Source organism: Paraconexibacter antarcticus (genome assembly GCF_024220175.1).
GTDB classification, from domain to species: Bacteria; Actinomycetota; Thermoleophilia; order Solirubrobacterales; family Solirubrobacteraceae; genus Paraconexibacter; species Paraconexibacter antarcticus.
The window spans coordinates 330,822-444,209 of the sequence record NZ_CP098502.1 but is presented as its reverse complement, the minus strand read 5'-3'; the positions used below and the strand labels follow the sequence as shown (position 1 = coordinate 444,209).

The following is a 113,388-nucleotide window of genomic DNA, read 5'->3' as shown; positions in this document are numbered from 1 at the left end:
ACGGTGATGGTCTTCCAGGAGGACGAGGAGCTCCGCCAGGCCGTCCTCAACTCCGATCTGACCGTGCCCGACGGCACCCCGATCGTCTGGGCGATGAACGCCTTCGGCCACCCGTTGAGCCAGCGCGTGTACGGCCCGGAGCTCATGGCGCGCCACTGTGAGCGGTCGGTGAAGACCGGCGCGCGCATCTTCCTCTACGGCGGCGCCAACCAGGGCGCGCTCGTGCAGCTCGCGCTCAACCTCCGCCGCCGCTACCCCGGCGTACGGATCGTCGGCGGGTATGCGCCGCCGTACCGTCCGCTCTCCGCCGAGGAGGAGGACGCGATCGCCAAGGAGATCAACGCGAGCGGAGCCGACATCGTGTGGGTCGGTATCGGCGTGCCGAAGCAGGAGAAGTGGATGGCGGCCATGCGCGACCGCCTCGACGCCCCGGTCCTGATCGGCGTCGGCGCGGCCTTCGACTTTCACGCCGGCCGTGTCGCCCAGGCTCCCGACTGGATCCAGGCGCTGGGCATGGAGTGGGCCTTCCGCCTTTCCCGCGAGCCTCGCCGCCTGTGGAAGCGCTACGCGATGTACAACCCGAAGTTCGTGTTCGGGTTCCTCATGCAGTGGCTGCGGCAGCGCTGACCGGCCCGTCCGACCTGCAGTTCGCGCACCCACTTCCGGTCGGACGGTCGTCCGGACCTCCGTGGATCCTGGCCGATGCGGTACCGCGGGCCGTCATGCGGGTCCGCTGAACCCGCCGTTTCCTCATGGCGATTTCCCCCGAAGACGTGACGATCCGCGACGACCTGCGGCCGCTGTATTGACGTCGGAGGATGGTCATCGCGATCGTCGTGCTGTGTACGGCAGCGACGTGCGCCTACTCCGACAATCAGCCGAAGGATTACGAGGCGTCGACGCGGATCCTGCTCGGCAGCGGCGGGAACCCGCTCGATCAGAACGGTGGCTATGGCGATAAGCGGGCAAGCCCTAGGCGACTACTGCTCAGCAAAGGGCCCGGCTACTGCGCTAGCGGCAGCTGTGTCGTAGGCAACACTTCGGGCAACGGCGTCGTGCTCACGGCAGGCAAGAATGACGGTTACGCGTACTGCGCAAGCAACGGCAGCTGCATTGCCGACGGCTATTCGACGTCTACCGCGACCTGCACCGCCGCTTCGTGTTGCTCGGGCCAGTGCAGCGGACCGACCGGATACTGCCTCTGCCCCCCCTAGCGCAACCTGCGGAACGCGCACCGAAGGGTGCGCCCGGTCCGAGAGTTCATTGCGAACGGCGTTGCGCGATCGCAAATGTCGCGCGCGGGCGCAGGGCAGGGCGGCCGACCACGGGCGCTGCGTCGCTGTGCGCTTCGACACGGCGATAACCCGTCACCCTCGGCGCGGCACCCCGTTCTCGGTTGAGTGCTCGAACTTGAACTATTCAGTTGAAATTCGACGTATGACCGGAGAGACTCACCGGGAAGTAGGGATGATCTGAACTGACGGACGTAGCCTTGCGTGGACGAGTGTGCCACCATCGCCCCGCGCCAGACTGTCGTGTTTTGACGCCCCGATTCCAAGATCTTCAACGTGGCCACTCCTTCTTCGCTCCGCGACCCTGATGCCCCCGCCGAGGTTCGCGGCATCCGTCGGCGCGACCGTGCTCGTGCGCGATCCGGCATGGATGCCGGCCTGCTCGACGCCGTCGGCATCGCCGCGCGCCCGGCGCCGAAGGTGGTGCTGCAGCGAGAGCAGCGCTACCGCTTCGCGCTCCTCGGTGCAGATGTCCTCGCGGGCCTGACGGCGCTCGAGGTCGCGCTGAGCCTGGTCGGGACCGCCAGCCCGCAGCGTGCGGCGCTGCTCGCCCTTCCGCTCATCGTGCTGCTCGCGAAGCTTCACGGCCTGTACGACCGCGACGACCTGCTCGTCCGCAAGACGACGATCGAGGAGGTGCCGCGGCTGTTCCAGCACGCGACCCTTGCGACGCTCGTCCTCGTCCTCGTCGACGAACCGCTGAAGATCGGCGCCACGACCGACACGCAAGCCGGCCTGCTGCTCGTCCTGCTGCTGATCCTCACCGTCCTCTTCCGCATGGGGGCGCGCCGCATCGCGGGGGCGATCTCCCAGCCCGAGCGCTGCCTCGTCCTCGGTGACACGGCCTCTGCCGAGGAGCTGTTCGCCCGGACAGAGGGGCGGTCGAACATTGCGATCGTCGGCGCCGCCGGCCTCCGCGACCTACGGACCTACGCCGACCTGTGCCAGGTCATCGACGAGTTCGAGGCCGAGCGCCTCATCATCGTCCAGGGCTCCGAGGTCCCGCAGCAGCAGACGCTCGAACTCGTCCGCGCGGCGAAGGTCGCCGGCGTGCGGGTCAGCCTGCTGCCTGGCGTGCTCGGCGTCGTCGGCAGTCAGGTCGAGTTCGACGACGTCTTCGGCGTCACGCTGTTGGGTGTCCGGCGTTTCGGGCTGACGCGCTCGAGCCGAGCGCTCAAGCGCATCTTCGACATCGCGTGCGCACTGCCGCTTCTCATCCTCGCCTCGCCCGTGGTCCTCGCGGCGGCGATCGCCATTCGCCGCGACGGTGGGTCGGTCTTCTTCCGGCAGGAGCGCGTCGGCCGTGACGGGCGCCGGTTCCACATCATCAAGCTGCGCACGATGGTCGTCGACGCCGAGCACCTGCGGAGCGCGCTGTCCGCGCAGAACGTCGCGGGCGAAGGCCTGTTCAAGATCATCGACGACCCGCGCATCACCAAGGTCGGTGCGATCCTCCGCCGGACGCACCTGGACGAGCTGCCGCAACTGTGGAACGTCGTCCGTGGCGAGATGAGCCTGGTGGGTCCGCGGCCGCTGGTGGCCCACGAGGACGCGCACATCACGGGGCTGGACCGCCGGCGCCTCGAGCTGACCCCCGGCATGACTGGTCCGTGGCAGATCCTGGGCAGCCATCGCCGCATCCCGATGGCCGAGATGGTCAAGATCGACTACCTGTACGCGGCGAGCTGGTCGCTGTGGAATGACGTGAAGATCCTCCTGCGGACGCTGTCCGCGGTGGCGCGCCGCGCGGGCGTCTAGAACGTCCGCCGCACGGCCATCCAGCGCCGTCGACTACGCTGGTCCCGGCATGAGCGGTAGCTATGACGTGGCCATCATCGGGACCGGGCGCGTCGGCCTGCCGCTCGCCCTCGCGTTCGCCGACCGCGGGCTCCGGGTCCTCGGCATCGACCACGACCCCTCGATCCTTGCCGCGGTCCGCGAAGGCCGGATGCCCTTCGAGGAGCCCGGCGCCACAGAGGTCCTCGCGCGCGTGAGCCGTGCCGGGCGCATCACGTGGAGCGACCGGGTGGCGGAGGCGGCGGCGGCCACGCACGTCGTCACGACCCTCGGGACGCCGTCCTTCTCCCACATCGAGATCGACCTCTCGCAGATCCGCTCGGTGCTCGACGAGCTGCTCCCGCACCTGCGGCCGGGGCAGTCGCTGACGCTGCGGTCGACGATCGCCCCCCGCACCACCGAGTTCGTCGCGGGTTATCTGCAGAAGCACCGCGGTCTCGTCGCCGGCGAGGACATCTTCGTCGCACACGCCCCCGAGCGCATCGCCGCCGGCAAGTTCTTCGACGAGATCGTGTCCCTGCCGTGCATCGTCGGCGGGGTCGGCGAGCGCTCGGGCGAGGTCGTCGGCGAGCTGTTCAGCGTCTTCGGCGCCCCGATCGTGCAGACCACGGCCGTCCAGGCGGAACTGGCGAAGATCTGGACGAACATCCTGCGCTACGCGACCTTCGCGCTGCCGAACCTGCTGATGATGGACTGCGAGCAGTACGACGCGAACGTCTTCGAGGTCATCGACCTCATCAACCGCGACTACCCGCGCGGGGGGATGGCGCAGCCGGGCTTCACCGCCGGGACGTGCCTGCGCAAGGACTTTGCGTTCAGCGAGGAGCGGTCGAACGCCCCCGGCATGCTGCTCGCGGTTTCGCGTGTCAACGAGTCCGTCCCGCTGTTCCTCGTCGAGGGGATGAAGCGCCGCCTCGGGTCGCTCTCGGGGAAGAAGGTCGCGGTGCTCGGGCTCGCGTTCAAGTCCGCGACCGATGACGAGCGCGACTCGCTCGCCCACAAGCTCATCCGGCTGCTCGAGCGCGAGCTCGCCGACATCGCCGTCCACGACCCGTGGGTCGTGGGCCCGACGATGCCGCTCGAGGACGCCGTTGCGGGCGCCGACGCGGTCGTCGTCGCGACGAACCATCCGGAGTTCTGCGCGGTGGCGACGTTGAGCGCCATCGCCGCGGGGGCCTCCGCCGACGCGCTCGTCGTCGACCCGTGGGACTGCTGGAACGCGGGGCAGGTCTTCGGGTACGCCGCCGAGCTCGTCGCGTTGGCCAGCCCGGTCTGAGGGCTCCGCGGGCGGGGCGCCCGATACCGTCCCGCGCATGAATCGCGTTCTCGTCACCGGCGGTGCCGGCACCATCGGCGCGGCGGTCGTCCGCCGCCTGCTGCGCGATCCCGACTTCGAGGTCCGCGTGTCCGACCAGCGTGAGGCGCCCACCTGGATGCGCGAGGGCTGCGAGGTCCACACCGGTGACCTGCGGGACGTCGCGCAGGCCCGCGTCGCCACCGAGGGCTGCTCGCACGTCATCCACCTCGCGGCGATCGTGGGCGGGATCGCGAACTTCCACAAGCTCCCGCACACCCTCACCGAGGTCAACAACGCGCTCTACAACGGCGTGGTGCGCGCGGCGCTGGACCACTCGGTCGAGCGCTTCGTCTACGTCTCCTCGTCGATGGTCTTCGAGCGCGCGACGGAGTATCCGACGACCGAGGCCCACATCCTCGACACGCCGATCCCGCAGTCCGCATACGGCTTCTCGAAGCTGACCGGCGAGGTCTACGTCAAGGCCGCCCACGACGAGCACGGCCTGCCCTACACGATCTGTCGCCCGTTCAACGCCTACGGCCCGGGCGAGATGCCCGAGGACGAGGTCGGGATCGCGCACATGGTCCCCGACGTCATCAAGAAGTGCCTCGCGCTGGCGCCCGGCGCACCGCTGCCGATCTTCGGCGACGGCACGCAGACCCGGACGATCACCCACATCGACGACATCGCCGACGGCATCGTCGCGGCGATGGCGTCACCGGCTGGCCTGAACGAGGACTTCAACATCTCGGCCGGCGAGGAGATGACCGTCGCGGAGATCGCGCGCGTCATCTGGGTCGCCTGCGGCCTGGACCCGGAGGCCTTCGCTCTGGAGCACCGGCCGACGTTCGAGGTTGACGTGGTGCGGCGGTGGCCCAGTGTGGAGAAGGCCCGCACGATGCTCGGCTGGGAGGCGCGGATCAGCGTCGAGAAGGGCGTGGGGCAGACAGTGGAGTGGCTGCGCGGGGTGCTGTGAGCGGTGACGGGGACGGGGCGGCGGCGCCTCATGACGTCTGGCCTCGACCACCTCGCACGCCCGCATAGGCCGCGGCGAGCGCGGGCGCGACAACCTCGGGACCGGCCAGGCTCCTCGCGAGCTGCGGCCCGGCTGCCGCGGCGCGCGCGTCACCTCGGGCGCCGGTGACGGCGAGCGCCAGCGCACCGGCGTCTCCCGGCGGCACCAGGCGTACCGGCTCGGGGAGCGCCGCCAGCGCCCCGACGCCCGACGCGACGATCGGCAGCCCGAAGGCGAGCGCCTCGATCGCCGCAAGGCCGAACGTCTCGTGGGCCCGAGACGGGATGAGCTCGACGCTCGCCGCCGCGCGAAGCCGCGACAGGAGCTCGTCCGGCACACGTCCCGCGAATCGCACCTGACCGTCCCACGGCGCGGGACCACCGTTCCCTTCGAGCACGGTCAGGCCCGCGGCGGCCGCCACACGACGGAGGTCCGCCGCCTCCGGACCGTCGCCGGCGATGACCAGGCCCACGCGGGCCTCGCGGCAGGCGGCGATGGCCACGTCGACCCCCTTCTCCGGAGCGAGCCGGGCGACGACCAGCGCCGGACCGTCAGCCGCGTAGGCCGTGGTCGTGGCGGCGGTCCGCACCACGTGCGGCACGACCAGCGCGTCCCCCACCGGCACACCGAGCGCGAGGAGCCGCTCCTTCGCCGCCGCGCTCGGCACGACGACGACATCGGCGAGGTCGAGGGTCCGGCGCTGCCACACCGACAGCGCGGCCGCGTACGCCACGCCCTCGACCGCGGACCCGCGACAGCCGAGCCGCAGGCCAGGCGTGGTGTTGCGCCCGTGACAGCGCGTGCAGTCCTCCCCGGCCGGGTCGACGCACGTGGCGACCGCACAGACCAGACGGTAGTTGTGGAGGTGGAGCACGGTCTTCGCGCCGGCGGCGCGGGCCGCGGCGAGCGCCCGCCACCCGAAGCTCGGCAGGAGGTTGTGGGCGTGGACGATGTCGGCCCTCGTGCGCCGGATGGCCGCGGTCACCTCGTCAGGGTCAAGGCCGCCGCGAAGCAGCCCCGTTGCCGCGGCGCGACGGCCGAGCAGCGAGGAGTCCCTCACCAGCAACTCGACCTCTTCCCCGAGGTGCTCGCGCGCGAGCCACGTCAGGTCCTCGACGGCCCGCTCCTCGCCGCCGAGGGTGCGATAGCGGTTGTGGAGGGCGAGGATCAAAGCTCGCCCGCCCGTGGGCCCGCGAGTCCCGGATGGTGATCGGTGGGCGCAAGGCGCTGCGCGACCAACGCCACTCCTGCGGCGACCGCCGGGACGAGGACGAGCTCAAGCCGGAACCCCTGTGGGTTGTTGGCGAGCAGCAGCAGGAGCGCCGACCCGGCCAGCGTGCCGTGCTGCACCGCCCAGAACGCGTCGTTCCGCGGCCGGCGGAGCGCCACGGCGATCAGCAGCGCGGCCAGCATCGCCAGGCCGAGGTAGAGGACCGGCGCGAGAGGCCCCGCGGTGTCGGCCGGGTACCGGAGATCCTGCTCGAGCGTGTAGCCCAGCTGATGCCAGTAGGCGTGCGCGAGGACGCCGATGCTGCTGTCGGACGGGACCGAGGAGACCTGCGCGAGCGAGTCGCGGAGCGGCGCGCCGAGGAGCAGCGGCACCGGGGCGGCGGCGAGCACGGCGACGACCGTGGCCCAGAGGTGTCGTCGACGCTGGCGCCGGTCCCGCCACTGGACGGCGAGGGCCGCACCTGCGCAGGTGGCGAGGCATCACGCGTCAGCGACGAGAGGGCGACGGCCGCAGCCCACAGGGGAAGCCAGCGATATCCCCGATCCGATACGAGCACCAGTGTCAGGAGCCCTGCGACCTCCAGGAGGACGCCCCAGGAGTCCACGTACGAGCCCACGGACCAGCGGTACATGGGCGGCAGCAGCAGGCAGGCCAACCCGCCGGCGAAGCTGACCCCGAGCGAGAACCGGCAGCGCAAGAGCAGAAGCACGCCGGCGCCCAGAAGCGCGTAGCCGAGCATCGAAGCGGTCTGCATGCCGCGCCCGTACGACGTGCCCGCCGCCTCGTCGATCCCGGCAGCAATCGCCGGAACGAACCAACGGCGTGCGTAGTACCGCTCGTTGTCCTTGACCCACCGCGGGTTCAGGATGCGAACCTGGCCGACCGGGTCGTCGAAGATCCGTGCCGCCTCGCGGCCCCGGGCTCCCTGGAAGACCTCGCGCACCGCGCGGTCATGCGCGACGCCCTGGATCTCGGCTGTATGCACTTCGTAGAAGAGCCCATCGGTGTTCGCGCCGGCGGGCGCGAGTACTCCCGGGAGTGCGAACAGGACGCCGATCGCGAGGATGAGCATCATCGCCCGCCGTTCGCCCGCTCCCGTGCAGAAGGCCCAGACGACATGGATCCGATGGGCGAGCGCGGCTGCTGGCGTCGGCCTCACGGTCACATGGTCGCTCATGCGGCGGCTCGGCGGTTCGACGGGCCGCGCCTCTGGCTGACCCGGGCACCCGGTCAAGGTCCCCGCTACCGTCCCTCCCCCGCCATATGAGCCTCACCGCCACCATCGTCGTCCCGACCCAGGCGCGCCCCGAGTATCTCGACGTGGCGCTGGCGTCGATCGTGCCGCAGGCGCGGGCGGCACACGTGCCGGTGCTCGTGGTGGACGACGGGCCGTCGGCGCAGACGCGGGCGGTGGCGCTGGCACATCACGCGCGGTACGTCGCGCACGACGCGCCCAGGGGCCTCAACGCCGCCCGCAACACCGCGCTCGACCACACCGGCAGCGACCTGCTCGTCTTCGTCGACGACGACGTGCGCGTCCACCCCGGGTGGCTGCGGGCGCTCGTCCACGCGGCGTCGCAGCTGCCCGACGAGGTCGCCGTCCTCACCGGGCCGATCGTCCCGGTCTTCGAGGACCACGCGCTCAGGATGTGCGGCCGCGAGGGGGCGCCGCTCACCTTCCTCGACCTCGGCCCGGACGACGTCGACGCGCCCTACGCGTGGGGCGCGAACATGACCATCCGCCGCAGCGCGGTCCAGCGCGCCGGGCGGTTCGACGCCACGCGGCCGCTCTACGGGGACGAGGCGGAGTGGCAGGACCGCGTCCGGGCGAGCGGGGGACGCATCCGTTACATCGCGGCGGCCGGCCTCGACCACCGGCGGGCCGGGGACGACGCGCGCCTGCGTTCGCTCGCGCGCGCCGCGTACAACCGCGGCCGGGCGTCCAGGCGGCACGACGTCTTCAAGGGGACGCCGCCGGCGCTCCGCCAGGAGCTGCGCACGCTCGCAGGCTGCCTCGTGCACACCGTCCGCTTCCGCTGCGCGAACGGCATCGTCATGGCCGCGCACTCGCTCGGCCGCACGCTCGAGGCGAAGGACCCCGCGCCGCCGCCCGCGACCCCCGGCGTCGACGACTTCACCTCGGGGCGGAGCGGGACCGTCGGCGGCGTCGGAGGCGACGCACTCCGCCGGCTCGACACGCTCGCCGACGTCCGCACCGCCGTCGGCCGCGCGCAGGTCCGCCGCCGCGCGGCGCGTCCTTCGCGGACGTCGCCGCCCAAGATCCTCGTCCTCGGCGTCGATCGCCCGCCGAGCCTCATGCCCGCCGCGCTCGACGAGCTCCGCCGCACCCGCACGACCGACCCGGTCTTCGCGACCGCGCCGATGCATCCGGCGCTCGGCAAGTTCGCGAACCTCAACACGCAGCTTGCCGCCCACGACCTCAGCGCCTTCGACTGGCTCCTCGTCCTCGACGACGACGTCGTCCTCCCGCGCCACTTCCTCGACGTTCTCGTCGACCAGGCCACCCGGAACAGCCTGAAGCTCGCCCAGCCCGCCCACCGCCTGCACTCGCACGCGGCCTGGCCGCTCACCCGGCGACAGGGTGGCACCACCCGCCGCACGTCGTTCGTCGAGATCGGCCCCGTCACCCTCTTCCACCGCGACACCTTCGCGGCGCTCCTGCCCTTCCCGGCCGAGCTGCAGATGGGCTGGGGCCTGGACAACCACTGGGCCGCGATCGCCCGCGAGAAGGGCTGGGCCGTCGGGGTCGTCGACGCCGTCCCGATCGCCCACACCGTCGCCCCCGCGGGCGCCGCGTACGACCGGGAGGCCGCGCTCGCCGAGGCGCAGGCCTTCCTCGCCACCCGTCCCTACCTCACCCGCGACGAGGTGCGGACGCTTGGCTGACGAACACCGCCCTGTGCGCGTCTGCGTCGTCTCCGAGTTCTACCCGCACGCGTCCGACCCCGTCCTCGGCGTCTGGGCGCACCGTCAGGCCGTCGCCGCCCAGGAGGCGGGCGCGGAGGTCCACGTTCTCGTCCTCTACCGGCCGATCCCGCCGCTCTCGACCGCGAGAAGGGACATCGCGCGCGAGACGCTCCGCCTGCTCCGCCAGCCCCGCCACGCGACGATCGACGGCATCCCCGTCACCTACGTGCGCTTCGTCTCCCCGCCGCGCCCGCGCAGCTACGGCTCGTGGGGCACCTGGGCCGCCCGCCCGCTCGCCCGCGCGCTGAAGCAGCACCGCAGGCGGCACCCCTTCGACGTCATCCACGCCCACAACGCCGTCCCCGCCGGCGAGGCCGTGCGCCGCGCCGGGCTCACCGACGTGCCGCTCGTCGTCTCCGTCCACGGCGGCGACGTCTTCCACACCGCGATCCACTACGAGGCCGGCGCCGCCGCGGTCCGCAGCACCTTCGCGCAAGCCGACCTCGTGATCGCCAACTCCGCCGGCATCGCCCGCGACGCGCGCAAGCTCGGCGCGGTCGCCCCGCGCGTCATCCGGCTCGGGACCGACATCCCCAAGACCGCCGGGACCCGCCCGGCGGACCCGACGCTCGTCACCGTGGCCCACCTCGTCGGCCGCAAGCGCCACGCGGACGTCCTGCGCGCGATGTGGGTCCTCCGCCGCCGGATGCCCCGCCTGCGCTACGTCATCGTCGGGGACGGGCCGGAGCGCGAGCGCCTCCGCACACTCGCGCGCGAGCTCGGGCTGGAGGACCGCGTCGAGCTCACCGGCCAGCTCCCGCACGCCGAGGCCGTCGCCCGCGCCCGCGCCTCGCACCTCTTCGTCATGCCGTCGCTCGACGAGGCCTTCGGCGTCGCGTACGTCGAGGCGATGGCCGCCGGCGTACCCGCCATCGGCTGCCTCGGCGAGCCCGGGCCGCAGGAGATCGCCGCGGCGGGCGACGGCATCATGCTCGTCCCGCCGGGGGACCCCGAGGCGCTCGCCGACACGATCGAGACCGAGCTCTCCGACCCGCGCGAGCACGCCGTCCGCGCCGCGCGCGCCCGCGCCACCGTCACCGCGCACTTCACCTGGGACCGCTGCGGCGCGCAGACCGTCCACGCCTACCGCGAGGCGATCGAGCGCCACGCCGACCGCCGTCCATGACGGACGCGCGCCCCATCCTCTTCGTCACGAACCTCGTCGCCCCCGACCGGGTCGGCGCCTTCGCGGAGCTGCACGCGCGCGTCCCGATCGAGCTCGCGCTCTTCGGCGGCCGCTCGCACCACGCGACGGCGGCCGTCGACGACCCCCCGGTGCCCCATCGGCACGTCACCCAGAACGAGATCTTCGCCCTCGCCGGCAGCGGCGACTTCCGCGCCGTCGTCGCCGGGACCGCGGGACGCACCGCGCTCCCCGCCGCCTTCCTCGGGGCGGCCCGGGCGCGCACCCCCTTCGTCCTCTGGTCCGCGCTGTGGGCCCACGCCCGGAGCCCCGCGCACATCGCCGCGCGCCCGCTCATGAGCGCGATCTACCGGCGCGCCGCGCACGTCGTCACCTACGGCGAGCACGTGAGCGCCTTCGCCCGGGCCCAGGGCGCCCGGCGGACGACGATCGCGCCGCAGGCGGTCGACAACGCCTTCTGGTCCGCGCCGCCCGGACCCGGGACAGCGCCGCCGCGCCAATTGTCAGGCGGCACACCGTCATTCGCGGTGATGTTCGCCGGGCGTCCCGCGAGGGCAAAAGGCCTGTGGGAGCTTCTCGATGCCTGGCGTGCCTCCGGGCTCGATACCGCGCCCGCCGCGCTCTTACTCGCCGGCGTCCCCCCGGAACAGATCCCCGGGGGCGTCGGCGGCGCGGTACACGCCCTGGGTCACCTCGACGCGCTGTCACTCCGCAACTTCCTGCATCACTCCAGCGTCTTGGTCGTACCTTCGGTCCCCACCCGCACCTTCCGGGAGCCGTGGGGCCTGATCGCGAACGAAGCCATGAACCAGCGCCTGCCCATCATCGCCACGGACGCCGTGGGTGCCGCCGCCGGCGGCCTCGTGCGCCACGAGCGCAACGGCCTCGTGGTCCCGCATTCGGACCCCGCCGCCCTCGCGGCGGCGCTCGTCCGCCTGCACGAGGACCCGGCGCTGTGCTCGGCCCTCGGCGCGCACGCTGCCCGCGACGTCGCGCCGTACACCCACGCCGCGTGGGCGGACGCCTTCGCGGGCGTGCTGACGAGCCCCAGCGGCACCCGGACCCCACCGACGGAGGTGTTAGCGTGAAGACGTTGCGCACGACGAGGACCTCGTCCCCCCGAGCCCGCCAGACCCGCAGCCGCGTGCGCTCCTGCCTCGCCGTCGCCGTCCTCACGGCGAGCGTCGCGGCCCCGACGGCGGCGTTCGCGAGCGGCTCGGCCGTCATCTCCGACTGCGCCACCGACGGCAAGCTCGACAAGAAATACAGCGCCGCCGACTACGCGAACGCGCTGAAGCACATCCCGACGGACGTCGACGAGTACACCAACTGCCGAGACGTCATCCGGCGCGGGCAGCTCGGCCTCGGTGGCTCGAGCGGTTCCGGCGGGACCGGCGGCGGCACGGGCGCTGCCGCGGGTGGGCCCGCCGCCGGCACGACCGGCACCCCCGGCGGCGGCGCGGCCACCGGCAACGGGCTCAACGCCTACGACCAGGCGCTCGCGACCGCGAGTCCGCAGGAGCGCGCGTCCGTCGGACAGGTGGCGCAGAAGCCGCCGGCGGCGTTCGAGGTCGGGGGCCGCCAGGTGCGCGCCGACTCGCTGAGCCACGGCGACCTGTCGTCGCTGAACTCCCTGCCGACGCCGCTCGTCGTCGTGCTCGTCCTCCTCGGTCTCGGCGCGATCGCCGCTGCCGTCTCCCCGGTCAGGACCTTTGTCCGCACCCGCGTACAACGCACCGCCTAGGTCCGCGCGGCGGCCCCCGCGGGTCGCCGCCTGGCCGGTCGCGACGATCGGCCGCCCGACGCCGGACCTGCTCTTCGCCGGCGCGCTCGCGCTCCTGCTGAGCGCGGTGACGTTCGAGGGCGGCGGCGGCCTGAGCCTCGGCCCGACGACCAGGGTCGAGATGGGCCTGCAGATCCTCGGTGGCCTCGTCGGCGCCGCGGCACTGCTGCTGACGGGCGCGCGGCGCCTGCACGGCGGGCTGTCGCTCGCGCTCTTCGGCGTGCTGACCGCCGTGACGATCGCCTCGATCGGCTGGGCCGTGCAGCCCCACGACGCGTGGCTCGAGAGCGCGCGCACGCTCGCCTACCTCGCGACGTTCGCGTCCGGCATCGCGCTCGTCCGCCTCGCGCCGCAACGCTGGGCGGCGGTCCTGTGGGCCGTGCTCGCCGCGACCGCGATCGTCTCCGGTTACGCGCTGCTGACGAAGATCTTCCCGGCGTGGCTCGCCCCCGACGAGACGTACGCCCGCCTGCGCGAGCCCTTCGGGTACTGGAACGCGATCGGGCTCATGGCCGCGCTCGGCGTCCCCGGCTGCCTGTGGCTCGGCGCCCGCCGGACCGGCCACGCGGCGGTCAACGCGCTGGCGACGCCGCTCCTCGGCCTGCTGCTCGTCGTCGTCCTGCTCGCCTACTCGCGCGGCTCGATCCTGGCGGCGCTCGTCGGGGCGGGCTTCTGGTTCCTCGTCGTGCCGCTGCGGCTGCGCGGCGTCGCCGTCCTCACGCCGGCGCTGCTCGGGGCCGCCGTCGTCAGCGGCTGGGCCTTCCAGAAGGACGCGCTGAGCAAGGACCGCGTCCCGCTCGACCTGCGCACGACGGCGGGTCACGAGTTCGGCGTCGCGCTCGTGATGCTCGTCCTCGTGCTCGGGGCGGCGGCGCTGGCGATCGGGTTCTTCCGCTCGCGGCAGGCGCCGACCCTGCTCGCGCGCCGCCGCTTCGCGATCGTCTGCTTCGTCGTCCTCGCGCTCGTCCCCGTCGCCTTCGCCGCGAAGCTCGCCGGCTCCCAGCGCGGCCTCGGCGGCTCGATCTCGCACACGTGGACGCAGCTGACGGACCCGAACGCCGTCACCCCCGCGAACGACCCCGGGCGCCTGACCGCCGTCGGCTCGGTGCGTGCGACGTACTTCGACCAGGCGATCAAGATCTACAAGGCGCGGCCCCTGTACGGCGCGGGCGCGGGCGGCTTCGCGACGGCGCGCCAGCGGTTCCGCAAGGACGGCTACGAGGTCCGCCACGCCCACGGCTACCTCTTCCAGACGGCCGCCGACCTCGGCCTGCTCGGGCTGCTCGCCAGCTTCGCGCTCATGATCGCGTGGTTCGTCACCGCCGCCCGCACGACGGGCCTGACCCCGGCCCGCTGGCGCCAGGAACCGTTCGGCCCCGAGCGGGTCGGGCTGCTCACGCTCACCTCGATCGTCCTCGTCTTCGGGGTGCACTCGGCGGTGGACTGGACGTGGTTCGTCCCCGGCGACGCCGTCGTCGCCCTGCTCTGCGCGGGGTGGGTCGCCGGGCGGGGGGACCACCGCCTCGCGCTCGTCGGCGACGGCGTCGCCGGCGCCGGCGCCGCGCAGGCGCCGTGGCGCGAGCGCCTGCAGGCCGGCCTGCGCAGCCGGGTCGCCGCCGGGGCGGCGGCCGCGACCGTCGTCCTCGCCCTCGCCTTCGCGTGGTCGACGTGGCAGCCGCTGCGCTCGGTGGCGGCCGGCAACGAGTCGCTCGCGCTCCTCGGCCAGAACAAGCTCGACGAGGCGCGGGCGGCCGCCGTGAAGGCACACGACCGCGACCCGCTGTCGATCGACCCGCTCCTCGACCTGTCCGCCGTCGAGAGCGCCGCGAAGAACCCGACGGCGGCCCGCGCGGCGCTCGAGCGCGCCGTGAACCTGCAGCCGCAGAACGCCACGAGCTGGCTCACGCTCGCCGAGTTCGACCTCGCGCACGGCGGCGCGCATCAGGCGCTGAAGGAGCTCGGGCCCGCGCTCTACCTCGACCCGCGGTCCACGGAGGGTGTGACACTGTTCCTCGAGGCGAGCCGCCAGGCCCCCGCCCCCGCGGCGACGGGTGCGTCCACCGCCAAGAAGTCGTCCGCCGCCGCAACTCCGTGACCCTTCGCGGGTCCCGGACTCACCACCCCTCTCGTATGCCTGCACGCTCTCAGCTCCTGAAGAACGCCGCGACCTGTCTCGTCGCGCTGACCGCCGCCCTGGGCGTCGCCGCGCCCGCGGCCCACGCCGACTCGAACCTCGAGTCGATGTTCCAGGACGACAACCAGCTCATCTTCAACACCCCCGACGGCACGCGGTCGGCGATGGACACGCTCCAGCTGCTCGGCGTGGACCGCATCCGCGTCAGCGTCTTCTGGAAGCAGATCGCGCCCGATCCGGACGCGCCGACGATGCCGGCGTTCGACGCGAGCAACCCCGCCGCCTATTCGCAGGCCGCGTGGGACAAGTACGACCAGATCGTGAAGCTCGCGCAGGAGCGGCACATCGCGGTGAACTTCAACGTCACCTCGCCCGCGCCGAACTGGGCGACCGGCACCCCCGACCGCCCGGAGCTCGACAAGACGTTCGACCCGAACCGCAAGGAGTTCGGGGACTTCGTGCACGCGCTCGGCGTCCGCTACGACGGCAACTACCTCGTCGGCGGCGTCGCGCTGCCGAAGGTCCGCTACTGGTCGATCTGGAACGAGCCGAACCAGGGCGGGTGGCTCACCCCGCAGTGGAGCCGCGACCCGCGCGGCAAGAACGCCTGGGTCGAGACGTCCCCGATCATCTACCGCGGCCTCGTCGACAACGCGTGGACCGCGCTGCAGAGCACCGGGCACGCCGGCGACACGATCCTCATCGGCGATACCGCCCCCAAGGGCCTGAACGTCAAGGGCGAGTCGCGGCCGATCGCGGCGCTGCGCTTCCTGCGCCAGCTCTACTGCCTCGACGACCACCTGCAGGCCTACAAGGGCACCTCCGCCCAGATCCGCAGCTGCCCGGTCGGGCCCAACGCGCTGGCGGACTTCCCGGCCCAGCACCCGGCGCTCTTCCAGGCCACGGGCTACGCGACCCACCCGTACGAGCTCTTCTTCAGCCCGCACACCCGCCCCACCGGCACCGACGCGGTGACGATCGCGAACCTCGACGACATGGAGCGCATCCTCCGCCGCATCTACCAGCGCTACCGCCAGCCGCTGCCGAAGAAGGGCAAGGACGTCCCGCTCTACCTCACCGAGTTCGGCTACCAGACCGACCCGCCCGACCCCACGGGCGTCACGCCCGGCCAGCAGGCCGCGTACGACAACGAGGCCGAGTACCGGGCGTACAGGTCGCGCTACGTGAAGACGCTCTCCCAGTTCCTGCTCGTCGACGACAAGCCCGTGCCGGGGAAGGACCCCTTCGGCTCGACCTTCCAGACCGGGCTCATGACCGCCGCCGGCGTGAAGAAGCCCTCGTACGCCGCGTACGCGATGGCGATCTACCTGCCCAAGCGCGTCGTGGGGAAGTCCCGTCGCCTGCAGATCTGGGGCACGCCGCGGGTCGCGCCGGCGGGCAAGGCCGTACGCGTGACGGTGGAGTACCGGACGAAGAAGGGGAAGAAGTACCGCCGCCTCGGCTCGCTGAAGACCAAGGGCAGGCGCCACTACATCCTCCACACCATCGGCGTGCCGGGCAGCGGTGCGGTGCGGCTGGCGTGGAAGGACGCGACCGGGCACGTGTGGCGGTCGCGGTCGGTGGCGTTCTCCGTCAGGCGGTAGGCCCGGACGTCGGCGGTACCGCGACCTGCGAGGGCTCGTCGCGGTGCACCAGCTCCGGCGGCAGCGGCCCAGGCCCACCCGCATCGACCGCCCGCCGGAGCAGTTGCTCGTACTGATCCGTCACGGCCGCCCACGAGTAGCGCTTCGCCCGCTCGCGGGCCTTCAGCCGCAGCTCGGCGACGAGCTCGGGCTCGGCCAGCAGCCGCTCGAGCTGCGCCGTCAGCGACGGCACGCCCTCCTTCCCGCTGAACGTCAGGCCCGCGTCCCCCACCGTCTCGACGTTCGGCGCGTGGTCGTTCACGAGGACGGCGTTCCCCGAGGCGAGCGCCTCGAGGATCACGGGGTGCGTGCCGCCCACCTCGGTCGGGGCGCAGAAGACGTAGGCGTGCTTCTGCAGCTCCCAGTAGCCCTGCCCGAAGATGTAGCCCGGGAAGAGGACACGCGGGTCGCCCTTGCGGCGGACCTGGCGGATGTACTCGTCGGCGTAGGGCGCGCCGCCGACGATGACGAGCTTCATGCCCTTGGCCTTCGCCTCGGGGATGCGCGCGAAGGCGTCCACGAGCAGGTGCGGGTTGTTCTCGGGCTCGAGGCGCCCGACGAAGAGGATGTACTTGTCGGGCTCGAGGCCGAGGCGGTCGAGGGTCTCGGTGCCCTCGTAGCCCGGGTCCTCGACGCCGTAGGGGACGACCCCGATCCGCCGGCCGTAGCGCTCGGCGAAGATCTCGGCGACGGCGTGGCTGTCGGTGATCGCGGTGTCCGCCCAGCGCGGCGACTGACGCTCGGCGAAGCGCAGGTACCCCTTCGCGATCGCGGGCCACTTCGAGCGGTCGCTGTCGAGGCCGTCGACGTTGATGACCGTCGGGATGCCGGCGGCGCGTGTGATGAGACACATCGGCGAGTTGCCGGCGATGAAGAAGAGCGCGACGTCGGGCTTGAGCGTGCGCGCCGCGTGCACCGCCGAGAGGAACGTGTGCGTGAAGGTGTCCAGGTACTTGTTGCGGACCGTCGGGATGTGGACGAGGCGCGCGCCCTTCCACTCCTTCAGCCGCCGGTCGACGACGTGCGGGCGGCAGTAGACGATGACCTCGTGCCCCTTGGCGGTGAGCCGGCTCGCGAGCTGCTCGGCCGCCGTCTCGAACCCGCTGTACGAGGCGGGGATGCCGCGCGTCCCGAGAATGGCCACGCGCAGGGGGCGGACCGGGGGGCCGGGTGGCGACGACGCAGGGGTGCAGGCGCCGTCGGCAGGGGTGGGACCGTCAGCCATCGAGCGCGAGGTTATAGGCCTGCACGTGGGCACGCGCGGCCCGTGCCCAGCTGAACTCCGCGGCGTGACGGCGCCCGCGCTCCGACATGTCGCGGCGGAGGGCCGCATCCCCCGCGACGCGGTCCAGCACGTGGGCGAGGTCGTTCGCGTCGTGGGGGTTCGCGTAGAGCGCCGCGTCGCCGCACGTCTCGACGAGCCCGGGTGACCGCGCGGCGATGACCGGGACCCCCGCGGCCATCGCCTCCAGCGCCGTCAGGCCGAAGCCCTCGAAGAGGCTCGGCAGGACGAGCGCGACCGCGTCGGCCAGCAGCGTGGCGAGCGCCTCGGGTTCGGGCCGGTCGACGAGCCGCACCGCGCGTCCGTGCCCGTCGCGGTCGGCGCTGCCGCTCGCGATGAGCGGGTCGACCGTCCCGGCCAGGACGAGCGGCGGCACGGCCGTCTGCGACATCGCGCGGAGCGCACGATGCGCCTCGAGCAGCAGGGGCAGATTCTTACGCGGCTCGTCATCCCCGATGTAGAGGAAGTGGGCCGCCCCCGGCCGCGGGCGGCTCGTGTCGACCTCCTGCCCCGGCCCGTGGCGGGCGACGACGATCCGCTCCTCGGGCACGCCCCACCGCGCGCGGACGTCGAGCGCCGTCGTCCGCGAGACGCAGATGACCGCCTCCGCATGGCGGGCGGCGGCGCGGTGCGTCACCGACGCGAAGCGGCGGAAGACCGGATCGAAGCACTCCGGCACCCGCTCGAACGCGAGGTCGTGCACGGTCACGACCTGCGGCACCGGCGCGACCGGGCAGCGTGCCGGGAGCGGATGGTGGATGAGGTCGGCTCGCGCGGCGCGCGCCCGCCGCGGCAGCTCGACGCTCGTCCACCACGTGTCGACGCCGAGGTTCAGCCCGCTGCGCCAGCCCCCGCCGGCCGGCGCGCGGCGGGCCTCGTTCTGCGCCTCGACGACCTCGACGCCGAGCCTCGGGAGCTCGTCGAGCAGCCGGGCGAGGTAGACGCCGGTGCCGGTCGGGCCGCGGAGGGCGAAGGTCGTGTCGACGAGGACGCGCATCGTTCAGGATCCCGGAGGCTATTGGCACTAGGCTGACCCGCGGTGCCCTCCTTCGTCGTCGCCATCCTCGCCGCCGCGGGGACCACCGACCGGGACCGGGTCACCGATCTGCTGCAGGCGCTCGCCGCGCACGAGCCCGCCGCCCGCGACGTGCTCGTCGTCGACGACGAGGGCGGCCGCGACCCGGCGCCGCGAACCTGGCCCGCCCCGGCCGGCCTCACCGTCCACGTCGTCCCGAACCCACGTCGCGGCCGGGGCATCCCGACGCTCGGCGCGACGACGGCCGGGACACTCGCCGCCCTGGCCTGGTGCGCGGCCCACCGCCCCGGTGCCTGGGTCCTGCGCCTCGACGCGGACGCGCTCGTCATCGGCCCGTTCGCGACCCGGATCGAGGACGCGCTGCAGCCGGCCGACGGCCTCCTCGGCTCCTGCCACCGCACGTGCAACGGCGACGTGCGGGACGTCCGCGCCATCGGCGCCGAGGTCGCCCGCCACCGCCGGCCCGTCTGGGCCTGGCGCCGCCCGCCGCGCCGCCCCTGGTGGGTCCGGCCCGCCGACCCGCGCATCCGCGGCGTGCTCGACGCCGCGGCCGCCCGTGGCTACGTCCCCGGCGAGCACTGCATCGCCGCGGGCTGCGTCGTCTCCGCGCCGCTCATCGCCACGCTCGAGGCCCGCGGCTGGCTCGCCGACCCGTCGCGGTGGCTGCAGGCCCGCCTCGGCGACGACATGGTGCTCGGCGCGATGACGCGCGCCTGCGGCTTCGGCCTGCGCGACCTGCCGGCGGTCTTCGGGCTGTCCCATCGCGGGCTCCCGGACCGGCCGCCCGCGCTGAAGGCGCGCGGGTTCGCCATCATCCACAGCGTGAAGAACGACCCGGTCGCGCCGGAGGAGGAGATCCGCGCGTTCTTCGCCGCCGCGCGCGGGGACGTGGCGGCGAGGCACGACGTGGAGCCGGTGCGCTGAATGCGGCTGCTCGGCGTGCATCCGGTCGATCACCCCGGCGGTGCCGAGGTGGGCTTCCTGCGGCTGTCGCAGCGCCTGCGCGACCGCGGCTGGGACGTGACGATGAGCACGCCGGGCGACGACGGTCCGCTCACCGAGGAGGGCTTCCGGCACGTGAAGCTCGACGTCGGCGGGCTCGGCGCCGGCGAGGGCGCGCGGGCGGTCGCCGCGTGGCCGCGAGCGCTGCGCCTCGCCCGCGAGCACGACGTCGTCTACCTCAACTCGACGGTCTGCGGACGGCTCCTTCCGGCGCTCCGCCATCACCACACGGTCCTCCACGTGCACGACATCGTCGACCGGGTCCCGCGGCACTGGCACCACGCGAAGGTCGTCCTCGCCGACTCGCAGGCGGTCGCCGACCGGCTCGACGGCCTGCACGCCCACGTCGTCCACTGCCCGGTCGAGCTCGACCCGCCGCCGGCGATCGCGCCGTGGCCCGAGCTCATGCACGGGACGAACGGCAGCGCGGTCCCCGCCGGGCCGATCGTCGGCTTCGTCGGGCGCATCGAGCCGCGCAAGGGCGTGATGGACCTCATCCGCGCGGCGCCCGCGCTGCGCGAGGCGCTGCCCGGCGTGCGCATCATCGTCATGGGCGACGACCCGTACGACAGCGATCCGGGCTACCTCGAGGAGGTCCGCGCCGCGACGAGCGTCGAGCACCTGCCCTGGGTCGCGAACGCGCCGGGCGTCATGCGGCACCTCGACGTGCTCGTCGCCCCGTCGCACCAGGAGCCGTTCGGCACGGTGCTCAGTGAGGCGATGGCGGTCGGCACCCCCGTCGTGGCGACGCGGGTCGGGGGCCTCGCCGAGGTCGTCGAGGACGGCGTGACCGGCGTGCTCGTCGACCCGGGCTCACCGGACCAGCTCGCGGCCGGCGTCCTGCGCGTGCTGGGCGACCGGGCGGCGATGAGCGCGGCCGCCCGGGTGGCCGCGCGACGCTTCGGGGCCGACGCGTACGCCGACCGGGTCGAGGCGCTGATCCGTCCGTGAGGGAGTCCGAGGTCACGGCGCCGGTCACCGAGGAGCACCAGCTCCGCGACGACCGCGCGCGGCGCCGGCGCGAGCGCCGCGCCAGCCGTGCCGCGCACCCTGACGGGCTGCGGATCGGCTTCGACAGCCGGGCGGCGAGCGACCCCCGCGGGATCGGGCGCTACGTCCGCAGCCTGCTCCCGGCGCTCCGCGAGACCGCGGCGCCCGGGGACGAGATCGTCGAGGGGCACCGCCCGCGGGGCGTCGACGTCTACCACTCGCCGTGGATCGACGGGGCCGCCGTCCGCTCGTCGGTGCCGCAGGTCGTGACGCTGCACGACCTCGTGCCGCTCAAGCGCCGCGCCGAGTACCTGCGCACCGGGGTGCGGTTCCGCCTGCGGTACGCGGCGGTCGCCCGCGCGCAGCGGGTCATCGTGCCCACGCAGGCGGTCGCCGTCGATGCCGTCGAGCAGCTCGGCATCCCGGAGGAGCGCATCGTCGTCATCTCCGAGGCGCCGGTCGCGGCGATGTACCCGCGGCCCCTCGGCGAGGTCGCGACCGTGCGTGCGCGCTACAAGCTGCCCGGGAGCTACCTCGTCTGGGTCGGCGGCATGGAGCATCCCGACCCGCGCAAGCGCGTCGCTGCGCTGGCCGACACGCCGCGCGATGTCCCCCTGGTGCTCGTCGGGCCGGCGAAGGAGTGGGCGAAGGAGCTCGGCACGCGCGAGGGCATCACGGTCACCGGCCACGTGACCGACGACGAGCTCGCCGCGATCTACACGGGGGCACGGGCCCTGGTGTTCCCGTCCGACGACGAGGGCTTCGGCCTGCCGACGGTCGAGGCGCTGGCGTGTGGGACGCCGGTGGTGGCGTGCGACGTGCCCGCGCTGCGGGAGGTGCTGGGGGACCGGGCGACGTTCGTGGCGCAGGACGACCTGGCGGGGCTCGTCGCCGCCGGTTCGGTCGCGACGCGTCCGGCGCCGGCACCCCCGGCGTTCACGTGGCTCGATGCCGCGCGTGAGACGTGGGCGGTCTACCGGGCGGCCGCGGGGAAAGCCTGACCGTCGTCTGAACGACGTGCGGCCGGATGTCAGGTCTCGCACGCCGACGCCGTAGGCTCGCCATATGCGCGCAACACCCCGAACGCGCCACCCCGTCAGCGGCACGACACTCCGCCTCCTCACGCCGTTCTTCCGCCACTCGCTCACTCGCGACGCGTGGGTCCTCCGCGGGATCGGGAACCACGCCGGGCCGGTGCTCGTGCGCCGTCGCCCACCGGTCGCGCACCGGACCGTCGCGAAGCCCTCCGGCCAGGTCGACCCCCGGTAGCGGCGCCTACGGCCGGTGCTTGGCCGCCCGTCCCCGCGCGATCGCCACCGCCCCCTCCGCGGTGACGACGAACAGCGCGGCGACGTCGTCGATGAGCTGCTCGCGCGTGAGCGCGAGGCGTCCGTCGAGCCAGGCGAGCAGCAGCTCGGTCATGCCGCCCACGAGAAGCGCGGCGGCGACGTCGGCGATCGGGTCGGTCTCGGTTCCCTCGCCGTAGTACCCGCGGCCGAAGGTCGCGAGGATGCCCCACATCTCGTGCATCGCGTCGAGGCGGCGCCGGGCGAGCGCCTCGTTGCCGAGCGCCTCGGCGAAGAGGACCCGGGCGATCCGCGGGTCGTCGGTGACGTGGGTGATGAACGTGCCGATGGCCGCCCGTGCGGCCGCCGCGGCGTCGCCGGCGGGCGCGTCCGCCGCGGCGGCCAGGAGCGCGCGCGACGTATCGAGCGCGACCTCGTCGAAGAGCGCGATCACGAGCGCGTCGAGGTCGGCGAACGACTCGTAGAAGTAGCGCGGGTTGAGCTTTGCGTGGGCGCAGACCGACCGGACGGTCGTCCCCGCCCAGCCCTCGGTGCCGAGCAGCTCGAGCGCCGTGCCGAGCAGCCGGGCGCGGCGCTCGGCCTTGCGCTCGGCGGCACTGGAGCCGGCGTAGCGGCCGGTGGGCGCGGTGGTCACCGGCCCATTCTCGCAGGTCTGGCAACGGGCGTTGCCGAGTGCTACCGTGCCATGAGGTAACAGCCGTTGCCTGTTCTCCCCCGTTCCGAGGAGCACCGATGGACCGCACACCGCACGAGCAGGCCGGCCGTTTTCGCGACGTCGACGCCGCGCGCGAGACCTACGGGCGGGACCTCGTCGACCGGGTCGTCGCCGGGTGCTTCGAGGCGGACCCGGCGGCGGACGCGCTGGTGACCGCGTTCCGCCGGCTCCCCGGCGGTTCGGGCTGGCGCCTGCTGGACCAGGCGCTCACGCACGGGACCGCGGCGCTCCCGGACGACGCCCCGGCCGAGCTCGCCGCCGTCCTCGATCCGGCCTGCACGCTTCCCAGCTGGGTCGACCCCGAGCGCCTGCACCGCGGCGCGGTCGCGTACTGGCGGCCGGGCGCCGGAGCGCTGTCGCTCTCGCTGACCTGCGGGGCGCTCGCGTACGGCTACCAGAGCGCGAGCCTCTCGCGGCCCCTCGCGGCCACCGGGCGCCTGGAGAAGATGGTCCCGCGGCGCATCGCCGAGACGGCCCGCTGGGTGCTCGCCGTCACCACGCCGGGCGGCATGCTGCCCGGCGCCGAGGGGCACGCGAGCTCGCTCCGCGTCCGGCTCGTCCACGCGCTCGTGCGGCGCCACCTCCTCGAGGCGGGCGGTTGGGACGTCGCCGACTGGGGCGTCCCGATCAGCGCGAGCGACGCCGCCTCGACGGCGATGGGCGGCTTCCTCACGATCCACCTGGACGCGATGCACGACCTCGGCGTCCACTACTCGCGTGAGGAGCTCGAGGACATGACCCACCTCTGGGCGTGGATCGCGACCGTCATGGGCGTGCCGGCCGCGCTCGCCCCGTCCGGCTACGCGGAGGCGCGTCGCCAGGTCCGGGCCGCCCTCGCGATCGACAGCGGACCGAACGAGGACGGGCCCCGTCTCATGCGCGCGCTCCTCGACCGGCCCGCGCCGATCATCCAGATCCTCCCGTCGCCCGTCCGCGGCCCGGCGACCGCCGCCAACACGCACCTCATGGTCGGCTTCACGCGACGCTGGATGGGCGACGAGATGGCCGACACCCTCGGCGTCGGGCACTCGCCGCTCACCCACGCGGCCGTCCTCGTGCGACCGGTGTCGGTGGCCCGTGGGCTCGTCATGCGGACGGGACTGCTCGGCGGCGGCGAACGGGTCGGGACGGTGGAGCGGGCGCTCGTGCGGAGGGTGCTGGCGCAGGGGCGGGCACCGGAGGTGCCGCTGGGGCCCGAGGAGGCCGACGCCGAGCCCGCGCTCGCCGCGTGACTACGCCGCTGCCCGCACGCCGAATCCGATCCGCCGTTCTCCGACCCGCCGCGCCTGCACCGCCCCCCGCCGCCGCCGCGCCCCGCCTCGCAACTCCCAGGCCTCCCGGTAGCCCCCGAGCAGGCACCGCTCGCGCAGCAACACGTGCCCGAGCGCCAGCACCTCGTAGCCCAGCACCCACGGCAGGTCCCGCAGCAGGCTGCCGGCGGTGTCGTTCTTGAGCATCATCAGGTAGCGGTTGCGGAACTGGAGCCGGCGGTGGGCCTCGCTCACGGACTTGCGGGTCGTCGGCGAGTAGAAGCGCTGATGCCAGCCCACCGCGGCGGGCTCGTAGAACGCCCTCCAGCCCAGCACCTGCGCACGCCACGCAAGGTCGACGTCCGACGCCCAGAGCGCCATGTCCTCGTCGAAGACCTCGCCGTCGACGGCGCAGCGATCGAGGACCTCACGGCGGTAGAGGACGCAGGCGCCGTCGCCGCCGAAGACCTCGCGTCCGATCGCGTAGCGGGAGGCGGGCTCGCCGTGGCCGACGAGGCCGTTCTTGCGCCGGCGGTCGACGAACATCCCGACCGTGTCGATGACGTCGAGGCGGTCGGCGACCTCGGGGCCCGTGGCGCGGATGAGCTTGGGGGCGACGGAGCCGATCCCGGGCTGCGCGAGCCGCGGCAGCGCGGCGGCGAGAAACCCGTCGTCGATGACGCAGTCGGCGTTGAGCAGGAGGACGACACTCGGCCGGTCCTCTCCCGCGCCGTCCACCCCGACCGCGCGCAGCCCCACGTTCATCGCCGCGGCGTACGACAGCCGCTCGCCCGTCGCGACGGCCTCGACCCCGAGCGACGCGCAGAGCGCCACCGTCCCATCGCTGCACGCGTTGTCGATGACGACGACCCGCGCGTCCGGCTGGGCCAGCGCGGCGGGCAGGCAGGACTGCAGCAGCGGGGCCTCGTCGACGCTCAGCACGAGGATGACGGTCGACGCGCTCACGGCAGCAGCTCCCGGTAGACGTCGGCGGTCGCGGCCGCGCTCGCGTCCCACGAGAAGGTCGCGGCCCGCGCGCGTCCCAGGACCGCGAGCTCCGCCGACCGCGCCGGCGCGACCGCGCGCAGGACCGCCGCCGCGATCGCTTCGGCGTCGAGCGGGTCGAACGCCTCGCACGCGTCGCCGGCGACCTCGGGCAGCGCGGTCGCATCCGCGATCGCGACCGGCACCCCACGCGCCATCGCCTCGGCGACGACAAGGCCGAACCCCTCGTACAGCGACGCGTGCACGACGCAGGCGGCCCCGCGCATCGTGGCGTCGAGCGACGCGTCGTCCAGGTAGCCCGTCACGACGAGGCCGGGCGGCAGCGGCGACCCGGCGGCCAGGCCGAGCGCCCCGACGTCCCCCTGGCCCGCGATGACGAGCCGGCCGGCGAACTCCCCGGACGCCCGCAGCGCCGACCACGCCGCCACGACCCGCGCAAGGTTCTTCTTCGCCCGCAGGTCGCCGACGCAGAGCAGGTACGGCGTCCCGTCCCCGGCGGCAACGGCCGGCAGCGGCGCGTCCCCGAACGGCAGCGACGGCGCGTTCGGGATCACCCGGACCTTCGCGGACGGCACCCCGTACCGCACCGCCAGGTCGTCCGCCGTCGCCTGCGACACGGCGATCACCCGGTCGGCGCTGCGCACCGCCCGCGGCGTGATCCACCGGTACTTCGTCCCGGTACGCCGCGAGAAGTCGTCCGGGAACGCCTCGAAGGCCAGGTCGTGGACGGTCACCACACCGGCCCCGCGCCGGACCAGCGGCAGGAAGCAGTTCGGTGCGTGGACGACCCGTGCGCCGGACCGCAGCGCGACGAGCGGCAACGCGACCTGCTCCGCCAGCACCTGCGGTCCGGGCAGCACACCGCGATACACCGTAACGAGGTCTTTCGGGAGCCGCTCCGCGAGCTCGTGCGCGTACCGGCCCCACCCCCGGAGGGGGGCGGCATACCCGTCCCGGGCATCCAGTACAACTGGCGGCGGATTCGACATTGCGCGCACAGGTTACGTGCGCCATAGTCCGCGGTTCCGGTCGGGGTACCGAGGGCCAAGGGGCAGGGAGTAGGAAGATGTCAGTCATCGACGACGCAGCCGGATTCACGACGACCCGTGCCACCGCCCATGAGGGCGGCACGTCAAAGATCTTCGACATCCCGATCGACCTCGGCCGGCCGGCCGACCTGCTCGAGCGGATCACGAGCTGGGCCGGCGAGCGACGCGGTGCGCGGCGGGTCATGTACGTCAACGCACACGTGCTGAACCAGTCGCAGGAGAACCCGGAGCTGCACGACGCGCTCGTGAACGCCGACCTCGTGTACTGCGACGGATACGGCGTCCGCCTCGCCGCGAAGGCGATGGAGGCGGAGGTCCCCCACCGCATGACCGGCGCCGACTGGGTCTGGGGCCTGTCCTCGCTCTGCGAGACCGCCGAGCTCTCGATCTACCTGCTCGGGTCGGACCCCGGCGTCGCCGCCGAGGCCGCCGAGCGCCTGCACCGCTGGTACCCGCGGCTGCGCATCGCGGGCACGCACCACGGCTACTTCGAGCTCGGCTCCGAGCACGACCAGCGCGTCGTCGAGGACATCAACGCGCGCCGCCCCGACATCGTCCTCGTGGGCATGGGCTCGCCGAAGCAGGAGCAGTGGGTGCAGCGTCACGCCGACGAGCTCGACACCGATGTCCTGTGGACCGTGGGCGCCCTTTTCGACTACGTCTCCGGACGCGTGCCGCGCGCACCGGCCTGGTTGGCGGACAATGGCCTCGAATGGATCTTCCGACTCGCGATCGAACCGAACCGAATGTGGCGGCGGTACCTCCTCGGGAACCCCGTCTTCGTCAGTCGGGTGATGGCCCAGGCCCGCGGCCACCGGCACGCGGCGCACGGCTGACCGCCTGGGCGTCACGGCGGCGTGAGCCGCTCCTCGCCGTCCTCGCGGCGTTCCTCGCGATCAAGCTCGCGAAGAACGCGGGCGTCGTCGGCACCCAGGCCCTGCCCGAGCTGACGCGCGCCGCCGCGGCGACGCTCGGCCTCTTCCTCGTCACCGGCTTCGGGGTGACGCGGCTGCTGCTGCCCTCGCGGCTGCGGCGGTACGAGCTGCTGTGGGTCGCGCCCGTAGGCGCCTGCACGACCGCGCTGTCGATGACGGTCCTCGGCTTCGCGGCCGTCCCCTACAGGGCGAACCTCGCCCTCGTGATCGCCCTCGGCGCGGTGCTGAGCGCCTACGCCCTCCGCCGTGCCCGGCCGGTCATCGGTGAGCCGGACGCCGAGTCCGCCGCGCCCGGCGACACCGATCCCCGCCCCCGCGCCGCGGTGCGTCGCGCGGCCTGGCCGGCGTACATCGCCGTCCTGCTCATCGCCGTCGCGCTCATCCCGCTCTTCCGCGCGGGCTTTGCGACCGTCGAGGGCCAGGGGCAGGACGCCCACCTGGCCGTCGGCACCGCGATCTTCCTCAAGAGCCACTACCCGACGAGCTCGGCGATCCAGGAGCCGGTCGACCGCGTGCCGCTGGTCTGGCGATCCAAGCAGCCGATCTACTACACGCTCGCGGCCGCCTCGTCCCTCTCCGGGCTCAAGGTGTGGGAGACGATCTCGACGGTCGCCGCGATCCTGCTCGCGATGGCCGCGGTGGGCTTCTTCCTCTTCGCGCGGGAGCTGCTCAGAGCCCCGCTGTGGGCGGCGGTTGCGGCGATGGCGTACGTCGGCCTCGACCGCATGGTCCTCCATACGGTCATGCACCCGTACTTCAACCAGACGTGGGGCTTCTTCGGCCTGTCGTTCGCGTGCGTGCTCTCGTGGTGGGCGGTGAAGGAGCGGACGAAGGGCGGCCTCGTCCTGCTGGCGATGTTCCTGGCGATCCTGACGTTCGCCTACCCGCTCGCCGCGCCGATCCCGCTGCTGCCGCTCGCCGTCGTGCTGTGGCCCGAGGTGAAGGCCCGCCGGCCGAAGGACCTCTGGAAGGGCCCGCGGTCGCTGCTGTGGATGGTGCCGGCGGCGTTCGTCGTCCTGATGGCCTTCTCGGTCCCGCCGCTGAAGGGCGTCAGCGAGAAGATGTCGACCGCGGCGTCGGTCGTGCTCAACCCGAACCACACCCTCGCGAACTGGGGCGGTGACCTGAAGGGCTACTTCGCCGAGCCGCAGTTCCTCGGGCTGAACAACTTCGCGGGCCTCGCGGTCTTCGCGCTGCCGATGGCGTACGCGGCGTGGCTGACGCTGCGCTCGCTCGACCGGCCGCTGCGCCGCGGCCTCGTCGCGCTGCTCATCTTCACCGCCGCCTTCACGCTGTGGTTCCGGGCGCGGCAGTACGGCTACTACTTCCACTTCAAGCTGCTCGCGTTCGTCGGGCCGCTCATCCTCGCGCTCGTCGCCGCGGGCGCGGCGAAGGTCAGGCCGCTGCGCGCCGGCATCATCGGGGCGGTGCTGCTCGGGACGATGGCGATGAGCGCCGCCGCGCACGAGATCGGCTCGACCTTCGACGAGCTGCCGAAGACCGTCCTGCAGCTCCAGGCCATCGACCGCGCACTGCCGCCCGGCCACTCGATCCGCCTCGACGTCGACCCGCAGGAGCAGAACTGGACGGCGTTCATGCTCCACGGGCAGCCGCTCTGCTCACAGCACCCGCTGCTGGGGACGAACTACCCGCACGTGCAGACCTCGCGCAAGGCCGAGTACATCCTCACGCCGAAGGACGCACCGCGGCCGGCGGACGCCATCGGGGCGCCCGTGCAGCGGATCGACGCCTACACGCTCTACCGCGAGAACCCGCGCACGCCGGGCGTCGACCACTGCTCGCAGGCGATGGTCGAGACGGTGACCAAACAGGTGTTCGGCGGGGCGTAGGCGCCCCTACGCCGGCCGCGTGAACGTCAGGCGCGCGACCTGATCGCCCTTGGCCGCGCCTCGCAGCGGGCGGTGCTTGACGACCTCGCCACCGGGAGCCTCGACGAAGCCGGCGGTCGTCGCCCAGCCCCGGAGCAGCGCGAGGTTCGGGATCCACCAGGTGAACTGCGAGCCCTCGGCCGGCGGGCGGAACTCGGCGACGGGGAGCTTGCGATGGGTCCGGCTGAGCTGGACCGAGTAGGCCTCGATCATGAGCAGCGTCCCGCCGGGCGCGAGCGTGTGGAACATCCGCTCGAGCGCCCCCGTGGGGTCGCGGAGGTGCTGGAGGATCGTCCCGCAGAGGACGAGGTCGACCGGGCCGTCGGTCCACTCGGGCCGCAGGTCGTAGATGTTGCCCTCGACCCGCTTGACGGATGAACCGAGCGCCTCGTGGGCGAGCTTGAAGCCGGACCCCCACTCGAGGCCGCTCGCCTGGCTCGCCTTGAGGTTCGCCTCGCGGGTGTTCGGCGGCCAGTCGGCCTGGGTGCCGTCCGGGAGGTCGAGCGCGAAGACCTCGTCGGCGCCGCAGGCCTCCATCGAGAAGGCCCAGAAGCCGTCGAACGTGCCGACGTCGAGGCAGCGCTTGCCCTGCAGCGAGACCGGAAGCGCCTCGGGCGCGAACCGCCGCAGGTCGCAGTAGCCGGGCGTGACGATCCCCCCGGGGAGGTCCAGCGCGTGGTACCAGCCCGGGTGATCGGCCACCCGCTGCTCGAGATCGTCCATGGGCGGAAGGTATCTGGAAGGGTCGCCGGGCGGCCTCGCGGCCTGCCCTACCGCCGCAGCGCGGCGGTGTGCTCGAGCAGCGCCCGCAGCGCCGCGGCGGTGCTGTCGTGCCCGTAGTGGCCGAGGCGCTCGCGGCCCCGCTCGCGCAGCGACGCCCGCAGCTCGGCGTCCTCCACCGCCAGCGTGACGAGCTCCGCCACGACGGCGAGGTCGCGGTCGTCGGTGAGCAGCGCGGCGGTCGCGGCCACCTCGGGGATGCCGCCGGACGGCCGGCTCACGACCGGCGTGCCGACGTGGAAGGCCTCCAGCAGCGGGATGCAGAAGCCCTCGTGCTCGGAGAGGCAGACGAAGACGTCGGCGTCCGCGTAGGCCTGCCCGAGCTCGCGCGGCGTCAGGCCGTGGCGGAACTCGACCGCACCGGGGACGAGGTCGTCCGCCAGCGCCTTCAGCGCGTCGAGGTAGACGTCGGTCATCGGCTCGCCGACGAGGACGAGGCGTGCGTCGGGGAGGCGGTGCGCGCGCAGCAGCGCGAGCAGCCGGATGAGCTCGTCCTGACGCTTGTGCGGCGCGATGCGCCCGACGAAGAGCAGTGTCGGCTGCGCTCCGCCGGCGCGGCGGGTGGCGTCCCCGGCGGCGAGCGCGCCGAGCGACGCGGCAGGCCCGAGCGGGGCCGGGTCGAAGAGGATCGGGACGACCCGGTCGGAGCCCAGCTCCTGGGCGTTGTACAGCGAGACGCCCGCGACGACGTCCGCCTTCTCCGCGTACTCGGGCAGCTGCCGGCGGCCGAGCGCGCACTGCACCGCGATGCCGGCCTCGTAATCCCAGAACCAGCGCGCCGGCGTGACGTTGTGACTCAGCAGGACCTTGCGCTGCGGCGCCTCGATGATCGTCCGCAGCCGCGGCGCGTAGGCCGAGTAGTGGATGAGCAGCAGGTCGTCGGGGCCGGCGTCGAGCGTCTTCAGCGGATGGATCTCGCCGGCGACGCGCGGGTCGATGTGCCAGGCGACGTCGGTGCCCTGCCACCCCCACTCGCCGAACAGGCGGCGGAAGACGCGCGCCTGCGAGGTCACGGCGTCGACGGGGCCCGCGCCCGAGAGGATCTGGTGGACGATCACGCGCGTGCCGGGCCGTCGGTCGCGCCCGCAGCGCCCGGGGCGCCCGGGGCGCGATCCTCCGTCCGCACGGCGGTCTCGCCGCCGACCCTCCGCCGCAGCGACGCGTTCTCCCACTCGAGGTCGCGCACCTGGTCCTCGAGCTCGGTGAGCCGGACGAGGAGGTGGAGGTTGTAGCGCGCCTGGAGCATCGTCAGCTGGTTGAAGTGCTGCTGCAGCCCGCGGAGGAGGAGCTTCTTCAGCCACGTGATCGGTGCGCCGAAGCGGCGGGTCGAGCGCATGTAGCTCTCGTCGGGCTCGATGACCGCCCACTCCATGAGCTGCTCGACCGAGACGCGGTCGGTCGGCGCGATCGCGAAGCCGCTGAGGTCGAGGTCGTACTCGCCGCGGGCCTTCGCGGCGGTGGCGGCCTCGCGCGCGGCGGGCACGGCGTCCTCGGGGCGCATCACGGCCCGCCCGCCTCGGCGATCGACGCCGGCGTCGGCGTGTTCATCTGCCGGTGGTAGTACTCCATGCCCTCGGCGGACGGCCCGTCGAAGACGACGTGGCCGCCGTCGAGGACGACGACCCGCTCGCAGGTCCGCTCGATGAGGGCCGCATCGTGGGAGACGAGGACGAGCGTCGCGCCCTTCTCGACCTGGCCGGCGATGCGCGCCTCGCACTTGCGCTGGAAGGCCTCGTCGCCGACGGCCAGCACCTCGTCGATGAGCAGCACGTCGGCGTCCAGGTGCGCGGCGATCGCGAACCCGAGCCGGACGTACATGCCGCTGGAGTACGTCTTGACGGGCACGTCGATGAAGTCACCGAGCTCGGAGAAGGCGATGATGTCGTCGAGCTTCTCCTCGATCTGGGCCTTGCTCAAGCCGTGGAGCGCGCCGCCGAGGAGGATGTTCTCGCGGCCGGAGAAGTCGCGGCCGAAGCCCGCGCCGAGCTCGAGCAGCGAGACGATGCGCCCGCCGATGTCGACGCTCCCGGAGTCGAGCGGGACGATCCCCGCGAGGACCTTCAGCGTCGAGGACTTGCCGGCCCCGTTGCGTCCGACGATCCCGACCGTCTGCCCCGGCGGGATGTGGAGCGTGACGTCGGCGAGCGCCTGGATCGGCGCGGGCCCGTCCGAGCGCCGCCGCAGCAGCAGCTCCTTCAGCGTCCCCCCGCGGTCGGCGCGGATCGAGAACGCGCGCGACGCGTGGTCGAGGACGATCTCGCCGGGCTGCAGGGTCTTTGCCGCGCTCATACGATGACCGCCAGCTCCGACTGCAGCCGGCCGAACAGCGTCCGTCCGATCGCGAGCGCGGCGGCCGCGATGAGGACGACGTACGCGAGCCCCGCGACGCTCGGGGCGTGGCCGTCGTAGACGACCCGGCGGATCGCCTCGATGAACGGGGCGACCGGGTTGACCCACTCCATGACGAACTTCGCGGTCGCCTTGTCGGTGATGTCGCCGGGCGCGAAGAAGATCGGCGAGACGAAGAACCACGGCAGCAGCGCGGCGCTGAGGATCGGCGCGACGTCGCGGAAGTGCGCGTGCAGGACGGCGACGGCGAGGCTCAGCCCGAGGACGAAGACGTAGAGCGCGGCGAGCACGACCGGCAGCAGCACGAGCCACACGGAGAACGAGCCGCGGAAGACGAGCGTCACGACCGCGACGAGCCCGAGGACGACGAGGAACGTGACCATCTGGACGGTGACGACCGCGGCGGGGATCGTCTCGCGCGGGAACGGCGCCTTGCGGATGAGCGCGCCCTGGTCCAGCAGCGACGGCGCGGCGCTCATCAGCGCCTGGCTGAAGAAGATCCACACGACGAGCCCGACCATGAGGAACAGCGGGTAGTCGGCGTGCTTGGTCTGCGTGAAGACGACGCCGAACATGAAGTAGTAGGCGCCCGTCAGCACGAGCGGGTTCACGATGTACCACGCCACGCCGAGCGCGGACCCCTGGTACTTCTGCCGCAGCTCCCTCCGGACCATCTGCTCGAAGAGGTAGCGGTAGCGCTTCAGCTCGGCCATCCGCCGCGGATTGTCGCGTACCGGCGGCGTTCCGCGCGGCCGGGGTCGGCGGGCGGTCGCTCAGCCCCGCGTGATCGACGCGGGCCGGACGACCTCGAAGGCGCTGCCGGGGACGGTCTTGAGCTGGTTCAGGTCGCCGTCGTGCCAGCGCGCGTCGGGCGTCCCGGAGAGGTACCAGGGGCTCCCGTTGTCGGCGACGATCATCCCGTAGCGGGCGAGCGCGTCGAGGATGACGCGGGCCTGCCCGTGGTAGCGGGCGCGGTCGAACGACGCCTTCAGCCGCAGGCGCAGCCCCATCGGCGGAAGGCTGCGGTCGGCGCTGCTCGAGGCGAAGTGCCGCGCCGGCGGGACGTACGCCCGCTGCGTGCGCGGGACCGTGAAGCGCAGCGCGTGGTCGATCGCGCCCCGGTCGGCCTCGTCGGCGCGCGCGAGCCCGGGGAGGATCGGCAGCCCCGCCGCGTCCGCCGACGTCCACCCCTTGGGCCGCAGCGTCGACCGCCGCAGGTCGAAGACGGCGCCGCTGTCGGCCGCCCAGCCCGCGCCCTCGCGGTGGGCGTTGTAGAGCTCGTACAGCTTGCACTCCCCCTCGCGGACGACGATGACGTGGCGGTCGCCGGTGGAGGCGTTCCCGCCCTCGACGAGCGCGGCGCGCGGGATCGGGTAGGCGACGTGGTCGGACTCGCTGCCGTACGCGGTGAAGTGCACCGGGCGCGCGGCCTGACCCGCGGGGACGACGGAGAACGGGATGCCGTAGTCGCCCTGCCGCCCGGAGCCGAAGTCGGCGTGGAGCCTGAGGTTCGCGCCGATGGCGGCGACGTACGCTGCGGAGTTCGGGTCGACCTTGGCGTGCGAGATGTCCGTGTTCCACGGGTCCGTCGCCGGGCGGACGGGGCAGGTGCCGACCCTGGGCCGCGCCCGGCGGGCCGCCGCGGTGGCCTTGATGCCGGCGGGCGTGGTCGCCGCGACGGCCGGGGCCGGCGTGGTCGGGGCGGGCGGGGTCGGGGCCGGCGTGGTCGGGGCCGGCGTGGTCGGGGCGCCGGGGGCGCTGCGAGCGTCCGCGGGGGCGGTCGCCTGCGGGTGCGCGTCGGAGGCCTGGCTGCGCGCGAGCACGAACGCCCCGCCGAAGGCGAGAAGCACGACGAGGAGGGCCCACAGCCGGCGCATCGCCCCCGCTTATCGACCTCCCGCACCGCGAACACAAGGCCGGGCGGCCGGGTGCGAACCGTCCGTGGCCGAGGCCCGCCCGCAAACCCGCCGCAGACAGGTGGGCCGTCCATTTCCCCCGATCAGGCCCGGGGGAAATGGGCGGCGTCCGGCCCGCGACCCAGGCCGTCGCCCGGGCCGTCCGTTTCTCCCCACTCCACTCGGGGGAAATGGGCGGCGTCTGGCCCGCGGCCCAGGCCGTCGAAACAGGTGGGCCGTCCATATCCCCCGATCAGGCCCAGGGGAAATGGACGGCGTCCGGCCCGCGGCCCAGGCCGTACCCCGCGGCCCAGGCCGTCCCCCGCCCCCCGCGGCCCACGCCGCCCCCCGCCGCCCGCGGCCCACGCCGCCCCCCGCCGCCCGGGCCGTCCGTTTCTCCCCACTCCACTCAGGGGAAATGGACGGCGTCTGGTGGGCGGGGCGGCCGACGGCCGGCGGGTCTCCGCGGGAACGGCTACCCCAGCACGAACGTCCGCGTCGTCAGCGCGTACCGCTGCGCGGTCACCATCAGCCGATAGGTGCCGGCCGGGACGCTCGTGGGCGGCGACCACGTGAGGTCGTAGGCGCCCTTGTCGGTCACGTGCCAGAGCATGTGGAGGCCGAGGTCCGAGTCGACCGTCCGCCAGCGCCCGCGGACCTGCCGCTGGGCGAGGACGAAGGCCTTGTCGACGGGGCGGTCGCGGCCGAGCGGCGCGCCGGACCAGGTGATGCGCACGTCCCCGCCGCGCGCGACGCTCGCCGGCGGCTGGCCGGTGAGCGACCCGGACGCGGCGCCCGCCGGGTAGGCCGGCCCGTCGGGCTTCACTCCGTAGGAGGGGTCCAGGGCGTAGGCCGGCGTGGCCGGCGCCCCGCTCGCGAGCTGCGTCGCGAGCTCGGTGTACCGCTCCTGCAGGAACGTCGCCTCGCTGCGGCCGAAGAGCGTCGAGGCTCCCTCGTAGGACTGCTCCCCGTACTCCTCGGGCGTGGTGATGTACTGGATGTAGTCGTCCGCCAGGCCGGCGATGACCGCATGGGTGACGCCGCTGCCCGCGAGCGGCGCGAGCACCGCGGCGCGGAGCCGGGTCCCGACCTGCTTCGTCGGCTCGCCGGGCACCGCGACGAGCACGCCGTCCCCGATGCGGACGAGCGAGAGCGGGACGGCGGGCGGCGGGTCGCCGACCGGGATCGCGTACTTGTCCCCCTGGACCGGGTCGACGATGGGGTTCTTGTTGCCCTCGAGCGACACGTGGGTCAGGTCGTAGAGCGGGCCGCGGCCCTCCTCCGAGCCGGTGAGGAAGCCGAGCCCCTCAGCGCCCTTCGACGCGACGTTCCCCGTCGCCGTCGCGCGCCCGCAGAAGCACGAGCGCGTCCAGCGCACGTCCAGGGCGGGCGTCCGGCTCAGCGTGCGGCCCGCGGCCTTCCAGGCGTCGAACATCTTCCCCGCCTCGACCGACCCGACCATCCGCGCCGCGGCGATGCCCACGTGCCTGATGCCCGCGGTCTGGTCGCCCTCGTCGCCGTTGGGGTAGACGTTGACGACCGTCTGGGTACGCGGCACGGCCGGCGACGCCTTGCGGACCTTGTCGACGAACACGCGCCAGGCGGCCGCGTGGTGATCGCCGGAGTAGACCTGGCTCTCGGAGTGCACGACGGTCCCGTGGTCGGCGAAGTTCGAGTACGCGCCGATCGGGACGTGGACCGTCCTCCTGCCTCGCCGCACGAGCTTGTCGACGCGGAGGACGTCGACCTCGGGGTCGATCGTGTCGTCGACGCCGAGCGGGTCCATCGACGCGCTGCCGCTCCCGGTGGCGACGTGGATGCCGTGGTCGGCGAGGTGCGCCTCGATCGAGCGGTTCTGCGTGAGGCCGGTGAGCGTCGTCCTCGCCCACCCGGCGGCGGCCGCGGCGCGGTCCCCGTCGGCGCGGCGGATCGACGCCGCGATCTGCTTCACGAGGAACGTGTAGAGCGTCGGGTCGGCCGGCAGCGGGCTGAAGAACTCCGCGAAGGACGCGGGGTCGCTCACCGTCGCCGGGGACGGCGCGGCGGTGTTGTACGTCGGGTTGTTCGCGAAGCCGCCGGGGCCGGAGTGCGTGTGGGAGGCCGCGAGCAGGACCGTCGTCTTGTCGTAGCCGAGGTCGGACACCGCGCGGGCGACGTCCTCCTGCAGGCCGGCGGGGATCGCGAAGACCTCCGCGGCGACGAGCGCGACCTTCCGCGTCCCCCGCTGGAGCACGAGGGTGTTCGCGTAGAGGCGCGTGGACTGCCCGAGCGCGAGGCGGTCCGCCCGGGTCCAGCCGCCGAGGTAGTAGCCGGTCTGCGGCGGCGTGATGTCCGCCTGGCCGGCCCCGGCGCGCAGGAGCCCCGGGGTCGCGGCCGCGGACGGGGCCGCGGCGACGAGCGTCGCGAGCCCGGCGAGGGCGGTGGCGACGACGGTCCGTGTCGATCTCATGCGCGCAACCATACGTCTAGACTCCCGCCCCTTGCGACGGACGGACGGGACCTGATGCTGCGCACGACGATGGGCCGCAACCGGCAGCTGCTCGTGCCCACGCTGCGCGGGGTCGCCAAGGGGCTGAGGGAGCGGCGCGACGAGTTCCGCCACCACGTCGTCCGCGACGCGTGGACGATCGCCAAGCGCTTCGCCGCCGACGGCGTCGTGAACATCGAGAAGCGCGAGCTGCCGATCGTCATGGACGCGACGGTCGACGGGTACCTCGACGACCACCAGCGGATGCTCATCGCGGCGCTCGCGAAGGGCCTCTCGTACGAGACGTTCTTCGAGATCGGGACCAACCGCGGCCGCACGACGTGGACGGTCGTGCGCAACTGCCCCTCGATGCAGGCCTACACGCTCGACGTCCCGCTGGAGAAGCCGTCGGACGCGGTCGCGCTGACGATGGGCTCCGACGACCACGCCTTCTTCCGCCCCGGCGAGCAGACCGGCGAGGCCTTCCACGGGACCGAGGAGGCGGCGCGCATCACCCAGCTCTGGGGCGACTCGGCGACCTTCGACTTCAGCCCGTACGCGGGCCGCATCGACCTCGTCTACATCGACGGCGCGCACACGTACGAGTACGTCCGCTCCGACACCGCCCGCGCCCTCGAGATGCTCACGTCGCGCGGGATGATCGTCTGGGACGACTACGGCTCGAACCCCGGCGTCTACCAGGTGGTCAACGAGCTCGCCCCGACGCTCGACCGCCCCGTCCACCACGTGTTCGGCACGCGGATGGCCTTCTACTCGCGGGCCGACGTCGTCGTCCGCAAGCCGTTCGACGACCACGCGTCGCTGCCGACGGTGTGAGTGACAGCTCAGCGCCGCTCCGCGCGGGTGAGCTGTCACTCACGGGCAGCTGCGCGGACTACGGCGCCTTCAGCGCGTCCTGGAACGCCGTGAACGCCGGCTTCGGCCGCAGCTGATCGTCGAGCAGCGTCGCGCTCCCGAACCCGGGTGAGCTGTCCGGGATCCACGAGTGGCGATCGGTGAAGCCCCACACGGTGATGGCCTTGCAGCGGGGGACCGAGCGGCAGACGCGGACGATGTCCGCGTAGACCTTCGCCTGCGCGGTGAGCTGCGCGGGCGTGCCGGGGTCCTTCACGCTCACGTCGGCCTCCGTGATCGCGATGTCGACGCCGAGGTCGGCGAAGCGCTTGAGGTTCGCCGCCATCGACGGCGGGACGCCCTTGAGGTTGAAGTGGGCCTGGAAGCCGACCTCGTCGACGAGGCCGCGGCGCTTGAGCTCCTGGACGACCTTGAGGTAGGTGTCGGACTTCGCGTTCACGCCGTCGGCGCCGATCTCGTTGATCGCCAGGCGGGCGCCGGGGTCGGCCTTGCGCGCGGCCGCGAACGCCTCGGCGATGTACGAAGGCCCGAGGGTGTCGAGCCACAGGCCCTTGCGCAGGCCGCTCTGGTCGGCCATCGCCTCGTTTACGACGTCCCACGTGCGGATGCGGCCCTTGTAGCGGCCCATCTCCTTCGCGATGTGGGCGGTCATGAGCCTGCGCAGCGTCGGCGCGTCGAAGCCGCCGGAGCTGAGCCAGCCCGGCAGCTGCGAGTACCAGACGAGCGTGTGGCCGCGGACCTTCAGCCCGTGTTGCTGCGCGAAGTCGACGGCGCGGTCGGCGCCGCCCCACTGCAGCTTGCCGCGCTTGGGCTCGACCGCGTCCCACTTCATCGCGTTCTCGGGGGTCAGCGCGGCGAACTGGGAGCCGAGGTCGTGGCGGTAGCCGGGCTCGTTCCTCAGCCCGGTGTCGTCGGCGGCGGAGCCGAGCAGGATCCCGCGGGCGGCGGCGAGCCGGCGGAGCGACTCCCCCGGCAGCGGCTTCGCGTCCGGGCCCTTGAGCGAGTCGTGGTGGGCGGCGATCGCGCCGAGCGTCACGAGGACGAGGAGGACCACCGGCAGGGCGACGTACCAGCGGCGCAGCCGGCGGAGCATGCGGGCGGGGCGCTAGTACGAGCCCCGGCGGGTGAACACCGCGGGGATCGTCTTCACGAGGATCGTCAGGTCGAGGAAGACCGACCAGCGCTCGAGGTAGAGGAAGTCCAGGCGCACGAGATCGTCGAAGTCGAGGTCGCTGCGGCCGGAGACCTGCCACAGGCCGGTGATCCCCGGCAGCACGAGATAGCGCTTCTTGTGCCACTCCTCGAGGTGCTCGAAGTCGCGCTGCGGCAGCGGGCGCGGCCCGACGAGCGACATCTCGCCCCTGAGGACGTTGAGCAGCTGCGGCAGCTCGTCGAGCGAGAAGCGCCGCAGGACCCGGCCGACCGGCGTCATCCGCGGGTCGTCCTTGATCTTGAAGAGCGCGCCCGTCGCCTCGTTGAGCGACTCGAGGTCCATCTGCTGCTGGTCGGCGTCGCGGTACATCGTGCGGAACTTCAGGCATGCGAACGGGACGCCGCCGATGCCGGGGCGGATCGAGCGGTAGACGATCGGCCCGCGCGAGGTCAGGCGGATGAGCAGCGCGCTGACCGCGAGCACGGGGCTGAGGACGAGCAGCAGCAGCGACGCGACCGTGACGTCGAAGATCCGCTTGACGGCGAAGTCGATGCCGTCGAAGACCGGCGGCTTGAGCTCGAACAGCGGGACCGTCTGCCCGGGGACGAACTCCGCCCGGTGGATGAGGATCTCCATCGTCGACGGCGCGACGCGGACGCGGACGCCGCGCTGGTGGCACTGGGCGACGAGGTCGACCGCCTCGCGCTGGGGGAAGTCCGGGTCCGCGATGATCACCTCGTCGAGGCGGTGCGCGGCGATGATGTCGTCGAGGTCCTCGAGCCGGCCGAGCGAGCGCAGGCCGTTGTCCGGCCGGGGGACGAGCGAGATGAAGCCGACGACGGAGATCGCCGGGTGCGGCCCGTCCTGCAGCGCGTGGCCGACCGCCTCGATGTGCTTGCCGGTGCCGACGATGACCGCGCGGCGCTGGTAGCCGGCGGCGCGCAGCGCGGCGCCCGTCACCCGCTCGTAGACGTAGCGCGCGCCGGATACGTACGCGACGGCGAAGAAGAGCGTCCCGTAGAAGATGTAGTAGCTCGAGAAGTGCTCGCCCTGGACGAGCGCGAAGATGACCGTCACGACCATCGTCTGGAAGAGCGAGCCGACGATGCGCGTGAGGCCGGGGCGGGCGGCGCGCTCGGCGTAGAGGCCGCTGCGGGCGAAGAGGAGCGCGGCGACGAGATAGGCGAAGGCGACCGAATGGCGCGCCTCGCCGAGCGACCGCGGGAAGTTCCAGTGGTCGCGCAGGTACGCCTTGAGGACGAGGGCGGTGAGGATCGCCCCGAAGATCGCGACGAAGTCGACCGTGAGCAGCGAGCCGATGCGCGCGAACCGCCGCGCGGTGTCGAGCCGCAGGAGGAAGCCGAGGGCCGGCGGACGGCGTGCGCGCATGTCGCGCTGACTGAGCACGCGATCCATCGCCGAGTCCAGGGGCGGAACGCTCATCCCGTCCTCGGACTGCGTCGGCTGGCCCTCCCGTGTCTGGCCCCGCGTCGGCATTCCTTGCACCTAACGAACCAGCCTGCCAGATGTCTGTGGTTTTGTCATCGAAATGCGCACGCGGACGGCGAAGCGGCCGGAGACGGCCGCCGACCCGCGGGTTTACCCGCCCGTCCTCCGCTGAACCCTAGCGGGCGCGGCCGATGAGACCGTCGCGGCCGGCGCCGTCGAGGGTCTTCTGGAGGCCCTCGCGGAGGCTCACCTGGGGCGTCCAGTCGAGCCACTCCTTCGCCCGGGAGATGTCCGGGCGGCGCTGCTGCGGGTCGTCGGTCGGCAGCAGCTCGAAGATGATCTCGCTCTTGGAGCCGGTGACGTCGATGACCGCGTTGGCGAGCTCGAGGAGCGTGAACTCGTCCGGGTTGCCGATGTTGCAGGGCTCGTGACGGCCCGACTCGGCCAGGGCGATCATGCCCCGGATGAGGTCGTCGACGTAGCAGAAGGAGCGCGTCTGGCTGCCGTCGCCGAAGACGGTGATCGGCTGGTCCTGCAGCGCCTGGCGCATGAACGTCGGGATCGCGCGGCCGTCGAACGGGCGCATCCGCGGGCCGTACGTGTTGAAGATCCGGATCATCGACGTGTCCACGCCCTGCTGGTTGTGGTACGCCATCGTCAGGGCCTCGGCGTAGCGCTTGGCCTCGTCGTAGACGCCGCGCGGGCCGATCGGGTTCACGTGGCCCCAGTAGTCCTCAGACTGCGGGTGGACCTTCGGGTCGCCGTAGACCTCGGAGGTCGAGGCGGTGAGGAAGCGGGCGCGGTGCTTCTTCGCGAGGCCGAGCGCGTGGTGCGTGCCGTAGGAGCCGACCTTGAGCGTGTGGAGCGGAAGCCGCAGGTAGTCGATCGGCGAGGCCGGCGACGCGAGGTGGTAGACGAAGTCGACCTGCTCCTCGACGAAGAACGGCTCGACGATGTCGAGCTGGAGGAAGGCGAACTCGGGCACGCGGATGTGCTCGATGTTCTTCAGCGAGCCCGTCTCGAGGTTGTCCACGCAGATGACGCGGTGGCCACGGCGGAGCAGCTCGTCGCAGAGGTGCGACCCGAGGAACCCCGCGCCGCCGGTGACCAGACAGGTAGGCATGGGGCGGCAGGTTACGGGCTTTGCGTGCGACGGCGGATCGCGGCCCGCAGCGCTGCCAGCGCCGGTTTGGGGACGACCGTCGTCCCCCGCATGCGGTTCAGCCCGGCGAAGAACTCCCAGCCCTGGGCGGGGCCGGCCTGCGGCGAGAGCCACGTGTACCAGTAGGCGGCGGTGAGCCGGAGGTCGCGCCGGTGCCGGGCGATCGCGGTGAAGACCTGCGTCAGGCGGGTCGCCTGGCCGCGCTCGGTCGTGTCCCACGTGATGCCCTTGCGGCCGCCGCCGCCCGAGGACCACGAGAGCTCGGTGAGGGCGATCGGGGTCCGGGCGGCGCCGTAGCGGCGGGTGGCCGCGCGCACGCGCTTGAGCGTCTCGATGACCCGCGCGGCGGTCCCCGTGTACGGATGTACGGCGATGACGTCGAAGGAGCCCTTGGCGCCCGCGGCGTAGAGCTGCGCGATCGCCTCCCACGACGGCGAGCCGTAGCCGTTCGTGATGCCGGCGGTGTAGACCTTCGCGCCCGGGTCGGCCTGGTGGACGGCGGCCCCGCCGGCCTTCAGGAGGGCGGTGTAGCTCCTGGCGAACGGCTGGATCGACCAGAAGCGCGGGAGGTTCGGCTCGTTCCACAGCTGCCAGCGGCGGATCGCGTGCTTCGGGACCCGGGGGTGGCTCGTCCAGAACGAGCCGCGCGGGCCGTAGCGGGCGATGAGGGTCCGGAGGAAGCCCGCGTAGTCCTCGGGGTGGACCGGCGGCTGCGCGTAGGGGTCGCCGCCGGCGCTCGTGTCCGCCGCCCAGGCGGGGCTGTGGAGGACGACCGGCAGGACGGTGAGGCCCTTGGCCGCGGTCGCGCCGACGAGGGCGTCGAGCCTCGTCAGGTCGGGGGCCGTGCCGCCGACCGGCTGGGCGGCCGCCCAGTCGAAGACGGCGCGGACGTTCGGGATGCCCGTGGCGTGGATGCGGCCGAGCTGGGCGCTCAGGTCGACGTGCGGGTCGTCGAGGAGGGGGCCGTCGGCGTTCATGCCGACGAAGCCCTTGGGCAGGGCCGGCGTTCTGGCGGCGCTGCTCGCGGCGGGGACCACGGCACCTCCGAGGGCGAGCACCGCGGCGGTCAGCAGCTTCACGAGTCCGGTCCGTCGCATCGGAGGACCGTAACCCGGCCACGTGCTGGTCAGAGCGGTGCCCGTAGGCTCGTGCACGCATGCCGGCCCGCCGCCCTGTCCTCGCGCTCACGGCCCTCGCCCTCGTCCTGCGCGTCGCGACGATCGACGTGCAGAGCTACTGGTCGGACGAGGCCGCGACCGTCCTCGTCCTGCGCCACTCGTTCTCCGGGATGCTCCACGCGGTCTGGAACGGGGAGTCGACCCCGCCGCTCTTCTACGTCGTGGACTGGCTGTGGTCGCGGCTCGCGGGGACCGGGGGCATCGCACTGCGGCTGCCGAGCGCGATCTTCGGGACGGCGGCGGTGCCGGTCGTGGCGGCACTGGCGGCGCGGGTCGCGGGGCCTCCGCGGGCCGGCCGCGCCGCCGTCTTCGGGGCCGCACTGGCCGCCGTCAGCCCCCTGACGGTCTGGTACGGGCAGGAGGCGCGGGCGTACGCGCTGCTCATGCTGCTGGCGGCTGGGTCGACGCTAGCGCTCCTGCGGATGCTGGACGCGCCGTCGCGGGGGCGGCTCGCGGCCTGGGCGGCGCTCGCGGTCGCCGCGTGCTGGGCGCACCACTTCGCGCTGTTCCTCGTCGTCGGGCAGGGCCTGTGGGCGCTGTGGGTCCTGCGCGGGCGCGCGCTGCCGGCGGTCGGGGTCGTCGCGGCGGGGGCGGCGGCGCTCGCGCCGCTGCTGCTGCACCAGCGCGACGCCGGGCGCGCGACGTTCATCGCGGACGTCCCCCTGTCCACCCGCCTCTTCCAGATCCCCAAGCAGGTCCTCGTCGGCTACGACGCGCCGGCCGAGCTGCCGCTGACGCTCCTCGGGGTGTCGGCGGTGCTCGTGGCGCTGGCGGGGTTGGTGGAGCTGGTGACGGTCGCACGGCGGAGGGTGGAGGCGCCCGCGGGATCGCGACCCGGGGAGGCCGTCCATTTCCCCCGACCAGGATCGGGAGAAATGGACGGCCTTCAGTGGTCCGGACGGGATGACGGGTCGGTGTCGCCGCCCGAGCCCGCCGTCGTCGTCCTGAGCGTCACCGCCGTCGGCTTCGCGCTCCCGTGCCTCGCCGCGCTCGTCGGGCAGGACTTCCTGCTCACCCGCAACCTGCTCGGGCTTCTGCCGCTCGCGCTCGCGCTCGTCGCGGCGGGCGCGGCAGCGGGCGCGGCGGGGCGTGACCGCCCAGGCCGACTGAGCCCGCCGGGGCGGTCCCACCTCACCGCCGGCCTGGCGGCGATCGGCGTCCTGACCGCCACCGGCGTCACCTGCGCGGTCGCCGTCGCCGTCCACCCCGGCTACCAGCGGGACGACTTCCGCGCCGCCGTCCACGCCGCGCTCGCCGGGCCGCCGCTGCCGCGCCTCGTCGTCACCGACGCGGCGGGCCGCCTCCCGGCCTCCCTCTACCTCGGACGCGGCACGACCGTCGTCGTCCCCGGCCAGACGACGTCGGTCCGCGAGATCGACGTCGTCCGCGTCGCGGGGGCCGAGCCGGGCCGCGCGCGGTCGACCCCGGCCCTCCCCGACGGCGTCGTCCCCGCGGGCTTCGTCCTCGTCGCCGACCACCACGGGGAGACGTGGCGCACCCGGCGCTTCGTCGCCCCGATCGACGTCGCGGTCGACCCCGGCGCGCTCGGGATCCTCGACCCGGGCCACGCGCCGATCGTCCTCGCCCGCCCGCGCTGAGCGCCCGCCCGGGCTTGTACGCTGCCTGACCAGGCCTGCCGCCCCCCGGCGGCCGTCGGTCCACCCGGCCGTCGCTGCACCGCCCGAACGCCGCGCATCTCCGAAAGGTCCCTTCATGCCCGCCGCCGCATTCACCTCCCGCCTCAACGAGCAGATCGCGAACGAGTTCGCGGCGAGCCAGCAGTACATCGCGGTCGCGGTGCACTACGACAACGAGACGCTGCCGCGCCTCGCGTCCTTCTTCTACGCGCAGGCGCTCGAGGAGCGCAACCACGCGCTCATGATGGTCCGGTACCTCATGGACGCCGACGAGGAGGCCGTCATCCCCGCCGTCGCCGCGCCGAAGACGTCGTTCAAGGACATCGTGGAGCCGGTGGCCCTCGCGCTCGAGCAGGAGAAGCGCGTCACGCAGCAGATCGGCGAGCTCGCCGGGATCGCCCGCGACGAGCGCGACTACGCCTCCGAGCAGTTCATGCAGTGGTTCCTCAAGGAGCAGGTCGAGGAGGTCAGCTCGATGAAGGACCTCCTGACCGTTGTCAAGCGGTCGGCCGAGAACCCGATGCTCGCCGAGGAGCACCTCGCCCGCGAGGCCGGTGGCGGCGGGGGCGAGGACCCGACCGCGCCCCCGGTCGCCGGCGGCGCCGTCTAGCCGCACCGCGACCGGCGCAACCCCGGACGACCGACCGCGCGCCGATGCCCGCCCCGTGGCCGACGCCGCTCGCCGGGACCCTCGAGGGTCGTCACACCCGCCTGGAGCCGCTCGCGGAGACGCACCGCGCGGCGCTGTTCGCCGCGTCCCGCCACCCGGAGATCTGGCGCTGGATGCGGGACTACCCGTCCTCGCAGGCCGCGTTCGACGGCTGGTACGACGAGGCGCTGCGCGCGTCTGCCGCGGGTGAGGAGTGCGCGTTCGCGACCGTGGACCGGGCGACCGGTGTGGCGGTCGGCTCGACGCGCTTCCTCGCGCTGCGGCCCGACGACCTCGGCGTCGAGATCGGCTGGACCTGGCTCACGCCCGGCTGCTGGCGCAGCGGCATCAACGTCGAGGCGAAGCTCCTCATGCTCACCCACGCGTTCGAGACCCTCGGCTGCATCCGCGTCGAGCTGAAGACGCACGCGGAGAACCAGCGCTCGCGCCGCGCGATGGAGGCGATGGGGGCGTGGTTCGAGGGCGTCCACCGCAACCACCGGATCGTCCCCGGCGTCGGCATCCGCGACACCGCCTGGTTCTCGATCATCGACGGCGAGTGGCCGGACGTGCGGCGGCGCTTCGAGGCCCGCCTCGCCGCCCACAACTGACGCCGAGACCCGACAAGAGCCCAACGGGGGGTCGAAGAACGGGATTCGGCGCGTCAGCCGGTGACCGGCGGTTCCCCCGCGACCCACTCGCCCTCCTCGGCCTTCCAGATCGGGGCGCGGGCCTTGAGCTCGTCGATGAGCTCGCGGGCGGCGGCGAAGGCCTCGGGGCGGTGGCCGGAGCTCGTCGCGACGACGACGGACGGCTCGCCGAGCGGGACGCGCCCGACCCGGTGCTCGACCGCGGCGCCGGTCAGCCCGTGCGTCTCGATCGCGGCGTCGACGAGCTCCTGGAGCATCGGCGTCGCCATCTCGACGTAGCACTCGTAGTCGAGCCAGGCGATCTCGCGGGTGACCCCGGAGAAGGTGACGACGGCGCCCGCCAGCGGGGACTCGACCATCCGCGCGAGCACGTCGAGCGACAGCGGCTCGTCGGTGATGCGGACGTGACGGACCATCCCGGCGCCCGGCGAGCCCCCGCTCACGGGCGGGATGAGCGCGAGCTCGTCCCCCGCGGAGAGGACGGCGGTCCCGTCCGCGTACTCGCGGTTGACGGCCATGACGCACGGCACGCCGGCGGTGATGTCCGCGAGCGCGGCGAGCGCGTCGTCGACCCGCGCACCGTCGGGCAGCTCGAGCGGCACGGCGTCCCTCCCTGCACGCTGGCGAAGCACGGCGAACAGGCGGACGGTGACCTCCATGCCGGGCAATCTACGCGCCTGCGAAGGCCGGCGACCCGACGACCGGCGGGTCGGGGGCACCGCGTATGGCGCGGCGTCGTACGATTCCGGCCATGTCCACCACGCCTGAGTCCGGGGAACGCCTCACCGTCGCGCCGATCGTCGGCAAGGAGGACCCGCGCCGGTTCACCGACTCGGGCATCGAGATCAAGCCGCTGTACACCGAGGAGGACCTCCCGGAGGACCTGCGCCTCGGCGAGCCTGGCGAGTTCCCGTACACCCGCGGGCCGCACCGCGACATGTACCGCAAGCAGACGTGGACCATGCGCCAGTACGCGGGCTACGCGAGCGCGAAGGAGTCCAACGAGCGCTACCGCTACCTCCTCTCGAAGGGCTCGACCGGCCTGTCGATGGCCTTCGACCTGCCGACGCAGCTCGGGCTCGACTCCGACAACGCGCTCTGCGAGGGCGAGGTCGGCCGCACCGGCGTCGCCATCGACACGATCGACGACATGCGCACGGCGTTCGACCAGATCCCGCTGGACCAGGTCTCCACGTCGATGACGATCAACGCGCCCGCGGCCGTCCTCCTCTGCCTCTACGAGCTCGTCGGCGAGGAGCAGGGGGTCCCGTCCGACCAGCTCCGCGGCACGACGCAGAACGACGTGCTCAAGGAGTACATCGCGCGCGGCAACTACATCTACCCGCCCGAGCCGACGATGCGGCTGACGACGGACCTGTTCGCCTACTGCAAGGAGAACATCCCGCGCTGGAACACCGTCTCGATCTCCGGGTACCACTTCCGCGAGAAGGGCGCCAGCGCCGTGCAGGAGGTCGCCTTCACGCTCTCCTCCGGCATCGCCTACGTGCAGGCGGCGGTGGACGCCGGCCTCGCGGTCGACGACTTCGCCCCGCGCCTGGCCTTCTTCTTCAACGGCCACAACAACGTCTTCCAGGAGGTCGCGAAGTTCCGTGCGGCCCGCCGCATGTGGGCGACGATCATGTCCGAGCGCTTCGGCGCGAAGAACCCGAAGTCGCTCATGCTGCGCTTCCACACGCAGACCGGCGGCGTGACGCTCACCGCGCAGCAGCCGATGAACAACATCGTCCGCGTGGCGCTCCAGGGCTTCGCGGCGGTCTGCGGCGGCACGCAGTCGCTGCACACGAACGGCTACGACGAGGCGCTCGCCCTCCCGAGCGAGGAGGCCGCGAAGATCGCCCTGCGCACGCAGCAGATCATCGCCTCCGAGTCCGGCGCGACGATGACGGTCGACCCCTTCGCGGGCTCCTACTTCGTCGAGTCGCTGACGGACGAGATCGAGTCGCGCGCCTACGAGCTCATCGCGAAGGTCGACGAGCTCGGCGGGTCGGTCAACGCGATCGAGTTCATCACCGGCGAGATCGACGAGTCGGCCTGGGGCTACCAGGAGCGCTACCGGATCGAGCAGGACATGGTCGTCGGCGTCAACTCGTTCGTCGAGGACCCGATCGAGGTCCCCGGCCTGCTCCGCGTCGACCCCGCCTCCGAGGGTCTGCAGCTCGAGCGCCTGAAGAAGTTCAAGGCCGACCGCGACCACGCGCTCGTGGAGCAGCGCCTCGAGGAGCTGCGCGGCGCGGCCCGCGGCACCGACAACCTCCTGCCCTTCATCAAGCAGGCGCTGAAGGACAAGGCGTCGATGGGCGAGGTCTGCCAGGCGATGAAGGACGTCTTCGGCAAGTACGCGCCGACGTTCTGAGCGCCGGCTCCCCCGAGCCGCGCCTGACGGCCGGCGGCGGGCGGGATCGGCCGGATCGCGGGGTAGGGTGCCGCCCATGTACCTCGCGATCTACTTCTACGACGTCGTCGTCGCCGTCCACGTGGCGGCGATCGTCGTCGCGTTCGGGGTGACGTTCGCCTACCCGCTCATCGACGCGCAGGTGCGGCGGCTCTCCCCGCGCTCGCTGCCCGCCTGGCACGAGATCGTCGCGACGGTCAACGCGAAGCTCACGACGCCGGCGATGGCCGTCGCCCTCTTCGCCGGCATCTACGCCGCCCAGGACCGTCACCTCATGGGGAAGTCGTGGGTCGCCGTGCCGTTCGCGATCATCTTCATCCTCTTCGGGCTTGTCGGGGCCTTCTTCACGCCGCAGAGCCGCAAGCTCGCCACCCTTGCGGCGGCGGACGTCGCGGCCGCGCCGGGCGACGGCCCGGTGACCTTCGGCGCCGCGTACGAGGCCGCCTACAAGCGGGTCGCCGTCGTCGGGACGGTCGCCGGCCTGATGGTCCTCCTCGCGATCTTCTTCATGGTCACGAAGCCCGGCGGCTACTGAGGGCGGTCAGCCGCGCAGGCTCCCGAGGGCGGCGCGGGCCGCCCGGAGGCCGAGGCCGGGCGCGTCCGCGGCCGCCGCGCGCGCGAACGGAGCGGGGGCATCGCGGCCACGAGGCGGGCCTCGTCGAGCGGCGTGCTCGCGTCGTTCATGAACCGCGCGAGCACGGCCGGAGGCGTCCCCCGCAGAAGCGCGGCCATCGTCGCCGCGAACGCCCGGGGGTCCTCGCGGAGCACGCGCAGGAAGATCCGGTCCATGAGCTCGAGCCGGACCGGATGCGTTGTCGCGGGGACCGGCGTCCCGTCGACGATCGCGCGGGCGACCGCGTCGACCTGCCGCTGGATGCGCGCGAAGGCGTAACCCGAGGAGGGTCGCGCCGCGCCTCCGGCCAGGCCGACGGCGCCCAGGCGCGGCCCGAGGCGGACGGGCCTTGCCGCGAGCGACATCGGGATCGCGCCGCGCTCCTCGTGGAGGACCTCGGCGGCGAGCGCGCCGTGATGGCGGCGGAGGTGGGCTGCGATCGCGCGCCGCCGCTCGGCGGGCGGACGGGGGCGCGTGCCGATCGACGTGTCCTCGACGAGCGCCCGGTCGGGGGCGAAGGGCAGGACGTAGACGAAGCGCACCTCGCCGCCCGCCGCGATCCGGAAGTCCATGAGCGTGGCGACGCCCGGGTCGAAGACGGCGCGGGTCGTCCGGACCTCCTGGCCGAGGAAGCGCTGCACGAGGCCGTCCGGGTCGGAGGGCCGCCGGGCGCGCAGCGGGCCCGCGCCGCCGAGCGCGTCGTGGACGTGGGCGGCGCGGAGGCGCCCGCGGTCCGTCGTCACCGTGACGTGCTCCGGGCCCTCCTCCACGCCGGTGACGCGGGTGGAGAGGCGGACGTCGACGCCCCCGGCGCCGCGCAGGCGCTCGAGCGCGGCGGCGTAGACGTCGTCCGCGCGCAGGTGCAGATACGGCGTGTCCGCACCCTCGTGGCGCGTGACCGCCCCGTCGGGCCCGATGACCTGCCAGGCGGGCCAGCGGTGCGTCGCGAGCTCGGCGAAGCGGATCCCGGGCGTGTCCCAGAAGCACCAGGTGCGGTCGCGGTCGTGGGCAGGGCGGCGGTCGAGGAGGACGATCGGCGCCCGGAGCCCGTGCTCGCGCAGGGCGAGCGCGAGGGAGAGGCCGGCGCAGCCGGCGCCGAGGATGACGTGGGGGTCGGGGTCGCTCACGAAGGGTTCTCCCGGGTACGGCGGCCCATCCCTTGCAGGTTGACGGAACCGCGCCACGCGAGGGAGGAGTCCAGGCCGTCAGGGGGAAATCCGGTGACGATGCAGGAGCTCACCGCACAGAGAACCCTCGTCAAGTCCCGTCCCGAGTTGTGGGCCGAGCTGTCGGACGTCGGCTCCCTGTGCAAGCACCTGGGGGAGTTCGGCGAGATCAGCATCACCCGTCTGGAGCCCGAGACCACCGTCGCCTGGGAGGGCACCGCCGCGCGCGGCACGGTGGAACTCGAGGCCTCCGGCTGGGGCACCAAGGTCACGCTCAAGGCTGAGCTCGTGGAGGTCGCCGCCCCGGTCGCGGTGCCGGAAGGCGCCGCGGAAGCCGGGGCGGGCGACCCCCGGGCGTCAGCAGAGGCCGAGGCCGTCGCCGAGGCCGTCGCCGAGGCCGTCGCCGCGCCGGAACCCGCCCAAGAGGGCGGCGTGCGGCCTGGTGGGGGAATAGCCCCTACGGGACCACACGCCGATGAGGTTGCGGTGCCCGAGGCCGAGGCCGAGGCCGAGGCCGTCGCCGCGCCCGAGCCCGCCCCCACCCAGCCGCCGGCCCCGGCCAGGAAGCCCGGCTTCTTCGCCCGCCTGTTCGGCCGGAAGGCCGCCCCCGCGGCGGCGCCCGCACCGCCGTCCGGCCCGACGCCCGGCGAGCGCGCGGCGGCCCGCGACGCCGCCCGCGAGCGTGCACGCGCGGCCCGTGCGGCCGCGATGGGGACCACCCCCGAGGCCACGAAGCCGACCGCGGCCGTCCCCGCCACCGCGGCCGTCCCCGTCCCCGCCACCGCGGCCGCGACCGCGACCGCGCCCGCCCCCACCCAGCCGGCTGCGCCCGCCACCGCCGAGGCCCCGCCCCCCGAGCCCTCACCGCTCCGCGCGGTGCCGGACCCCGAGCCCGAGCCGGTCGTCCCGCTCCGCCCCGCCGAGCCCGAGGGCCCGGCCCCCGACGAGGAGCCCGAGCCGCCGCTCGTCGCGACCGCCACCGTCGACGCACCCGCCGACACCGCCACGGCCACCGACGCCACCGCCACCACCGAGCCGGCCCCCGCCAAGCCGCTCGGCGCCGACGAGGTCGTCGCCACCCTCACGGCCGTCCTGGACGACCTCGGCGCCGCCCACCGGCGCCCGTTCACCCACGTCTGACTGCCGCGGCGCCGCCGCCGCCGGCCCTCACACCGGCTCGGCGAGGACCTCGCGGAGCCAGGCGACGACACGCGCGGGCTGCTCGTCGACGATGAAGTGCCCGCAGTCGTCGACCCAGGTGATGCGCACGTCATCGGCGTGGTCCTCGAAGCCGTCCAGCAGGGACGGGTGGATCGCGATGTCGTCCGTCCCGAACAGCATCCGCGTCGGCATGCGCAGCCGCTGTCCCGCGTAGCGGCCGCGGAGGATCGCCGGGACCTCGCGGCGCAGGAACGTCCGGTAGACCTTGGACCCGGCGAGGGCACGGCCCGGCGCGCGGAAGGCGGCGCGGTACTCGGCGACGCCCTCGGCGGTGATCCCCGCCCGGCCCATGATCGTCCACAGCAGGCCGGTCCGGTGGGCCAGCGGGCCGATGACCGGCGCCCCGACGAGCGGCTGGTAGGCGAGCTTGTGCGCGTGCCGCGCGCGGCCCCCGCCGACGGTGAGCCAGACGTGGGAGATGTTGAGCAGCGCAAGCCGGCGGACGCGCTCGGGGGCACGCAGCGCGATGAGCTGCGCGGTCCACCCGCCCCAGTCGTGGCCGACGAGGTCGAACGTCTCGACGCCGAGCGCGTCGAGCAGCGCGAGGACGTCGGACGCGAACTGCTCCTTGTCGTAGCCGTCCGCGGTGATCTCGCTCCAGCCGAAGCCGCGCAGGTCGGGCGCGATCACCCGCCGGCCGTCCGCGGCGAGCGCGGGGATGACGTCGTGCCACAGCCACCAGTGCTCCGGCCAGCCGTGCAGCAGGACGACGACGGGCCCGTCGGCGGGCCCGGCGGTCGCGACATGGAGCCTGACGTCGCCGGCGAGGACGAACGAGTGCTCGACGCCGTCACAGGGCGGATACGCGCGCATGGCGCGGAATCTATCCCGGGTGCATGCCGAGCAGGCCGTCGACAGCCGCCGAGGAGGCGCCGACGACCGGGGCCACCGACGTCGTGACCGCGCCCACCGCCTGCTGGACGGCGGTGGCGGTGGCCTGAACGGCGGGGGCGGGATCGGGAAGCGGCAGCGTGACGGCGGGGGTGACCGGGGTGGCGGGGACGCTCGCGGCAGGCGGCGCGGACGCCGGGCCACTCCCCCGGGCGGGGGACGACGGCGCGGGCGCCGGCGCGGGCGGCGCGGGCGCCGGCGCGCTCGGGTGCGGCGGCGCCGGTGCGGACGTACTCGCCGAGGACGACGTCGCCGCCGGCGCGGCCTCGTCCGCCGCCGGCGCGGCGGGCCGCGACGCCGGAGCGACCACCAAGGGGCCGGTGCCGTGCGCCGACCGCGCGGGGACCTTGACGACGGCCAGGCGGTGGCCGCCCGTCGCACGGACCCGGGACGACGCCCCGCTCGCCGCGTGCCTCGAGGGCGCCACCGGCACGATCCGGCCCGCCGCCCCGAACGGCGTCGCCTCCCGCGCGGGCGTCGCGGCCACCGCCGGACGTCGGGTGGCGAGGCCGGCCCGTCGCGCCGGGGCGGGCGCGATGGCGAGCAGGCCCGCGGTCGCGGTCGCGGTCGCGGCGAGCCCCGCCCCGACGACCGCCTTCGCGGCGACGCCGGAGCCGCCGCCGAGCAGCCCGAGCAGGCGCCCGACGAGCCCGGCGCCGGTCCCGCCCGGGAGCAGCAGCCGCAGGTCGCGCGGGCGCGTGTCGAGCGCGGCCTGGAAGCCCCGGCAGCCGTCGCAGTCACGGAGATGGGCGCGCACGCGGCGGGTGCGGACGAGCGCGTGCTCGTGCGCCGACAGCCACCGCTGCACGGGCTCGCAGTCGAGGGCGCGCCCGGCGTCGCAGTCCTGCAGCGACCGGCGGGCGGCGAAGACGGTCTGCTGCGCGGCGGCCTCGGACACGTCGAGCACCTGCGCGATCTCCCGGTAGGACCGCCCCTCGAGCTCACGCAGCATCAGCGCCTCGCGCTGGCGCGGAGCCAGCGCACGAAGGTCCCCGAGCATCTCCTGCAGGCGGCCGCGGACGGCCGCGACCTCCTCGAGGCTCGGCCCGCCGACGTCCGGCAGGACGTCGGTCGGCACCGCGGCGCCGGCGGTCCCCCGCCGGCGCATGAGCGAGATCGCCTCGTTGTGGGCGATCCGGTGCAGCCACGGCTGCAGCTGCTCGGGGGCGGGCCCGCGGCGGAGCGCCGCCATCGCCTTCAGCATCGCGTTCTGTGCGGCGTCCTCGGCGTCGGCCTCGCTGCGGGTCAGCCCGCGGCAGTACCGCGTCAGCTGCGACATCCAGCGGTCGTAGACCGCGGCGAAGTCCGGCGGGTCGCCCACGCAGCCCTGATCGGCACGACGCGGCGCCGGCACAAGGCCGGCGCCACGCGGCGGACGCATCTCGATCTCAGAGCGAGACATAGCCCGGGAGCGTGAACGTCGGGAACGTCTTGTCGCTCGTGCCGTCGGCGCCGAGGACTTCGGTCGTCGCCCGGAAGACGGCGGCCTGCCCCTCGCTCGGCGCGGGCAGCAGAACCTTCCACGTGCCGGCCTTCGTCGGGACGAAGCGCTTGACGACGACGTCCTTCGAGCACGACTCCGAGCGGCGGATGACGATCTCCTGGCCCGGCGCGAGCGGCCCGGCGATCTTCCCGATCACGCGGAGCATCCGGCCCTTGTGACGGATGCTCGAGATGCGCATGCGGCGGTCGAGCTTCAGCGACAGCGACTTCTTGCCGTCGACGACGGCGAGGTAGCGGGCGTCGTTCGAGTGGCGCATCGCCGCGCTCGGCAGCGGGGCCTTGGCCCGGAAGAAGCCGTCGGGGCGGACGACGGTCGTCGCGACGACCTTGTGCGTGGCCGGGAAGACGATCTGCACCTTCTTGCCGACGTCGCTCGCCGCCGCGGCGCCGAGCAGCGCGACGTGGCCGGCGGTCGGGGCGACGTCGACGAGCGTCACGCCGCGCTTCGCGCACTGGACGGCGAGCTGGCTCGCCGGGGCGACCGGGGACGGGGCGGCCGCTGCGCCGCAGTCCACGCCGAGCGCGGAGACGCGGGCGGCGCCGAGGTCGAGGTCGACGAGCTGCTGCCCGAGGACCGAGACCCGGATGCGCGGGGCGTGCTGGACGAGCGAGGCGCCGGCGCGGTCCTGGCTGCCGGGCGTGATCGAGACGTCGGCCAGCGTCGTCGGGATCTGGATCGGCGGGAGCGCGGCGAGCGCCGCCTTCAGCCCCGTCGCGAGCAACGGGCCGACGACCGGCGTGTCGAAGCTCAGGCCGGCCGGGAGGACGACCTTCGACAGGTCGAGGTCGGCGAGCGAGATCGACGAGCCGTTCAGGACCGGGATCGACCGCGTGACCGGCCCGTCGACGGGCAGCGCCTGACCGAGCGCGCTGGCCCCCGCGAGCTGCGTGATGCCGGAGAGGACGGGCGCGCCCGCCTGGCAGACCGCCGCAGCGGTCGCGCGGACGGCGTCGAGGTGCAGCAGGTCGGCGGCCGGCAGCTGCTGCGCCGCGGCGAGCAGCGCGTTGACGGCGGGCGTCACGTCGATCGGGACGACCGTCGGCAGGGACGGGACGGTGACCGCGCTCGACGTGTCCGCGCTGCGGGTCAGCGGCAGGCCGCCGCCCGGGAGCGCCGGCAGCCCGGGGACGGTCGGGAGCGGGGCGGTCGGCAGCGTCGGCAGCGTGATGCCGCCGGGCAGCGAGACGCCCGCGGGAAGCGTGACCGGGATCGCGTCCAGGCCGGCCGGGAGCGCCACGGCGGGGAGCAGGCCCTTGAGCGCGTCGAGGCCGTTGATGCTCAGCGAGTCCAGGCCGGCGGTGCTCGTGGCGGTCGTCGCGCTCCCGGCGCCCCCGAGGAGCGTCGAGGCGATGCCGCGGGTCCCGAGGACGGGGCCGCTCGCGTCGTCGCTGCGGCACGCGCTGTCGTCACCGGCGGTGAATCCCGGCGACACCACCTGGCCGAGGACGGTGCCGCTCAGCGCGGTCGCGGAGCAGCCGAAGGCGGGGGCGTCGGCCTGAGCGGTCGCGGTCGCCGCGGTCGCCGGGGCGAGGGTCGCCAGGGCGGCGACGAGGACGGTACGGCGGGGCATGGGGAGCCTCCTGGGGTGAAGAGCGGTGGGCATGTCGAGCCCCACACGCACGCCGCCCCCGGAAACCCAGACGCCCTGGACGTCTGTATGAGCGGCCCGCCGACACCCGTCCCGGACGACGCGAAGCGGGACGGCAGGTCACCGCGCGCGGCGGTCAAATAGCATCCGCCCCCGCCATGACCACGCGCCACGAGCCCCGCCAGAAGCCCCCTGCGACGTTCGACGAGAAGGTCGCCCAGCTTGCCGACCTGCGCGAGCAGGCCGCGCACTCCAGCCCTGAGGCCGAGGAGAAGCAGCACGCCAAGGGCAAGTACACCGCGCGCGAGCGGATCGAGAAGCTCCTCGACCCCGGCACGTTCCAGGAGCTCGACACCTTCGTCCGCCACCGCACGCACGACTTCGACATGCAGAAGTCCCGCGCCTGGGGCGACGCGGTCGTCACGGGCTACGGCGAGATCGACGGCCGCAAGGTCTGCGTCTTCAGCCAGGACTTCACGGTCTTCGGCGGCTCCCTCGGCGAGGTCATGTCGGAGAAGATGTGCAAGGTCATGGACCTCGCGGCGAAGATCGGCTGCCCGGTCATCGGCATCAACGACTCGGGCGGCGCCCGCATCCAGGAGGGCGTCGTCTCCCTCGGCGCCTACGGCGACGTCTTCACCCGCAACGTCAACTGCTCGGGCGTCATCCCGCAGATCTCGCTCATCATGGGCCCGTGCGCCGGCGGCGCCGTCTACTCCCCCGCGATCACCGACTTCATCTTCATGGTGAAGGAGACGTCGCACATGTTCATCACCGGCCCCGACGTCATCAAGACGGTCACGGGCGAGGAGGTCGACTTCGAGTCCCTCGGCGGCGCGATGACGCACAACACGAAGTCGGGCGTCGCGCACCTCGCGGCCGACGACGAGGACCAGGTCATCGAGGACACGCGCTTCCTCATGTCCTTCCTCCCGCAGAACAACCTGCAGACCCCGCCGCGCATCGCCCCGAGCGACGACCGCGACCGCATGGACCCCGAGCTCGACGACGCGGTCCCGGACAACCCGAACAAGCCGTACGACATGCGCAACGTCATCCGCTTCACGGTCGACGACGGCGAGTTCTTCGAGATCCACGAGCACTTCGCGAAGAACATCATCTGCGGCTTCAGCCGCCTCGACGGCCACGCGGTCGGCGTCGTCGGCAACCAGCCGGCGCACATGGCGGGCGTCCTCGACATCGACGCCTCTGCCAAGGCCGCGCGCTTCGTCCGCACCTGCGACGCGTTCAACATCCCGATCATCATGTTCACCGACGTGCCCGGCTTCCTGCCCGGCACCTCGCAGGAGTGGGGCGGCATCATCCGCCACGGCGCCAAGCTGCTCTACGCGATCACCGAGGCGACGGTCCCGAAGATCACCGTCATCACGCGCAAGGCCTACGGCGGCGCGTACGACGTCATGGGCTCCAAGCACCTCGGGATGGACTTCAACTTCGCCTGGCCCCAGGCCGAGGTCGCCGTCATGGGCGCCGAGGGCGCGGTGAACATCATCTACCGCCGCGACATCGCCGGCTCGCCGACCCCCGACGAGCGCCGCGCGAAGCTCATGGACGACTACAAGGCCCGCTTCGCGAACCCGTACGTCGCCGCCGAGCGCGGCTACATCGACGACGTGATCCTCCCCCACGAGACGCGTCCGAAGCTCATCGGCGCCCTCGAGATGCTGCTCACCAAGCGCGAGCCGGGCCCCAAGCGCAAGCACGGCAACATCCCGCTCTAGCGCGTCGCGGTCGTGCCGCTGCGGAGCGGCACCGACGCCCGCCCCGACCCATCGTTGGCCAGGGGCGCGTCGCACATCCGTCCGCGACCGCCCCATCCCGCCACCGCGTGTGCTGGAGCGGATAGCGTCGGCGTGTCCTCACGCCGTCCCTGTCCCGCTCCCCGCTGGAGGTCACCCGATGTCCGACCCGCACGCGCAGCCGCTCACCCGGCGCCGCTTCCTCACCGGTGCCGCCGCCGGTGCCGGCGCCATCATCCTCGCGCCGCAGACCGCCGCGCTCGGCCTGACGCGCTCCAGGCCCGCCGGCCTCTACCGCGGCGGGCGCTTCGCCGAGGGGGTCATCGCGGGCGACCCGAGCGCGTCCGGGGTCACGCTGTGGACGCGGCTCGACGGCGTCGAGGGCGCGGGCCGGGTCGAGCTCGAGATCGCGACGGACGAGGGCTTCCGCAAGGTCGTGCAGCGGACGGCGATCGCGACGAGCGCGAAGATCGACCACGCGGTGAAGGCGCGCGTCGGGAGGCTCAAGCCGTACGAGGAGTACTACTACCGCTTCGCGACGAGGACGGCGGAGTCGCACGTCGGCCGCTTCCGGACCGCGCCGCCGGCCGGCTCCAAGCAGCCGGTGAGCTTCGCGTTCTTCTCCTGCCAGGACTACTCGCATGGCTACTACAACGCGCACGAGGTGCTCGCGAAGGGCGACTACGACTTCGTCGTGTGCCTCGGCGACTACATCTACGCCGAGACCTACCACGCGGTCGGCCACGACAAGAGCGGCCTGAAGACCGGCGTCCGCAACGACCCGATCGGCCGGCCCGGGCCGAACAAGGGCATCGTGCGTGAGGCGCTGACGCTCCAGGACTACCGCGACAAGTACAAGCTCTACCGCTCGGACACGTCGCTGCAGAAGGTCCACGCGAAGTTCCCGATGGTCATGTTGTGGGACGACCACGAGGTGCAGGACAACTACGCGGGCAAGCCGGCCGACGGCGGCCTGCCGCCGGTCAAGCGCTTCTCGGCGAAGCGCAAGAAGGCGGCCTACCAGGCGTTCTTCGAGTCGATGCCGGCCTTCGCGGGGGCGAAGGGCGACCGCCTGTACCGCTCGCTGACCTTCGGCGACACCGTCGAGCTCATCGTCATGGACCAGCGCCGCTACCGCGCCGACCAGCCGTGCGGTGACGCGGTCGCCCCGGCCTGCGCGGACTACAACCAGCCGCGCGACTTCCTCGGGCGCACGCAGATGGACTGGGTCAAGCAGCGGCTCGCCGCCTCCAAGGCGACGTGGAAGATCCTCGCCAACGAGGTGACGATCATGCCGACGAAGGTCCTTGGCGACTCGTTCTACGGCTTCGACTCGTGGCAGGGCTACCCGCAGGAGCGGACCGAGCTCCTCACCCACATCCAGTCCAAGGCGATCAAGGACGTCGTCTTCGTCACCGGGGACATCCACACGTTCATCACCGGCGACGTCCGGGTCGCGGAGGACTCGAAGACGGCGGCGGACTCCGTCGCCGTCGAGTTCGTCGCCGGGTCGATCACCTCGCAGGGCCTCGGCGAGACCGACCTCGACGCCGGCGGCGGCGTGAAGATCCCGGGCAACGATGCGAACCCGGCGACGCCGAGCGCGATCATCGACGCGCTGCGCGCCGTCAACCCGTGGGTCGACCAGGCCGACTTCGACCACCACGGCTTCGGCGCGATGAAGGCGTCCGGCAGCGGCCTGCGCTGCGAGCTCGTCCGGCTGCAGACGATCAAGCGGAAGTCGACGGCGCTCCTCCCGTCGGCGACCTTCACGTACGACCTGAAGCCCGGTCAGACCTCGGTGAAGGGCGTGCACGGCCCGGCGGCCTGACCGCGCGGGACAGCGGTGGGAGTGAGGTCGCTCGGGACCATGGTGCGAGATGCGGCCGTGAGCTGCATCTCGCGGCACGGGGGGTCCGGGCTAGTGGCCCACGATCCGGTCGACCATCCGCGAGGTGGCGGTCCGCAGCGGCTGGCCGACGAGGTACAGGCCGTGGCGGGCGACGCCCCAGCCCTGGCGGACGACGAGCTCGGCCGCGGTCGGCTCGAAGCGGCGGTGCAGGTGCGCGGCGAGGTCGTCGCGCAGGTGGCGATGGTCGCTGGGCGAGAGCAGCAGCCGCTCGCGCGCGGGCAGCGTCCCCTCCCAGAACAGGCCCTGCCGCTCGTCGGCGACGGTCATCCGCTCCTGCCAGCGCTGCGAGATCCGCAGCGACCAGTCGTGGTGGATGTCGTGGGCCTTGTGGACGAAGACGAGCTCGCCGCCCTCCATCTGCACGAACCAGCGGCGGTGCGCGTAGCCCAGGTGCTGCCCGCCGGCGTCGTCTCCCTCGTGCTGGAGCAGCTCGGAGACGATCGTCGGCACCTCGACGTACCCGGACTTCGCCACCCGGGAGAGCTCGCTGCAGACCCAGATCGGGTCGCGCAGGTCGGCGAGGGTCATGACGCACACGGCGACGTCGAACTGCTCGTCGCGAAAGGGCCAGGGCGTGCGGTCGCACGCGTCGCGCGTGACCCACGTACGCGAGGTGAACCGCTCGCGCACCTCCCCGTGGCTGCCATCGGGGCCGCGCGTGTCGTACGGCTGCGCGTCGAGCACCCAGTCGGCCCGGTTCAGCGGCGCGCCCCAGCCGCCGACGTCGAGCACGAGCGCGTCGTCGGGGACCGTTGTCTCGAGGCGTTCAAGGGCGGCCGGCAGCATCGGTGTCCCAGCGTATCCCGCCGGCGGCCCGGGCACCCCGGTGCCGGGCCGGGGGACGGGCACCGCGCGGAGCACCCCGCGCTGACCCAGGACCTACAGGCGAATGCGGCCCACCTGCTCGGCCTCGTCGACGAGCTGCTGCTCGACGCGACGGGCGGGGCGATGCTCGTCGGCTGACGGCGGCGCCGCCGCATGACCCGGTCAGAGGCGCACGGTCTGCGCCTGCACGCCGCCGGCGCGGTGGACCTCGAGCGCCGCGGCGGCGATCGCAAGGTCCTGGATGGCCAGGCCGGTCGAGTCGAAGAGCGTCACGGCCTCCGGCCCCGGACGGCCCACGGCCTCCCCGGCGAGGACGGCGCCGAGGTCCGTCACCTGCTCGCGGGTGACCATCCCCGCCTCGACGACCCCGGTGAGCTCGCCGCCGTGCGACGCCTGGGCCCACTCGTCGCAGAAGAGCGCGCAGGAGGCGACGGCGCCGAGCGACGCCTCGGCCTTGCCGGGCCCGTCCGCCCCGAGCATGTTCAGGTGCATGCCGGGCCGCAGGTCGCCCGCGTCGACGACGACCTCGAAGCCCGGCGTCACGCAGCAGACGACGTCGCACGCGAGCGCCTCGGCGCGGGTCCCGGCGGTCCACCCGAGCTCGGCGGCGAGCGCCTCCGCCACCTCGTCCCGCGGGTCCGTGCAGACGCCGGGACCGTAGCCGGCGGTCTGCAGGCAGCGGGCGGCCCAGGCGCCGTGCTCGCCGCAGCCGATGAGGCCGACGGTGCTCGCACCCTCTCGAGCCAGGGCCTGCGCGGCGATCGCGGCGACGGCGCCCGTGCGCAGCGCCGTGACCGCGCCGGCCTCGAGCATCATCAGCGGGGCGCTCGTCTCGGCGTCGTTGACGATGACGACGCCCATGACGGTCGGGAGCCCGCGGGCCGCGTTCGACGGCCACGAGGAGATCCACTTGAGCATCGCGAGGTCGCCCCCACGGGCGGGCATCGCGCGGAAGTCGCCGTGCGGCGGGGCCTGGAGGTAGACCTTGCTCGGCATCACCCACTCCCCGCGGTGGTGGGCGAGGAAGGCCTCGCGGACCGCGTCGATGGCGGCGGCGGGGCTGACCGCGGCGAGCACGGCCGCGCGGTCCAGGACGATGAGCTCGGGCACGGCGTGGCATGATGCCGGATGCATGCCGAACCGTCGCCCCCAGCTCGAGATGGTCGTGAGCACGGCCGCCACCGACGCCGAAGCCGCCGCGGTCCTCGCCGCGGTCGAGCAGTTCCTGCGCGAGACCATGCCGGCGGCCGCTCCGGCCGAGGAGCGGCAGGATCCGTGGCTGCGTGCCGCCCTGCTCGAGCAGACCGGGCGCGAGCCCGACGGCCCCACCGAGTGGGGCGACGCGCACCCCTGGTAGCGGCGACTGACAGCTGACGCAGATGAGTCCTGCGTGAGCTGACGGTCACGGCCGCCTCCCGCGGTCTCAGCCGACTCCCAGCGCCGTCCCACGGGACGCCCAGCGCGGCCGCCGATCCTCCTCGTGTCACCCCGACCCAAGGAGCATTCCCATGCAGTCGAAGTTCACGATGCGCGCCACGGCCATCGGCGCCGTGTGCGCCCTCGCCGGCGCCGGTGCCGGCATCGCCGGAGCGGGCGCCGCCACGAAGTCGCCGACCAGGAGCGCCGGGACGACGAACGGCGCGATGAGCATCCCGCGCGACGGTGGTCCCCGCGGCGGCCACGATCGTGCCGTCCACGCGGTCGAGACCGTCCTGAACAAGGCGGGCACCGCGTACATCTCCGAGACCGAGGACAACGGCACGGTGAAGTCGGTCTCCGGCAGCGACGTAACGATCACCGAGGGCACGACGGCGGTGCCGTACCAGGACGTCACGGTGACGATCCCGTCCGGCGCGACGATCCAGCGCAACGGCAGCTCCGCGACGGTGGCGGACCTGAAGGCCGGCGACGACATCCACGTCTCGGTCTCCGACGACGGCACGACCGTCTTCGCGCACGACAGCACCTTCAGGCCTGCCGGCGGCCCTGGCGGCCCTGGCGGCCACCGGGGCCCGGGCGGCCCCGGCCGCGGCGCGCCCCCGGCGTCCCCCTCGCCGGCCCCGTCCTCCTCCACCACGACCGGCTGACCCCGGCGGACACCCGGGCGGCGGCGAGCGACATCTCGCCGCCGCCCACCGCCGTCCTCGACCCCTCTCGGAGCCCGCTTAGCCGAAGCCTGATCGGCTTTCCTACCATTTCGGTGCGGAAAACACCTTAATCCGAGTCGGATTTCCCGCTATTGTTCCGGCCATGAGCGTTACTGGCCGCGGCTCCCTGAGCGACCCCGAGATCTACGAGAACGTCCCGGGACACGTCATCCCGATCCTCGAGCACGAGTTCGACGACTTCGAGAACGAAGCCGCGAAGTTCCTCGACGGCGAGACCCCCGAGACCGACTTCATCGGCTTCCGCCTGAAGCAGGGCGTGTACGGGCAGCGTCAGCCGAACGTGAACATGGTCCGCATCAAGCTGCCCTTCGGCGGCGTGACGCCGGACCAGATGGACGCCTTCGCCGACGTCGTCGAGGAGTTCGCCCCGCTGAACAAGGGCCACATCACGACGCGCCAGAACATCCAGATCCACCACGTGCCGCTCGCGCAGATGGCGAAGCTCATCCGCAAGCTGTCCGCGGCGAAGCTGTCCAGCCGCGAAGGCTGCGGCAACACCGTCCGCAACGTCACGGGCGATCCGTTCGCCGGCGTCTGCCCCGACGAGATCTTCGACCCGACCGCGTACGCCGGCGCCTACGTCCGCTACTTCGTGCGCCACCCGACGACGCAGCTCATGCCGCGCAAGATCAAGACGGCGTTCGACGGCTCGCCGACGAAGGACCGCTCGATCACGAAGATCCACGACATCGCGTTCCTGTCGAAGATCTCAGGCGGGAAGAAGGGCTTCGAGATCGTCGTCGGCGGCGGCACCTCGATCATGCCGCGCGTCGCGCCGGTCCTCTGGGACTTCGCCGAGGCCGACAACGGCGACTACCTCAAGGTCGCCGAGGCCATCCTCCGCGTGTACAACGACCAGGACTGGCTGCGCCCGAACCGTGCCCGTGCCCGCATCAAGGTCCTCGTCGACCGCGACGGCATCGACGCCGTCCGCGAGATGGTCGTCGAGGAGCTCAAGGGCGACTGGGTGAACGAGCGCGACTTCTCGATCGACGAGAAGCTGTTCGTCATCGACGAGGAGGCGCAGGCTCGGGCGGGCGGGTCCCCCACGGCGACGGTCTCCTCCCCGAACGGCGACGCCGCCGGCTACGAGGCGTTCTGCGAGTACAACGTCCAGGCGCAGCGCCAGGAGGGCTTCTCGACCGTCGAGGCCAAGATCGACCGTGGCGACCTGACGCCCGACGAGTTCCGTGCGCTCGGCCAGCTCATGCGCGACTACAGCGGCGGGTTCGCGCGCACGACGGTGCAGCAGAACCTCGTCTTCCGCTGGGTCCGCAACGAGTCGGTCTACGCGCTGTGGCGCGAGCTGAAGGCGCTCGGCTTCGGCGACCCCGGCGTCCGCACGATCACCGACGTCGTCTCCTGCCCCGGCACCGACAGCTGCAAGATGGGCATCACGAGCTCGATGGGCCTCAACCGCGCGGTCAAGGAGCGCGTCGAGTCCCTGAACCTCACCGACAAGCTCACGCGCGAGATCAAGATCAAGATGTCCGGCTGCCCGAACGGCTGCTCGCAGCACCACATCGCGAACATCGGGTTCTACGGCGCGTCGATCAAGGTCGGCGAGCACACGATCCCGGCGTACGTGGCGCACATCGGCGGCGTCTACGAGAACGGCGTCGTGAAGTACGGCACCCGCCTGAAGGTCCGCATGCCCGCGAAGAAGGTCCCGGACATCGTCGAGGCGTGGATCAAGCTCTACGAGTCCGAGCGCGAGGACGGCGAGGCGTTCAACGACTTCGCGCTGCGCGTCGGCACGAAGGCGTTCGAGGACGTCGCCAGGCCGCTCGCGGCCCCGGCCGCCTTCGGCCTGGACACGATGAACGAGTTCATCGACTGGACGAAGGACGTCCCCTTCGTCGTCGCCCGCGGCGAGGGCGAGTGCGCCGTCTAGCCGGCGTCGCCTCCCGACCCGTACGCCGACCATGACCACCACCTCCCTCACCGAAGAGCTCGAGCAGACGCTCGCGAAGGCCGTCACCCACGAGCCGCTCGTCTTCCTGTGCTCGTTCCAGAAGGAGGAGACGGTCATCCTCGACGAGCTCGCGCGGGCGGATGCGCTCGACCGCGTCCGGGTCGTCACGATCGACACCGGCGTCCTCTTCCCCGAGACGCTCGCGACCTGGAAGCGCTTCGAGGACCACTTCGGCGTCGACATCGCCGTGGAGGACGCGTCGTCCGGCGGGGCGCCGTGGAACGGCCCGGAGCACTGCTGCGGCGCGGAGAAGGTCGCCGCGCTCGAGCGGTCGCTCGACGGTGCGCAGGCGTGGATCACGGGCATCCGCCGCGAGCAGTCCGAGACCCGGGCCGGCGCCCAGCTCATCGAGTGGGACCAGCGCCGCGACATGTGGAAGTACAACCCGCTCGCCGCGTGGACCGAGAAGGACCTGTGGGCGCGGATCCTCGACCGCGAGCTGCCGTACCACCCGCTGCACGACGAGGGCTACTCGTCGATCGGCTGCGCGCCGTGCACCCTCCCCGGCTCCGGCCGCGAGGGTCGCTGGGCGGGCACGGAGAAGACCGAGTGCGGCCTGCACGTCGAAGTCGTGGAGCCGGCCTCCTAGCCCATGCACCTCGACCTGCTCGTCATCTCCTTCGGCCTCGGGGTCGGGATCCTCGTCGGCCTGACGGGGATCGGCGGCGGGTCGCTCATGACGCCGCTGCTCATCCTCTTCGCCGGGGTGCAGCCGGTCGTCGCGATCGGCACCGACCTCGCGTACGGCGCGGTGACGAAGACGCTCGGCGGCTGGCGGCACCTGAAGAAGGGGACCGTCGACCTCGGGGTCTCCAAGTGGCTCGCCGTCGGCTCCGTGCCGGGGTCGCTCGTGGGCGTCGCGCTCGTCGACTGGCTGCACCACCGCTACGGCAAGGGCTTCGACGACGTCCTCCTCTACGCGATCGCCGGCGCGCTCGTCATCGTTGCGGTGACGACGCTCACCCGCGCGCTGTTCATGCCGAAGCTCGTCGCCCGCGAGCAGCACAGCGTCGAGATCACCTCGCGCGTGAAGCTCGGCGCCTCGTCGATGGGCTTCGTCCTCGGCCTGCTCGTCGGCATGACGTCGGTCGGCTCGGGCGCGCTCATCGGGCTCGTCCTCATCCTCGTCTTCCGCCTGACCCCGCACCGCGTCGTCGGCACCGACGTCTTCCATGCGGCGATCCTGCTGTGGGGGGCCGGCATCGCCCACTGGGTCACCGGCACCGTCGACTTCGTCCTGATGGCGAACATCCTCATCGGGTCGTTGCCCGGCGTGCTCATCGGGACGCACCTCATCACGAAGGTGCCGGCCGCCGGGCTGCGCCCCGCGCTCGGCTGCGTCCTCGTCGGCTCCGCGCTCGGCGTCCTGAGCAAGGCCGGCGTCGACCTCCCCAAGGCCGCTATCCCTGGTGTCCCCGCCCTCATCGGCCTCGTCGCCTTCTTCGTCCACCGCGCGCGCCCGTCCGTCTCGGCCCCTGCCCCCCGCCCCGCCCCCGAACCCCGTCCGGAGGTCGCACCGGCGTGAGCGCGAACACCTTCGCCCGGGAGGCTCGGATTCCGTCGACGCCGTCGGCAGCACGAAAGGCATCACCGTGAGCACCATCGAAGACCCCACCGCAGGCCCGCTGCAGCTGAGCCACCTCCGCGTGCTCGAGGCGGAGGCGATCCACATCATGCGCGAGGTCGCGGCCGAGCTCGAGCGGCCGGTCCTGCTCTTCTCCGGCGGCAAGGACTCGATCGTCCTGCTGCGCCTGGCCGAGAAGGCGTTCCGTCCCGGGCGGTTCCCCTTCCCGCTCATGCACGTCGACACCGGGCACAACTTCCCCGAGGTCATCGAGTTCCGCGACCGCCGCGTCGCCGAGCTCGGCGAGCGGCTCATCGTCGCGTCCGTGCAGGAGACCATCGACAAGGGCCGGGTCGCCGAGGAGACGGGGCCGCGCGCCTCGCGCAACCGCCTGCAGACGACGACGCTGCTCGACGCCATCGAGGAGCACTGCTTCGACGCGGCCTTCGGCGGCGCCCGCCGCGACGAGGAGCGCGCCCGCGCGAAGGAGCGCATCTTCTCCTTCCGCGACGACTTCGGCGGCTGGGATCCGAAGAACCAGCGCCCCGAGCTGTGGTCGCTCTACAACGGCCGCGTCCGTCGCGGCGAGTCCGTGCGCGTCTTCCCGCTCTCCAACTGGACCGAGCTCGACGTCTGGCAGTACATCGCCGAGGAGGACCTCGAGGTGCCGAACATCTACTTCGCGCACGAGCGCGAGGTGTTCAAGCGCGACGGGATGCTGTACGCGACGAGCGACCACATGGAGCTCATGGACGGCGAGGAGCCGTTCGTCACCTCCGTGCGTTACCGGACCGTCGGCGACATGTCGTGCACCGGCGCCGTGGCGTCGACCGCCGCGGACCTCGAGACCGTCGTCGGCGAGATCGCGGCGACGCGCATCACCGAGCGCGGCGAGACGCGTGCGGACGACCGCGTCACCGAGGCCGCCATGGAGGACCGCAAGGTCGCGGGTTACTTCTAGGCGATGGGCGAGCACGGCACCATGACCACCATCGAGACCTCCCTGCTGCGGATCGCCACCGCCGGCTCCGTCGACGACGGCAAGTCCACCCTCATCGGGCGGCTGCTCTACGACTCCAAGGCGATCCTCGCCGACCAGCTCGAGCAGGTGCAGGAGGCGAGCGAGCGCCGTTCCGGGGAGGGCGGCCTGGACCTCTCGCTGCTCACCGACGGCCTCCGCGCCGAGCGCGAGCAGGGCATCACGATCGACGTCGCCTACCGCTACTTCCAGACCGCGCGGCGCAAGTTCGTCCTCGCCGACACGCCCGGCCACGTGCAGTACACGCGCAACATGGTCACCGGCGCGTCGACGGCGGACGTCGCGATCATCCTCATCGACGCGCGCCACGGCGTCGTCGAGCAGACCCGCCGCCACACGTTCATCGCCTCGCTGCTCGGCATCCCGCACCTCGCGGTCTGCGTGAACAAGATGGACCTCGTCGGGTACGCCGAGGACATCTTCGACGGCATCGTGCGGGACTTCTGCGCCGTCGCCCGCGGGCTCGGCATCAACGACGTGCAGTTCTTCCCGATCAGCGCGAAGCTCGGCGACAACGTCGTCGACGGCTCCGCGTCGATGGACTGGTACTCCGGCGTGCCGCTGCTCGAGCACCTCGAGACGCTCTCGCTCGCCGACGACCCGGCCGGGCACGACGCGCGCTTCCCGGTCCAGTGGGTCATCCGCGACCACGACGCCGACTACCGCGGCTACGCCGGCACCGTCGCCGGTGGCGAGCTCCGCCCCGGGGATCCCGTCGTCGTCCTCCCGAGCGGCGTGCGCACGACGATCGCGGCGGTCGAGACGCTCGACGGCGAGCTCGAGGTCGCCGTCGCGCCCATGTCCGTCACGGTGCGACTGGCCGACAACGTCGACGCGTCGCGTGGCGACCTCATCGCACCGGATCCCGCCGTCGCCGGCGAGGCCGGTGGCGTGCCGCCGGTCGTCTCCCGCGAGATCACCGCCGACGTGTGCTGGATGGCGGGTGCCGAGCTGCGCCCCGGCGCCCGGCTCGCGCTCAAGCACACGACGTCGTCCGTGCGGGCGATCGTCGACGCGCTGGAGGACGTCATCGACATCACGACGCTGGAGCGGGTCGCCGCGCCGGAGTCGCTCGCGCTGAACGACATCGGGCGCGTTCGGCTGCGGGTGTCGCGCGAGCTCGCGGTCGACCCGTACGAGCGCAACCGCACCACCGGCTCGTTCATCCTGATCGACGAAGCGACGAACGAGACCGTGGGCGCGGGGATGGTGCGGTAGCGCCGCCCGACCCCCGGGTAACGCTCGTTCCGTAGGCAGACCGCGCGCTCGCGCGCGTGGATATAGCCTTCCCGGCCTATGTTCAGCAAGATCCTCATCGCCAACCGTGGCGAGATCGCCATCCGTGTCGCGCGCGCGTGCAAGGAGATGGGCATCCCGTCGGTCGCGGTCTACTCCGAGACCGACCGCAACGCCCTCCACCCGACGAAGACCGACGAGGCCTTCTTCATCGGTGAGGGCCCGGCCGCGGACAACTACCTCAACGTCGAGAAGATCATCGCGGTCGCCAAGGAGTGCGGCGCGGACGCGATCCACCCGGGCTACGGCTTCCTCGCCGAGAACGCGCCGTTCGCCCGCGCGTGCGACGAGGCGGGCATCACGTTCATCGGGCCGCCCGCGAGCGCGATCGACGCGATGGGCTCCAAGACGAAGGCCCGCGAGCTCATGCAGGCCGCTGGCGTCCCGATCGTCCCGGGCACGACCGAGGCCGTCGACACGTACGAGGACGCGCTGCGGATCGCGAACGACGAGATCGGGTTCCCCGTCGCGGTGAAGGCGGCGTCCGGCGGCGGCGGCAAGGGCTTCCGCGTCGCGCTGACCGAGGACAAGCTGAAGGACGCCTTCGAGGGCGCCTCGCGCGAGGGCGAGAAGTTCTTCTCCGACGGCACCGTCTACCTCGAGCGCTACCTGCCCGAGCCGCGCCACGTCGAGATCCAGATCCTCGCCGACAAGCACGGCAACTGCATCCATCTCGGCGAGCGCGACTGCTCGATCCAGCGCCGCCACCAGAAGCTCATCGAGGAGTCGCCGGCCCCCGAGTGGATCGTCGACGAGGAGATGCGCCAGCGCATCGGCAAGATCGGCATCGACGCCGCGAAGGCGGTCGACTACGTCGGCGCCGGCACGATCGAGGGCATGCTCCAGGGCGACGAGTACTTCTTCCTCGAGATGAACACCCGCGTCCAGGTCGAGCACTGCGTGACCGAGATGACGACGGGCATCGACATCGTCAAGCAGGGCATCAAGGCCGCCGCGGGCGAGCCGCTCGACTACAAACAGGAGGACATCGTCCTCCGCGGGCACGCGATCGAGTGCCGCATCAACGCCGAGAGCGCGGCGCGCAACTTCGCGCCGGCCCCCGGCCCCATCGGCCACTACAAGGAGCCGTCCGGCCCCGGCGTGCGCGTCGACTCCGGCGTGCAGGCCTACGGCGAGGTCTCGCCGATGTACGACCCGATGGTCTCCAAGCTCATCGTCTGGGACGCGGACCGCGCGTCGGCGACGCAGCGGATGCTCCGCGCGCTCGACGAGTACGAGATCGAGGGCCTCGAGACGCTCATCCCGTTCCACAAGGCGCTGCTGAGCACCGACGACTGGGCGAAGGGCTCGATCTGCAAGGACCTCGTCGAAGACAAGGAGTGGCTGAAGTCGACCGCGCCCGAGAAGGTCGAGCGGTTCGAGAAGGACGACGAGGACGAGAAGGTCACGAAGGACTACTTCGTCGAGGTCAACGGCAAGCGCTTCGACGTCAAGGTCACCGGCGAGGCGTTCTCCGGCGCGGTGGCGGCCGGTCCGGCCCCCAAGGGCGGCGGCACGAAGAAGCGCGGCGAGCGCAAGAAGGCCGCCGGCGGCGGCCCCGACCTGCTCGAGTCCCCCCTCCAGGGCAACATGTGGAAGGTCCTCGCCAAGCAGGGCGACGAGGTCACCGAGGGTCAGCTCATCTGCATCATCGAGGCGATGAAGATGGAGAACGAGATCACCGCCCACAAGGCCGGCACGATCTCCGAGCTCATGATCGAGGAAGGCGCCCCGATCAACGCGGGCGCCCCCATCGCGATGATCACGGCGGCGGCCGCCGAGGCCCCCGCCGAGTAGGACGTCCTGGCGCCTCGCGCCGGTCGGCCGCACTAGGCTGACCGGCGTGAGCACCACTCCGTACGCCTGGATCGCCGAGACCCACGAGGCCGAGACGGTCGCCCGGCTGCTCGTCGAGTTCCGCGACCACCTCGGCATGGACTGGCCGTCGGAGAACGCCTTCCTCGCCGGTGTCGAGCGGCTGATGGACGACCGCGACACCGAGTTCGTCCTCGGGGCCGCGCACGCCGACGCACCGCCGACCGGCGTCGTCCAGCTCCGCTTCCGCTACGGCATCTGGCGCGCGGGCGGCGACTGCCTCGTGGAGGACGTCTACGTCAGCGAGGCCTCGCGGGGCGCCGGGATCGCGCGGACGATGCTGGAGCACGCGACGACCCGCGCCCTCGAGCGCGGCTGCCGCCGGATGGAGCTCGACACGAACGAGACGAACGCGACGGCGATCGCGCTGTACGAGTCGCTCGGCTTCACGAACTCGACCGCCGCCTACGAGGGGCGCGACCTGTACTTCCGGCGGCACCTGCCGCACGAGTGACGGCGGACGACCGGCGACACTGCACGAGTAACGGCGGTGACTGACAGCTGACGCAGGACTGTCCTGCGTGGATTGTCAGTCGGCGCGGCCGGGGCGGCGCCGAGGCGTGACGCGGCGCCGCGTCAGCCGCGCGGTGCGAACTGCATGACCTCGATGCGGTGCCCGGCCGGCGTGTGCACGAACGCCCGCGGGGAGTTCCAGTACGGCTCGCGCTCGAGGACGTCGAAACCGCCGCCGCGCAGGTCCTTCAGCGTCTCGTCGTAGGCCCCGCGGACGATCGCGATGTGGGCACGGCGGAGGATCGTCGGCTCGTCCTCGTAGACGAGGTGGATCTGGTGGCGCGAGGCCCCGGTCGCGTCCTGCACCCAGCGCGAGGACTCGGCGAGGGCCGGCGTCAGGGGGCGGATCTCGTGGTAGCCGAGCAGCGCCCAGAACGCGACCTCGGCGTCCGCGCCGTCCGTCCGGATCTCGAGCGACGCGTGGTGGATCACCGCGCGCTCAGTCCCCCGCGAGCTCGCGGTTGCGGGCGTGGATCTTCAGCTGCTCGGGGTCCCGGCGCGCGATCGGCAGCGTCCAGTCCTCGAGGTAGGCGACGTCCTCGCGCAGGATCGCGAGCGCGCGGGTGCCGTCGAGGACGGCGCCGTGACCGGGGACGACGTGCGCGGCCTCCTCGACGAGCGGGCGCAGGCGCTCGAGCGTCGCGCGGTACGCGCTGCGCGAGCCGCCCTCGGAGAGCATCGGCAGCTCGACCGGGGAGAGGTGGTCCCCCGCGACGAGGATCCGCGCCCACGGGATCCAGATCGCCATGCCGTCGGCGGTGTGGCCACCGGCCGGGTGGAGCTCGAGCGTGTGGTCGCCCACGTCGAGGTGGCCCGGGACGGGCAGCGCCTGGACCTGACCGAGCGCGAGCGGCGCGGGGCGCTCGACGTACCACTGCTGGTCGAACTCGCGCAGGCGACCGGCGGCGCGGCCGGGCTCGGCGGTGAGGCGCGCGGCGGTCGTCTCGGCGACACCGAGCGGCGCGTCTGCCCCGAACGCGAGGCGGCCGAGGAGGTGGTCCCAGTCCGCGTGGGTCGCGAGCAGCCCGGTGAACGGGAAGCCCGACTGGGCGAGCAGCGTCGGAAGGACGTCGAGCTCGCTCTGCAGCACCGGCGAGTCGATGACGAACGCCTCGGCCGGCGGACGCTCCGGATCGTTCTCCGGCGCCCCGTCGACCGTCCCCCGGACGATCGTGCAGGTGGTCTGCCAGACCGCCGAGGTGGCGACGAGGACGTCCGGGTGCAGCGAGACGACGCGCACGGTGGCGGCTCGAGGCGCCCGGGCGGGCCGCTACAGCCCGAGGAGGCGCGCGGCCTCGAGGAGCGTCTTGACCTCTTCGGTCGGCTTCTTCTGCCCCGACTCGAGCGCCTGCCCGCCGCGGTTGACCCAGATGACCGGGATCTTCGCCTTCAGGCACGGCTCGACGTCGTGGTAGTAGCTCGACCCGATGTGGACCCAGCCCTTCTTCGTGCCGATGCGGCGCGCGAACTCGTTGAAGTGCGCGGGGTCCGGCTTGTAGGAGCGGACCTGCTGCGCGGTGACGACGAGGTCGTAGTCGCCGGGGATGTGGCGCCGCGTCTGGCCGAGGAGCTTGTCGTCGATGTTCGACAGCAGCGCCGTCTGGTACTTGCCGAAGAACTTCTTCATCTGCGGCGCGGTCTCCTTGAACGGCATCCAGCGCGCGACGGAGTCGGGCAGGAAGCCGGAGCGCGAGGGCTCGAGGGACCAGCCGATCTCCTTGGCGATCTTCACCGCCGTCTGGCGCAGGACCTCGGCGTAGAGCTCGTAGGAGCCGCCCTCGACCTGCTGGGAGATCTCGTGGAAGAGGCGGACGATCTCCGCCTTGTCCTTGTCCTCGATCGTGAAGCCCTCGCGGGCCGCCTCACGCTTGAAGGCCTGGAAGACCCCGGTGTCCCAATCGATCAGCGTGCCGTAGACGTCGAACGTGACCCACTGGACCTTGGAAGGAAGCGCCATGAGCGGCCCATTGTGCCAAAGCCCGCGCGTTTCGCGCGTTCCGGCAGCCGCATAGGCTTGGGCCATGAGCGCCATGGATCAGGCAGACGTCATCGTCGTCGGGGCGGGGCTGGCCGGCCTCGTCGCCACCGCCGAGCTCGCCGACGCCGGTCGGCGGGTCATCGTCGTCGACCAGGAACCGGAGGCATCCTTCGGTGGGCAGGCCTTCTGGTCGCTCGGCGGCCTCATGTTCGTCGACAGCCCCGAGCAGCGCCGGATGGGCGTGAAGGACTCGCGGGAGCTCGCCTGGCAGGACTGGCTCGGCACGGCCGGCTTCGACCGCGACGAGGACCACTGGCCGCGCCGCTGGGCGGAGGCGTACGTCGACTTCGCGGCCGGCGAGAAGCGCGCGTGGCTCCACGCGCAGGGCATGCGCTGGGTCCCGAACCCGGGCTGGCCGGAGCGCGGCGGCTCGCTCGCCGACGGCCACGGCAACTCGGTGCCGCGCTTCCACATCACCTGGGGGACCGGGCCGGGCGTCCTCGAGCCCTTCGAGCGGCGCGTGCGGGCGGCGGTCGCCGCCGGGCGCGTGGAGCTGCGCTTCCGCCACCGGGTGACCGGCCTGACCGTCGACGGCGGCACCGTCACCGGCGTCACCGGCGAGGTCCTCGAGCCGAGCCCGGTCACTCGCGGGGCGGCGAGCTCGCGCACCGTCGCCGGCGAGTTCGCGCTCGGCGCCCAGGCCGTCCTCGTCACGACCGGCGGCATCGGCGGCAACCACGACCTCGTCCGGCGCAACTGGCCGGCCCGCCTCGGCGAGCCGCCCGCGCGGATGATCTGCGGCGTCCCCGCCCACGTCGACGGTCTCATGCAGCAGGTCGCGATCGGGGCGGGCGCCAACGCGATCAACGAGGACCGCATGTGGCACTACGTCGAGGGGATCCACAACTGGGACCCGATCTGGCCGAAGCACGCGATCCGCATCATCCCCGGGCCCTCCTCGCTGTGGTTCGACGCGACAGGCAGGCGGCTGCCGGGCCCGCTCTACCCCGGCTTCGACACGCTCGCGACGCTCGACCACATCCAGCGCACGGGCTTCGACCACACGTGGTTCGTCCTCACCGAGAAGATCATCGAGAAGGAGTTCGGGCTCAGCGGCTCCGAGCAGAACCCGGACGTGACGTCCAAGTCGATCCGCGCGGTGCTGAAGGACCGGCTCGCCGGCGGCCCTCCCGGGCCCGTGCAGGCCTTCAAGGACCACGGCATCGACTTCATCGTCGAGCGGGACCTGCGGACGCTCGTGCAGCGGATGAACGCGCTGACGGGGGACACGCCGCACATCGACCACGACGACCTCGAGCGGCAGATCGTCGACCGCGACCGCCAGATCGCCAACCGGTACGCGAAGGACGGTCAGGTCACCGCGATCCACGGCGCCCGCGCCTACCTCGCGGACCGCATCACCCGCGTCGCCGCGCCGCACCGCATCCTCGACCCCGACGCCGGCCCGCTCATCGCCGTCCGCCTGTCGATCCTCACCCGCAAGTCGCTCGGCGGGCTGGAGACCGACCTGCAGGCCCGCGCGCTGCACGCGGGCGGCGCGCCCTTCCCCGGGCTCTACGCGGCGGGGGAGGTCGCGGGCTTCGGCGGCGGCGGGATGCACGGCTACCGCGCGCTCGAGGGGACGTTCCTCGGCGGCTGCCTGTTCGGCGGGCGCGTGGCCGGACGGGCGATCGCCGCCGCCCTGTAGCGACCGGGCAGCGCCTCCTCCGGGCGCGACCGCGGAGGCGATGCTCCCCTAGGATCCCCCGATCGCGCCGTCCGCCGACACCGCCCCGGAGCCCGGAGCCGAGCCCTCCGGGCTGCCGTGGCTCATCCTGCCGACGTTCAACGAGGCCGAGAACGTCGAGGCCATCACGCGTGCCGCCGACGCCGTCCTGAGCGCCGCCGCGCCCGGTGGCCACCGCATCCTCGTCGTCGACGACGACTCGCCGGACGGGACGGGACGCATCGCCGACGCGCTCGCGGCCGAGCTGCCCGGCGTCGAGGTCCTCCACCGCACGGAGCGCACCGGCCTCGGACCCGCCTACATCGCCGGGTTCACGCACGCGCTGGAGCACGGCGCGGGGTTCGTCATGGAGATGGACGCGGACTTCTCGCACGACCCGCAGGACCTCGCGCGCCTGCTCGCGGCCGCGCGCACCTCGTGCGACCTGGCGCTCGGCTCGCGTTACGTCCCGGGCGGCGGGGTCTCCGACTGGGGCCGGCTGCGGCAGGTCGTCAGCCGCGGCGGCTCGTGGTACGCCCGCGAGGTCCTCGGCCTGCAGATCCGCGACGTCACCGGCGGCTTCAAGTGCTTCCGCGCCGAGGTGCTGCGCGCGATCGACCTGCCGACGGTCCGTTCGCGCGGCTACGCGTTCCAGGTCGAGCTGACCTACCGCGCGGTCCAGCGCGGCTTCCGCGTGCAGGAGGTCCCGATCGTCTTCCGCGACCGCCAGCACGGCACGTCGAAGATGTCCACCGGGATCGCCCTGGAGGCGATGCTGCTCGTTCCGCGGCTGCGGCGCAAGCGGTAAATCCCCTGCACCTGACGTTGACCGCTGAGTCAACGGTCCGGCCTATAGCATCGCCCGCGCTATGGACCTTCTCGAATATCAGGGCAAGCAGCTCTTCGGCCGCCACGGGCTCGCCGTCTCCGACGGCAAGGCCGTCACGACCGTCGACGACGCCGTCGCCGCCGCGAACGAGATCGGCTATCCGGTCGTCGTCAAGGCGCAGGTGCTCATCGGCGGCCGCGGCAAGGCCGGCGGCGTCAAGCTCGCCGCCAACGAAGCCGAGGCGCGCGAGCACGCGACGAACATCCTCGGCCTGGACATCAAAGGCCACATCGTCCGCACGCTGTGGATCGAGTACGCCTCGGACATCGCGACCGAGTACTACGCGTCCGTCCTCTTGGACCGCGGCGCGAAGAAGCCGCTCGTCATGTTCTCCGTGGAGGGCGGCGTCGAGATCGAGACCGTCGCCGAGGAGACGCCCGAGAAGCTCATCAAGGAGAACGTCGACCCGCTCGTCGGCCTCACGCGTGAGCAGGCGGTCGACATCGCCACGCGCGGCGGCGCCGACGCCGACGTCATCGAGGGCGTCGCGGACGCGCTCGTCGCGCTCTACGAGGTGTGGATCGAGGAGGACGCCTCGCTCGCGGAGATCAACCCGCTCATCGTCACGCCCGATCGTCAGGTCAAGGCGCTCGACGCGAAGGTGACGCTCGACGACAACGCGATGTTCCGCCACAAGGAGAACGCTGACCTCGGCGACTCGGCGAACGCGGACCCGATCGAGCAGAAGGCCAAGGAGCAGGACGTCATCTACGTCAAGCTCGACGGTGACATCGGCATCATGGGCAACGGCGCCGGGCTCGTCATGAGCACCCTGGACGTCGTCGCGCAGTACGGCGGCACGCCCGCGAACTTCCTGGACGCCGGCGGCGGATCGGACGCCGCGAAGGTCAAGCAGGCGATCGAGCTCATCCTCGCCAACGACCAGGTCAAGGCCGTCCTGCTGAACATCTTCGGCGGCATCACCCGTTGCGACGAGGTCGCCAACGGCCTGGTCGCCGCGTTCGGCGACCTGAACCCGACCGTCCCGTTCGTCGTCCGCCTGGACGGCACGAACGACGTCGAGGGCCGCAAGATCCTGGAGGACGCCGCGCTGCCGAACGTGCACGCGGCCACGACGATGGACTCGGCGGCCGAACTGGTCGTCAAGCTCGCGAAGGAGAACAGCTGACATGTCGATCCTCATTGACAAGGACACGAAGCTCGCGGTCGCGGGCATCACCGGCCGCGAGGGCTCGTTCCACACGCTGAACAACCGCGCGTACGGCACGAACGTCGTCGGCGGCATCAACCCGAAGAAGGCCGGCGAGAACGTCGAGGGGATCCCCGTCTTCGCGAACTGGGCCGACACCGTCGCGGAGACCGGCGCCAACGCGGCGATGATCTTCGTGCCGCCGCCGTTCGCGGCCGCGTCCGCGCAGGAGGCCGCCGAGGCCGGCGTCGAGCTCATCGTCGTCATCACCGAGGGCATCCCCGCGCACGACGAGCTCATGCTCTTCAACCGCCTCAAGCGCGATCACCCGAACACGCGGCTCATCGGGCCCAACTGCCCGGGGCTCCTGTCCCCCGGCAAGGCGAACGTCGGCATCATCCCGGCGTCGTTCTTCAAGGAGGGCAACGTCGGCGTCGTCTCCCGCTCGGGCACGCTGACCTACCAGATCGGCAACGAGCTGGCCCAGGCCGGCTTCGGCAACTCGTCGATCGTGGGCATCGGCGGCGACCCGGTCCCGGGCTCGTCGTTCATCGACATCATCGCCCTCTTCGAGGCCGATCCCCAGACCGAGCTCATCGTCATGTCCGGTGAGATCGGTGGCGACGCGGAGGAGCAGGCCGCCGCGTACATCAAGGACAACGTGACGAAGCCGGTCGTCGGCTACATCGCGGGCTTCACCGCCCCCGAGGGCAAGACGATGGGCCACGCGGGCGCGATCGTCTCCGGCTCGGCCGGCACCGCCGCCGCGAAGGCCGAGGCCCTGGAGGCCGTCGGCGTCCAGGTCGGCCGCACGCCGACCCAGGTCGCGAAGATCGCCATGGAGATCCTGGGCGCCGCCGCGTAACGCCTGGTCGTCCTCCGCCGTTGCCGGTCCGAGCGCCCCGGGGAGACCCGGGGCGCTCGTCGTTCTCGGGGGCTGGCGGTGGGGCGGGCTGGCGGTGCTGGCGCGGTTGCCGGTGGGGCGGGCTGGCGGTGCTGGCGCGGTTGCCGGTGGGGCGGGTTGCCGGTGGGGGCGCGGTTGCCGGTGGGGGCGCGGTTGCCGGTGGGCTGCGCGGGCGGGCGCGGGCGCGGGGCGCGCCGCGCTCCACCCCGCGGAGCCGCGTCCGCCGACTGACAGCTGAGGCAGGACAGGTCTGCGTCAGCTGTCAGTCGGCGCGGCGGGGGAGCGGTGACGCGCCAGATCGACCCGTCCGGTGGGGCGAAGCCGTCGCGCCCCGACCTACGGAGGGTGTGACCTCAGGCACCCCGATGACCGAGATCCTCCGCGTGGCCGGTCGCCAGCACGGGCGCATCACGTGGGACCAGTTGCTGGCCGCGGGCGCGACCCGCGCGCGGATCGACCGCTGGACGCGGGAGGGATGGCTCGTCCGCGAGCACGCGCGCGTCTACCTCGTCGGCGCCAAGCCGCGCACGCGGATCGGGCGCTTCCAGGCGGCCCTGCTGCACATGGGCGCGGAGAGCACCCTGAGCTTCGAGGCCGCCGCCGCCCACTGGGAGGTCCTGTCCGGCGCGGTCCCCCTCGCGGTCACGGTCCCGGCCGCGACAGGGCGGGGGCATCGGAACGGCATCGTCGTCCACCGGGCCGTGCTGGCGCCCGAGCACGTGACGACCCACCTCGGGCTCCGGGTCACGACGCTGCCGAGGACGCTGCTCGACCTGGCCGGCGTGCTCCCGTCGGATCGGCTCGCCCGTGTCTTCGAACAGGCGCAGGTGCGGCATCACCTCGACCCCACGCCGCTCGCGGCCGATGTCGTGTGCTGGCGGGGCCGGCGCGGCATTCGCGGGCTCCGGGCGATCCTGGAGGATGCCGTGGACCCGGCGCTGGTCCGCAGCGTCCTCGAGCTGCGCTTCCTGAAGCTCTGCGCACAGCACGGCCTCCCGCGCCCGCTGATCAACGAGCCCATGGGTCCGTGGGTGCTCGACTTCCTCTGGCCCGGGGTGCGCGTCGTCGTGGAGACCGACGGCTGGCGCTTCCACCGGACGGCCGCCCAGCGGCGACGGGACGCCGAGCGGGACGCGTGGCTACGCGCCCGCGGCTACGTGGTCCTCCGGCTCACGTGGAGCGACGTGACCCGCCGACCCCTCGAGACGGCCGCGACCGTGCGAGCGGCCCTGCCCACGCCGCCGACTGACAGCTGAGGTAGGACAGGTCTGCGTCAGCTGTCAGTCGGCGACGGTGGTGGGCCGAGACGCGGCTGGCGGCTGCGCGCTACGCCGGCAGCGCGTCCGAGCGCTGCGGCCAGGCCGGCCGGATGAAGGCGTTCGGGCGGGGGAGCTGCCCCTCCTGCCAGATGACGGCGAAGGCGAGGTGCGGGACCTCGAGGACGTGCTCGCAGATGACCGAGCGGGGCTCCCACGTCGGCGAGAACTTCTCGTTGTGGTACCGGAGCTGGTCGATCTGGGTCCAGCGCATCGCGAGGTACGCGAGCGCCTTCGCGACCCGCGGCCAGAAGCCGAAGACCGGCTCGTAGACGTAGCGGCGGGCGGCGGCGAAGTTCAGGGAGAGCTCCTCGACGCCGTGCTCCTTCGCCTGCAGGAGCGCGAAGGCGATGAGGGCGTCGACCGTCCCGTTCGGGGAGTCCGGATCGCGCAGCTGCATCGCGAGCGACCACATCTTCCGCTGCGTCAGCGGCATGAAGACCATGAAGGCGCCGACGTGGCCGTCCTCGGCGTGGCGGGCCTGGACGACGATCGAGCGCTCGGAGCCGTGCGCGTCGTAGGTCTCCGGCGCCATGACGAAGGACTGCTCCTCCTCCGGCGGCCGGCCGCGCTCCTGGCAGGCGGCGAGCTCGGCGCGCTCGGCGTCCGTCAGCTCGCCGAAGCGCTTGCACTCGAGGACGAAGCCCTCGCGCTGGACTCGGTTGTAGGCCTGGCGGACCTTCTTGATCTTGTGGCCCTGGAGGGTGAAGGCCGTCGCGTCGACGATCGCCTCGCACCCGAGGTAGATGGGGCGCATGCCGAACTCGCTGCGCATGCGGTCGCACAGCTCCTCGCTCGCGGCGACGATGCCGAAGCGCAGGCCGGCGCCGCGGGCGAGGCTGCGGGCGCGGTTGATGACCTCGGCGACGCCCTCGGGGCTGCCGATCGGGTCGCTCGCGACGAGCAGGGCGCGGTTCTCGACCCGGAAGGCGAGCACGGCGTCCCTCGCGTCGCTGAACATGTGGCCCACGTCCTCGCGGAGCTTGAACGGCGCCATCGAGTCGGTCGCGTACTCGTCGATGAGCGCCTGCGTGCGGATCATCGCCTCGTGCGTCGGGACGGTGTGTGCGCGGAGGGTCTCGCGGTAGTTCACGGCGACGAGGCGGTGACGGGCGAGGAGGACCCCTGTGAGCGCGATCAGGGGCAGCAGGAGCTCGGTCGGCGGCTCCCCGTAGGCGAGGTCGACGCCGACGACGCCGGCGAGCAGGGCGCAGCTGACGATCCAGGCGCCGCGGCGCCGGCGGAGCAGGCCCCAGCCGAGCGGGACGAGCAGCGCGGCGACGCCGGCCGCCCACAGGCGGTTGTCGATGTGCTGCGTCGGGTCCGCGATCTCGAACCGCGAGGAGGGTGCCAGCGCGAGCGCGAACAGGCCGTTGACGGCGGCTGCCGCGAGGACGAGAGTAGCGAGGAGGCGGTTGCCGGCGGGCAGGCGGGGGCGGGTGGAGCGCCCGCGGGGCTTGCGCGTCCGGCCCGTGACCAGGGGCAGGATCGTGTCGGTCATCACACTCATGGTCGCAGGTCGAACCTGACGGCCACCTGACCACCTCCCGTCCGGACGGGGTCGGTCACGGCTCGGGCGTGAGGACCTGGTAGCGGCCCGGACCCGTGTCGGCGGCGGCCGGGAGCAGCGCCGGGCAGCCGCTGCGCAGATCCGCGCACGTGACGAGGCGGCCCGCCTTCAGGTGGCGCCTGCGGCCGTGCCCGACGAGGGTCGACGGCCGGTGGACCGCGAGCTGCGAGCGGTAGTAGAAGCTGAAGAGGTTGCCGTCCCGGGTCGGGTCGACCCTCGCCTCGACGGGGTCGGCGCGCCAGCGACCGGTGAGGATCCGCGACGTCGCTCGCCCGTCCCCCTTGACGTAGCGATCGAGCCACGCCGTCGCGTACCACGTGGCGAAGTCGACACCGCGCAGCGTCGCGGGCAGCGGGACCCCGGCGGCGTAGGAGAACTCGTAGTGGGTCGCTCCGCGGAGGACGAGCTCGGCGCTGTCGACCCCGGCGGCCCGGGCGGCGAGGAAGCCGGCGAGGTGGCCGGCCGGGTCCGGGGCCTGCAGGAACGGCGTCGGGGCCTGGTAGTAGTCGTCCGCGATCCCGAGGACGGGCACGCGCGGGCGCAGCGGCACGGGCGGCGTCTCCGAGGTCTGGGCGAGCAGGTCGTCCCAGGCGACGCCACCGCGGACGCGGTGGTCGCGCGCGGCGAGGATCGAGACGGCGTCCGCGCCGCGGGAGTGGCCGACGAGCCCGATGCGGCGCGCATCGACCCGGGCGTAGAGCGGGTTCGCACGAGCCGCCTTCCCGCTCGCGACCTCGGCCTGCTGGCGCCGCTGACCCGGCGTGGCCGCGTGGCCCGCGGTCGCGGGCGTGCCGTCGGGCGCCGGCGGGAGGTAGGGCTTCGCCCGCGTCGAGAGCAGGAAGGCGAGGGCGTCCTGGGTCTGCTCGACGGCGTCCTCGTCGGCGGCGGCCTCGACGGTCCCGCTCTCCGCGGCCTGCTGCACGGCGACGTGGCGGCTCGCGTCGGCACCGGTCCCGAAGGTGTCGCTCAGCCCGTGGCCCTGCGGATCGAACGTCAGGACGAGGTACCCGGAGCGGGCGAACGCGGCGGCGGCGAACCAGTAGAACGTCTCGGGGGCGAGGTCGCCGCTGACGAAGACGACCGTCGGGAGCCGGCCCTCGAGGCGGACGGTCGTCGGCGGCAGCCACAGGTGGGCGGAGAGCAGCGCGCCGTTGCGGTTCACGAACCGCACGGGGCGGGACGGGGCGCTCAGCGGGTGCGCGGCGGGCTCCAGGCGCGGGCGCTCGCCGATCTTCGCGAAGTTCGCGGTCTCGCGGGTGAGGTCGAACGCGGACGCCGGCGCGGCGGCCGCCGCCGCGAGGGTCAGCGCGGTCGCGGCCGTGACGACGGCGGTGAGGAGCGGGACGCGGCGCACGAGCACGCACTGTGACCGATCGGGGTGCGGAGTGCCGCGGTAGCATCGGACCGGTGGATGCCGGAACCGTCGTACGCGCGGTCTTCGAGGCCTTCGGGCAGCGCGACGTCGAGGCGATCATCGCCCTCGCGACCGACGACGTCGAGGTCTGGGCGATCGGGACCGCGTCGGAGGCCGGCCGCGCCGAGCCCTACCGCGGCCACGACGGGCTGCGCGAGTACTTCGCGGACGTCGCCGCGATCTGGCGACGCTTGGAGATCGTGCCCGGCGACCTGCGGATCGCCGCGAGCGGGGTCGTCGTCTTCGGGACCGCGCACGGGGAGACCGTCGACGGCGCCGTCCACGATGGGGTCGGGGTCATCTGGATCGTCCGGCTCGAGGGCGAGCGCGTGCGGTCGCTCCGCATCACGCCGACGACGTCGCGGCCGGGCTGAACCGGCGCCCGTCCGTCCGGGGGCGGTAGGCCGCGGGCGAAGGCCCACGGGCGAGGACCGGGGACGGTGGCCGGGGGCCGGCGGCCCGGTCCGGCCCGGGTCAGCCGTCCTTCTTCCTGCCGTGCTTCTTCGCCTTCCCGGGCGGGACCTTGCCGGCGGGCTGGGGCTGGGGCTGGGCCGCGGGCGCAGGGCTCGTCGCGGCCGGGGCCGGGGCCGGGGCGGCGGTCGGCTGCAGGGCCCCGATCGCCTTGCGGGCGGCGGCGCGCGCCTCCGGCGTCCCGCCCGCCTGGACCGCGAAGCCGTGGCCGCCGAGGTCGAGCTGGTAGTCGACGCAGCCGGTCGCGCAGTACGCCGGCTGCCCGGTGAAGCGGTAGCCGACGACGGCGCCGAGCGCGGTGGAGAAGTGCGTCGTCCCCGTGACGGTGCGACCCTCCCGCCCGAACGACGGCGCCATGCCCGGGGTCGCGTCGATGAGCAGCGTCTGGCCGTCAGGGCCGGTGAAGATCGTCCGCTTCACCCCGCCGAGGTCCTGCTCGCCGGACGTCGACCAGCCGGCCGGGACACGGGTCGTGTACGCGCCCTTGGTGGCGGTGTAGGCCACGGTGGCGGGGGCGACGACCGGCGCGGGGGGCGCCGCCTTCGTGCTCGCGCCCGACGCGGTCCTCGACCCGGACGCCTTGGACGAGGTCCGCTTGCCGGAGGCCTTCGCCGCCGTCCTGTCCCCCGAGGTCGCCTTGGTGCCGTCGCCGCCTCCGCCGCTCAGGAGGACGACCGCGAGCGCGAGGACGAGCAGCGCGGCGGCACCGAGGGCGAGCAGGCGCCCGCGGCGGGCCGGGCCACCCGTGTGTGGCGCGCCGGAGGCCCAGGACGGGCCGAGGCCGGAGGGCGCACCGGCGGCCGCGTCCGCAGCAGCGGCGGCGACGGCGGCGGGACCGGCGGCCGCGGCCGCGGCCGCCGCGACCGGCGCGGCGGGAGCGCGGCGGCGTGCCCGCGGCGTCCCGGCCGGAAGCGGATCACGCACGCGCGGGGTGCGGGCAGCGGGCGCAGGCGTCGTGACCGCGGTGGGCTGGACGACGGTGGCCCCCTCGTCGGCCGCCTGCGCCGCGTCCGCGGCCGCGACCTCCTCGGGCAGGATGGCCGGCATCGCGGCGGTCGCCTGGCCGGGGTCGTCGTCGGGCGCGGTGACGGCTGCTGCGAGCGCACGGGCGAGCTCGCCGGCGGTGGCGAATCGCTCGCCGGGCGCCTTAGCGGTCGCGCGGGCGAGGACGGCGTCGATCCGCGCGCCGTGCTGCGAGGCGGGCAGGCGGACCGACGGCAGCGGCTGCGTCGAGTGCGCCATCGCCTTGGCCGTGAACGTCCCCTCGAACGGCAGGCCGCCCGTGAGCGCGTGGTAGAGGACGCAGCCGAAGGCGTAGACGTCGGTGCGGGCGCTGAGCGTGCCGGCCTCGATCTGCTCGGGGGCGGCGTAGTCGACGGTGCCGATCCACTGGCCGGTCTGGGTCAGGCCGTCGTCGGCGTCGCGGGTGAGCCCGAAGTCCGTCAGGTAGGCGTGCTCCTCGTCGTCGTGCCCGGTGAGCAGGACGTTGCCGGGCTTCACGTCGCGGTGGACGAGGCCCTGCGCGTGGGCGGCGTCGAGCGCCGAGCCGATCTGGCGGCCGAGGCGGGCGACGCGCCCGGGGTCGAGGGCGCCCTCGCGGCGGATGACCGCGCCGAGGTCCTCGCCGTCGACGAGCCGCATCGCGAGGTAGCGGACGCCGTCCTCCTCGCCGGTCTCGTAGACGGGGACGACGTTCGGATGCTCGAGGGAGACCGCGATCTGCATCTCCTTGGCGAACCGCTCGCCGGAGGACTGGTCGGGGTTGCCGGGCCGCAGGAGCTTGAGGGCGACGCGGCGCTGCTGCACCTCGTCGAAGGCCTCGTGGACGACGCCCATACCGCCGCGCCCGAGCACGCCGTCGAGGCGATATCGGCCGATCCGGCGCACGGTCGAGGTGGAATCAAGGGGCTGCACGTCGGCGGAACCTACCCGCGAGCGCGCCACCCCAACCGTCCCCGCGGAAGGTGAACGAAGGTTCCGTGGGTCGTGGGCACCCTGAATCTTCATTCACCTTGCGGTGGCGTCACCGGCGCGATGGGAGATGGCCCCCTGCACCATCTCCCGACCGGATGAAGCCCCGTGGGCGCAGATCCGGCTCACATGCGGAAGACGCCGTTCGCGATCGGCTCGAGCGGGGCGCAGGCGACGGCGGCGAGGGCCTGGGAGAGGACGGCGCGCGTCTCGCGGGGGTCGATGACGCCGTCGTCCCACAGGCGCGCGGAGGCGTACCACGGCTTGCCCTGCTCGTCGTACTGCTCCTTCAGCGCCGCGCCGACGTCCGGCTGGCCGACCTCGGTCATGACGGTCGCGGCCTGCTCGCCGCCCATGACGGACACGCGCGCGGCCGGCCACATGAAGAGGAAGCGCGGCGAGTAGGCCCGGCCGCACATGCCGTAGTTGCCCGCCCCGTAGGAGCCGCCCACGATGACCGTGAGCTTGGGGACGCGGGCGCAGGCGACGGCGGTGACGAGCTTCGCGCCGTCCTTCGCGATGCCGCCGGCCTCGTAGTCCTTGCCGACCATGAAGCCCGAGATGTTCTGCAGGAACAGCAGCGGGACCTTGCGGCGGTCGCAGAGCTCGATGAAGTGGGCGGCCTTCAGCGAGGACTCGCTGAAGAGGATGCCGTTGTTCGCGATGACCCCGATCGGGTGCCCGTCGATCTTTGCGAAGGCGCAGACGACGGTCTCCCCGTAGAGCTCCTTGAACTCGTGCATCGCGCTGTCGTCGACGAGCTTGCGGATGAGCTCGCGCGCGTCGTACGGCGTGCGGGTGTCGAGCGGCAGGAGGTCGAGGAGCTCCTCGGGGTCCTCGCGCGGCGGCACCGGCGTGCTGCGGGCCCACGGCGCCGGCGGCGCCTCGGGGAGGGTCGCGACGATGTCGCGGACGATCTGCAGCGCGTGCTCGTCGTCCTCGGCGAGGTGGTCGACGACGCCGGACGTGCGGGCGTGCACGTCGCCGCCGCCGAGCTCCTCGGCGGTGACCTCCTCGCCGGTGGCCGCCTTCACGAGCGGCGGCCCGCCGAGGAAGATCGTCCCCTGGTTGCGGACGATGACCGTCTCGTCGCTCATCGCCGGGACGTACGCGCCGCCGGCGGTGCAGGAGCCGAGCACCGCGCTGATCTGGGGGATGGCCTTCGCGCTCATCGTCGCCTGGTTGAAGAAGATGCGGCCGAAGTGCTCGCGGTCGGGGAAGACCTCGTCTTGCTTCGGGAGGAACGCGCCGCCGGAGTCGACGAGGTAGACGCAGGGCAGCCGGTTCTCCAGCGCGATCTCCTGCGCACGCAGGTGCTTCTTCACCGTCAGCGGGTAGTACGTCCCGCCCTTGACGGTCGCGTCGTTGGCGACGACGACGCACGGGCGGCCGTGGATCGTCGCGACGCCGGTGACGATGCCGGCGGACGGCGTGTCGTCGTCGTAGACCCCGTCGGCGGCGAGCGGCGAGAGCTCGAGGAACGGGGTGCCGGGGTCGCAGAGGCGGGCAATCCGCTCGCGGGCCAGGAGCTTGCCGCGCGCGTGGTGGCGCTCGCGGGACTTCTCCCCGCCGCCGCCCTGGGCGCGCGCCAGGCGCTCGTTCAGCTCGTCGATGAGCGCGAGCTGGCCGTCGCGGAAGCCGCTCATGAGCCGGCCCCCTCGTCGGCGCTCGTCACGGCGACGAGCGGCTGCTTCAGCGCCACCCGGTCCCCCACCTTCAGGTCCAGCCCCTCGACCGTCCCCGCGTTCGGGGCGGTGATCGAGAGCTCCATCTTCATCGACTCGAGCACGAGCAGGACATCTCCCTCCGCGACGGTGTCGCCGTTCGCGACGTGGACGAGCAGGACGGTGCCGGGCATCGGCGCGGCGAGCGACCCGGCGAGGGCGCCCGCGCCGGAGCGGACCGGGACGTGGGTGACGGCGGCGACGTGGTGCCCGTCCCGCGAGACGTGGACGACGGCGTCGGTCGCGTTGACCGCGTAGGCCCGCGAGACGCCGTCGAGGGTGACGCGGACGCGGCCGGGCTCGGCGAGCGGGCGCACGTCCGCCGCCCACGAGCGCTCGCCGACGCTCACGCGGCCGCGGTCGACGACGACGGCGCCGTGGTCCTCCAGCACCCGGCGCCAGGGGCCGGGGGGTCGCGCCGTCCCGCAGGCCGCGAGCATCGCGGCGGGGACGAGGTCGTCCGGCGGCAGCAGGTCGAGGTCCTCGGCCGCGAGCACGCGCTCGAGCAGGCCGGTGTCCATCGCCCCCGCCGCGACGTCCTCGCGGGCGAGCAGCGCCCGGGTGAACGCCGCGTTCGTCGCGACGCCGAGCAGCTCGAGCTCGCCGAGCGCCCGGTCGAGGCGGCGGACGGCCTCCGCGCGGTCGGCGCCCGACGCGATGACCTTCGCGAGCATCGGGTCGTACTGCGTGCCGACGACGCTCCCGACCCGCAGCCCGGAGTCCATCCGCACCCCGGCGCCGGCCGGCTCGCGGTAGCCGACGACGGTGCCGGTGGCGGGGAGGAAGCCCGCCGCCGGGTCCTCGGCGTAGAGGCGCGCCTCGATCGCCCAGCCGGACGGCTGCAGCGCGTCCTGCGTGAGCGCGAGCGGCTCGCCGGCGGCGACGCGGAGCTGCTGCTCGACGAGGTCGACGCCGTAGACGAGCTCGGTAACGGGATGCTCGACCTGCAGGCGCGTGTTCATCTCGAGGAAGAAGAACTCGGACGGGGTCTCGCCGGGCGCGGTCTCGGGGACGATGAACTCCACGGTGCCGGCGCCCACGTAGTCGGCCGCCCGCGCGAGCGCGACCGCGGCCTCGCCCATGCGGGCCCGGAGTGCCGCGTCGACGACCGGCGACGGCGCCTCCTCGACGACTTTCTGGTGGCGGCGCTGCAGCGAGCACTCGCGCTCGCCGAGGTGCAGGACGGTGCCGTGGGCGTCGGCGAGGACCTGGACCTCGATGTGGCGCGGGCGCTCGAGGTAGCGCTCGACGATGACGCGGTCGTCGCCGAACGCGCTCATCGCCTCGCGCTTGGCCGCGGCGGTCGCCTCGACGAGCTCGCCCGCCGCGCGCACGACGCGCATGCCCTTGCCGCCGCCGCCCGCGACCGCCTTCACGACGACCGGGTAGACGGGATCGCCGCTGCCGTCCGGCGCGACCGCGGGCACGACCGGCACCCCCGCCGCGACGGCGGCGTCCTTCGCCGCGCCCTTGTCGCCCATGAGCTCGATCGCGCTCGGCGGCGGCCCGATCCACGTCAGGCCCGCGTCCACGACGGCGCGCGCGAAGCCCGCGTTCTCGCTGAGGAAGCCGTAGCCGGGGTGGACCGCCGCGGCCCCGGCCCGCGCCGCGGCCTCGAGCACCGCCGCGCCGTCGAGGTAGGACTCAACGCGCACGGCGGTGTCGCACGTGTCGACGTGCACCGCGTCGGCGTCCGCGTCGGTGAAGATCGCCGCCGACCGCAGCCCGAGCGCGTGCACGGACCGCGCGACGCGCACGGCGATCTCGCCGCGGTTGGCGATCAGGACCGGGCCGGAGAACACGGCGGTCGCCTACGCCCCGAGCGCCCGCGCGATGACCATCTGCTGGACCTCGTCGGTCCCCTCGCCGATGGTGAGGATCTTCGCGTCGCGGTACATGCGGCAGACCGGGTACTCCTCGATGTAGCCGTAGCCGCCGTGGATCTGGACGGCCTCCTCGGCGCAGCGGACCGCGAGGCGACCGGTCTTGAGCTTCGCCTGCGCGGCGGTGAGCGTGAAGTTGCGGCCCTGGTCCTTCTCCCACGCGGCCTTGTAGGTCAGCAGGCGCGCCGCCTCGATCTCGGTCGCCATGTCGGCGAGCTTGCCCTGGATGGCCTGGAACTTCGAGATCGACTGGCCGAAGGCCTGGCGCTCCTTGCTGTACTTCACGGCCTCGTCGAGGGCGCCCTGCGCGAGGCCGACGCCCATCGCCGCGACGCCGATCCGGCCGATGTCGAGGATGTGGAGGAACTGCTTGAAGCCGCTGCCGCGGGGGCCGAGGAGGTTCTCCTCCGGGACCTGGCAGTCGGTGAAGGTCAGCGGCCGGGTGTCGGACGCGTTCCACCCCATCTTGCGGTAGGGCGTCCCCTGCTCGTAGCCGGCGGTGCCGTTCTCGACGATGAGGTTGGACACCTCCTTGCGCCCGTTGGCATCCGTCCCCGTGACCGCGGTGATCGCGACGTGGCCGGAGATGTCGGTGCCCGCGTTCGTGATGAACTGCTTCGCGCCGTCGATCGTCCAGACGCCGTCGCTCAGCGAGGCGCGCGTCTTCACGTTGCCGGCGTCCGACCCGGCGTCCGGCTCGGTGAGGCCGAAGGCGCCGAGCTTCCTTCCCGCGCAGAGGTCGGGCAGCAGGCGCTCCTTCTGCTCGTCGGTGCCGAAGAGGTACACGGGCTGCGTGCCGAGCGACGTGTGGGCGCAGAGCGTGATGGCGACGCTCGAGTCGATCCGGGTGAGCTCCTCGACGGCGATCGCGTACTGCAGGGAGTCGCCACCGGACCCGCCGACCTCCTCCGGGAAGGGGATGCCCATCCACCCGAGCTCGCCCATCTTCGCGACGAGCTCGTAGGGGAAGGACTTCGTGTGGTCCAGGTGCTCGGCGGCGGGCGCCACCTCGCTGCGCGCGAAGTCGCGGACGGACTCCTGCAGGGCCTTGGTCTCGTCGGGCAGATCGAAGAACATGCGGCGGACCATACCGAATGATCCTTCAAAGTTCGAATGCTCGTTCAACAGATGAGGGAGTGCTCAGGGACGCGTGGGCTCACGGCCGGGGCGGGTACCGTCGTCCGCATGGCCCTCCACCTGCACGAGCCGTCCGCGACCGAGGACGTCGTCGCGCCCGCACACCGGCATCCCGGGACCGACCCGGTGCCCCGCCTGCGCCTCGCGCCCGACGGGATGGCGGCCGACGACGCGCGCATGCTCGTCGAGGACGAGCTCATGCTCGACGGCAACTCGCGCCTGAACCTCGCGACCTTCGTCACGACGTGGATGGAGCCGCAGGCGCGCGAGCTCATGGACGCCTGCCTCGACAAGAACATGATCGACAAGGACGAGTACCCGCAGACCGCGGAGCTCGAGCGGCGCTGCGTGAACATCCTCTCCGAGCTGTGGCACGCCGCGCCCGGCGCCGACGCCACCGGCTGCTCGACGACCGGGTCCAGCGAGGCGTGCATGCTCGGCGGGCTCGCGTTGAAGTGGCGCTGGCGGGAGCGGCGGCAGGCCGCCGGGCTCGACGCGTCGCGCCCGAACCTCGTCATGGGCGCGAACGTCCAGGTCTGCTGGGAGAAGTTCTGCCGCTACTGGGATGTCGAGGCGCGCTGCGTCCCGGTGACCGCCGAGGCGCCGTACCTCACGGCGGAGGGTGCGGCCGCCCACTGCGACGAGAACACGATCGGCGTCGTCGCGATCCTCGGGTCGACGTTCGAGGGCAGCTACGAGCCGGTCGCGGAGATCGCCGCGGCGCTCGACGCGCTCGCGGCCGGCGGCGGGCCGGACGTCCCGATCCACGTCGACGGCGCGAGCGGCGGCTTCATCGCGCCGTTCGTCGACCCCGAGCTCGTGTGGGACTTCCGGCTGCCGCGGGTCCAGTCGATCAACGCCTCCGGCCACAAGTACGGGCTCGTGTACCCCGGCATCGGGTGGGTCGTGTGGCGTGAGCCCGCCGCCCTGCCGGAGGAGCTCGTCTTCAAGGTCGACTACCTCGGCGGCGAGATGCCGACCTTCGCGCTGAACTTCTCGCGGCCGGGCGCCCAGGTCGCGGCGCAGTACTACACGTTCGTCCGGCTCGGGTTCGAGGGCTTCCGCCGCGTGCAGCAGGGCTCGCGCGACGTCGCGACGGCGCTCGCGGCGAAGATCGCGGAGCTCGGGCCGTTCGCGCTCGTCTCCGACGGCTCGCACCTTCCGGTCTTCGCCTTCCGCCTGAAGGACGACGTCACCGGCTACTCGGTCTACGACGTCTCCGAGCACATCCGCGCGCGCGGCTGGATCATCCCCGCCTACCGCATGCCGGAGGGCATCCACGACATGGCCGTCCTGCGGATCTGCGTGCGCTCGGGCTTCACGCACGACCTCGCACGGATCCTCGTCGAGGACCTGGGACGCGTCGTCGAGCGCCTCGAGGCCCACGGGTCCTCCGTCCCCGCCGACGACTCGCGGTCCTCCTTCCACCACTGACGTTTGTTGAACGACCGTTCGAACTTTGAACGGTCGGTCGGTAGAGTGCGCGGGCGGATGGCCAAGGCACCGACCAGCCCCGCGCTCCGTGAGCGCTACGACCGCCGCCAGGCGGGGGTCGTCACCGCGGCCGCGCACGTCTTCGCCGAGCGCGGCTACGACCAGACGTCGGTGCAGGAGCTGAGCGAGGGCATCGGCCTCGCGGCCGGTGGGCTGTACCACTACTTCGGCGGCAAGGAGCAGCTGCTCATCCGCATCTGCGACCAGCTCATGGACCCGCTGCTCGGGGACGCGCGCAAGCTCGCGGCGGGGGACGGCGGCGCCGCGGAGCGCCTGCGCGCGGTCGTCCGCCTGTGGGTCGCGCACGCGATCGAGCACCGCGACCACATGCTCGTCTTCCAGCAGGAGCGGCACGTCATCGACCACGGTGACCAGTGGGCCGAGGTCCGCCGCACCCGCAAGGCCTTCGAGCGCGTCGTGGAGAAGCTCCTCGACGAGGCGCGGACCGAGGGCGCGATCGACGGCGACCGCCGCCTGCTCCTCGCCGCCCTCCTCGGCATGGTGAACCACACCGTCCAGTGGTACCGGCCCGGCGGGCGCCTGAAGCCGCAGCAGATCGCCGACGGGTACGTCGACCTCGTGGTCGGGGGCGGCGCGGACCCGACCTGAGCCCCCGGAGCCGCGGGCGGCGGCGCGGGCTGAGGCGTCACCGGCGGCGCGGGCCCGACCTGCCCTCCCGGGCGGCGTCGAGCGTCCATCTGCCCGGGGATCCCCGGGCAGATGGACGCTCGACGCGCGATGATGGGCCCATGGCCGATATCGCGATCGACGAGGCGGCGGGCCTGACGGCCGCGGACCTCGTGCACGTCAAGCTCACCGCCACCGACGCGTCCGCCACCGTCGCGGACGTGCAGGCCTTCTTCGCCGCGAGCACGAGCCGCCGGCTCGCGGTGCTCGCGGAGGACGGGCGCTTCGCCGGCGTCCTCACGCGGGAGGACGCCGAGGGCGCGCCCGACCCGGCGGCGCCCGCGCGCTCGATCGCCCACGACGGGCCGACCGTCGCGGCGGGCGCGAGCGCCGAGGAAGCACGCACCGCGGTCATGGACGCGCCGTCACGCCGCGTGCCGGTCGTCGCGGAGGACGGCACGCTCGTCGGCGTCGTCGCGCTCGACGAGACGCGCACGCACTTCTGCGGCACCGCCCGCTGAAGGCCGTCCATTTCCCCCGACCCTGGTCGGGGGAAATGGACGCGCTCCCGCGCCCCCACGGTGCGCCGTCCATTTCGCCCGAGCCCGCTCGGGGGAAGTGGACGGGCTCCCGCTGACCGTCGGCTTACACCGCCGGCGCCGCGCAGGCCGTCGCGTCGCCCGCGGCCGCCTCGTCCCACGCCTCGCGCAGCCGGGCCGCCGCCTCGACGAGCAGGCCGGGCTCGAGCGTGAAGCAGATGCGGACGTGGTCGAGGTGGCGGTCGTCGACCGCGCCGACGCCGCCCCCCGCGATCGCGACGCCGTGCCGCAGCGCGGCGGCGACGACCTCCGGCGCGTTCGCGCGCGGGAGCTTCACCCACAGCCCGTAGCCGCCGTCGGGCGCGGTCACCTCCCAGTCGGGGAGCTGCTCGGCCAGCGCCGCCGTCAGCACGGCGCAGCGCTCGGCGGCCATCGCCCGGCGGCCGGCGATGATCTCGTCGAGCTGCGGCAGGGCCGCGAGGCAGGCGACCTGGTCCAGGACGCCGGAGCCCATGTCCTGAGCGGTGCGCAGGCGGCCGAGGCGGAGGATCGTCGCCGGGTCCGCCCGGATCCAGCCGGTGCGCAGCCCGCCCCACAGGACCTTGCTGAACGAGCCGACGGCGATGACGCGGTCGGGCTCGAGCGCGACGAGGTCCGGCGGCGCCTGACCGGAGAAGACGGTGTCGACCATCGTGAGGTCCTCGACGAGGAGGACGTCCTCGTCGCGGATCGCGGCCAGCAGCTCGTGCCGCCGCCGCTCGGACATCGTCGTCCCCGTCGGGTTGTGGCACGTCGGGACGAGCAGCGCGAGCGCCGCGTCACCCGTCTCGAGCGCGCGGCGGAACTGCGCCGGGCGCGGGCCCGCGTGGTCGCGCGGCACGCCCTCGACGACGGCACCCGCGCGGGAGAGGAGCTCGAGCGCCCCCGGGTAGGTCGGCGTCTCGACGATCGCCCGGTCGCCCGGCCGCAGGTACGCGGCGATGATGAGGTGCAGCGCCCCCTGCGCGCCGGCGGTGATGAGGATGTGCGACGCGGTCGTCGGGACCCCGCGCGCGGTGAGCCGCGCCGCGATCCCCTCGCGCAGCGCGGGCAGCCCGAGCGGCGCGTAGCCGTGGACCGGCGCCCCGGCCCGCACGGCGTCCCCCGTCGAGACGAGCAGCCGGCCGACGACGTCGTCGTGGACGGGCGCGGCCGTCGAGAGGTCGATCGGGACGGCCGGGCCGCTGACCTGCCGGGTGAAGCCCTCGTTGCGCAGGTGGCGGCCGACCGGCGCGCGCCCGCGCGCGCTGACCGTCGTCCCGCTGCCCTGACGCCGGACGACGAGCGCGCGCTCGGCGAGCTCGCTGTAGGCGGCGACGACCGTCCCGCGGCTCACCTGCAGGTGCCGGGCGAGCGCGCGGTCGGGCGGCAGCCGCGTCCCGGCGGGCAGCACGCCCTGGGCGATCGCGTCGGCGATCGCCTCGGCCAGGCACGCGTACCGCGGTCCCGAGCGGAGCGTCCACGCCCCGAGCACGCCGGCGAACTCGTCGACCGCGAGGAATTGGACCGGCGATTGGCTCTGGTCGACGGGGTCCATTCTCGGGAGCATACCCGTATGAACCAGACCAATTCCTTCGTTCTTCCGTCCAGCTCCGCCGAACTGGACCTGACGATCCGCCGGGCCACCGAGGCCGACGCCGGCGCCCTGCGCGAGCTCGCCCTCCTCGACAGCCGCCGTCCGCTGACCGGTCCGCTGCTCGTCGCCGAGGTCGCCGGCCGCCCGTGGGCGGCGCTTGCGCTCGACAGCGGCGAGGTCGTCGCCGACCCCTTCCGCCGGACCGCCGACCTCGTCGAGCTCCTCCACGAGCGCGCGCGTCATCTGCGCGACGGGCCGGAGGCCCCCGCGCCCAGCGGCCCGCTCAGCCGGCTGGCCGGCGCGCTGAGGCCGCGGCGCCACGGGCTGTCCAGCGGCTGACCCCGGCGACCCGCCGCCGCACCCCGGCGGTGCGGCGGCCGAGCGCGGGGGCGCCGCGGTCGACGACGACGAACACGACCGCCGCCATGAGCCACCCGGCGACGATGTCGGCGAAGAAGTGCTCCCCGCCGTAGACGAGCGTGAACGCCATCGCCGCCGCGTACAGCCCGAGCCCCGCGCGGACGCGTCGCCCGGCGCCCCAGAAGTAGAGGAGCAGGAGCACGGGATAGGCGGCGTGCAATGACGGCATCGCCGCGACCGGGTTCACGAGCGCGCCGTTCTCGTACGTCGACTGGATCGTGTGGACGCCGAGGTGGCCCCAGACGATCGGGACGATGCGGTCGACCGGCGGCAGGTGCCCGTCGCCGGCGACGAGCCACGGCGGCTGCGCCGGGTAGAGCCAGTAGGTGAGGAACGCCCCGAGGGTGAGGAGGACGACGAGCGACGCGTAGCGGCGGAAGTGCTCGTGGGCCCGGTGCCAGACGACCGCGGCGACCGTCCACACCGCGAAGAAGTGCGTCATGTAGACCGCCCAGGTCGCGTAGTCCCACGGCCGCAGGTGCGCCGGGTCCCAGAGGTGGTGCTGGAGCCACACCGTCGGGCCGTCCCCGCCGAAGATCGTCGTGTCGAACCCCTGCTGCGCCGTCCGGTGCGCGGCCTCCGGGACGCCGTCGACGGCGCCGCGGAGCAGGTCGTAGAGGACGAGCAGCGCGAAGATCGGCAGCCATTCCACGACGAGGCGGGCCAGGCGCCGCGGGCGCCCCGCGCTGAACGCCGCCATCCCGAGTCCGAGCCAGAAGAAGAGCTGGTCGCGCGCGACCGGCAGGCCCCACTCGAGGACCGTCACTGAGAGCGCGACGACGTAGACGGCGGGCGCACCGACCGTCACCGCACGCTGCGCCCGCGGGCCCCAGGGCGCACCCGCGCCCGCGCCGCCGCGCGGGCCGGCACCCACCACCGCCCCGCCGGCGCCCGCGGGGCCCGGCAGCGCGTCGCTGTGCGCCTCGGCCGTCAGGGGATCTCCCGCACCATGATGAGGCTCGTCGCGCCCGGGGTCCCCGTCCGCCGCCCGGCCGTGAGGATGACGCCGGCCCCCGAGGGCAGGCCGACCTCGTCCCGGGCCGCGCGCAGCGACGCCTCGACGAGCTCGTCGACCGTCTCGGCCACCGGGAGGCGCAGCGGCAGCACGCCCCACTCGAGCGCGAGCTGGTTGCCGACGACGTCGTCGTGGACGAGCGCGACGATCGGCCGGGCGGGCCGGTACTTCGAGCACGCGCGGGCGCCGCCGCCGGTCGCGGTCGGGATGAGGAGCGCCGCCGAGTCGAGGGCGTCGGACAGCTGAACCGCCGCGTACATGACCGTCGCCGCCGCGGAGCCGACGGGGTGGATGCCGCGGGCCCGGCCGAGGATGACCGGCGACTCCTCGGCCGCGTAGGCGATCTCCGCCATCGCCTTCACGGCCTGCACCGGGAACTCGCCGACCCCGGTCTCCGCCGAGAGCATGACCGCCGACGTGCCGTCGATGACGGCGTTCGCGACGTCCGCCGCCTCGGCCCGCGTCGGCTCCGGCGCGTGGATCATCGACTCGAGCATCTGGGTGGCGGTGATGACGAGCTTGCCGACCTGGGTCGCGCGGTTGATCGCGTCCTTCTGCATGAGCGGGACCCGCGCCACGCCCGCCTCCACGCCGTAGTCGCCGCGCGCGACCATGATCCCGTCGGAGGCCTCGAGGATCTCGTCGAGGTGCTCGTAGGCCTCGATCTTCTCGATCTTCGCGACCGTCCGGGCCCGCGACCCCAGGCCGCTGAGCCGCTCGCGCAGGTCCTCCATGTCCGCGGCGCTGCGGACGAAGGAGAGGGCGACGACGTCCGCCCCGAGCTCGGCGGCGAGCGTGAGGTCGGTCGCGTCCTTCTCGGTGATCGCCGGCAGGCTCGGCCGCGCCCAGGTGACGTTCACGCCCTTGCGCGGCGAGACGGTGCCGGCGGTCAGCGCCCGCGCGGTGACGCGCCCGTCGTCGAGTGCCTCGACGACGAAGCGGGGGACGCCGTCGCCGATGACGATCTCCGACCGCTCGGTGACGAGGTGGAGGAAGTCGGCGTAGTCGACGACGAGCTCGGCGTCGTCCCTCCCCCGGCCGACGCCGACGAAGTGCACGAGCTCGTCGGCCTGCACGACGCGGACCGGGGTGTCGGCCGAGAGGCGGAGCTTCGGCCCCTGGAGGTCGAAGAGGACGCCGACGTGCCGGCCGCAGCGGGCGATCGCCGCGCGGGCGTCGGCGTTGCGCCGGCGCAGCTCCTCCTCGGTCCCGTGCGAGCAGTTGATGCGGAAGCAGTCGACCCCGGCGGCGAGCAGGGCGTCGAGCGTCTCGGCGGTCTCGCTCGCCGGGCCGAGGGTCGCGACGATCTTCGTGCGGCGCTTGAAGGTCACGGTCCCACTCTCGCAGGCCGCCGCGCTCCCGTCAGGCGCGAGCCGGCTCGGTCGAGGGCGACGAGCGCTTCACCTTCGGCCTCGACGTCATCCTCGCGGGGCCGGCGGCCCAGGCGGCGCCCACGACGCCGCCGCCGAGTAGAGCACGGCAGCAACGGACGTCGCGAGGTTGAGGCTCGACACGCCCGCGCGCATGGGCAGCGCGAGCCGGGCGTCCGCGCGGGCGAGCAGCTCGTCGGAGAGCCCGTCGCGCTCGGTGCCGAAGGCGAGGACCGCGCGCGGCGGCAGGGCGCCCGGCTCCAGGACGTCCCCCTCCGGGTCGAGGGCGACGAGCGGCCGCCCGGAGTCCGGGAGGGCCCGCGCGCGGCGCACGGGCAGCGCGAACTGCAGGCCCGCGCCGCCGCGGATCGCGTCGTGGTGCCACGGGTCCTGATCACCCGTCGCGATGAGACCCGCCGCGCCGGCGGCCGCCGCGACGCGGACGCAGGCACCGAGGTTGCCGAGGTGGCGCGGCTGCTCGAGCAGGACGACCGGCTCCGGGCCCGGGAGGGCGAGCATCGCCGGGACGTCGGGCTGGGCCGGGCGCCGCGCGAGCGCGAGGACCTGCGCGCGCGGGACGATCCGCGCGAGCTCCTCCGCGGCGGCGAGCGTCACCGGCGGGAGCGTCAGGTCGGGCGCGAGGCGCAGGCGGAGCGCCTCGAGCTCGTCGAGGTCCGCGGTCCAGACGCCGAGGACCTCGCCGCCGAAGCGCAGCGCGTGCTTCAGCGCGTGAAAGCCCTCGAGGACGACGAGCTCGGGGTCCCGGCGGGCGGCGGTGACGTCGCGGAGGCTCGGGAGCATCGTGCCGGAGCATAGGCGGGCGGCGCCCCTCCCCGGCCGTCGAACGTCCATCGGCCCGGGGATGCCCGGGCCGATGGACGTGCGACCCCTCAGGCGGAGGAGCCCGCCGACGTGGCGGCCGCCGCGGGCGCCGCGGTCCGCGGCGTCGTCGCCTCGCGGCAGAGGTCGGGACGACCGGGGTGGTCGATCGCTCGCTTGAGGGAGACGAACGCGACGGCGCCCGCGAGGAGCGGCAGCCAGAAGAGGACGACCCGGTAGGCGAGCACGGCGGCCGCGGTCCCGGCGGCCGGGGCACCGTAGACGACGAGGGTCCCGATGAGCCCGCCGTCGATGCCGCCGACGCCGCCGGGGATCGGGAGCAGTCCGCCGAGCTGGCCGATGAGGTAGCCCATGAGCACGACGGTGAGCGGGACGGAGACGTGGAACGCATGGAGCGTCGCCCACAGCACGGCGTTGTCGAAGGCCCAGTAGCCGAACGCGCCGAGGAGCAGGAGCGGATCGCGGCGCCGGGCGATCGTGATCGCCGCGGCGACACCGTCGATGAGGACGGCGCGGCCGCGCGAGACGCCACGCCGGACCCGTCCCGCCCCGGGTCCCGGCTCGGCGCCCGGGCCGAGCCGCGGGATCCCGAGTACCGCCGCGATGAGCAGCACCGACATCGCCGCCGGGAGCAGGGTGAGGAGCACCGACTCGTGCGGCCCGACGCCGGCGAACATGACGACGCCGAGGATCGCGACGGCGACGAAGTTCACCGAGCTCTTGAGGAGGAAGAAGGCGACGGACCGCTCGGCGACGTGCTCGGGCGTCATCCCGTCGCGGGTGAGGACCCAGGCGCCGAGCGCGAGCCCGCCGATGCCGCTGGCGGGGACGAGGGAGCCCATGCCGAGCTCGGACCAGCTGATCTCCATCGCGCTGCGGAAGCTCATGAGCCGGCAGAAGACGGGCCGGAACATGAGGACGTAGGACATGCCCGAGAGCGCCTCGAGGACCACGGCGAGGGCGAGCCAGCCCCACGCCGCGTCGGCGAGCTTGCTCCGCAGCTCGCCGAGGCCGGGCATCAGGAGCGCCGCGAGGCCGACGCCGCCGAGGATCGCGATGACCTGCAGCGCGCGGCGGCGGAGGCTGCGCAGGTCGAGCTCGGCGGGCAGGCCGGAGGGGTCGGAGGTGGTGGAGGACGGCATCGCGAGAAGGTGTACGCGCAACTACTCTACGCCTCGCGGGGCGATCGCGCCATAGGCGGACGGTGCCTCCGGTTAGATTTCCGCCAGTCGGTCGCCCGCGCGGCGGCGCGGGCGGTCAGTCCGCGAGGAAGGCCTCGAGGGCGGCGCGGCCGCCTTCGCGCACCGGTTCGCCGTGCGCGAAGAGGAGCACGTCGTGGTCCTCCCGCGCGGCGAGGACGCCGAGCCGCTCGCGCAGCCCGCGCTTCACTGTCTCGGGGTCGTCGCCGAGCAGCCCGTCGGGGACGAAGGTCAGCTCGCCGTCGGCGCGCATCAGGCCGTCGGCGAAGAGCAGGGCGCCGGGCCCGGCGGCGATGTGGAAGACCGTCTCCTCGGGGCACAGGACCCCGAGCTCGAGTGCGGTCACGCCCTCGGCGACCTCGTCGCCGAACGCGAACCCCGCGACCTCCGGCGCGTCGTCGCCCGTGAACTCGTGCAGCCCCGCCTCGTGGCAGCGGATGTCGATGTCGTACGCCTCGGCGAGCGCGGCGGCGTGGCGGAGGTGGTGGCGGTTCGAGAGCAGGACGACGCTCGGGATCGTCGCCGCGCCCAGCGCATCGATGCCGCCCTCGGGCAGCAGCGGGTCGAAGATCGCGCCCGACCCGACGTGCAAGTGCGAGTGGACCGTCTGCCCGATGCCGTCGTGGTAGGTGGCCCAGTGGAGGATGCCGTCGGTGACCGCGTCCATGGGCGGGCGTCTACCCGGCTCAGGCCGGTTCGATGCGGACGCGGCCCGGGCGGACGACGCGGACCTGGACCCGGGCCGGGCGGGCGGGACGGGCGGGCGTCGCGAGCTCGAGGAAGTCCCGCACGCGGCCGGCGTGCCCGCAGTACGCGCAGGTCAGCGCGGCGGCGGGGCCGTGGACGCCCGGCCCGAGCGCGACCGGGGCGTCGCACGTGGGGCACGCGATCGTCCCGTCGGCGAGGAGCCCGACCTGCACGTCGCGGCGCACGTGCAGCAGCCGGCCCTGACGGCCGAAGGGGTCGGGCGGGACGGGGTCGTTGTCGCGCCCGAAACTCACCCTTCGGAGTGTAGGAGCCCGTCTTCTAGGCTTTGCGCCATGCGCGACGAACCCGGCGGGGCGACGACGAAGGAGCAGTGGTGGCAGCGGCTCGACCCGGTGACGCTCGTCATCGCCGTCGCCGTCGTCCTCTTTGCGCTCGCGAACTCGCGCAGCACGAAGATCACCTGGATCGTCGCGTCGTCGCGGGCGCCGCTCTTCGTCGTGATCGCGATCTGCGTCGCGGGCGGCTTCGCCGCGGGCTACCTCAGCGCGCGGCGCGCCGCGAAGTCCGGCTGACCCGCTTCGCGTGCGCCTGCGCGCGGCGGTGGTGCGCCGTGCGGTGGTGCGCCGTGCGGCGGTGCGCGCGGCGGTGACGGGCCGGGCGGGCCGCCGTCGCGGGCGCGGCCGCCGGGGCGAGGCCGACCTGTGGCGGGTCCGGCGTCCCGAGCGGCGTGACGAGCGTGCACGGGGCCTTCCGCGCCCGGGCCGGGTCGAGCGCGTTGAGCACGAGCTGCGCGGCGACCGGCGAGTACGCGACGCCGAGGTGCTCGGAGTAGTCGGTCGGGCAGACGTCCTGCAGGAGGATGTTCGTGACGTTGGGCGCCGTCGTGAACCCGCTCGTGTACGGCGAGACGAGCTCGTCGTACTTCGTGGCGATCTCCGTGTAGGTGATGCCGGGGACGGCGGGGCCCGCGGCGTTGACCTTGCTCAGGTAGTCCGACCCGCGCGCGAACTCCGGGCAGGAGCCGCAGCCGACGGACGCGAACGTGCTGTAGACGGCCGGGTCGAACTTGAAGGTCTGCGCGACCTTCAGCAGGTCACCGATGCCGGCGAGGTTCGTGCCGTCCCACAGCGGGGCGAGCTGGACGTACTTGTCGACCTTCGCCGCGCCGCCGCGGAAGGACAGGTACCAGCGCGGCATGACCGTGCCCTCGGAGTGGCCGAGGAGGTCGACCTTCGTCGCCCCGGTCGCGGCGAGCACCTTGTCGACGAACGTCGCGAGCTCGGCCGAGCTGTCCTCCATCCGCTGCACGCCGCCGACGTACGGGAAGCCCGCCTGGCGCCCGTAGGTGAGGCCGAAGACGCAGAAGCCGTTGTTCTGCAGCAGCGGGGCGAGGGTGGCCCAGTTGTCGCCGAGCGTCGCGCCCAGGCCGTGCACGAGGACGACCGGCCGCGGGTGCTCGGTGGTCGGCTTGCAGCTGAAGTCGTTCGCCCCGGCGACGTGGTCGGGGTCGAAACTCCCGGCGACCAGCGGGACGGGGCCGTACGTGACGGGCAGCGGGGCGGCGGCCCGGGCGGGGCCCGCCGCGACGGCGAGCGGCAGGGCGAGCGCGGCGGCGACGGCGGCCGCGCGGGACAGGAGGGTGCGCATTGGACGCGACCGTAACATTTTGGGGCGAGGCGTGCACCGGGTGTCGTCAGCGGGCGGTCAGAGGACGCGGGCGGGTCGGGCGCCCGCGACCACCGGTGTACCGTGGCGCCCATGGCCGACCTCCTCGTCCTCCAGCACCAGGACGACGCGCCGGCCGGGCTGCTCGGCGGTGTCCTCGCGACGCGCGGGGCCGGGGCGGGCGGCTTCACCGTCCGCACGATCCGGGTCGACCGCGAGGCACTGCCGGACCCGCGCGGCGCCGCCGGGATCGTCGTCCTCGGGGCCGACGCGTCCGCCGTCGGAGCGGGCTCGGAGCCGTGGATCGCGCCGGAGGTCTCCTGGGTCCGGCAGGCGGCGATCGCGGGCGTCCCGGTCCTCGGCATCTGCTTCGGCGCGCAGGTCCTCGCCGCCGCGCTCGGCGGGCGCGTGCACCGGATGCCCGCCCCGCAGGTCGGGTGGATCCGCACGCCGAGCATCGACATCCGCGTCCTTCCGTCCGGGCCGTGGCTCGCCTGGCACGAGGACGCCGTCCTGCCCCCGCCGAACGCGCGGGTCCTCGCCCGGGACGAGGTCTGCGTGCAGGCCTTCGCGGCCGGGCCGCACCTCGCGGTCCAGTTCCATCCGGAGGTGACGCCCGCGATCGTCGAGGGCTGGATCACGGCGGACGGGCGGGAGCTCGCGGACCGCGTCTACGACCCGGACACCCTCCGCGCCGAGACGGCCGCGCACGCCGGAGAGTCCGCGCCGGCCGCGCTGCGCCTCTTCGCGCGCTGGCTCAGCGGGCTCGCCCCGGATGGCTGACCCCGACCACGCGAGCACGAACGTCGATCATCACCCCCCACAGCGGGGGAGGATCGACGTTCGCCCCGTCAACGGTCGGCTCGCGACCGACCGGTACATGTGTACCGAAATCAGTACACTTGTACCGATCATGCTGCTCGCCTGGACCTATCTCGCCGCCGCCATCGCCCTGGAGGTGACCGGCACGCTCGCCCTGAACGCCGCCGGGACGGGGCGTCCCGGCGCGATCGCGGTCGTCGTCGTCGGCTACGTCGCGTCGTTCGGGTTCCTCGCGCTCGTCCTGCAGCGCATGGAGGTCTCGCTCGCCTACGCCGTGTGGGCCGGGGTCGGCACCGCGACGATCGCCGTCGTCGGCATGACCGCGCTCGGCGAGCCCGTCTCCCCCGCGAAGCTCGCCTCGCTCGGGCTCATCATCGCCGGCGTCGTCGGCCTGAACCTCGCGGGCGCCCACTGATGCCCGGCGCCGCCGGCCGTCCCCCGCGGGGCGAGGCCCGGCGCGCGCTCATCCTCGAGGCGGCCCTCCGCGTCCTCGGCGAGGAGGGGGCGTCCGCCGTCACCCACCGCCGCGTCGCGCGCGAGGCGGGCCTGCCGCTCGCCGCGACGACGTACTGGTTCGCGTCCAAGGACGAGCTGCTCGCGGACGCCTACCGGCTCGCCGCCGACACCGACATCGCGCGGATGCGGCGGCTGTCCACCGAGTACGCGGAGCGGGCGCGAGCGGACCTCGCGGGCGCGCTGACCGACCTGCTCGCCGCCGACCTCGCCGCGAGCCGCACGTCCCTCCTCGCCGCGTACTCGCTGTGGATCGAGGCCGCGCGCCGCCCGGCGCTGCGCCCGATCGAGGAGGAGTGGACGCGCGCGTACGTCGAGGTCGTCGAGGCGGTCCTGCGCGACGCGGGATCGCCGCACCCGGCGACCGACGCCGAGCTGCTCGTCGCGACGCTCGACGGCCTGCTGCTCGCGCAGCTCGCGCTCGCGCACCCGGACCCGGCGGCCGCCCTGCGCCCGCAGCTCGAGCGCCTCGTCGCCGCGCTCCTGCGGGCGGGCTGAGCGCCCCGGGGCGCCGGTCGGCTCGCGCGGCGGGGCCGGCGACGTGCCGGTCCCTCAGGGCTCCGGTGCGGTGACCGCGCCGACCGGCACCGGGGCGGGGACGTGCACGTGCGGCGCCGCGTCCGCCGGCGCGCCCGCGAACTGGCCGCCCGCGCACTCCTCGCAGCGGACCTCGCGGCGCGGGTTGCGGATGCCCGCGAGACCGAGCAGGCCGCCGAGCGCGACGAGCGCCGCGGCGATCCCGACGCCGACGTGGAACGCGTGCACCGACGCGTCCTGCACCGCGGCGGCGACGCGCGGGCCGGCGACCGCGGGGTCGACGCGCGACAGCGTCTCCCGGCGGGCCTGGGCGAGCGCGGCGCGGGCGGCGGGCGTCGTGGCCGCGCCGACCGCGTCGCGGTCCAGGCGGCCGCCGAACTGCGCGGCGACGACGGCGCCGAGGCCCGCGACCGCCAGCAGGCCGGCGACCCGCGCGACGGCGTTGTTGATCCCGGAGGCGATGCCGGCGTTCTCCTCGTCGGCGTCGGCGAGCACCGTCGCGGTGAGCGGCGCGACCGTCGCCGCGAGCCCGAGCGAAAAGACGACGAGCGCCGGGAAGAGGTCGGTCCAGTAGCTCAGGTGCGCGTCGAGGCGCAGCATGAGCGCCATCCCCGCCGCGGCGACGAGCGGGCCGCCACCCATGAAGAGCCGCGGGCCGAAGCGGTCGGCGAGCCGCCCGGCGCGCTTGGAGAGCAGGAACATGACGATCGTCGTGGGCATCGTCGCGAAGCCCGCCTGGAGCGCCTGGTAGCCCGCGACCTGCTGCAGGAAGAGCACGAGGAAGAAGAACGTCACGCCGAGGCCGCCGTACATCGCGAACGTCTGGACGTTCCCGACGGCGAAGTTCTGGCGGGCGAAGAGGCCGAGCGGCAGCATCGGGTGCGCGGTGCGCCCCTCGCGGACGAGGAAGGCCGCGAGGAGCGCGACGCCGCCGAGCCCCGCGCCCCAGACCTCGGGGCTCGACCAGCCGACCGCCGGCTGACGGATGAGCGCGAGGACCGGCCCGGCGAGGCCGAGCGCCGTCAGGGCGGCGCCGGGCGCGTCGACGTGCACGGGGCCGCCGTCCCCTTCCCGCCGCGGGATCGCGACCGCGATGAGCGCGAGCGTGATCGCGACGAACGGGACGTTGATCGCGAAGATGAGCCGCCACGAGACGGCGTCGACGAGCCAGCCGCCGGCGAGCGGGCCGATGACCGTGGCGATCCCGGCCCACGCCGTCCAGGAGCCGATCGCGCCGCCGCGCTCGGCGGCCGGGAAGGTCGCGACGATGACGGCGAGCGCGCTCGGGGTGAGCAGCGCCCCGAAGACGCCCTGCAGCGCGCGGCCGAGGACGAGCAGCTCGATCGACGGCGCGAGGGCGCAGAGCAGCGAGGCCGTCCCGAACCCGGCGACCCCGAGCGTGAAGATGCGCCGCTCGCCGTAGAGGTCGCCGAGCGAGCCGCCGACGAGGATGAGCGATCCGAGCATGAGCAGGTAGGCGTTGGAGACCCACTGCTGGCCGGCGAGGCCGCCGCCGAGGTCCGCCCGGATCGACGGCAGCGCGACGTTCACCGCGGTCGCGTCGAGGCCGGCGACGAACGACCCCATGATCGCGGCGCCGAGGGCAAGGCGCTTCGTGCGGTCGTCGGGCGCACCCATGGGCCCACCCTAGAACCCGCGCGTGCGAGCATGGCGGCGGATGGACCACTCAGGCCACGCGCACGACCACGGCGCGCACGCGGGGCACACGCACGGGGTGAGCGCCGACGCCGACGGGCGGCGCCTCGCCATCGCGCTCGGGCTCATCCTCGGCTTCATGGCCGTCGAGGTCGGCGTCGGGATCGCCGTCTCGTCGCTCGCGCTGCTCGCCGACGCCGCGCACATGCTCACCGACGCGGCGGCGATCGCGCTGTCGCTCGTCGCGATCCGCCTCGCCGCGCGCCCCGCCCGCGGGGCGATGACGTACGGGCTGAAGCGCACCGAGATCCTCGCCGCCCAGTTCAACGGCGCGACGCTCCTCGTGCTCGGCCTGCTCATCGTCGCCGAGGGCATCCAGCGCCTCGTCGACCCGCCGTCCGTCGAGGGCCTGCCGGTTCTGCTCGTCGCCCTCGCCGGTGTCGTCGTGAACCTCGCCGCGGTGTGGACGCTCGCGCGCGCGAACCGTACCTCGCTCAACGTCGAGGGGTCCTTCCAGCACCTCGTCACCGACCTCTACGCGTTCGTCGCGACGGCGGTGGCGGGCGTCGTCATCCTCACGACGGGCTTTGGGCGGGCCGACGGCCTGGCCGCGCTGTTCGTCAGCGCGACGATGCTCCGCGCCGCCTACGGGCTGCTGAAGGCGTCCGGGCGGATCTTCCTCGAGGCCGCCCCCGAAGGCCTCGACCCCGACGCGATCGGCCACGCGATGGCCGCCCACCCGGGGGTCGTCGAGGTCCACGACCTCCACGTGTGGGAGGTGACGTCGGGCTTCCCGGCGCTGTCGGCGCACGTCGTCGTCCGCCCCGACGCGGACTGGCACGGCATCCGCGTCGCCCTCGCGCAGCGGCTCGCGGACGAGTTCGGCGTCACCCACTCGACGATCCAGGTCGACCACGACGGGGACGAGCTGCTCGAGATCGCGCCGCTCTGAGGTGGCCCACGCGTCGCCGACTGACAGCTGATGCAGCAGGGGTCTGCCTGAGCTGTCAGTCGGTGCCCCGGGAGGAGGCGACCGCGCGCCGGGCGGCGGACGCGCGTCGGGCGGCGGCCGGCCCTCAGTCGGCGAGGCCCGCGAGGATGAGCGGGAAGACGTCGGCCGGCGCGCCCGGCCCGATGAGCGGGTCCAGATGGCCGTAGCCGTCGAGCAGGTGGAGCGCGTGCCCGGCCGACTCGCCGCCGCCGTGCTGCACCCACCAGGCGTGGCTGCGCTCCTGGCCGACCGGGCGGTACAGGCGGTTCCTCGTCCCGGCGATGAACGTCCAGCGCTGCCCGGCCGGCGGGGTCGCGCCCGTCAGGTCGCCGGGGACGCGGTCGTACCCGCCCGCCGGGACGACGTGCCCCGCCCGCGTGCAGCGCGCCATCTGCCGCAGGAAGCGGTACGGCGCGAAGCCGAACTCGCGGGAGACCCAGTCGTGGACGGGCTCGCCGAGGCGCTCGTGGACCCAGAGGACGTCGGGCCCGGTCCCGTACATGTAGTTGCCCAGCGCGCAGACGGGGTTGTCGCACTCGCGCCGGACGATCCGCGCCGTGCGCGCGAAGCCGGTGGCGAGCGCCGTCGGCGACCGCACGCCCCACTGCGCGCTGACGTACGGCATCCGCAGTCCGACGAGCGGCAGCAGGAGCCGCGACTTCACCCGCGTGCGCCACGGCACGACGGTGTGGAGCGAGACCGCCGACGCGACGACGTGCGAGACGTCCCCCGCGAGCCCCGACAGCGCCGTGATCGTGAAGCTCGTCGAGCCCTGGCAGTGCGCGAGGACACGGACCCTCTCGGCCCCCGTCCGGGCGCGGACGGCCGCGATCGCCGCCGGATGGTCGAGGACCGCGCCGTCGTCCAGGGTGTACGGCCGCGGCGGCAGGTCGATCGACGCGCGCCAGTTGGAGACCCACACGTCGTGGCCGCCGTCGAGCAGCGCGCGAACCGTCGAGGCGCCGCCGGGCGCGCCGACGAAGATGTCGCCGCGCACGCCGGTGCCGTGGAGGCAGAGGACAGGGCTCCCCGCGGGCGCGCCCGCATCGTCCTCCACCCCCGCGCCGCCGGGCGCGCCTGCGCCATCGCCCACCCCGGCGCCACCGGGCGCGCCTGCGCCATCGCCTACCCCGGCACCACCGGGCGCGCCGCCGCCGTCCCCCGCCCCCGCGCCGCCGCCCGTCGCCCGCGCCCGCCGGAAGTGGTGCAGCGTGAGCGGCAGCCCGTCCCCGGCCTGCAGCGGGAGGATCTGCCGCTCGATCCCCGGGTGCCCCGCGACCGCGTGCCACGCCCCGGGCGCGAAGCCGCGGAACGGGTCGCCGGCCGGATGCGCGGGGTCCGGGAAGTCCTGCTGGCCGCCCTTCTCCTGCCGGCCGCCGTACACGTGCACGAGCGTCCCGACGAACGCGGTCTGGAAGCGGCTGAGCGCGCGGGCGCGGCGCCACGGTGGCCCGCCGCGCGGGCGCATCGACGCCATCATCCGCACGAAGCCCGCGTGCGAGATCCGCAGCACGCCGGCGGCCAGAACGTCCGCGCCGTCCTCGTCGGCGGCCTCCACGTGCCCCGCGAGGACGCGGAGGAAGAGCGTCGACGTGTCCGACCAGATGTCGAGGCCGAGCCCGTCCGCGACGTCCTTGAAGCCCGTGAAGGTCAGCGGCCGCCCGTCGGGGTCGCGGACGAGGAGCCGGTAGAGCATCCGCTGCCCGCGGCCCTCCCCCTCCCGCGGGACGAAGAGGTCGAAGTCGCCCCGCTCGACCGGGAGCGTCCCGCCGAACGTGCCGCAGGTGACGACGCCGGCCGCGGTCGCCGCCTTCATGGGGTCGTCGAGGAACGTGTCGACGTCGGCGATGTCGAGCTCGAGCGTGAACGCGCACGTCGTGTCCTCCGCGCGCCCCCGCCGCAGGCCCTCGTTGTAGTCGTGCTCGCCGGCGGTGATGAACCCGGCCATGTGCTCGTGGAAGGAGAGGGAGGTCATCGGCCGTCCTCGATCATCTGCTCGGCGAAGCGGTCCGCGAGGGCCGCGATCGTGAAGGACGGGTTCGGGCCGACGGGGCCCGGCATGACCGAGCCGTCGGCGACGTGCAGGCCGGGGTGGCCGTGCACGCGCCCCCACGGGTCGACGACGCCGCCCGCCGCGTCCTCGGCCATCGCGCAGCCGCCGACGGGGTGGACGGTCGTCAGGTGGGCCGACGGCGGGACGGAGAACTCGCCGCCCATCGCGCGGGTGAGCTCGGCCGCCGTCGTCCGCAGCGCCTCGTAGTGCGGCTGCGACGCCTTCGGGCTCCAGTCGAGGTCCAGGCGCCCGTCGTCGTCGAGGTGCAGCCGGCCGTCGGCGACGTCCTGCCCCATCCCGAGCATCGGCATCATCGCCGCGGAGGCGTGCGCGCTCCCGAAGAGGCCGGCGAGCTCGGCGGAGACGTTCGGGTCGCGGTGGCCGGTGAGGCGGTCCTTCAGCCGGCGCCAGGCGACGCCGCGCTCGGCCCACAGGTCGTGCGGCAGCTCGACGCCCTGCCACATCCACTCGGTGAAGCCGGGCGCCCCCGAGTCCTGCACGTAGTACTCGCGGCCGGAGGAGGACCGCGCGGCCGGGACGTGGACGCTCGTCGAGATCGCGGGGCCGAAGGACGGGTCGAGGTACCGCCACGGCCGATCCTTGTCGCGCGGCTCCCCCGCGCGGGTGTCGCGGGCGAACATGAGCAGGTCGCCGTTCCCGGAGACCCGCCGGCCGAGCGCCGGGCTGAGCTTCGGCAGCGCGGCGCGGTTGCGGAGCAGCAGGCGCGTCGTGCCGACGGTCCCCGCGGAGAGGACGACGTGCGCGGCGCGGACCGTCCGCTCGGTCTCGCCGCTCGGGTCGCGCAGGCCCACCGCGACCCCGCCGAGGCCCTCCGTGTGCTGCCGGTAGCCGACGGCCCAGCCGTCGCCGTCGCCGAGCGCCGCGAGGGTGCGGACCTCGCAGAGCGTGCGGATCTGCGCGGGCGCCGGCAGCGACGGGTCCGCCGCGAGCGAGAGGTACGTGTGGTCGACGGTCTGCTTCGCGCCGTCGTTGCAGCCGAGGTTGCACTCGGCGCACAGCCGGCACGTCGTGCGGGGCAGGCCGTGGAGGCTCGCGACGGGACCGTCGACGGGCGCGCGCGGGACCGGGGCCTCGCCCGGCGCGGCGGCGAACAGGACCGCGAGCGGAGGACGGCAGACCGCGTGGCCCAGCCGCCCCGCCGCCTCCTCGAGCGCCGCGACCCGCCCGGCCTCGTCGTACGGCGCGACGTCGGCCGGGTAGACCTGCGGACGCTGGACGTCGCGGACGTTGTCGTAGTGCCGGTTCAGCTCGGCGCGAGTCAGCGGCCAGTGCTCGGTGTCGGTGCCCGCGAACGTCGCCGCCGGCTTGCGCAGCATGACGTTCGAGTAGATGAGCGAGCCGCCGCCGAGGCCGCTCGCCGTCACGACGTTCATCCCGCTGAAGGCCCAGATGTCGAAGAGGCCGTGGCGCCCCGACGGCGGGTCCCAGAACGCCTGCTGCAGCCGCCGCGGGGTCCGCGGGAAGGACCCTGGCGGCCACGGGCGGCCACGCTCGAGGACGAGGACCCGCCAGCCCGCCGTCGCGAGCCGGTACGCCGTGACCGCGCCGCCGAAGCCGGACCCGACGACGATCGCGTCGAAGGTGTCCTCCGGGCCGACCGTCCCCGCGGCGGTCACGTCACCCGACCTCCCAGACCACCGGGTGCAGCCGCGACGGCTCGTAGCTGCAGAGCGTCCCGGTCCGGACGCAGGCCTCGATCTCACCGCCGAGCGCGGGGTCGTGCTCGGCGATCCGCTTCAGCGTCGAGCGCAGCGCGCGGGTGACGTTCACGCGGGCGCGCTCGGCCGCCGAGCCGGCGACGCGGTCGCGGCCCCCGAGCCCGACGGCACCGGCGAGCTGGGCGACGAGCGCCTCGAGCTCCTCGCGGGCGGCCGCGGCGCGCTCGGGGTCGTGGAAGCGCTCGGCCTCCTCGACCGCCTCGCGCAGGTCGGTGATGCGCTCGCGGTAGGCGGCCTTCGCCGCGTCGTCGAGCAGCGGCCCGGCGTCCCCGCTGTCGGCCCGGACCGCGAGCCCGGCCGCGACCGCGGCGCCCGCGTCGGCGTCCGCGCGGCCGTTGCCGTTGCTCCCGCCGTTCCCTCCGCCCCCGACGAGGTCGAGCGCGTGGAGCTCGACCCCCGGATGCGCGAGCAGCGCCGCGAGGTAGCGGACGCCCTTGCCGTCCTTCAGCCGCACGGCCCGGTCGTCGAGCGCGAGCGCCCACGTGTCCCCCTCGCGGACGAGGCGGCCGCGGGCGGGGCCGGTGGACGGGACGACCGGTGCGTCCGCGACGACGGCCGCCGCCGTCGCCTCGCCCAGCCGCTCCCGCAGTGCCGCGACCCGCGCGACGTACGGCGCCATCCCGAGCGCGACGGCGCCCGCCTCCGCGGCGTCGAGCACCGCGGTCGCGCGCGCGTCGCCCGCCGCGACGAGGACGGCCGCCTCGTCGACCTCGGCGAGGACGACGGACGGCGCCGCCCCCATGCCGCGCGCCTGCTCCCGGGCCGCGGCCAGCCACCGCAGCGCCCCGTCGACGTCACCGGCGAGCGCCGCCGCCTGCCCGAGCGTGCGGGTGACCGGGCCGAAGAAGGCGCCGCCCGTCGTCGCGAGCATCCGCCCGGCGAACGGCTCGAGGAGCTCGGTGAGATGCGCGGCGTACTCCGCGGCGCCGGTGCGGAACGCGACCTCCGACCACAGCCCGAGCGAGACGAGGAAGAACGAGTCGCGCTCGACCCGGGCGAAGCCGTCGACGGCGGCGCGGTCGAGCGCCTGGCGCGCCTCCTGCTCGTGGCCGAGCTCGAGCTGGGCGACGGCGAGCGCCGCGCGCCACACGCCCATGCCCGGCGCCGCGTCGGCGGCCTGCCGCGCCATGGGCGCGAGCTCCTCGAGGCCGCCGCACAGCAGCCGCAGGCAGAACGTCTGCCCGCCGGCGATGACCGGGACGGGCGAGTAGTGCAGCGACGCCCCCTCCGCGAGCGCCGCCTGCAGGCGCCCGGGGACCTCGGCGAAGCGGCCCTCGATGAGCGCCTGGCGCGAGCGGTGCAGGCGGCCGATGACGCCGGCGCGCAGGTCGGAGAGGTCGGCCGCGCGCGCCTCGAGCCGCTCGAGGGCGATCGACGCGTTCGCGATGTCCCCGAGCTCGAGGTGCAGGTCGATCGACCGCACGAGCGACGGAAGCGCCGCCCGCGGGTCGCCCTGCTCGCTGAGCAGCTGCTGCAGCTCGGCGATGAGGACGAGGTTCTCCTCGGTGCGATCGACGTTCCACGCGGCGACGTGCGCGTCGCTGAGGACGACCGCGAGCGTCGCCGGATCCGCGGCCGCGCGGGCCAGGGCGATCGACTCGTCGGCGAGCTCGAGGCGGCGCGCCGAGTGCCCGGGCGAGAAGTAGAGCGCGCGGCCGAGCTGGGCCAGCAGGCGCGCGCGACGGGCCGGATCGCTCGTCCCCACGGCGGCGATCGCCTGCTCGAGCAGCCCGGTCCACTGCTCGTCGACCGTGCCCGGCGAGAGCGCGTAGGGGCCGTAGGAGAGCGCGACGTCGGCGAGCAGCGTCACGTCGCCGCGATCGCGCGCAAGGGCCGCCGCCTCGAGCAGCGTCGCCTCGCCGTCCGGGTTCGCGGCGGCGATCTGCGCCCGGCCGAGCTCGAGGAGGACCTGGCCGCGGGCGGCGTCGTCCGGCTCGCCGAGCTCCATGACGCGCAGCGCGGTGGCGTAGTGGTCGGCGGCCTGCTCGAAGGCGAAGACCGCCGTCGCGCGGTCCCCCGCCGCGCGCGAGAAGCGGATCGCGGGCAGCGGATCGCCGAGCGACGCGGCCTCGACGAAGTGGTGGGCGAGCTCGGAGACGTGGCGGTCGGCGGCGCCGGCCTGACGGAGCTCCTCCAGGACCGCGCCGACGCGCAGGTGCGCCTCGGCGCGGGCGACGCGGCGCAGCGACCCGTAGAGCGTGTCGCGGAGCAGGCCGTGCCGGAAGCGGTAGCGCCCGCTCTCGTCGACGAGCACGACGACACCGAGCGACTCGGCCTCGTCGAGGAGATCGAGCAGCGCGGCGCGGGAGACGCGCGCGACCCGCTCGAGCGTGAGGATGCGGAACTCCTGGCCGATGACCGCGGCGTCGGTGAGGACGCGCAGCCCGTCGTCCCCGAGCGCGGCGAGGCGGTCGCGGACGGCCGCCTGCACCCCGCCGGGCAGCGCAGCGCCGCCGCCGTCCTCGTCCGGGCGCAGGCGCGCGAGCTCGGTCGCGAAGAGCGGGTTGCCGGCGGCCCGGCCGTGGACGAGCCGGACGAGCTGGTCGGGGACGGGCGCCCCGCGGTCGGCCGCCATCAGCGCGCCGATCGCCGCCTCGTCGAGCCCGCCGAGCGGCATCCGCTCGGCCCGGCGCTCGAGCGTCTCGGCGATCGCGACGGCGTCGGCGCGGCGGTGCAGCGGGACCTCCTGCACGGTCGCGACGACGAGGATGGCGGACTCGGCGATGCTCCGGGCGAGGAAGTCGAGCGCCCGCAGCGAGGCGACGTCGGCGGCGTGGAGGTCGTCGAGCGCGACGACGAGCGGCCGGCGGGCGGCGCAGGCGCGCAGGAAGGCCTGCAGCGCCTCGAAGAGCGCGAACGTCGCCTGCTGGGACTCCCCCGGGATCGCCGGCGCGTCGCCCGGGAGCCGGGCGTCGAGCTCGGGGGCGACGTGGACGAGCCAGCGCGCGCCCGCGCCGGCGGCCGCCTGCAGCTCGGCGTCGGCGAGCTCCTCGGCGAGGACGCGGACGACCTGCCGCCACGGCCAGTAGGCCGGCGCGCCGCCCGCGTCCCAGCACCGGCCCCAGATCATGGTGGCGCCGGCCTCGCCCGCCGGCCACGCGAGCGCGCCCGCCAGCGTCGTCTTGCCGATGCCCGGCTCGCCCGAGATGAGCACGAGGCTGCCGTGGCCGTCGCAGGCAGCGGCGAGCGAGCGCACCAGCGCCGCCTGCTCGCGATCGCGCCCGACGATCCCGGCGCCGGGTGAGTGTTCGGTCCTGGGTGCCCTCACGGTGTCCTCGCCCCATCCTGCTGGACGCCCACCCGCGACACAAGGGTCTGCCCACGATCACACGGATTTCGGTGCACAGGTAGCATTCCGCCGCGATGGCGTCCGAGCCCGCCCGCGCCCAGCCGCTGCAGATCTTCACCCCGGTCCGGCGGGCCTGGGGGCTGTGGCTGAAGCTCAGCTGGCCCCCGGCGGAGCGCTTCTCGCCCGTCGCCCGCTTCGTCAAGGCCCCGCTGAAGCGCCTGCGGTTCATCCACTTCGCCCACTGGTCGCTCCTGACGCACATGCCGCCGCGCGGCGGCACCCGCCTCCCGTACCCGTACGTCGTCTTCTCCACGACGTTCAACGGGGACGTGAACGCGTACATCGACGCGTTCTCGATCCTCATCCCGTGGCGGATGCGGCTGCTGTGGCAGGGGGCGTTCCACTTCCCGGGCCCGGAGCCGCTCGGCCGGTTCCGCCGCTTCATCACCGAGCGGGTCGTCCCGACCGAGCACTTCCACTGCGCCTATCCGCAGGCGTCGGTGAAGATGATCCTCGGGGCGCTGGAGCTCGAGGAGGAGCTCGGACGGCTCCGCCGCGAGGCCCCCGGGATGGACGACGCGGAGTTCGCCCGGCGCTGGCGGCAGCTGCTCGGCCGCAGCGGGGCGGTCCTGTGAGCCGGCACGTCGCCTACACCGTCATGGCCCCGGTCCGGGCGGGCGAACGGGACGGCCTCGCCCGCGCGATCGAGGCGCTGGGCCCGTCGGACGGCAGCCCGCTCACCGCGATCCCGGGGCTCCACATGGGCCGCGTGACCCTCATCGAGCGCCTCGAGGACCCGCGCGGCGCGACCGCGCCGGCCCTCGGACCCTATCTCTTCGTCGTCGTCGACGCCGACCCGCCGGAGGCCGCCGTCGTCGAGGGGCTGGCCCGGGCGTGCGCGCCGCTCTTCGCCCGCTGCGAGGGCTGCCCGGACACCGACGACCGGCGCGCGCTCGCCACGTGGCTCGCCGACCACCGCATCAAGGACTCGTGGACGATCATGCCGTACGCCGAGCACTCGCTCCCCGAGGTCGAGCGGGCGCTGGCGCTGCGCGAGCGCTTCGGCCGGTTCGCCGCCGCCGAGGCGCTGAACCCGGGCGCCGCGGGCCTGCGCGACCGCTTCCTCGCCGAGTTCGGGGCGGGCTGAGCGGATGGGCGTCGAGCTCCACGAGGTCCAGGGCAACGTCCTCGCCGGGTACGGCCCGGACTTCCCCCGGGCGAGCTTCCGCTTCTGCCGCATCGACGACGCGGACGCCGCGCGCGCCTGGCTCACGACGCTGCTTCCCGCCGTGACGACCGCCGCGCCGTGGCCGGACACCGAGAAGCCGTCGCGGACGCTGAACGTCGCGCTCTCCTCCACCGGGCTCGAGGCGCTCGGGATGCCGCCGGCCGCGCTCGCGGCGCTCCCGGCCGAGTTCCGCGCCGGCATGGCCGCCCGGGCGGGCCACCTGTGCGACCGCGACGAGGACGCTCCGGACCGCTGGCAGGAGGGCCTCGACGACCGCGTGGCGCAGCTCGTCGTCACCGTCCACGTCCGCTCGGCCGACCCGGCGGTGCTCGCCGCCGCCGTGGGCGAGACGGCCCCGCCGCCCGGCGTCACCGTCCTGCACGATCAGCACACCGCGATGCTCACCGGGGGGCGCGAGCACTTCGGCTTCAGCGACGGCCTCGCCCAGCCGGCGATCGACGACGACGTCGCCGGGCCGTACCACGGCACCGGGACCCCGGGCCGGCGGCGGCGCCGGGTCGGGCGCTGGGCGAAGCTCCAGCCCGGCGAGTTCATCACCGGCTACCCCGACGAGGACGCCGATACGCCCGGCGGCCCGCCGCCGCTGGACCGCAACGCGACGTACATGGTCATCCGCAAGCTCGATCAGCACGTCGGCGCCTGGGAGCGGCAGGTCCACCGCTGGGCCGGCGGGGACCCGGCGCTCGCCGAGGCGCTGGCGGCGCAGGTCGTCGGCCGCTGGCGCAACGGGACCCCCGTCGAGCGCTCGCCGCACGCCCCCGACCCCCGCCTCGACGACCCGGCCCCGCCGGCGACCCCCGCGGCCCGCGCGGAGCGCTTCGCCCTCCTGAACGACTTCGGCTACGCGGGTGGCCGTGCCGACCCGCGCTGCCCGGCCGGCGCCCACATCCGCCGCGCGAACCCGCGCGACGCGTTCGGGGACGGCCGCCTCGCCCGCCGTCACCGGATCGTGCGGCGCGGGATGCCGTACGGCCCCGAGGTGGCCGATGCCGATCGCCTCACCGAGCGCGACGAGGTCGAGCGGGGCCTGTTCTTCGTCTGCTACCAGGCGTCGATCACCCGGCAGTTCGAGCTCATCCAGCGCGAGTGGCTGCGGGACGGGGACGCCTTCGGCCTCGGCCGCCAGAACGACCCGCTGCTCTCGCCCGGGGATCCGGACGGGCGGCTCATCGCCCACCACCGGGGTGACCCGCGGCTGCTGACGCCGTACGAGCGCTCGGTGACGCTCCGCGGCGGCGGCTACTTCGTCGTGCCCTCCCGCTCGGCGCTCGCCGCGCTCGCCACGCCGCCGCACTGAACACCGGCCGTACGGGGCCGATGAACATCGTTCAGTCGTTTGTCACGCCCCGTAAGCGATGGCCCACCGAGCGACTCCCCCGAACCAGACCTTCGTCTTCGCCGACATCGTCTCCTACACGGCGATCACCGAGCGCGAGGGCGACGCCCGCGCCCTGGAGGTCGCCTCCACGCTGGCGGCCGCCGCGGCGCTGATCGCGTCCGACACCGGCGCGCAGCTCGTGAAGTGCATCGGGGACGCGGTCATGCTCTGCGTCGACGACGCG

The 113,388-nt window shown here is 73.8% G+C and carries 100 protein-coding genes (2 of these 100 running past the window's edge); 54 read left to right on the top strand and 46 right to left on the bottom strand.

The genetic code is table 11. From position 1 onward, the window contains the following. From NBH00_RS02235 to NBH00_RS02220, 4 genes are all read left to right on the top strand, one after another. Positions 1–627 carry the 3' portion of a WecB/TagA/CpsF family glycosyltransferase gene (locus tag NBH00_RS02235; protein ID WP_254571730.1) on the top strand. It extends 192 nt beyond the left edge of the window, so only the last 627 of its 819 coding nucleotides appear in the window; its start codon lies off the left edge, out of view; the stop codon is at positions 625–627. Positions 628–1,658: 1,031 nt separating this feature from the next. Next, a complete protein-coding gene (locus NBH00_RS02230) occupies positions 1,659–3,050 on the top strand; it encodes a sugar transferase (RefSeq protein WP_254571729.1) in 1,392 nt (463 codons plus the stop codon). A 49-nt stretch (positions 3,051–3,099) separates the two neighbouring features. Beyond that, a complete protein-coding gene (locus NBH00_RS02225; protein WP_254571728.1) occupies positions 3,100–4,365 on the top strand; it encodes a nucleotide sugar dehydrogenase in 1,266 nt (421 codons plus the stop codon). A gap of 37 nt (positions 4,366–4,402) precedes the next feature. Then, positions 4,403–5,362, top strand: a complete 960-nt coding sequence (locus NBH00_RS02220) for an NAD-dependent epimerase/dehydratase family protein (RefSeq protein ID WP_254571727.1) — start codon at positions 4,403–4,405, stop codon at positions 5,360–5,362. A 28-nt stretch (positions 5,363–5,390) separates the two neighbouring features. Here the strand turns inward: NBH00_RS02220 and NBH00_RS02215 are convergent, their stop codons facing one another. Continuing rightward, a complete protein-coding gene (locus tag NBH00_RS02215) occupies positions 5,391–6,572 on the bottom strand; it encodes a glycosyltransferase (RefSeq protein WP_254571726.1) in 1,182 nt (393 codons plus the stop codon). Then, positions 6,569–7,021 (bottom strand): hypothetical protein, encoded by a 453-nt coding sequence (locus NBH00_RS02210; protein WP_254571725.1) that lies wholly within the window; start codon positions 7,019–7,021, stop codon positions 6,569–6,571. The genes NBH00_RS02215 and NBH00_RS02210 overlap by 4 nt, the downstream gene beginning before the upstream one ends. An 874-nt stretch (positions 7,022–7,895) precedes the next feature. Here NBH00_RS02210 and NBH00_RS02205 point away from each other — a divergent pair. The 6 genes from NBH00_RS02205 to NBH00_RS02180 are packed head-to-tail and all read left to right on the top strand — an operon-like array spanning position 7,896 to position 16,285. Next, complete coding sequence (locus NBH00_RS02205) at positions 7,896–9,539, top strand: glycosyltransferase family 2 protein (RefSeq protein WP_254571724.1); 1,644 nt, start codon at positions 7,896–7,898, stop codon at positions 9,537–9,539. A 13-nt stretch (positions 9,540–9,552) separates the two neighbouring features. Next, on the top strand, positions 9,553–10,746 hold the full coding sequence (locus tag NBH00_RS02200) for a glycosyltransferase (RefSeq protein WP_254571723.1): 1,194 nt from the start codon (positions 9,553–9,555) through the stop codon (positions 10,744–10,746). Continuing rightward, positions 10,743–11,852, top strand: coding sequence for a glycosyltransferase family 4 protein (locus NBH00_RS02195; RefSeq protein WP_254571722.1), 1,110 nt, complete (start codon positions 10,743–10,745; stop codon positions 11,850–11,852). The genes NBH00_RS02200 and NBH00_RS02195 overlap by 4 nt, the downstream gene beginning before the upstream one ends. Next, complete coding sequence (locus tag NBH00_RS02190) at positions 11,849–12,508, top strand: hypothetical protein (RefSeq protein WP_254571721.1); 660 nt, start codon at positions 11,849–11,851, stop codon at positions 12,506–12,508. The genes NBH00_RS02195 and NBH00_RS02190 overlap by 4 nt, the downstream gene beginning before the upstream one ends. Continuing rightward, on the top strand, positions 12,477–14,642 hold the full coding sequence (locus tag NBH00_RS02185; protein ID WP_254571720.1) for a tetratricopeptide repeat protein: 2,166 nt from the start codon (positions 12,477–12,479) through the stop codon (positions 14,640–14,642). Before NBH00_RS02190 ends, NBH00_RS02185 begins: the two co-directional genes overlap by 32 nt. A gap of 35 nt (positions 14,643–14,677) precedes the next feature. Then, positions 14,678–16,285: a cellulase family glycosylhydrolase gene (locus NBH00_RS02180; protein ID WP_254571719.1), complete on the top strand. Its 1,608-nt coding sequence runs from the start codon at positions 14,678–14,680 to the stop codon at positions 16,283–16,285. On the opposite strand, the gene NBH00_RS02175 is transcribed toward NBH00_RS02180, so the two are convergent. Further along, the gene (locus NBH00_RS02175; protein WP_254571718.1) at positions 16,275–17,549 is read right to left on the bottom strand and encodes a glycosyltransferase; all 1,275 of its coding nucleotides are present in this window, start codon (positions 17,547–17,549) and stop codon (positions 16,275–16,277) included. The two genes, NBH00_RS02180 and NBH00_RS02175, sit on opposite strands and share 11 nt — an antisense overlap. Further along, entirely contained in the window at positions 17,542–18,603 is a 1,062-nt protein-coding gene (locus NBH00_RS02170) for a glycosyltransferase family 4 protein (RefSeq protein ID WP_254571717.1), read from the bottom strand. Before NBH00_RS02170 ends, NBH00_RS02175 begins: the two co-directional genes overlap by 8 nt. 42 nt (positions 18,604–18,645) lie before the next feature. Here NBH00_RS02170 and NBH00_RS02165 point away from each other — a divergent pair, with 42 nt between their 5' ends. The 4 genes from NBH00_RS02165 to NBH00_RS02150 all read left to right on the top strand — a co-directional run bounded on the left by NBH00_RS02165 (position 18,646) and on the right by NBH00_RS02150 (position 21,903). After that, a complete protein-coding gene (locus NBH00_RS02165; RefSeq protein ID WP_254571716.1) occupies positions 18,646–19,566 on the top strand; it encodes a hypothetical protein in 921 nt (306 codons plus the stop codon). Then, entirely contained in the window at positions 19,567–20,595 is a 1,029-nt protein-coding gene (locus tag NBH00_RS02160) for a glycosyltransferase family 4 protein (protein ID WP_254571715.1), read from the top strand. Next, positions 20,592–21,635, top strand: coding sequence for a glycosyltransferase family 4 protein (locus tag NBH00_RS02155; protein WP_254571714.1), 1,044 nt, complete (start codon positions 20,592–20,594; stop codon positions 21,633–21,635). Before NBH00_RS02160 ends, NBH00_RS02155 begins: the two co-directional genes overlap by 4 nt. A 64-nt stretch (positions 21,636–21,699) precedes the next feature. Continuing rightward, positions 21,700–21,903: a hypothetical protein gene (locus tag NBH00_RS02150; RefSeq protein WP_254571713.1), complete on the top strand. Its 204-nt coding sequence runs from the start codon at positions 21,700–21,702 to the stop codon at positions 21,901–21,903. A 6-nt stretch (positions 21,904–21,909) separates the two neighbouring features. Here NBH00_RS02150 and NBH00_RS02145 read toward each other — a convergent pair whose 3' ends face one another. Next, positions 21,910–22,575, bottom strand: a complete 666-nt coding sequence (locus NBH00_RS02145; RefSeq protein WP_254571712.1) for a TetR/AcrR family transcriptional regulator — start codon at positions 22,573–22,575, stop codon at positions 21,910–21,912. A gap of 98 nt (positions 22,576–22,673) precedes the next feature. Between NBH00_RS02145 and NBH00_RS02140 the strand changes: the two genes are divergently transcribed. Next, positions 22,674–23,888, top strand: coding sequence for an oxygenase MpaB family protein (locus tag NBH00_RS02140; RefSeq protein ID WP_254571711.1), 1,215 nt, complete (start codon positions 22,674–22,676; stop codon positions 23,886–23,888). On the opposite strand, the gene NBH00_RS02135 is transcribed toward NBH00_RS02140, so the two are convergent. Then, a complete protein-coding gene (locus NBH00_RS02135; protein WP_254571710.1) occupies positions 23,889–24,872 on the bottom strand; it encodes a glycosyltransferase family 2 protein in 984 nt (327 codons plus the stop codon). Continuing rightward, positions 24,869–25,900: a glycosyltransferase family 4 protein gene (locus NBH00_RS02130; RefSeq protein WP_302182682.1), complete on the bottom strand. Its 1,032-nt coding sequence runs from the start codon at positions 25,898–25,900 to the stop codon at positions 24,869–24,871. Before NBH00_RS02130 ends, NBH00_RS02135 begins: the two co-directional genes overlap by 4 nt. A gap of 77 nt (positions 25,901–25,977) precedes the next feature. Here NBH00_RS02130 and NBH00_RS02125 point away from each other — a divergent pair, with 77 nt between their 5' ends. Next, positions 25,978–26,796, top strand: a complete 819-nt coding sequence (locus tag NBH00_RS02125; protein ID WP_254571708.1) for a WecB/TagA/CpsF family glycosyltransferase — start codon at positions 25,978–25,980, stop codon at positions 26,794–26,796. Beyond that, complete coding sequence (locus tag NBH00_RS02120) at positions 26,709–28,745, top strand: hypothetical protein (protein ID WP_254571707.1); 2,037 nt, start codon at positions 26,709–26,711, stop codon at positions 28,743–28,745. Before NBH00_RS02125 ends, NBH00_RS02120 begins: the two co-directional genes overlap by 88 nt. A gap of 6 nt (positions 28,746–28,751) precedes the next feature. Here NBH00_RS02120 and NBH00_RS02115 read toward each other — a convergent pair whose 3' ends face one another. The 7 genes from NBH00_RS02115 to NBH00_RS02085 form a co-directional block, all read right to left on the bottom strand. Further along, entirely contained in the window at positions 28,752–29,507 is a 756-nt protein-coding gene (locus NBH00_RS02115; RefSeq protein WP_254571706.1) for a class I SAM-dependent methyltransferase, read from the bottom strand. Positions 29,508–29,554: 47 nt separating this feature from the next. Then, complete coding sequence (locus NBH00_RS02110; protein WP_254571705.1) at positions 29,555–30,622, bottom strand: glycosyltransferase family 4 protein; 1,068 nt, start codon at positions 30,620–30,622, stop codon at positions 29,555–29,557. After that, positions 30,619–31,068, bottom strand: a complete 450-nt coding sequence (locus NBH00_RS02105) for a hypothetical protein (protein ID WP_254571704.1) — start codon at positions 31,066–31,068, stop codon at positions 30,619–30,621. Before NBH00_RS02105 ends, NBH00_RS02110 begins: the two co-directional genes overlap by 4 nt. Continuing rightward, positions 31,065–31,853: an ABC transporter ATP-binding protein gene (locus NBH00_RS02100; RefSeq protein WP_254571703.1), complete on the bottom strand. Its 789-nt coding sequence runs from the start codon at positions 31,851–31,853 to the stop codon at positions 31,065–31,067. The genes NBH00_RS02105 and NBH00_RS02100 overlap by 4 nt, the downstream gene beginning before the upstream one ends. Then, positions 31,850–32,626 carry an ABC transporter permease gene (locus tag NBH00_RS02095; protein WP_254571702.1) on the bottom strand — a complete coding sequence of 259 codons (777 nt, stop codon included), beginning with the start codon at positions 32,624–32,626 and terminating at the stop codon, positions 31,850–31,852. Before NBH00_RS02095 ends, NBH00_RS02100 begins: the two co-directional genes overlap by 4 nt. A gap of 60 nt (positions 32,627–32,686) precedes the next feature. Next, entirely contained in the window at positions 32,687–33,790 is a 1,104-nt protein-coding gene (locus NBH00_RS02090; RefSeq protein WP_254571701.1) for a hypothetical protein, read from the bottom strand. A gap of 493 nt (positions 33,791–34,283) precedes the next feature. Then, the gene (locus NBH00_RS02085) at positions 34,284–36,257 is read right to left on the bottom strand and encodes a neutral/alkaline non-lysosomal ceramidase N-terminal domain-containing protein (RefSeq protein ID WP_254571700.1); all 1,974 of its coding nucleotides are present in this window, start codon (positions 36,255–36,257) and stop codon (positions 34,284–34,286) included. A gap of 54 nt (positions 36,258–36,311) precedes the next feature. Between NBH00_RS02085 and NBH00_RS02080 the strand changes: the two genes are divergently transcribed. After that, complete coding sequence (locus tag NBH00_RS02080) at positions 36,312–37,112, top strand: class I SAM-dependent methyltransferase (protein ID WP_254571699.1); 801 nt, start codon at positions 36,312–36,314, stop codon at positions 37,110–37,112. Positions 37,113–37,170: 58 nt separating this feature from the next. On the opposite strand, the gene NBH00_RS02075 is transcribed toward NBH00_RS02080, so the two are convergent. The 4 genes from NBH00_RS02075 to NBH00_RS02060 all read right to left on the bottom strand — a co-directional run bounded on the left by NBH00_RS02075 (position 37,171) and on the right by NBH00_RS02060 (position 42,012). Further along, a complete protein-coding gene (locus tag NBH00_RS02075) occupies positions 37,171–38,244 on the bottom strand; it encodes an endo-1,4-beta-xylanase (protein ID WP_254571698.1) in 1,074 nt (357 codons plus the stop codon). A gap of 12 nt (positions 38,245–38,256) precedes the next feature. Further along, complete coding sequence (locus NBH00_RS02070) at positions 38,257–39,747, bottom strand: sugar transferase (protein ID WP_254571697.1); 1,491 nt, start codon at positions 39,745–39,747, stop codon at positions 38,257–38,259. 181 nt (positions 39,748–39,928) lie between these two features. Then, a complete protein-coding gene (locus NBH00_RS02065; RefSeq protein ID WP_254571696.1) occupies positions 39,929–40,876 on the bottom strand; it encodes a UDP-glucuronic acid decarboxylase family protein in 948 nt (315 codons plus the stop codon). An 11-nt stretch (positions 40,877–40,887) separates the two neighbouring features. Next, positions 40,888–42,012 carry a glycoside hydrolase 5 family protein gene (locus NBH00_RS02060; protein WP_254571695.1) on the bottom strand — a complete coding sequence of 375 codons (1,125 nt, stop codon included), beginning with the start codon at positions 42,010–42,012 and terminating at the stop codon, positions 40,888–40,890. 59 nt (positions 42,013–42,071) lie between these two features. Here NBH00_RS02060 and NBH00_RS02055 point away from each other — a divergent pair, with 59 nt between their 5' ends. From NBH00_RS02055 to NBH00_RS02045, 3 genes are all read left to right on the top strand, one after another. Further along, on the top strand, positions 42,072–43,691 hold the full coding sequence (locus NBH00_RS02055; protein ID WP_254571694.1) for a glycosyltransferase family 39 protein: 1,620 nt from the start codon (positions 42,072–42,074) through the stop codon (positions 43,689–43,691). 115 nt (positions 43,692–43,806) lie between these two features. Continuing rightward, positions 43,807–44,340, top strand: coding sequence for a ferritin (locus NBH00_RS02050; protein ID WP_254571693.1), 534 nt, complete (start codon positions 43,807–43,809; stop codon positions 44,338–44,340). A gap of 44 nt (positions 44,341–44,384) precedes the next feature. Next, a complete protein-coding gene (locus NBH00_RS02045) occupies positions 44,385–44,990 on the top strand; it encodes a GNAT family N-acetyltransferase (protein WP_254571692.1) in 606 nt (201 codons plus the stop codon). A gap of 53 nt (positions 44,991–45,043) precedes the next feature. Here NBH00_RS02045 and NBH00_RS02040 read toward each other — a convergent pair whose 3' ends face one another. Beyond that, complete coding sequence (locus tag NBH00_RS02040) at positions 45,044–45,688, bottom strand: molybdenum cofactor biosynthesis protein (RefSeq protein WP_254571691.1); 645 nt, start codon at positions 45,686–45,688, stop codon at positions 45,044–45,046. Between the two features lie 92 nt (positions 45,689–45,780). On the opposite strand from NBH00_RS02040, the gene NBH00_RS02035 reads away from it, so the two are divergent. Both NBH00_RS02035 and NBH00_RS02030 read left to right on the top strand, forming a co-directional pair. Continuing rightward, positions 45,781–47,403, top strand: a complete 1,623-nt coding sequence (locus NBH00_RS02035) for an acyl-CoA mutase large subunit family protein (RefSeq protein WP_254571690.1) — start codon at positions 45,781–45,783, stop codon at positions 47,401–47,403. Between the two features lie 76 nt (positions 47,404–47,479). After that, the gene (locus tag NBH00_RS02030; protein ID WP_254571689.1) at positions 47,480–47,977 is read left to right on the top strand and encodes a hypothetical protein; all 498 of its coding nucleotides are present in this window, start codon (positions 47,480–47,482) and stop codon (positions 47,975–47,977) included. Here NBH00_RS02030 and NBH00_RS02025 read toward each other — a convergent pair. After that, positions 47,971–49,182 carry a lycopene cyclase family protein gene (locus NBH00_RS02025; RefSeq protein ID WP_254571688.1) on the bottom strand — a complete coding sequence of 404 codons (1,212 nt, stop codon included), beginning with the start codon at positions 49,180–49,182 and terminating at the stop codon, positions 47,971–47,973. The two genes, NBH00_RS02030 and NBH00_RS02025, sit on opposite strands and share 7 nt — an antisense overlap. Positions 49,183–49,275: 93 nt before the next feature. Here NBH00_RS02025 and NBH00_RS02020 point away from each other — a divergent pair, with 93 nt between their 5' ends. After that, positions 49,276–50,361: a hypothetical protein gene (locus tag NBH00_RS02020; protein WP_254571687.1), complete on the top strand. Its 1,086-nt coding sequence runs from the start codon at positions 49,276–49,278 to the stop codon at positions 50,359–50,361. A gap of 27 nt (positions 50,362–50,388) precedes the next feature. Here the strand turns inward: NBH00_RS02020 and NBH00_RS02015 are convergent, their stop codons facing one another. The 3 genes from NBH00_RS02015 to NBH00_RS02005 all read right to left on the bottom strand — a co-directional run bounded on the left by NBH00_RS02015 (position 50,389) and on the right by NBH00_RS02005 (position 54,407). Continuing rightward, positions 50,389–51,255 carry an alpha/beta fold hydrolase gene (locus NBH00_RS02015; RefSeq protein WP_254571686.1) on the bottom strand — a complete coding sequence of 289 codons (867 nt, stop codon included), beginning with the start codon at positions 51,253–51,255 and terminating at the stop codon, positions 50,389–50,391. A 10-nt stretch (positions 51,256–51,265) separates the two neighbouring features. Beyond that, positions 51,266–52,654, bottom strand: coding sequence for an RNA polymerase sigma factor (locus tag NBH00_RS02010; RefSeq protein ID WP_254571685.1), 1,389 nt, complete (start codon positions 52,652–52,654; stop codon positions 51,266–51,268). Positions 52,655–52,721: 67 nt separating this feature from the next. After that, complete coding sequence (locus NBH00_RS02005; RefSeq protein ID WP_254571684.1) at positions 52,722–54,407, bottom strand: excinuclease ABC subunit UvrC; 1,686 nt, start codon at positions 54,405–54,407, stop codon at positions 52,722–52,724. 176 nt (positions 54,408–54,583) lie between these two features. Between NBH00_RS02005 and NBH00_RS02000 the strand changes: the two genes are divergently transcribed. Beyond that, positions 54,584–56,167: an acyl-CoA carboxylase subunit beta gene (locus NBH00_RS02000; RefSeq protein ID WP_254571683.1), complete on the top strand. Its 1,584-nt coding sequence runs from the start codon at positions 54,584–54,586 to the stop codon at positions 56,165–56,167. 178 nt (positions 56,168–56,345) lie between these two features. After that, positions 56,346–58,016, top strand: a complete 1,671-nt coding sequence (locus NBH00_RS01995) for an alkaline phosphatase D family protein (RefSeq protein WP_254571682.1) — start codon at positions 56,346–56,348, stop codon at positions 58,014–58,016. A gap of 90 nt (positions 58,017–58,106) precedes the next feature. Here the strand turns inward: NBH00_RS01995 and NBH00_RS01990 are convergent, their stop codons facing one another. After that, positions 58,107–58,883 carry a class I SAM-dependent methyltransferase gene (locus NBH00_RS01990; protein ID WP_254571681.1) on the bottom strand — a complete coding sequence of 259 codons (777 nt, stop codon included), beginning with the start codon at positions 58,881–58,883 and terminating at the stop codon, positions 58,107–58,109. A 201-nt stretch (positions 58,884–59,084) separates the two neighbouring features. Further along, the gene (locus NBH00_RS01985; protein WP_254571680.1) at positions 59,085–60,032 is read right to left on the bottom strand and encodes an ornithine cyclodeaminase family protein; all 948 of its coding nucleotides are present in this window, start codon (positions 60,030–60,032) and stop codon (positions 59,085–59,087) included. Positions 60,033–60,054: 22 nt separating this feature from the next. Here NBH00_RS01985 and NBH00_RS01980 point away from each other — a divergent pair, with 22 nt between their 5' ends. From NBH00_RS01980 to NBH00_RS01940, 9 genes are all read left to right on the top strand, one after another. Beyond that, on the top strand, positions 60,055–60,279 hold the full coding sequence (locus NBH00_RS01980; protein ID WP_254571679.1) for a DUF8022 family protein: 225 nt from the start codon (positions 60,055–60,057) through the stop codon (positions 60,277–60,279). A 151-nt stretch (positions 60,280–60,430) separates the two neighbouring features. Then, complete coding sequence (locus NBH00_RS01975; protein ID WP_254571678.1) at positions 60,431–61,009, top strand: hypothetical protein; 579 nt, start codon at positions 60,431–60,433, stop codon at positions 61,007–61,009. 163 nt (positions 61,010–61,172) lie between these two features. Continuing rightward, positions 61,173–62,984 (top strand): nitrite/sulfite reductase, encoded by a 1,812-nt coding sequence (locus tag NBH00_RS01970; RefSeq protein ID WP_254571677.1) that lies wholly within the window; start codon positions 61,173–61,175, stop codon positions 62,982–62,984. Between the two features lie 31 nt (positions 62,985–63,015). After that, positions 63,016–63,654 (top strand): phosphoadenylyl-sulfate reductase, encoded by a 639-nt coding sequence (locus NBH00_RS01965; RefSeq protein ID WP_254571676.1) that lies wholly within the window; start codon positions 63,016–63,018, stop codon positions 63,652–63,654. A 3-nt stretch (positions 63,655–63,657) separates the two neighbouring features. Next, positions 63,658–64,590: a sulfite exporter TauE/SafE family protein gene (locus tag NBH00_RS01960; RefSeq protein WP_254571675.1), complete on the top strand. Its 933-nt coding sequence runs from the start codon at positions 63,658–63,660 to the stop codon at positions 64,588–64,590. 67 nt (positions 64,591–64,657) lie between these two features. Next, positions 64,658–65,590, top strand: coding sequence for a sulfate adenylyltransferase subunit CysD (gene cysD, locus NBH00_RS01955; RefSeq protein ID WP_254571674.1), 933 nt, complete (start codon positions 64,658–64,660; stop codon positions 65,588–65,590). A 21-nt stretch (positions 65,591–65,611) separates the two neighbouring features. Next, positions 65,612–66,886, top strand: coding sequence for a sulfate adenylyltransferase subunit 1 (locus tag NBH00_RS01950; protein ID WP_254571673.1), 1,275 nt, complete (start codon positions 65,612–65,614; stop codon positions 66,884–66,886). A gap of 78 nt (positions 66,887–66,964) precedes the next feature. Further along, positions 66,965–68,761 (top strand): acetyl-CoA carboxylase biotin carboxylase subunit, encoded by a 1,797-nt coding sequence (locus NBH00_RS01945; RefSeq protein WP_254571672.1) that lies wholly within the window; start codon positions 66,965–66,967, stop codon positions 68,759–68,761. 46 nt (positions 68,762–68,807) lie between these two features. After that, the gene (locus tag NBH00_RS01940) at positions 68,808–69,293 is read left to right on the top strand and encodes a GNAT family N-acetyltransferase (protein ID WP_254571671.1); all 486 of its coding nucleotides are present in this window, start codon (positions 68,808–68,810) and stop codon (positions 69,291–69,293) included. Positions 69,294–69,415: 122 nt separating this feature from the next. On the opposite strand, the gene NBH00_RS01935 is transcribed toward NBH00_RS01940, so the two are convergent. The 3 genes from NBH00_RS01935 to NBH00_RS01925 are packed head-to-tail and all read right to left on the bottom strand — an operon-like array spanning position 69,416 to position 71,309. Then, the gene (locus NBH00_RS01935; protein ID WP_254571670.1) at positions 69,416–69,784 is read right to left on the bottom strand and encodes a VOC family protein; all 369 of its coding nucleotides are present in this window, start codon (positions 69,782–69,784) and stop codon (positions 69,416–69,418) included. A gap of 7 nt (positions 69,785–69,791) precedes the next feature. Then, a complete protein-coding gene (locus NBH00_RS01930; RefSeq protein WP_254571669.1) occupies positions 69,792–70,592 on the bottom strand; it encodes an MBL fold metallo-hydrolase in 801 nt (266 codons plus the stop codon). A 30-nt stretch (positions 70,593–70,622) separates the two neighbouring features. Then, complete coding sequence (locus NBH00_RS01925; protein WP_254571668.1) at positions 70,623–71,309, bottom strand: HAD family hydrolase; 687 nt, start codon at positions 71,307–71,309, stop codon at positions 70,623–70,625. 64 nt (positions 71,310–71,373) lie between these two features. Between NBH00_RS01925 and NBH00_RS01920 the strand changes: the two genes are divergently transcribed. From NBH00_RS01920 to NBH00_RS01900, 5 genes are all read left to right on the top strand, one after another. Beyond that, positions 71,374–73,038 (top strand): FAD-binding dehydrogenase, encoded by a 1,665-nt coding sequence (locus NBH00_RS01920; protein WP_254571667.1) that lies wholly within the window; start codon positions 71,374–71,376, stop codon positions 73,036–73,038. A gap of 112 nt (positions 73,039–73,150) precedes the next feature. Continuing rightward, complete coding sequence (locus NBH00_RS01915) at positions 73,151–73,864, top strand: polyprenol monophosphomannose synthase (protein ID WP_367401363.1); 714 nt, start codon at positions 73,151–73,153, stop codon at positions 73,862–73,864. A gap of 61 nt (positions 73,865–73,925) precedes the next feature. Further along, positions 73,926–75,074: an ADP-forming succinate--CoA ligase subunit beta gene (gene sucC, locus NBH00_RS01910; protein WP_254571666.1), complete on the top strand. Its 1,149-nt coding sequence runs from the start codon at positions 73,926–73,928 to the stop codon at positions 75,072–75,074. Position 75,075: 1 nt separating this feature from the next. Next, positions 75,076–75,960: a succinate--CoA ligase subunit alpha gene (sucD, locus tag NBH00_RS01905; RefSeq protein ID WP_254571665.1), complete on the top strand. Its 885-nt coding sequence runs from the start codon at positions 75,076–75,078 to the stop codon at positions 75,958–75,960. 404 nt (positions 75,961–76,364) lie between these two features. Beyond that, positions 76,365–77,255 (top strand): type IV toxin-antitoxin system AbiEi family antitoxin domain-containing protein, encoded by an 891-nt coding sequence (locus NBH00_RS01900; RefSeq protein ID WP_254571664.1) that lies wholly within the window; start codon positions 76,365–76,367, stop codon positions 77,253–77,255. 70 nt (positions 77,256–77,325) lie between these two features. Here the strand turns inward: NBH00_RS01900 and NBH00_RS01895 are convergent, their stop codons facing one another. Continuing rightward, a complete protein-coding gene (locus tag NBH00_RS01895; protein WP_254571663.1) occupies positions 77,326–78,816 on the bottom strand; it encodes a DUF2156 domain-containing protein in 1,491 nt (496 codons plus the stop codon). Positions 78,817–78,880: 64 nt separating this feature from the next. Further along, positions 78,881–80,245, bottom strand: a complete 1,365-nt coding sequence (locus tag NBH00_RS01890) for an alpha/beta hydrolase family protein (protein WP_254571662.1) — start codon at positions 80,243–80,245, stop codon at positions 78,881–78,883. A gap of 47 nt (positions 80,246–80,292) precedes the next feature. Between NBH00_RS01890 and NBH00_RS01885 the strand changes: the two genes are divergently transcribed. Then, positions 80,293–80,673, top strand: a complete 381-nt coding sequence (locus NBH00_RS01885; protein WP_254571661.1) for a nuclear transport factor 2 family protein — start codon at positions 80,293–80,295, stop codon at positions 80,671–80,673. A 100-nt stretch (positions 80,674–80,773) separates the two neighbouring features. Here the strand turns inward: NBH00_RS01885 and NBH00_RS01880 are convergent, their stop codons facing one another. The 4 genes from NBH00_RS01880 to NBH00_RS01865 form a co-directional block, all read right to left on the bottom strand. Next, positions 80,774–82,684 (bottom strand): serine/threonine-protein kinase, encoded by a 1,911-nt coding sequence (locus tag NBH00_RS01880; protein ID WP_254571660.1) that lies wholly within the window; start codon positions 82,682–82,684, stop codon positions 80,774–80,776. A 182-nt stretch (positions 82,685–82,866) separates the two neighbouring features. Further along, positions 82,867–84,387, bottom strand: coding sequence for an acyl-CoA carboxylase subunit beta (locus NBH00_RS01875; RefSeq protein ID WP_254571659.1), 1,521 nt, complete (start codon positions 84,385–84,387; stop codon positions 82,867–82,869). Next, complete coding sequence (locus NBH00_RS01870; protein ID WP_254571658.1) at positions 84,384–86,267, bottom strand: ATP-binding protein; 1,884 nt, start codon at positions 86,265–86,267, stop codon at positions 84,384–84,386. Before NBH00_RS01870 ends, NBH00_RS01875 begins: the two co-directional genes overlap by 4 nt. 9 nt (positions 86,268–86,276) lie before the next feature. Next, positions 86,277–87,425 carry an acyl-CoA dehydrogenase family protein gene (locus NBH00_RS01865; protein WP_254571657.1) on the bottom strand — a complete coding sequence of 383 codons (1,149 nt, stop codon included), beginning with the start codon at positions 87,423–87,425 and terminating at the stop codon, positions 86,277–86,279. 108 nt (positions 87,426–87,533) lie between these two features. Between NBH00_RS01865 and gad the strand changes: the two genes are divergently transcribed. From gad to NBH00_RS01850, 3 genes are all read left to right on the top strand, one after another. Then, positions 87,534–88,919 (top strand): glutamate decarboxylase, encoded by a 1,386-nt coding sequence (gad, locus tag NBH00_RS01860; protein ID WP_254571656.1) that lies wholly within the window; start codon positions 87,534–87,536, stop codon positions 88,917–88,919. Positions 88,920–88,976: 57 nt separating this feature from the next. Then, positions 88,977–89,588, top strand: coding sequence for a TetR/AcrR family transcriptional regulator (locus NBH00_RS01855; RefSeq protein ID WP_254571655.1), 612 nt, complete (start codon positions 88,977–88,979; stop codon positions 89,586–89,588). Between the two features lie 140 nt (positions 89,589–89,728). Continuing rightward, positions 89,729–90,127: a CBS domain-containing protein gene (locus NBH00_RS01850; protein WP_254571654.1), complete on the top strand. Its 399-nt coding sequence runs from the start codon at positions 89,729–89,731 to the stop codon at positions 90,125–90,127. Between the two features lie 124 nt (positions 90,128–90,251). On the opposite strand, the gene NBH00_RS01845 is transcribed toward NBH00_RS01850, so the two are convergent. Then, positions 90,252–91,721, bottom strand: a complete 1,470-nt coding sequence (locus NBH00_RS01845) for an aminotransferase-like domain-containing protein (RefSeq protein ID WP_254571653.1) — start codon at positions 91,719–91,721, stop codon at positions 90,252–90,254. A gap of 18 nt (positions 91,722–91,739) precedes the next feature. On the opposite strand from NBH00_RS01845, the gene NBH00_RS01840 reads away from it, so the two are divergent. Then, a complete protein-coding gene (locus tag NBH00_RS01840; RefSeq protein WP_254571652.1) occupies positions 91,740–92,099 on the top strand; it encodes a GNAT family N-acetyltransferase in 360 nt (119 codons plus the stop codon). Here the strand turns inward: NBH00_RS01840 and NBH00_RS01835 are convergent. The 6 genes from NBH00_RS01835 to NBH00_RS01810 form a co-directional block, all read right to left on the bottom strand. Continuing rightward, complete coding sequence (locus NBH00_RS01835; protein ID WP_254571651.1) at positions 92,044–92,988, bottom strand: phosphatase PAP2 family protein; 945 nt, start codon at positions 92,986–92,988, stop codon at positions 92,044–92,046. The two genes, NBH00_RS01840 and NBH00_RS01835, sit on opposite strands and share 56 nt — an antisense overlap. 122 nt (positions 92,989–93,110) lie before the next feature. Further along, positions 93,111–94,526, bottom strand: a complete 1,416-nt coding sequence (gene pyk / locus NBH00_RS01830) for a pyruvate kinase (protein ID WP_254571650.1) — start codon at positions 94,524–94,526, stop codon at positions 93,111–93,113. Positions 94,527–94,613: 87 nt separating this feature from the next. Continuing rightward, entirely contained in the window at positions 94,614–95,366 is a 753-nt protein-coding gene (locus NBH00_RS01825) for a TrmH family RNA methyltransferase (RefSeq protein ID WP_254571649.1), read from the bottom strand. An 89-nt stretch (positions 95,367–95,455) separates the two neighbouring features. Next, on the bottom strand, positions 95,456–96,547 hold the full coding sequence (locus NBH00_RS01820) for a flippase-like domain-containing protein (protein WP_254571648.1): 1,092 nt from the start codon (positions 96,545–96,547) through the stop codon (positions 95,456–95,458). Positions 96,548–96,662: 115 nt separating this feature from the next. Further along, positions 96,663–97,271 (bottom strand): hypothetical protein, encoded by a 609-nt coding sequence (locus tag NBH00_RS01815; protein WP_254571647.1) that lies wholly within the window; start codon positions 97,269–97,271, stop codon positions 96,663–96,665. Between the two features lie 19 nt (positions 97,272–97,290). Further along, entirely contained in the window at positions 97,291–97,605 is a 315-nt protein-coding gene (locus NBH00_RS01810; protein ID WP_254571646.1) for a hypothetical protein, read from the bottom strand. 39 nt (positions 97,606–97,644) lie between these two features. On the opposite strand from NBH00_RS01810, the gene NBH00_RS01805 reads away from it, so the two are divergent. Next, a complete protein-coding gene (locus tag NBH00_RS01805) occupies positions 97,645–97,884 on the top strand; it encodes a LapA family protein (RefSeq protein WP_254571645.1) in 240 nt (79 codons plus the stop codon). Here NBH00_RS01805 and NBH00_RS25180 read toward each other — a convergent pair. Then, complete coding sequence (locus NBH00_RS25180) at positions 97,853–98,959, bottom strand: lipase family alpha/beta hydrolase (protein WP_302182681.1); 1,107 nt, start codon at positions 98,957–98,959, stop codon at positions 97,853–97,855. The genes NBH00_RS01805 and NBH00_RS25180 overlap by 32 nt on opposite strands. 111 nt (positions 98,960–99,070) lie before the next feature. On the opposite strand from NBH00_RS25180, the gene NBH00_RS01795 reads away from it, so the two are divergent. The 3 genes from NBH00_RS01795 (at position 99,071) to NBH00_RS01785 (ending at position 100,810) form a co-directional block, all read left to right on the top strand. After that, the gene (locus NBH00_RS01795) at positions 99,071–99,760 is read left to right on the top strand and encodes a type 1 glutamine amidotransferase (protein ID WP_254571644.1); all 690 of its coding nucleotides are present in this window, start codon (positions 99,071–99,073) and stop codon (positions 99,758–99,760) included. 130 nt (positions 99,761–99,890) lie between these two features. Further along, on the top strand, positions 99,891–100,214 hold the full coding sequence (locus NBH00_RS01790; RefSeq protein WP_254571643.1) for a DMT family transporter: 324 nt from the start codon (positions 99,891–99,893) through the stop codon (positions 100,212–100,214). Next, entirely contained in the window at positions 100,214–100,810 is a 597-nt protein-coding gene (locus NBH00_RS01785; protein WP_254571642.1) for a TetR/AcrR family transcriptional regulator, read from the top strand. Before NBH00_RS01790 ends, NBH00_RS01785 begins: the two co-directional genes overlap by 1 nt. Positions 100,811–100,864: 54 nt before the next feature. On the opposite strand, the gene NBH00_RS01780 is transcribed toward NBH00_RS01785, so the two are convergent. Continuing rightward, a complete protein-coding gene (locus NBH00_RS01780) occupies positions 100,865–102,487 on the bottom strand; it encodes a DHA2 family efflux MFS transporter permease subunit (protein ID WP_254571641.1) in 1,623 nt (540 codons plus the stop codon). A gap of 40 nt (positions 102,488–102,527) precedes the next feature. On the opposite strand from NBH00_RS01780, the gene NBH00_RS01775 reads away from it, so the two are divergent. Further along, entirely contained in the window at positions 102,528–103,457 is a 930-nt protein-coding gene (locus NBH00_RS01775) for a cation diffusion facilitator family transporter (protein WP_254571640.1), read from the top strand. 124 nt (positions 103,458–103,581) lie between these two features. On the opposite strand, the gene NBH00_RS01770 is transcribed toward NBH00_RS01775, so the two are convergent. From NBH00_RS01770 to NBH00_RS01760, 3 genes are read right to left on the bottom strand one after another with little or no spacing between them, the layout of a single operon-like run. Continuing rightward, entirely contained in the window at positions 103,582–105,471 is a 1,890-nt protein-coding gene (locus NBH00_RS01770) for an alpha/beta fold hydrolase (RefSeq protein ID WP_254571639.1), read from the bottom strand. Beyond that, on the bottom strand, positions 105,468–107,186 hold the full coding sequence (locus NBH00_RS01765) for an FAD-dependent oxidoreductase (protein WP_254571638.1): 1,719 nt from the start codon (positions 107,184–107,186) through the stop codon (positions 105,468–105,470). The genes NBH00_RS01770 and NBH00_RS01765 overlap by 4 nt, the downstream gene beginning before the upstream one ends. Position 107,187: 1 nt before the next feature. Beyond that, the gene (locus NBH00_RS01760; RefSeq protein WP_302182680.1) at positions 107,188–110,556 is read right to left on the bottom strand and encodes an ATP-binding protein; all 3,369 of its coding nucleotides are present in this window, start codon (positions 110,554–110,556) and stop codon (positions 107,188–107,190) included. Between the two features lie 95 nt (positions 110,557–110,651). Between NBH00_RS01760 and NBH00_RS01755 the strand changes: the two genes are divergently transcribed. The 4 genes in view from NBH00_RS01755 to NBH00_RS01740 are tightly spaced (at most 58 nt apart) and all read left to right on the top strand, a layout consistent with a single transcriptional unit that may run on beyond the window. Next, positions 110,652–111,212, top strand: coding sequence for a hypothetical protein (locus NBH00_RS01755; RefSeq protein ID WP_254571636.1), 561 nt, complete (start codon positions 110,652–110,654; stop codon positions 111,210–111,212). Further along, a complete protein-coding gene (locus NBH00_RS01750; RefSeq protein ID WP_254571635.1) occupies positions 111,209–111,724 on the top strand; it encodes an ABATE domain-containing protein in 516 nt (171 codons plus the stop codon). Before NBH00_RS01755 ends, NBH00_RS01750 begins: the two co-directional genes overlap by 4 nt. A 4-nt stretch (positions 111,725–111,728) precedes the next feature. Beyond that, complete coding sequence (locus NBH00_RS01745) at positions 111,729–113,123, top strand: Dyp-type peroxidase (protein ID WP_254571634.1); 1,395 nt, start codon at positions 111,729–111,731, stop codon at positions 113,121–113,123. A gap of 58 nt (positions 113,124–113,181) precedes the next feature. Next, a protein-coding gene (locus NBH00_RS01740; RefSeq protein WP_254571633.1) for an adenylate/guanylate cyclase domain-containing protein crosses the window boundary here: on the top strand, positions 113,182–113,388 show its beginning. Its footprint extends 384 nt past the window's final position; 207 of the gene's 591 nt are visible here — the first part of the coding sequence; its start codon is at positions 113,182–113,184; its stop codon lies beyond the right edge, outside the window.

What these genes read in the sequence shown, in the direction of transcription:
- NBH00_RS02230 (WP_254571729.1), top strand. Translation starts at nt 1,659, where the DNA reads ATGGATGCCGGCCTGCTCGACGCCGTCGGCATCGCCGCGCGCCCGGCG.
- NBH00_RS02225 (WP_254571728.1), top strand. Translation starts at nt 3,100, where the DNA reads ATGAGCGGTAGCTATGACGTGGCCATCATCGGGACCGGGCGCGTCGGC.
- NBH00_RS02220 (WP_254571727.1), top strand. Translation starts at nt 4,403, where the DNA reads ATGAATCGCGTTCTCGTCACCGGCGGTGCCGGCACCATCGGCGCGGCG.
- NBH00_RS02205 (WP_254571724.1), top strand. Translation starts at nt 7,896, where the DNA reads ATGAGCCTCACCGCCACCATCGTCGTCCCGACCCAGGCGCGCCCCGAG.
- NBH00_RS02195 (WP_254571722.1), top strand. Translation starts at nt 10,743, where the DNA reads ATGACGGACGCGCGCCCCATCCTCTTCGTCACGAACCTCGTCGCCCCC.
- NBH00_RS02180 (WP_254571719.1), top strand. Translation starts at nt 14,678, where the DNA reads ATGCCTGCACGCTCTCAGCTCCTGAAGAACGCCGCGACCTGTCTCGTC.
- NBH00_RS02175 (WP_254571718.1), bottom strand. Translation starts at nt 17,549, where the DNA reads ATGGCTGACGGTCCCACCCCTGCCGACGGCGCCTGCACCCCTGCGTCG.
- NBH00_RS02170 (WP_254571717.1), bottom strand. Translation starts at nt 18,603, where the DNA reads ATGCGCGTCCTCGTCGACACGACCTTCGCCCTCCGCGGCCCGACCGGC.
- NBH00_RS02160 (WP_254571715.1), top strand. Translation starts at nt 19,567, where the DNA reads ATGCGGCTGCTCGGCGTGCATCCGGTCGATCACCCCGGCGGTGCCGAG.
- NBH00_RS02150 (WP_254571713.1), top strand. Translation starts at nt 21,700, where the DNA reads ATGCGCGCAACACCCCGAACGCGCCACCCCGTCAGCGGCACGACACTC.
- NBH00_RS02140 (WP_254571711.1), top strand. Translation starts at nt 22,674, where the DNA reads ATGGACCGCACACCGCACGAGCAGGCCGGCCGTTTTCGCGACGTCGAC.
- NBH00_RS02130 (WP_302182682.1), bottom strand. Translation starts at nt 25,900, where the DNA reads ATGTCGAATCCGCCGCCAGTTGTACTGGATGCCCGGGACGGGTATGCC.
- NBH00_RS02125 (WP_254571708.1), top strand. Translation starts at nt 25,978, where the DNA reads ATGTCAGTCATCGACGACGCAGCCGGATTCACGACGACCCGTGCCACC.
- NBH00_RS02115 (WP_254571706.1), bottom strand. Translation starts at nt 29,507, where the DNA reads ATGGACGATCTCGAGCAGCGGGTGGCCGATCACCCGGGCTGGTACCAC.
- NBH00_RS02100 (WP_254571703.1), bottom strand. Translation starts at nt 31,853, where the DNA reads ATGAGCGCGGCAAAGACCCTGCAGCCCGGCGAGATCGTCCTCGACCAC.
- NBH00_RS02095 (WP_254571702.1), bottom strand. Translation starts at nt 32,626, where the DNA reads ATGGCCGAGCTGAAGCGCTACCGCTACCTCTTCGAGCAGATGGTCCGG.
- NBH00_RS02090 (WP_254571701.1), bottom strand. Translation starts at nt 33,790, where the DNA reads ATGCGCCGGCTGTGGGCCCTCCTCGTCGTGCTTCTCGCCTTCGGCGGG.
- NBH00_RS02085 (WP_254571700.1), bottom strand. Translation starts at nt 36,257, where the DNA reads ATGAGATCGACACGGACCGTCGTCGCCACCGCCCTCGCCGGGCTCGCG.
- NBH00_RS02080 (WP_254571699.1), top strand. Translation starts at nt 36,312, where the DNA reads ATGCTGCGCACGACGATGGGCCGCAACCGGCAGCTGCTCGTGCCCACG.
- NBH00_RS02075 (WP_254571698.1), bottom strand. Translation starts at nt 38,244, where the DNA reads ATGCTCCGCCGGCTGCGCCGCTGGTACGTCGCCCTGCCGGTGGTCCTC.
- NBH00_RS02070 (WP_254571697.1), bottom strand. Translation starts at nt 39,747, where the DNA reads ATGAGCGTTCCGCCCCTGGACTCGGCGATGGATCGCGTGCTCAGTCAG.
- NBH00_RS02065 (WP_254571696.1), bottom strand. Translation starts at nt 40,876, where the DNA reads ATGCCTACCTGTCTGGTCACCGGCGGCGCGGGGTTCCTCGGGTCGCAC.
- NBH00_RS02060 (WP_254571695.1), bottom strand. Translation starts at nt 42,012, where the DNA reads ATGCGACGGACCGGACTCGTGAAGCTGCTGACCGCCGCGGTGCTCGCC.
- NBH00_RS02055 (WP_254571694.1), top strand. Translation starts at nt 42,072, where the DNA reads ATGCCGGCCCGCCGCCCTGTCCTCGCGCTCACGGCCCTCGCCCTCGTC.
- NBH00_RS02050 (WP_254571693.1), top strand. Translation starts at nt 43,807, where the DNA reads ATGCCCGCCGCCGCATTCACCTCCCGCCTCAACGAGCAGATCGCGAAC.
- NBH00_RS02045 (WP_254571692.1), top strand. Translation starts at nt 44,385, where the DNA reads ATGCCCGCCCCGTGGCCGACGCCGCTCGCCGGGACCCTCGAGGGTCGT.
- NBH00_RS02040 (WP_254571691.1), bottom strand. Translation starts at nt 45,688, where the DNA reads ATGGAGGTCACCGTCCGCCTGTTCGCCGTGCTTCGCCAGCGTGCAGGG.
- NBH00_RS02035 (WP_254571690.1), top strand. Translation starts at nt 45,781, where the DNA reads ATGTCCACCACGCCTGAGTCCGGGGAACGCCTCACCGTCGCGCCGATC.
- NBH00_RS02030 (WP_254571689.1), top strand. Translation starts at nt 47,480, where the DNA reads ATGTACCTCGCGATCTACTTCTACGACGTCGTCGTCGCCGTCCACGTG.
- NBH00_RS02015 (WP_254571686.1), bottom strand. Translation starts at nt 51,255, where the DNA reads ATGCGCGCGTATCCGCCCTGTGACGGCGTCGAGCACTCGTTCGTCCTC.
- NBH00_RS02005 (WP_254571684.1), bottom strand. Translation starts at nt 54,407, where the DNA reads ATGCCCCGCCGTACCGTCCTCGTCGCCGCCCTGGCGACCCTCGCCCCG.
- NBH00_RS02000 (WP_254571683.1), top strand. Translation starts at nt 54,584, where the DNA reads ATGACCACGCGCCACGAGCCCCGCCAGAAGCCCCCTGCGACGTTCGAC.
- NBH00_RS01995 (WP_254571682.1), top strand. Translation starts at nt 56,346, where the DNA reads ATGTCCGACCCGCACGCGCAGCCGCTCACCCGGCGCCGCTTCCTCACC.
- NBH00_RS01990 (WP_254571681.1), bottom strand. Translation starts at nt 58,883, where the DNA reads ATGCTGCCGGCCGCCCTTGAACGCCTCGAGACAACGGTCCCCGACGAC.
- NBH00_RS01980 (WP_254571679.1), top strand. Translation starts at nt 60,055, where the DNA reads ATGCCGAACCGTCGCCCCCAGCTCGAGATGGTCGTGAGCACGGCCGCC.
- NBH00_RS01975 (WP_254571678.1), top strand. Translation starts at nt 60,431, where the DNA reads ATGCAGTCGAAGTTCACGATGCGCGCCACGGCCATCGGCGCCGTGTGC.
- NBH00_RS01970 (WP_254571677.1), top strand. Translation starts at nt 61,173, where the DNA reads ATGAGCGTTACTGGCCGCGGCTCCCTGAGCGACCCCGAGATCTACGAG.
- NBH00_RS01965 (WP_254571676.1), top strand. Translation starts at nt 63,016, where the DNA reads ATGACCACCACCTCCCTCACCGAAGAGCTCGAGCAGACGCTCGCGAAG.
- NBH00_RS01960 (WP_254571675.1), top strand. Translation starts at nt 63,658, where the DNA reads ATGCACCTCGACCTGCTCGTCATCTCCTTCGGCCTCGGGGTCGGGATC.
- NBH00_RS01950 (WP_254571673.1), top strand. Translation starts at nt 65,612, where the DNA reads ATGACCACCATCGAGACCTCCCTGCTGCGGATCGCCACCGCCGGCTCC.
- NBH00_RS01945 (WP_254571672.1), top strand. Translation starts at nt 66,965, where the DNA reads ATGTTCAGCAAGATCCTCATCGCCAACCGTGGCGAGATCGCCATCCGT.
- NBH00_RS01925 (WP_254571668.1), bottom strand. Translation starts at nt 71,309, where the DNA reads ATGGCGCTTCCTTCCAAGGTCCAGTGGGTCACGTTCGACGTCTACGGC.
- NBH00_RS01920 (WP_254571667.1), top strand. Translation starts at nt 71,374, where the DNA reads ATGAGCGCCATGGATCAGGCAGACGTCATCGTCGTCGGGGCGGGGCTG.
- sucC (WP_254571666.1), top strand. Translation starts at nt 73,926, where the DNA reads ATGGACCTTCTCGAATATCAGGGCAAGCAGCTCTTCGGCCGCCACGGG.
- sucD (WP_254571665.1), top strand. Translation starts at nt 75,076, where the DNA reads ATGTCGATCCTCATTGACAAGGACACGAAGCTCGCGGTCGCGGGCATC.
- NBH00_RS01900 (WP_254571664.1), top strand. Translation starts at nt 76,365, where the DNA reads ATGACCGAGATCCTCCGCGTGGCCGGTCGCCAGCACGGGCGCATCACG.
- NBH00_RS01895 (WP_254571663.1), bottom strand. Translation starts at nt 78,816, where the DNA reads ATGACCGACACGATCCTGCCCCTGGTCACGGGCCGGACGCGCAAGCCC.
- NBH00_RS01875 (WP_254571659.1), bottom strand. Translation starts at nt 84,387, where the DNA reads ATGAGCGGCTTCCGCGACGGCCAGCTCGCGCTCATCGACGAGCTGAAC.
- NBH00_RS01865 (WP_254571657.1), bottom strand. Translation starts at nt 87,425, where the DNA reads ATGTTCTTCGATCTGCCCGACGAGACCAAGGCCCTGCAGGAGTCCGTC.
- gad (WP_254571656.1), top strand. Translation starts at nt 87,534, where the DNA reads ATGGCCCTCCACCTGCACGAGCCGTCCGCGACCGAGGACGTCGTCGCG.
- NBH00_RS01855 (WP_254571655.1), top strand. Translation starts at nt 88,977, where the DNA reads ATGGCCAAGGCACCGACCAGCCCCGCGCTCCGTGAGCGCTACGACCGC.
- NBH00_RS01850 (WP_254571654.1), top strand. Translation starts at nt 89,729, where the DNA reads ATGGCCGATATCGCGATCGACGAGGCGGCGGGCCTGACGGCCGCGGAC.
- NBH00_RS01845 (WP_254571653.1), bottom strand. Translation starts at nt 91,721, where the DNA reads ATGGACCCCGTCGACCAGAGCCAATCGCCGGTCCAATTCCTCGCGGTC.
- NBH00_RS01840 (WP_254571652.1), top strand. Translation starts at nt 91,740, where the DNA reads ATGAACCAGACCAATTCCTTCGTTCTTCCGTCCAGCTCCGCCGAACTG.
- NBH00_RS01825 (WP_254571649.1), bottom strand. Translation starts at nt 95,366, where the DNA reads ATGCTCCCGAGCCTCCGCGACGTCACCGCCGCCCGCCGGGACCCCGAG.
- NBH00_RS01820 (WP_254571648.1), bottom strand. Translation starts at nt 96,547, where the DNA reads ATGCCGTCCTCCACCACCTCCGACCCCTCCGGCCTGCCCGCCGAGCTC.
- NBH00_RS01815 (WP_254571647.1), bottom strand. Translation starts at nt 97,271, where the DNA reads ATGGACGCGGTCACCGACGGCATCCTCCACTGGGCCACCTACCACGAC.
- NBH00_RS01805 (WP_254571645.1), top strand. Translation starts at nt 97,645, where the DNA reads ATGCGCGACGAACCCGGCGGGGCGACGACGAAGGAGCAGTGGTGGCAG.
- NBH00_RS25180 (WP_302182681.1), bottom strand. Translation starts at nt 98,959, where the DNA reads ATGCGCACCCTCCTGTCCCGCGCGGCCGCCGTCGCCGCCGCGCTCGCC.
- NBH00_RS01795 (WP_254571644.1), top strand. Translation starts at nt 99,071, where the DNA reads ATGGCCGACCTCCTCGTCCTCCAGCACCAGGACGACGCGCCGGCCGGG.
- NBH00_RS01790 (WP_254571643.1), top strand. Translation starts at nt 99,891, where the DNA reads ATGCTGCTCGCCTGGACCTATCTCGCCGCCGCCATCGCCCTGGAGGTG.
- NBH00_RS01785 (WP_254571642.1), top strand. Translation starts at nt 100,214, where the DNA reads ATGCCCGGCGCCGCCGGCCGTCCCCCGCGGGGCGAGGCCCGGCGCGCG.
- NBH00_RS01780 (WP_254571641.1), bottom strand. Translation starts at nt 102,487, where the DNA reads ATGGGTGCGCCCGACGACCGCACGAAGCGCCTTGCCCTCGGCGCCGCG.
- NBH00_RS01775 (WP_254571640.1), top strand. Translation starts at nt 102,528, where the DNA reads ATGGACCACTCAGGCCACGCGCACGACCACGGCGCGCACGCGGGGCAC.
- NBH00_RS01770 (WP_254571639.1), bottom strand. Translation starts at nt 105,471, where the DNA reads ATGACCTCCCTCTCCTTCCACGAGCACATGGCCGGGTTCATCACCGCC.
- NBH00_RS01755 (WP_254571636.1), top strand. Translation starts at nt 110,652, where the DNA reads ATGGCGTCCGAGCCCGCCCGCGCCCAGCCGCTGCAGATCTTCACCCCG.
- NBH00_RS01745 (WP_254571634.1), top strand. Translation starts at nt 111,729, where the DNA reads ATGGGCGTCGAGCTCCACGAGGTCCAGGGCAACGTCCTCGCCGGGTAC.